At 66.2% G+C, this 112467-nt stretch carries 110 protein-coding genes and 2 pseudogenes (1 of these 112 only partly in view); 74 read left to right on the top strand and 38 right to left on the bottom strand.

Translation table 11 applies throughout. From position 1 onward, the window contains the following. From AC1DIP_RS06520 to AC1DIP_RS06500, 5 genes are all read left to right on the top strand, one after another. Window positions 1-185, top strand: partial view of a hypothetical protein gene (locus tag AC1DIP_RS06520; RefSeq protein WP_071416397.1) — the 3' portion only. The gene continues 124 nt to the left of window position 1, outside the view; only the last 185 of its 309 coding nucleotides appear in the window; its start codon lies off the left edge, out of view; it ends in the stop codon at window positions 183-185. 17 nt (window positions 186-202) lie between these two features. Then, a complete protein-coding gene (locus tag AC1DIP_RS06515; RefSeq protein ID WP_477733273.1) occupies window positions 203-505 on the top strand; it encodes a hypothetical protein in 303 nt (100 codons plus the stop codon). 166 nt (window positions 506-671) lie between these two features. Continuing rightward, window positions 672-1319, top strand: a complete 648-nt coding sequence (locus AC1DIP_RS06510) for a thermonuclease family protein (RefSeq protein WP_142133553.1) — start codon at window positions 672-674, stop codon at window positions 1317-1319. 37 nt (window positions 1320-1356) lie between these two features. Continuing rightward, window positions 1357-1695, top strand: a complete 339-nt coding sequence (locus tag AC1DIP_RS06505; RefSeq protein ID WP_056387609.1) for a hypothetical protein — start codon at window positions 1357-1359, stop codon at window positions 1693-1695. 141 nt (window positions 1696-1836) lie between these two features. Beyond that, the gene (locus AC1DIP_RS06500; protein ID WP_477733272.1) at window positions 1837-2430 is read left to right on the top strand and encodes a hypothetical protein; all 594 of its coding nucleotides are present in this window, start codon (window positions 1837-1839) and stop codon (window positions 2428-2430) included. A 61-nt stretch (window positions 2431-2491) separates the two neighbouring features. Here the strand turns inward: AC1DIP_RS06500 and AC1DIP_RS06495 are convergent, their stop codons facing one another. Next, complete coding sequence (locus AC1DIP_RS06495) at window positions 2492-2713, bottom strand: hypothetical protein (RefSeq protein WP_056387604.1); 222 nt, start codon at window positions 2711-2713, stop codon at window positions 2492-2494. 251 nt (window positions 2714-2964) lie between these two features. On the opposite strand from AC1DIP_RS06495, the gene AC1DIP_RS06490 reads away from it, so the two are divergent. The 5 genes from AC1DIP_RS06490 to AC1DIP_RS06470 all read left to right on the top strand — a co-directional run bounded on the left by AC1DIP_RS06490 (window position 2965) and on the right by AC1DIP_RS06470 (window position 5159). After that, a complete protein-coding gene (locus AC1DIP_RS06490) occupies window positions 2965-3204 on the top strand; it encodes a hypothetical protein (protein ID WP_056387601.1) in 240 nt (79 codons plus the stop codon). Between the two features lie 67 nt (window positions 3205-3271). Continuing rightward, window positions 3272-3601 carry a hypothetical protein gene (locus AC1DIP_RS06485; RefSeq protein ID WP_056387598.1) on the top strand — a complete coding sequence of 110 codons (330 nt, stop codon included), beginning with the start codon at window positions 3272-3274 and terminating at the stop codon, window positions 3599-3601. Window positions 3602-3606: 5 nt separating this feature from the next. Beyond that, complete coding sequence (locus tag AC1DIP_RS06480) at window positions 3607-3987, top strand: hypothetical protein (RefSeq protein WP_021473549.1); 381 nt, start codon at window positions 3607-3609, stop codon at window positions 3985-3987. A 36-nt stretch (window positions 3988-4023) separates the two neighbouring features. Further along, entirely contained in the window at window positions 4024-4287 is a 264-nt protein-coding gene (locus tag AC1DIP_RS06475; RefSeq protein WP_056387596.1) for a hypothetical protein, read from the top strand. A gap of 155 nt (window positions 4288-4442) precedes the next feature. Further along, entirely contained in the window at window positions 4443-5159 is a 717-nt protein-coding gene (locus AC1DIP_RS06470) for a hypothetical protein (protein ID WP_477733271.1), read from the top strand. A gap of 104 nt (window positions 5160-5263) precedes the next feature. On the opposite strand, the gene AC1DIP_RS06465 is transcribed toward AC1DIP_RS06470, so the two are convergent. The 3 genes from AC1DIP_RS06465 to AC1DIP_RS06455 form a co-directional block, all read right to left on the bottom strand. Then, window positions 5264-5494 carry a hypothetical protein gene (locus AC1DIP_RS06465; protein WP_056387591.1) on the bottom strand — a complete coding sequence of 77 codons (231 nt, stop codon included), beginning with the start codon at window positions 5492-5494 and terminating at the stop codon, window positions 5264-5266. Window positions 5495-5683: 189 nt separating this feature from the next. Next, window positions 5684-6997: a hypothetical protein gene (locus AC1DIP_RS06460; RefSeq protein WP_477733270.1), complete on the bottom strand. Its 1314-nt coding sequence runs from the start codon at window positions 6995-6997 to the stop codon at window positions 5684-5686. 52 nt (window positions 6998-7049) lie between these two features. Further along, window positions 7050-7517 (bottom strand): hypothetical protein, encoded by a 468-nt coding sequence (locus tag AC1DIP_RS06455; RefSeq protein ID WP_354259024.1) that lies wholly within the window; start codon window positions 7515-7517, stop codon window positions 7050-7052. Window positions 7518-9655: 2138 nt separating this feature from the next. On the opposite strand from AC1DIP_RS06455, the gene AC1DIP_RS06450 reads away from it, so the two are divergent. After that, the gene (locus tag AC1DIP_RS06450) at window positions 9656-9988 is read left to right on the top strand and encodes a hypothetical protein (RefSeq protein ID WP_477733269.1); all 333 of its coding nucleotides are present in this window, start codon (window positions 9656-9658) and stop codon (window positions 9986-9988) included. A gap of 168 nt (window positions 9989-10156) precedes the next feature. Next, the gene (locus AC1DIP_RS06445) at window positions 10157-10645 is read left to right on the top strand and encodes an SLOG family protein (protein WP_477733268.1); all 489 of its coding nucleotides are present in this window, start codon (window positions 10157-10159) and stop codon (window positions 10643-10645) included. A 123-nt stretch (window positions 10646-10768) separates the two neighbouring features. Here AC1DIP_RS06445 and AC1DIP_RS06440 read toward each other — a convergent pair whose 3' ends face one another. After that, entirely contained in the window at window positions 10769-11104 is a 336-nt protein-coding gene (locus tag AC1DIP_RS06440) for a histone-like nucleoid-structuring protein Lsr2 (protein ID WP_056387574.1), read from the bottom strand. Window positions 11105-11311: 207 nt separating this feature from the next. Here AC1DIP_RS06440 and AC1DIP_RS06435 point away from each other — a divergent pair, with 207 nt between their 5' ends. The 28 genes and pseudogenes from AC1DIP_RS06435 to AC1DIP_RS06300 all read left to right on the top strand — a co-directional run bounded on the left by AC1DIP_RS06435 (window position 11312) and on the right by AC1DIP_RS06300 (window position 35258). Beyond that, the gene (locus AC1DIP_RS06435) at window positions 11312-13237 is read left to right on the top strand and encodes a DHH family phosphoesterase (protein ID WP_477733267.1); all 1926 of its coding nucleotides are present in this window, start codon (window positions 11312-11314) and stop codon (window positions 13235-13237) included. 19 nt (window positions 13238-13256) lie between these two features. Then, entirely contained in the window at window positions 13257-14081 is an 825-nt protein-coding gene (locus AC1DIP_RS06430; protein WP_477733266.1) for a lysostaphin resistance A-like protein, read from the top strand. A 215-nt stretch (window positions 14082-14296) separates the two neighbouring features. Continuing rightward, window positions 14297-14662 (top strand): hypothetical protein, encoded by a 366-nt coding sequence (locus AC1DIP_RS06425; protein ID WP_477733265.1) that lies wholly within the window; start codon window positions 14297-14299, stop codon window positions 14660-14662. Between the two features lie 1118 nt (window positions 14663-15780). Further along, on the top strand, window positions 15781-17709 hold the full coding sequence (locus AC1DIP_RS06420) for a DNA primase family protein (RefSeq protein ID WP_197521575.1): 1929 nt from the start codon (window positions 15781-15783) through the stop codon (window positions 17707-17709). A 7-nt stretch (window positions 17710-17716) separates the two neighbouring features. Next, complete coding sequence (locus AC1DIP_RS06415) at window positions 17717-17953, top strand: hypothetical protein (RefSeq protein ID WP_477733264.1); 237 nt, start codon at window positions 17717-17719, stop codon at window positions 17951-17953. A 298-nt stretch (window positions 17954-18251) separates the two neighbouring features. Beyond that, the gene (locus AC1DIP_RS06410; RefSeq protein ID WP_477733263.1) at window positions 18252-21476 is read left to right on the top strand and encodes a hypothetical protein; all 3225 of its coding nucleotides are present in this window, start codon (window positions 18252-18254) and stop codon (window positions 21474-21476) included. A 162-nt stretch (window positions 21477-21638) separates the two neighbouring features. Further along, on the top strand, window positions 21639-22088 hold the full coding sequence (locus AC1DIP_RS06405) for a hypothetical protein (protein ID WP_133830763.1): 450 nt from the start codon (window positions 21639-21641) through the stop codon (window positions 22086-22088). A 6-nt stretch (window positions 22089-22094) separates the two neighbouring features. Then, window positions 22095-22424 carry a VRR-NUC domain-containing protein gene (locus tag AC1DIP_RS06400; protein ID WP_477733262.1) on the top strand — a complete coding sequence of 110 codons (330 nt, stop codon included), beginning with the start codon at window positions 22095-22097 and terminating at the stop codon, window positions 22422-22424. Then, entirely contained in the window at window positions 22421-22840 is a 420-nt protein-coding gene (locus AC1DIP_RS06395; RefSeq protein WP_477733261.1) for a dATP/dGTP diphosphohydrolase domain-containing protein, read from the top strand. The genes AC1DIP_RS06400 and AC1DIP_RS06395 overlap by 4 nt, the downstream gene beginning before the upstream one ends. Further along, window positions 22837-23667 carry a hypothetical protein gene (locus AC1DIP_RS06390; RefSeq protein ID WP_477733260.1) on the top strand — a complete coding sequence of 277 codons (831 nt, stop codon included), beginning with the start codon at window positions 22837-22839 and terminating at the stop codon, window positions 23665-23667. The genes AC1DIP_RS06395 and AC1DIP_RS06390 overlap by 4 nt, the downstream gene beginning before the upstream one ends. Before the next feature lie 39 nt (window positions 23668-23706). Continuing rightward, window positions 23707-25575 carry an SNF2-related protein gene (locus AC1DIP_RS06385; protein WP_477733259.1) on the top strand — a complete coding sequence of 623 codons (1869 nt, stop codon included), beginning with the start codon at window positions 23707-23709 and terminating at the stop codon, window positions 25573-25575. Window positions 25576-25673: 98 nt separating this feature from the next. Beyond that, the gene (locus AC1DIP_RS06380) at window positions 25674-26750 is read left to right on the top strand and encodes an HD domain-containing protein (RefSeq protein ID WP_477733258.1); all 1077 of its coding nucleotides are present in this window, start codon (window positions 25674-25676) and stop codon (window positions 26748-26750) included. 202 nt (window positions 26751-26952) lie between these two features. Then, a complete protein-coding gene (locus AC1DIP_RS06375) occupies window positions 26953-27126 on the top strand; it encodes a hypothetical protein (RefSeq protein ID WP_156400143.1) in 174 nt (57 codons plus the stop codon). After that, complete coding sequence (locus AC1DIP_RS06370) at window positions 27123-27422, top strand: hypothetical protein (RefSeq protein WP_071416427.1); 300 nt, start codon at window positions 27123-27125, stop codon at window positions 27420-27422. Before AC1DIP_RS06375 ends, AC1DIP_RS06370 begins: the two co-directional genes overlap by 4 nt. 89 nt (window positions 27423-27511) lie before the next feature. Continuing rightward, window positions 27512-28030 carry a hypothetical protein gene (locus AC1DIP_RS06365; RefSeq protein ID WP_056387540.1) on the top strand — a complete coding sequence of 173 codons (519 nt, stop codon included), beginning with the start codon at window positions 27512-27514 and terminating at the stop codon, window positions 28028-28030. Window positions 28031-28134: 104 nt separating this feature from the next. After that, entirely contained in the window at window positions 28135-28452 is a 318-nt protein-coding gene (locus AC1DIP_RS06360; RefSeq protein WP_477733257.1) for a hypothetical protein, read from the top strand. Next, window positions 28449-28649, top strand: coding sequence for a hypothetical protein (locus AC1DIP_RS06355; protein WP_056387535.1), 201 nt, complete (start codon window positions 28449-28451; stop codon window positions 28647-28649). Before AC1DIP_RS06360 ends, AC1DIP_RS06355 begins: the two co-directional genes overlap by 4 nt. Beyond that, window positions 28646-28915, top strand: a complete 270-nt coding sequence (locus AC1DIP_RS06350) for a hypothetical protein (protein ID WP_056387532.1) — start codon at window positions 28646-28648, stop codon at window positions 28913-28915. Before AC1DIP_RS06355 ends, AC1DIP_RS06350 begins: the two co-directional genes overlap by 4 nt. 146 nt (window positions 28916-29061) lie before the next feature. Continuing rightward, window positions 29062-29592, top strand: coding sequence for a hypothetical protein (locus AC1DIP_RS06345; protein ID WP_133830757.1), 531 nt, complete (start codon window positions 29062-29064; stop codon window positions 29590-29592). Window positions 29593-29651: 59 nt separating this feature from the next. Then, window positions 29652-29993: a glutaredoxin family protein gene (locus tag AC1DIP_RS06340; RefSeq protein WP_056387525.1), complete on the top strand. Its 342-nt coding sequence runs from the start codon at window positions 29652-29654 to the stop codon at window positions 29991-29993. Further along, the gene (locus AC1DIP_RS06335) at window positions 29993-30478 is read left to right on the top strand and encodes a hypothetical protein (RefSeq protein WP_477733256.1); all 486 of its coding nucleotides are present in this window, start codon (window positions 29993-29995) and stop codon (window positions 30476-30478) included. The genes AC1DIP_RS06340 and AC1DIP_RS06335 overlap by 1 nt, the downstream gene beginning before the upstream one ends. Before the next feature lie 569 nt (window positions 30479-31047). Continuing rightward, a pseudogene (locus AC1DIP_RS06330) lies at window positions 31048-31245 on the top strand (WhiB family transcriptional regulator); the annotation flags it as partial. Window positions 31246-31460: 215 nt separating this feature from the next. Continuing rightward, entirely contained in the window at window positions 31461-31775 is a 315-nt protein-coding gene (locus AC1DIP_RS06325; protein WP_133830755.1) for a hypothetical protein, read from the top strand. 29 nt (window positions 31776-31804) lie between these two features. Further along, entirely contained in the window at window positions 31805-32257 is a 453-nt protein-coding gene (locus AC1DIP_RS06320; RefSeq protein WP_133830754.1) for a hypothetical protein, read from the top strand. 3 nt (window positions 32258-32260) lie between these two features. Beyond that, window positions 32261-33562, top strand: coding sequence for a replication-associated recombination protein A (locus AC1DIP_RS06315; protein ID WP_133830753.1), 1302 nt, complete (start codon window positions 32261-32263; stop codon window positions 33560-33562). Window positions 33563-33669: 107 nt separating this feature from the next. Further along, complete coding sequence (locus AC1DIP_RS06310; RefSeq protein ID WP_477733255.1) at window positions 33670-34032, top strand: hypothetical protein; 363 nt, start codon at window positions 33670-33672, stop codon at window positions 34030-34032. 28 nt (window positions 34033-34060) lie between these two features. Continuing rightward, complete coding sequence (locus tag AC1DIP_RS06305; protein WP_133830752.1) at window positions 34061-34408, top strand: hypothetical protein; 348 nt, start codon at window positions 34061-34063, stop codon at window positions 34406-34408. Between the two features lie 160 nt (window positions 34409-34568). Next, window positions 34569-35258, top strand: a complete 690-nt coding sequence (locus tag AC1DIP_RS06300; protein ID WP_477733254.1) for a class I SAM-dependent methyltransferase — start codon at window positions 34569-34571, stop codon at window positions 35256-35258. Here AC1DIP_RS06300 and AC1DIP_RS06295 read toward each other — a convergent pair. Next, the gene (locus AC1DIP_RS06295; RefSeq protein ID WP_071416438.1) at window positions 35255-36340 is read right to left on the bottom strand and encodes a hypothetical protein; all 1086 of its coding nucleotides are present in this window, start codon (window positions 36338-36340) and stop codon (window positions 35255-35257) included. The two genes, AC1DIP_RS06300 and AC1DIP_RS06295, sit on opposite strands and share 4 nt — an antisense overlap. 2 nt (window positions 36341-36342) lie before the next feature. Continuing rightward, a complete protein-coding gene (locus AC1DIP_RS06290) occupies window positions 36343-37041 on the bottom strand; it encodes an SDR family NAD(P)-dependent oxidoreductase (protein WP_056387495.1) in 699 nt (232 codons plus the stop codon). A gap of 197 nt (window positions 37042-37238) precedes the next feature. Between AC1DIP_RS06290 and AC1DIP_RS06285 the strand changes: the two genes are divergently transcribed. The 7 genes from AC1DIP_RS06285 (at window position 37239) to AC1DIP_RS06255 (ending at window position 41569) form a co-directional block, all read left to right on the top strand. Continuing rightward, window positions 37239-37715 carry a hypothetical protein gene (locus tag AC1DIP_RS06285; RefSeq protein WP_477733253.1) on the top strand — a complete coding sequence of 159 codons (477 nt, stop codon included), beginning with the start codon at window positions 37239-37241 and terminating at the stop codon, window positions 37713-37715. Then, complete coding sequence (locus AC1DIP_RS06280; RefSeq protein WP_133830748.1) at window positions 37715-38836, top strand: hypothetical protein; 1122 nt, start codon at window positions 37715-37717, stop codon at window positions 38834-38836. The genes AC1DIP_RS06285 and AC1DIP_RS06280 overlap by 1 nt, the downstream gene beginning before the upstream one ends. Continuing rightward, window positions 38833-39471, top strand: coding sequence for a hypothetical protein (locus AC1DIP_RS06275; protein WP_284975276.1), 639 nt, complete (start codon window positions 38833-38835; stop codon window positions 39469-39471). The genes AC1DIP_RS06280 and AC1DIP_RS06275 overlap by 4 nt, the downstream gene beginning before the upstream one ends. A gap of 140 nt (window positions 39472-39611) precedes the next feature. Then, complete coding sequence (locus AC1DIP_RS06270) at window positions 39612-40019, top strand: hypothetical protein (protein ID WP_354259087.1); 408 nt, start codon at window positions 39612-39614, stop codon at window positions 40017-40019. A gap of 169 nt (window positions 40020-40188) precedes the next feature. After that, window positions 40189-40716 carry a hypothetical protein gene (locus AC1DIP_RS06265; protein WP_477733252.1) on the top strand — a complete coding sequence of 176 codons (528 nt, stop codon included), beginning with the start codon at window positions 40189-40191 and terminating at the stop codon, window positions 40714-40716. 216 nt (window positions 40717-40932) lie between these two features. After that, entirely contained in the window at window positions 40933-41235 is a 303-nt protein-coding gene (locus AC1DIP_RS06260) for a hypothetical protein (RefSeq protein WP_354259093.1), read from the top strand. Continuing rightward, window positions 41228-41569: a hypothetical protein gene (locus tag AC1DIP_RS06255; protein ID WP_477733251.1), complete on the top strand. Its 342-nt coding sequence runs from the start codon at window positions 41228-41230 to the stop codon at window positions 41567-41569. Before AC1DIP_RS06260 ends, AC1DIP_RS06255 begins: the two co-directional genes overlap by 8 nt. A gap of 70 nt (window positions 41570-41639) precedes the next feature. Here AC1DIP_RS06255 and AC1DIP_RS06250 read toward each other — a convergent pair whose 3' ends face one another. After that, on the bottom strand, window positions 41640-42197 hold the full coding sequence (locus tag AC1DIP_RS06250; RefSeq protein WP_477733250.1) for a LysM peptidoglycan-binding domain-containing protein: 558 nt from the start codon (window positions 42195-42197) through the stop codon (window positions 41640-41642). 171 nt (window positions 42198-42368) lie between these two features. On the opposite strand from AC1DIP_RS06250, the gene AC1DIP_RS06245 reads away from it, so the two are divergent. The 15 genes from AC1DIP_RS06245 (at window position 42369) to AC1DIP_RS06175 (ending at window position 58368) form a co-directional block, all read left to right on the top strand. Further along, window positions 42369-43325: a hypothetical protein gene (locus AC1DIP_RS06245; protein WP_477733249.1), complete on the top strand. Its 957-nt coding sequence runs from the start codon at window positions 42369-42371 to the stop codon at window positions 43323-43325. A gap of 137 nt (window positions 43326-43462) precedes the next feature. Next, window positions 43463-44494 (top strand): hypothetical protein, encoded by a 1032-nt coding sequence (locus tag AC1DIP_RS06240; protein ID WP_133830741.1) that lies wholly within the window; start codon window positions 43463-43465, stop codon window positions 44492-44494. Window positions 44495-44714: 220 nt separating this feature from the next. Further along, on the top strand, window positions 44715-45959 hold the full coding sequence (locus AC1DIP_RS06235) for an AAA family ATPase (RefSeq protein ID WP_477733248.1): 1245 nt from the start codon (window positions 44715-44717) through the stop codon (window positions 45957-45959). A gap of 103 nt (window positions 45960-46062) precedes the next feature. After that, the gene (locus AC1DIP_RS06230; protein ID WP_477733247.1) at window positions 46063-47754 is read left to right on the top strand and encodes a hypothetical protein; all 1692 of its coding nucleotides are present in this window, start codon (window positions 46063-46065) and stop codon (window positions 47752-47754) included. A 152-nt stretch (window positions 47755-47906) separates the two neighbouring features. Next, a complete protein-coding gene (locus tag AC1DIP_RS06225; protein WP_477733246.1) occupies window positions 47907-49850 on the top strand; it encodes an AAA family ATPase in 1944 nt (647 codons plus the stop codon). A gap of 107 nt (window positions 49851-49957) precedes the next feature. Next, on the top strand, window positions 49958-50167 hold the full coding sequence (locus tag AC1DIP_RS06220) for a hypothetical protein (protein WP_133830737.1): 210 nt from the start codon (window positions 49958-49960) through the stop codon (window positions 50165-50167). Between the two features lie 328 nt (window positions 50168-50495). Then, window positions 50496-54881, top strand: coding sequence for an AAA family ATPase (locus tag AC1DIP_RS06215; RefSeq protein ID WP_477733245.1), 4386 nt, complete (start codon window positions 50496-50498; stop codon window positions 54879-54881). A 36-nt stretch (window positions 54882-54917) separates the two neighbouring features. Beyond that, on the top strand, window positions 54918-55619 hold the full coding sequence (locus AC1DIP_RS06210) for a hypothetical protein (protein ID WP_257371027.1): 702 nt from the start codon (window positions 54918-54920) through the stop codon (window positions 55617-55619). A gap of 2 nt (window positions 55620-55621) precedes the next feature. Further along, complete coding sequence (locus tag AC1DIP_RS06205; protein ID WP_257371028.1) at window positions 55622-55885, top strand: hypothetical protein; 264 nt, start codon at window positions 55622-55624, stop codon at window positions 55883-55885. Beyond that, window positions 55882-56166 (top strand): hypothetical protein, encoded by a 285-nt coding sequence (locus AC1DIP_RS06200; protein WP_477733244.1) that lies wholly within the window; start codon window positions 55882-55884, stop codon window positions 56164-56166. Before AC1DIP_RS06205 ends, AC1DIP_RS06200 begins: the two co-directional genes overlap by 4 nt. A gap of 28 nt (window positions 56167-56194) precedes the next feature. Next, entirely contained in the window at window positions 56195-56689 is a 495-nt protein-coding gene (locus tag AC1DIP_RS06195; RefSeq protein ID WP_316963763.1) for a phosphatase domain-containing protein, read from the top strand. Between the two features lie 157 nt (window positions 56690-56846). Continuing rightward, window positions 56847-57218 (top strand): hypothetical protein, encoded by a 372-nt coding sequence (locus AC1DIP_RS06190; protein WP_056387433.1) that lies wholly within the window; start codon window positions 56847-56849, stop codon window positions 57216-57218. Beyond that, the gene (locus tag AC1DIP_RS06185; protein WP_257371031.1) at window positions 57211-57717 is read left to right on the top strand and encodes a hypothetical protein; all 507 of its coding nucleotides are present in this window, start codon (window positions 57211-57213) and stop codon (window positions 57715-57717) included. The genes AC1DIP_RS06190 and AC1DIP_RS06185 overlap by 8 nt, the downstream gene beginning before the upstream one ends. Window positions 57718-57802: 85 nt before the next feature. Beyond that, window positions 57803-58114, top strand: a complete 312-nt coding sequence (locus AC1DIP_RS06180) for a hypothetical protein (protein ID WP_477733243.1) — start codon at window positions 57803-57805, stop codon at window positions 58112-58114. Window positions 58115-58125: 11 nt separating this feature from the next. After that, a complete protein-coding gene (locus AC1DIP_RS06175; RefSeq protein WP_377962765.1) occupies window positions 58126-58368 on the top strand; it encodes a hypothetical protein in 243 nt (80 codons plus the stop codon). A gap of 69 nt (window positions 58369-58437) precedes the next feature. On the opposite strand, the gene AC1DIP_RS06170 is transcribed toward AC1DIP_RS06175, so the two are convergent. Together AC1DIP_RS06170 and AC1DIP_RS06165 are read right to left on the bottom strand one after the other, a co-directional pair. Further along, window positions 58438-59217 (bottom strand): hypothetical protein, encoded by a 780-nt coding sequence (locus AC1DIP_RS06170; protein ID WP_477733242.1) that lies wholly within the window; start codon window positions 59215-59217, stop codon window positions 58438-58440. 28 nt (window positions 59218-59245) lie between these two features. Beyond that, window positions 59246-60265: an ATP-dependent DNA ligase gene (locus AC1DIP_RS06165; RefSeq protein WP_477733386.1), complete on the bottom strand. Its 1020-nt coding sequence runs from the start codon at window positions 60263-60265 to the stop codon at window positions 59246-59248. A 153-nt stretch (window positions 60266-60418) separates the two neighbouring features. Here AC1DIP_RS06165 and AC1DIP_RS06160 point away from each other — a divergent pair, with 153 nt between their 5' ends. After that, window positions 60419-60793 carry a hypothetical protein gene (locus AC1DIP_RS06160; protein ID WP_477733241.1) on the top strand — a complete coding sequence of 125 codons (375 nt, stop codon included), beginning with the start codon at window positions 60419-60421 and terminating at the stop codon, window positions 60791-60793. Window positions 60794-60803: 10 nt separating this feature from the next. Here the strand turns inward: AC1DIP_RS06160 and AC1DIP_RS06155 are convergent, their stop codons facing one another. The 21 genes from AC1DIP_RS06155 to AC1DIP_RS06055 all read right to left on the bottom strand — a co-directional run bounded on the left by AC1DIP_RS06155 (window position 60804) and on the right by AC1DIP_RS06055 (window position 92212). Continuing rightward, window positions 60804-61862 carry a hypothetical protein gene (locus tag AC1DIP_RS06155; protein ID WP_477733240.1) on the bottom strand — a complete coding sequence of 353 codons (1059 nt, stop codon included), beginning with the start codon at window positions 61860-61862 and terminating at the stop codon, window positions 60804-60806. Window positions 61863-62005: 143 nt separating this feature from the next. After that, complete coding sequence (locus AC1DIP_RS06150) at window positions 62006-62377, bottom strand: HU family DNA-binding protein (protein WP_477733239.1); 372 nt, start codon at window positions 62375-62377, stop codon at window positions 62006-62008. A 109-nt stretch (window positions 62378-62486) separates the two neighbouring features. Beyond that, a complete protein-coding gene (locus tag AC1DIP_RS06145; protein ID WP_477733238.1) occupies window positions 62487-62852 on the bottom strand; it encodes a hypothetical protein in 366 nt (121 codons plus the stop codon). 30 nt (window positions 62853-62882) lie between these two features. Then, the gene (locus AC1DIP_RS06140; protein ID WP_477733237.1) at window positions 62883-64634 is read right to left on the bottom strand and encodes a hypothetical protein; all 1752 of its coding nucleotides are present in this window, start codon (window positions 64632-64634) and stop codon (window positions 62883-62885) included. A gap of 1 nt (window position 64635) precedes the next feature. Continuing rightward, window positions 64636-70197 (bottom strand): hypothetical protein, encoded by a 5562-nt coding sequence (locus AC1DIP_RS06135; RefSeq protein WP_477733236.1) that lies wholly within the window; start codon window positions 70195-70197, stop codon window positions 64636-64638. A 166-nt stretch (window positions 70198-70363) separates the two neighbouring features. Next, entirely contained in the window at window positions 70364-74458 is a 4095-nt protein-coding gene (locus AC1DIP_RS06130) for a type IV secretory system conjugative DNA transfer family protein (protein WP_477733235.1), read from the bottom strand. A 125-nt stretch (window positions 74459-74583) separates the two neighbouring features. After that, entirely contained in the window at window positions 74584-76653 is a 2070-nt protein-coding gene (locus tag AC1DIP_RS06125) for a hypothetical protein (RefSeq protein ID WP_477733234.1), read from the bottom strand. A 132-nt stretch (window positions 76654-76785) separates the two neighbouring features. Next, window positions 76786-78552 (bottom strand): AAA family ATPase, encoded by a 1767-nt coding sequence (locus AC1DIP_RS06120; protein WP_477733233.1) that lies wholly within the window; start codon window positions 78550-78552, stop codon window positions 76786-76788. Between the two features lie 153 nt (window positions 78553-78705). Beyond that, complete coding sequence (locus tag AC1DIP_RS06115; protein WP_477733232.1) at window positions 78706-78978, bottom strand: hypothetical protein; 273 nt, start codon at window positions 78976-78978, stop codon at window positions 78706-78708. A 25-nt stretch (window positions 78979-79003) separates the two neighbouring features. Further along, a complete protein-coding gene (locus AC1DIP_RS06110; RefSeq protein WP_477733231.1) occupies window positions 79004-79798 on the bottom strand; it encodes a hypothetical protein in 795 nt (264 codons plus the stop codon). Between the two features lie 87 nt (window positions 79799-79885). After that, window positions 79886-80425 (bottom strand): hypothetical protein, encoded by a 540-nt coding sequence (locus AC1DIP_RS06105; RefSeq protein ID WP_477733230.1) that lies wholly within the window; start codon window positions 80423-80425, stop codon window positions 79886-79888. Window positions 80426-80585: 160 nt separating this feature from the next. After that, a complete protein-coding gene (mobL, locus tag AC1DIP_RS06100; RefSeq protein ID WP_477733229.1) occupies window positions 80586-82862 on the bottom strand; it encodes a relaxase MobL in 2277 nt (758 codons plus the stop codon). A 94-nt stretch (window positions 82863-82956) separates the two neighbouring features. Then, complete coding sequence (locus AC1DIP_RS06095) at window positions 82957-83973, bottom strand: hypothetical protein (protein ID WP_477733228.1); 1017 nt, start codon at window positions 83971-83973, stop codon at window positions 82957-82959. After that, the gene (locus AC1DIP_RS06090) at window positions 83973-84509 is read right to left on the bottom strand and encodes a hypothetical protein (protein WP_477733227.1); all 537 of its coding nucleotides are present in this window, start codon (window positions 84507-84509) and stop codon (window positions 83973-83975) included. Before AC1DIP_RS06090 ends, AC1DIP_RS06095 begins: the two co-directional genes overlap by 1 nt. A gap of 57 nt (window positions 84510-84566) precedes the next feature. Continuing rightward, complete coding sequence (locus tag AC1DIP_RS06085; protein WP_477733226.1) at window positions 84567-85298, bottom strand: hypothetical protein; 732 nt, start codon at window positions 85296-85298, stop codon at window positions 84567-84569. Continuing rightward, complete coding sequence (locus tag AC1DIP_RS06080) at window positions 85295-86101, bottom strand: hypothetical protein (RefSeq protein ID WP_477733225.1); 807 nt, start codon at window positions 86099-86101, stop codon at window positions 85295-85297. The genes AC1DIP_RS06085 and AC1DIP_RS06080 overlap by 4 nt, the downstream gene beginning before the upstream one ends. A gap of 73 nt (window positions 86102-86174) precedes the next feature. After that, window positions 86175-86897, bottom strand: a complete 723-nt coding sequence (locus tag AC1DIP_RS06075; protein ID WP_477733224.1) for a hypothetical protein — start codon at window positions 86895-86897, stop codon at window positions 86175-86177. After that, the gene (locus tag AC1DIP_RS06070; protein ID WP_477733223.1) at window positions 86897-87871 is read right to left on the bottom strand and encodes a hypothetical protein; all 975 of its coding nucleotides are present in this window, start codon (window positions 87869-87871) and stop codon (window positions 86897-86899) included. Before AC1DIP_RS06070 ends, AC1DIP_RS06075 begins: the two co-directional genes overlap by 1 nt. 133 nt (window positions 87872-88004) lie before the next feature. Further along, a complete protein-coding gene (locus AC1DIP_RS06065; RefSeq protein ID WP_477733222.1) occupies window positions 88005-90296 on the bottom strand; it encodes a phage tail tip lysozyme in 2292 nt (763 codons plus the stop codon). A 58-nt stretch (window positions 90297-90354) separates the two neighbouring features. Beyond that, complete coding sequence (locus AC1DIP_RS06060; RefSeq protein ID WP_477733221.1) at window positions 90355-91656, bottom strand: hypothetical protein; 1302 nt, start codon at window positions 91654-91656, stop codon at window positions 90355-90357. Between the two features lie 172 nt (window positions 91657-91828). Then, on the bottom strand, window positions 91829-92212 hold the full coding sequence (locus AC1DIP_RS06055; protein ID WP_056387364.1) for a hypothetical protein: 384 nt from the start codon (window positions 92210-92212) through the stop codon (window positions 91829-91831). 442 nt (window positions 92213-92654) lie between these two features. On the opposite strand from AC1DIP_RS06055, the gene AC1DIP_RS06050 reads away from it, so the two are divergent. After that, entirely contained in the window at window positions 92655-93146 is a 492-nt protein-coding gene (locus tag AC1DIP_RS06050) for a helix-turn-helix domain-containing protein (protein WP_142938930.1), read from the top strand. On the opposite strand, the gene AC1DIP_RS06045 is transcribed toward AC1DIP_RS06050, so the two are convergent. After that, complete coding sequence (locus tag AC1DIP_RS06045) at window positions 93127-94299, bottom strand: hypothetical protein (protein ID WP_477733220.1); 1173 nt, start codon at window positions 94297-94299, stop codon at window positions 93127-93129. The two genes, AC1DIP_RS06050 and AC1DIP_RS06045, sit on opposite strands and share 20 nt — an antisense overlap. Before the next feature lie 354 nt (window positions 94300-94653). Between AC1DIP_RS06045 and AC1DIP_RS06040 the strand changes: the two genes are divergently transcribed. The 10 genes and pseudogenes from AC1DIP_RS06040 to AC1DIP_RS05995 all read left to right on the top strand — a co-directional run bounded on the left by AC1DIP_RS06040 (window position 94654) and on the right by AC1DIP_RS05995 (window position 106715). After that, the gene (locus tag AC1DIP_RS06040; RefSeq protein ID WP_477733219.1) at window positions 94654-97371 is read left to right on the top strand and encodes a DNA methyltransferase; all 2718 of its coding nucleotides are present in this window, start codon (window positions 94654-94656) and stop codon (window positions 97369-97371) included. Beyond that, window positions 97368-99353 (top strand): DEAD/DEAH box helicase, encoded by a 1986-nt coding sequence (locus AC1DIP_RS06035; protein WP_477733218.1) that lies wholly within the window; start codon window positions 97368-97370, stop codon window positions 99351-99353. The genes AC1DIP_RS06040 and AC1DIP_RS06035 overlap by 4 nt, the downstream gene beginning before the upstream one ends. After that, window positions 99350-100564: a GIY-YIG nuclease family protein gene (locus tag AC1DIP_RS06030; protein ID WP_477733217.1), complete on the top strand. Its 1215-nt coding sequence runs from the start codon at window positions 99350-99352 to the stop codon at window positions 100562-100564. Before AC1DIP_RS06035 ends, AC1DIP_RS06030 begins: the two co-directional genes overlap by 4 nt. Further along, complete coding sequence (locus tag AC1DIP_RS06025; protein ID WP_477733216.1) at window positions 100554-101645, top strand: hypothetical protein; 1092 nt, start codon at window positions 100554-100556, stop codon at window positions 101643-101645. The genes AC1DIP_RS06030 and AC1DIP_RS06025 overlap by 11 nt, the downstream gene beginning before the upstream one ends. A gap of 118 nt (window positions 101646-101763) precedes the next feature. After that, entirely contained in the window at window positions 101764-102615 is an 852-nt protein-coding gene (locus tag AC1DIP_RS06020; RefSeq protein WP_477733215.1) for a hypothetical protein, read from the top strand. 10 nt (window positions 102616-102625) lie between these two features. Next, window positions 102626-102796 carry a hypothetical protein gene (locus AC1DIP_RS06015; protein WP_477733214.1) on the top strand — a complete coding sequence of 57 codons (171 nt, stop codon included), beginning with the start codon at window positions 102626-102628 and terminating at the stop codon, window positions 102794-102796. Window positions 102797-102875: 79 nt separating this feature from the next. Then, window positions 102876-103745: pseudogene (locus tag AC1DIP_RS06010) on the top strand (YifB family Mg chelatase-like AAA ATPase); the annotation flags it as partial. 74 nt (window positions 103746-103819) lie between these two features. Further along, complete coding sequence (dprA, locus tag AC1DIP_RS06005; protein ID WP_477733385.1) at window positions 103820-104998, top strand: DNA-processing protein DprA; 1179 nt, start codon at window positions 103820-103822, stop codon at window positions 104996-104998. Between the two features lie 46 nt (window positions 104999-105044). Further along, window positions 105045-105971: a tyrosine recombinase XerC gene (locus tag AC1DIP_RS06000; RefSeq protein WP_477733213.1), complete on the top strand. Its 927-nt coding sequence runs from the start codon at window positions 105045-105047 to the stop codon at window positions 105969-105971. A 240-nt stretch (window positions 105972-106211) separates the two neighbouring features. Continuing rightward, window positions 106212-106715 (top strand): DUF3145 domain-containing protein, encoded by a 504-nt coding sequence (locus AC1DIP_RS05995; protein WP_477733212.1) that lies wholly within the window; start codon window positions 106212-106214, stop codon window positions 106713-106715. 119 nt (window positions 106716-106834) lie between these two features. On the opposite strand, the gene AC1DIP_RS05990 is transcribed toward AC1DIP_RS05995, so the two are convergent. From AC1DIP_RS05990 to AC1DIP_RS05965, 6 genes are all read right to left on the bottom strand, one after another. Further along, window positions 106835-108070, bottom strand: coding sequence for a beta-ketoacyl-[acyl-carrier-protein] synthase family protein (locus tag AC1DIP_RS05990; RefSeq protein ID WP_477733211.1), 1236 nt, complete (start codon window positions 108068-108070; stop codon window positions 106835-106837). A gap of 175 nt (window positions 108071-108245) precedes the next feature. After that, on the bottom strand, window positions 108246-108491 hold the full coding sequence (locus AC1DIP_RS05985; RefSeq protein ID WP_009359314.1) for an acyl carrier protein: 246 nt from the start codon (window positions 108489-108491) through the stop codon (window positions 108246-108248). 77 nt (window positions 108492-108568) lie between these two features. Further along, a complete protein-coding gene (locus AC1DIP_RS05980; RefSeq protein ID WP_476211549.1) occupies window positions 108569-109630 on the bottom strand; it encodes a beta-ketoacyl-ACP synthase 3 in 1062 nt (353 codons plus the stop codon). Beyond that, complete coding sequence (locus AC1DIP_RS05975) at window positions 109627-110556, bottom strand: acyltransferase domain-containing protein (RefSeq protein ID WP_476211548.1); 930 nt, start codon at window positions 110554-110556, stop codon at window positions 109627-109629. The genes AC1DIP_RS05980 and AC1DIP_RS05975 overlap by 4 nt, the downstream gene beginning before the upstream one ends. A gap of 88 nt (window positions 110557-110644) precedes the next feature. Then, window positions 110645-111889 carry a PucR family transcriptional regulator gene (locus AC1DIP_RS05970; RefSeq protein WP_224026387.1) on the bottom strand — a complete coding sequence of 415 codons (1245 nt, stop codon included), beginning with the start codon at window positions 111887-111889 and terminating at the stop codon, window positions 110645-110647. A gap of 185 nt (window positions 111890-112074) precedes the next feature. Next, a partial coding sequence (locus AC1DIP_RS05965; protein WP_477733210.1) for a transketolase-like TK C-terminal-containing protein occupies window positions 112075-112467 on the bottom strand: 393 nt, incomplete at its 5' end.

Genomic DNA, 112467 nt, shown 5'->3' with positions numbered 1-112467 from the left:
TGCGCCGGGGCGACCGGGTCGCGCTGCGCGACCTGAACCCTGATCTGGATGGCGGCACAGCCGTCGTCGAGCAGGTGCGGCCCTCGGTGGGCAGCACTGTCCACATCCTCACCGTCGGCGGTGAGGCCCACCTCGTCCGCGGCTCGCGCCTCGTGCTCGTCGCCCGCGGACCGGAACAACCCTGACCAGCAAGGAAACCGCCATGTACACCGGACCCATCAGCAACGGCATGCTGCTCGGCATGACGCACAAGGGACGCAGCGCATTGATCCGCGAGCTCAGCCCGGACGTGCGCCGCAAGCTCGCACACATCGCCTCGCTCGGTGCCGAACAGGAGACCAGGAAAGCCGCAGAGCACTTCGACGCTGGCCGGCGTGTCTGGGCCGGTATCAGGCTCGACCACGCCCAGTCACTGAGCCGGCTCGCTGCTGAGCTCACGGGCGAGCCCGACGGCGTCTTCATCGTCGAACCCATCGACTCCGGATCCGTCGCGGCAGGCAACTGATCTCTCTCACTGGACCCCTGGCACCGAGCGCATCGCTCAGGGCCGGGGGTCCTGTCTTTCTCTTTCCGGAACAGCCAGCACAGCTGGCTCGGGCGTGCCCGTGGAGAAGCACGCCTGCCACCCCGGCCAGAGCGCCCGACGACCACTCCAGCAAGGAAACCCCACCATGAAGCGCACCCCCTCCGGATCTGTCTTCGGCGGCCTCATCGCCGCCGTGCTCTGTATCGTCACGCTGACCGGCTGCGAGGACCTGCCGAAGGCCCCCGGCGTCCCGGGTACGCCGTCCACCAGCACTGCGGCAGCCCAGGACCCGGGACAGGTGTCCTCTGGCAAACCGGCGAGCGTGGAGACCAAAGTCATCCGTGTCATCGACGGCGACACCGTCGCCGTGCTGCCGGTGGCCGGCCTGCTCGAGGCGACCGACAAGCATATCGGGATCCCCGAGCACACAGTCAGGCTCCTGGGCATCGACGCGCCCGAAATGAACTATCACAAGGATGCCGAGCCCGAGTGCGGCGCTAGGGCCGCCACTGATCATCTTGGCGGCATCCTGCCGCAGGGCATGCCAGTGACCATCGAGTACGACCCCGGGGCAGACAGAACTGACCGTTATGGCCGTTCTCTCGCCTACGTCATCACACCGGCCCACAACGATGCCGCGCGACAGCAGGTCACCGACGGCTACGCCATGCCCTGGTTCCCCAAGGGCGAGCCGGAGCCCCAGCGGATCCCCGAGTACCGCACGGCGGCTGACAACGCCGTGGCACTGCATGCCGGTGCGCACTCACAGTGCTCCTCCATCGGCCGCGGCTGAGCTGCTGCACTTACAGACTACGAACCAGGAGAACCACATGCCCATCCCTACAGCACCCTCTGAGCTGGACGAACTCCAGGTCGGCGACAAGGTCCTCGTCAAGAGGGTCCTCGACCACCCCGCCTGGATGAAGCAGGTCCCGTGCGATCCCCGCAATGGCTCCACCGCGAAGTACGTCCGCGACCCGCAGGTCGTGGAGGAACTGGGGGTGAGCTGCGTGATGGACCGCCGGGCGGTACCCGCGATCGCAGCTGCCGGCAACTGGCCAGGACGTGAGGCGCACACGCTGGTCCGCCTGCCCAACGGCTTCTGGTACGACTGCGCCACCGGCCTGCAGGACGGGTCCGGATCCACGCGCATCGAACGCATGCACTGAGCCTGAACGGAGCCCGGCACGGGGGAGAGCCCCTGGTGCCGGGCTCGTCTCTTTCCTGGCGGCTCGTCAGATCGGCACAGCCGATCCGGATCTGGACTCGAAGGAGACACCCGCTCCTTCCTGACCAGAAGGAGCAGCACGATGAGCCACGACGACCACAAGTGCAGCCTGGCCCAGCTGGAGCGGGCGCTCGAGGTGCTCGACGGAAAGCTGAAGCGCCTGGGGCTGAACGCCCCGGTGCAGATCCGTGCGATCGGCGGCTTCGCGCTCATGAAGTACGGCATCCGTGCTGCGGACCGGGCATTCACCGTCGACATCGACAGCGTCACCGGCGATTTCGCGCCAGAGGTCATGGCGGCAATCCATGAGGTGGCCGACGAAATGAACCTGGAGCGCGACTGGATCAACAACGACAACGTGATGGACGGTGACGACGCTGAGCTCGTGGCCTCGATATACCAGGCGCGCTGGATCGACGACGACACAGCGTACGAGTGCATCAGGCTTCAGCTGGCCAGTGTCCCCACGCTGACCCGCGCCAAGATCATCGCCGCGGACACCGCGGAGTTCTCCGGCCGTGCACAGGACCTGCCGGATCTCCTGGAATTGCTCCGATTCCAGGGCATCACCACCGCTGCCCGGTTCGATGCTGCTTACCCGGATCCCTACGACGAATACCCCGCCGCCCGCGAGGCCGTGCACGAGCACTTCGCTGCGGACAGGACGTTCGCCTGAAGAAGACCCCACCGTCAGAGCGCGTGCTCCGGCGGTGGGGTCTCTTTTTTGTGTCCGTGGTTTACTGCTGGCCGGAATCTTCGGAGTTACCTCCGTCGTCGATGTCCTTCAGCCGCTGTTCCAGCCGGGTTGCGTGGGCCTCTTTGACTTTCCGGTAAACCTTGACGCCACCTGCAATGACCAGACCTGCAGCCGCCAAGACCCCCGCGGCGATCAGGTCCTCTGTACGGGCATCCTGCTTGCCTGCGTGGTAGCCCTTGCCATAGACCGCGCTTCCCGCCACGAATCTCTCCCTTTGTTGAATTTTGAACTCCGCCGAAAGCCTATCCCAGGGTGCGTGGAGGGGTTGTGCCGATGCTGCGGATCATCCGCGTTTTGCCGGCGCGGGGTTGGAACCTTCTTGTTGTTCTTCTTCATCTTCGATTCTCAGGTGCAGCCAGTGGTGGTGACAGCGGAGCTGTCACGGAGGAGTCATCGACGAAGGACGGCCTGCAGTGCAGCGCCGTGCCCCACAGGATTCCGAGGAGAACCGCCATGAGCACCATCGCCGCACCCATGCAGGACGCGCTGCCATTCGACTTCGGCTCTGATGTGCTGGTCGTCAGCGCGCCCGTCTACGACGAGCAGGCCCGCCAGGCCGACCGCGAGCTGTGCCAGCGCTACGTCACCGGATGGTGCGGCACGGCGTTCACGGCGGACGGCACACGGGCAGAACGCGCCGAGACCACCTTCGCGGATTTCCAGGCGGCCGCCCGCCGTCTGGCAGAGGGCTGAGGAACCAGCGCAGCTGATCCAGGTCCGGCATCGAACAAACGACTTCATCAAACAGGAGGGGATCACCGTGTCCATTGCCACCACTTCCGAGCCCGACCTCGACGCTGAAGCTCAACGCGTTACCGCCGTCCACCGGCTCGCCACGAGCAAGGCCTTCTACCCGGAGCTGCGGCGTGCCGAGGCTCAGGCCCGGGTCCAGCTCGCCGCCGCCGTCATAGCAATGGACGAGGTCGAGGACCGCATCGCCGCCGGCGAGAAGATCCACTCACTCTACGAGCAGGCTGCAATCGAACGGGCCAAAGACGCCTACGCCCAGGCGCTGGCTGATCTCGTCCGCGGCGAGTCCAGCGTTGAGGCTGACCCGTCGACTTCCCAACCCATGAACCAGGAGCACTGATCACCATGTCCTTCCTCGAGAAGATCGGATTCGTCGAGACCGCCGAGCAGGAGGCCCAGCGCCTCGCGCAGTCGCCCGAGGGCTCGGCCAACCACGAACTGTCCAAGCTGCCGGTCACCATCGAGCAGTGGCCCCAGGACCTGCTCATCGAGCTGCCCTGGCACGCCACCGAGCGGGGCTCAGGCCACCGCGTCGTCGTGGTGCCCATCGAATACCGCGGCGAGGCCCGCACCGAGGGCGAGGAAGAACCCCGTCCTCGCAAGCGCCACGCTGGTTGGTGGAACTGCGCGGTCGTCGCCAGCGACCACCCCAGCTACCCGGTCGGCGGTTACCGGCTGAGCATCCCCGCTGCCGAGCTCGCCCGCGGCAAGCGGATCGAGCTCTGAGAGAACACATCCCACGACGAAGGAGCGTGAACCACCATGCCTGACACGATGCAGACCACCGGCCGCCGCGAGCGGATCCTCCGGAGTGTCGGCAGGGCGCTCCTCGTCACGGGGATCGTGCTGAACGTCCTCGCCCTGCTGCCCGCGATCGCAGCCAGCGCCTGGACCGGCCACTGGACGGCGAGCGTGGTGCTCGTGGTCCTGTCCGGTGCTGTCTGGGCTGCTGGACTTCCGGGCCTGAAGACCTGGGCTGCCCGGCTACGCCGTCACAACGACACCCAGCCCAGCCAGCACCAATGACCAGTCGCCCTGCCTGATCCCACCAGAGCCCCGGCTCCTGCGCTCCGGCGCGGGGCCGGGGCTCTCGCTCTGTCTCTGAGGCGGGTCCACGCGCTGCGGGGCAGCGCCTGGTGTTTTGCAACAGCAAGAGAACCATCCCGAACAAAGGAAGAGCCATGACCACCCTGACCACGACGCGTGTCCCGCTCAAGCAAATGGACCCTGCGATGCTCGTGTTCGAACTCGAGCGGGAGATCCAACACCTCATGCCCACGAACACGGAGCTCGTGACCCGCGCAGCTGCGACGGCCTCGTTCCTGCACCGGAAGCAGACCCGCTTCATCAGGGAAGACATGCCTCGCGTGCCGTACATCGAGCATCCGCTGCGCGTGGCGTTGCGCCTCCTGCGCTGGGGCGTCACCGACGCTGAACTGATTGCCGCAGCACTGCTGCATGATGTCGTCGAGGACTGCAGCAAAGAGCTGCTTGCTGCTTTCGGCCAGCCGGGTGAGGATCCCCTGGGCTGTCTGGCGCGGCTGTACGGCCGGCGCGTCTCGGTGCTCGTTGGGGCGGTGACCACTCCTGGCGGGAGCACCTCCTATGAGGAGCACCTCACGCGGCTTGCCAACTCCGGTTCCCGGGCGCTGCTCATCAAGGCCAGCGACCTGAAGGACAACGCCGGTTCGATCCGGCACCAGCTCGGCCACGGCCAGGATTCGCGCATGTACCGCATGCTCTTCAAGTACATGCCGGCCGTCGAGATCGTCGGAGCAGGTCTGCGCCGTTCGCTCTGCTGCCCTGCGACCCAGCAGTGCACCATGGCCGCCATCGCCGCGATGGAAGATCTCAGCCACGATCTCGCAGCCCTGTCGGCCGAGCATGGCATCGATTGACCATCCTGTTGACCTGGATCACCAGCACCGCAAAGACCTCCCTGGCGCAGCATCAGCTGCCGCCGGGGAGGTCTCTTTTTCGCCCGCGCTGTGCCTGCCGGGCGCTACGGCATGTTGTCCATCGGCAGCAAAGAGATGCCGATGAGGTCCACAGCTCCGGTGAGGACTCCGCCGAGCAGGAACACCAGCCCGGAGACCACCATCACGAGCACGGCGAAGACTACAGGTCGGTCCTCGTGCAGCTGCTGGAGCCGTGCGACGATGCCCGAGGGCTTCTCATAGGTCTGACGCTGGTCCTTCTTGGGTCCGTCGTGGGTCTCGTCGTGGTCGGTCATGGTATTGGTCCCTCCTGGGGTGGGCTGTGGTCTGTTGTTGGTCGATCAGTGGTCTCTTTCGGGGCTTCCTGTGGTACCGCTCAGCACTGGGAGCGGTACCACAGGAAGCAGTACGCGATCGGCAGCCTGCACGCATCATCTCGATGCCGACCGCAAGCCTCTCGGGACCGGGCCACGAATGCATGATCGTCACGCCGCGGCCTTGCTGCGCTTGCCCTCGGGCTTCTGGACCTCGACGGCCTTCGCCGCCAGGTACAGGCCCTCGCGGTTCAAGTGGCGCGAGTACGCGGCGTCGAGGTAGAGCACCGGGATGCCGCCGGCGGCCTTCTGCAGGACAGGGCGCAGGATCTCCTTGATCGGGCCCGAACCGCCGCCGTAGACGTACACCACCTCGGTGGTGCCGCCGACCTCGGCGAGGACGTCCTCGAAGCGTGCGCCGATCTCCTCGGCCAGGTACTCGGCCTCCTCGTCGACGTAGCCCTTGGCGTGGTCAAACCTGCCCTGGAGGAATACGCTGGGCTCCTGCTGCAGGAAGTCGGCCAGCGCCTTGCGGTTCTTGAACCTCAGGTCCTTGTCTCCGCTGGTGCTCATCCGGTCCAGCGCGTTCGTCAGCGCGGTGCCGTAGCCCTGGTCCAGCGTGCTGGCCGCTTCGGAGTTGAACGCGCCGTCGGTGAAGACGGGGAAGTTCACGGTGCCCTCGCCGACGTCGACGCCGACGGTGTTGCGCACACCGACCAGCAGCTCGGCGGTGACACCCTGCAGGCGCGCGGCCTCCTCGGGGTCCGAGGCCCGAAGATCGTCCAGCAGAGCCTGCGCCAGCGGCGCGCCCTTGTCGGTGATCGCGAACTGCGCGGACGCGCCCTCGGGCAGGACCTGCACATCCTCGAACTGCAGGCGCACGGTGACCGGCGTGGAGAAGTTCTTCACGGTCACCAGGTGCACCGTGGGGTCGGCCGCGCCCAGGAGTCCCACGAACTGGGCAGCGTAGGCGCTGCGGCGCTGCACGTACTCGGCAATCGGCAGAGCCAGGCCTGCGCGCACCGTGGCGCGCAGCTCGCGGTCCGGCAGCGCGCCGTGCTCGCGGACATAGTCGCGCAGGGCCTTGGCGGCGAAGACGCCCAGGACGAGCACCGAGCTCAGTTCCTGGTCGGCCTTCGAGCGGGATCCGACGACCTCGAACTGCGTGAACTTCGACCCAGGGGTGCTCAGTGCCGCGCGGCCGAAGGTGCGCAGGTCCGAGTGCCCGATCAGGGGAGTGGTGAACGAGGCGGCGACGCGGTTGTAGAAGTCGTCCTCCACCACGATCTTGAAGGCATCCGAGTCAGCCTCGGGCACCTTGGGCGTGGAGCGCGAGGTGCTCACCACGGCAGAAGGAAGGTCGATCGTGTCAAAGACCTCCTTGCCGTGGACCTCGCCGCGGATGACGCCCTTGACGTATCCGTTGCCGACGTCGATGCCGCCGGTGAGCTGGATGGTCTTCTCGGCGGTGCGGGTGTTGCTCATGGTTGTGTCCCTCTCGGTCAGGAAGTCGGTGTCTCAGGAAGTGCGGTGCGGATCAGCGGGTGAGGAAGGCGTCCAGCCCCGAAGGGACAGAAGGCTCCTCGGCGGGAACAGGGTGGGGCTCGCGGACAGGAGGCGTGGGCGGCGGCTGAACAGCCTGGGCTGCCTCGACGCGCTGCACGGGCTCTGAAGAAACAGCAACAGGCACGGCCGCCTCGTCACGGCCTTCGCGACTCTCGTGCTGGCTTTCACTCCCGTCACGGCCGTCATCGCCGCGTTCCTCTCCTTCATGGGCCTCGCTGCGCCCAGGATCCTGCTCGCCCTGCGGCGGGCGGCCGCGCCGGGGAAGCTGCTCAACGGGACGGTTGACCACGTCGATGTAGCCGTCGCGCTGGATGGACTCGCGGATCAACAGCTGGAGCGAGCGCGAGATGTCGTACTGCTCGTCCAGCCACCGGTTCGTCGACTCGTCGGCCCGCGGGACGCTCCAGCGCAGACGGCGCGGCTCGGCCTTATCGGTCATTGCGAGCACCCCCTTGCGCCCTCGTGCTGATGGACACTGTCCTCGGTCATCGCGGCCCCCCTCTCATGCGCGGCCCCCGAGGCGATACTGCCAGTCGGGGATCTTTCGACTCATTTATCAGTCATCATTCTACTGGTCTTTCAATGGTCTCTGCAAGGACCACGCCAAGACCAGCAAAAGGCCACCAGCAGATCAGGCCTGCATCACCGTGAGCGACCCCTGGCCGCGGCGGGACCCGTGGGAGCCGCCGGCAGGACCCGCAGAAGGCCACGGGTCAGCCGGGGAACCAGAAGACACAGGACTCATCAAGGGCTCACCCGGGACCGGCGCGCGGTCCGCTGCGGACCAGCAGAAGACCTCGATCAGGCCACGGCACATTGGAGGGCGCTCGGTGGTCCCACACAATGCGCAGAAGCGCCCTCGAAGAGACCAGCAACAGTCCACCGTCGCGAGCCGGACCAGAGCAGACCTGTAAGAGACCATCATGGGACCAGCAGTACGCCCGAAGCGGCCCCAAGGAGTGCCATCCGGAACTCAATGGGGCCTGAATGGCCTTTCTGGACTCTCTCGGCTCTTTTATGGGTATGGTCTGTGTCCCTGTCTGGCCATGCTGGTGCAATGATCTGTCCACTCCGGGACCAGAAGGGGTCCAGCGATGCGGGCCCGGACCGGTACCTGGAACACCCGCCTGCGACACCTCTAGCCAGTCCTGGAGCAAGCGGAGGAGCTATCGGAGCAGGGTGGAGCAGCTGTGGTTGCGCCTGTGGCGTCACCGACCCGCCCGGGGGCCGCAAGGAGAGTGGAGGGAAAAGGCGAACCGGGTAGTAGGGCCCCGCATGGAGCGAAAGGGCAAAGCTCCGCTTCCTGGAGAGGCTCACGGGCGGTGGGGGTCCAAAGGTAAGAACCCGTGAGCCTCTCCAGGAAGCTGCCCTGGTGCGAGACCCGGGCGGCTCGTTGACGCTGGGAAGCGGGGGCTCCCGTTGGATCCAGGGAGGCTTCATGCTTCCCGGGAAAGCTCCTCTTCTGATGCGTCCACGAGGGACAGGCCGGGCGGTGGCCGTCGAGGACTCGCTGTCGCTCGTCCGGGGGTGCAGCTGCCACCAGGAGGGGCAGGCGGCCGGCCCGGAACGGACCCCGGCAAGGAAGCGGTGTGGGACCCGCCTCGGACGCGGTGCGACAGGTGCTGGCGCGACCGTGAAACAGAGTCGGAGCGAGCCGCCGCACCTCGGTGCGACCAGCGCACCGACAGGTCAGAGCAGTCCTGTAACGGCAGAGTTTTCCACAGCCTGACGCGACAGTTCGCGAGGAGTGGTGGACCGCTGCGCGCCGGGTCTGATGCGCCTGCGGCAGCAGGATGCACCAGGGGGATGGGGACCGGGCTGCGCCCGACGTCGCTGACGCTACGTGTGAGGACCCGTACGGGTGCCCGCTCGTGCCTCGCGGTAGTGCGGAAGATGCATCCGTACGGCGTTGCAGCGGACGGCAAAAGGGCTGTACACCCAAAAGCCCGCAAATCCAGCGGAAACGACATGACCCGTACACCCGCTGCGCGGATGGAGAGGGGGTGTACGGGTCAAGGGTGTACGGGCCGTTTCCCCTGATATTCCAGGCTTCCGCTAACGCTCCAGCCGTGGAATGGCGAAATGGCGGCAAGAGAGGAAAAAAGGGCATAAGGGAACCTGGCAACAGCGGTCCTGCGGACCCTCCGCTTCGCTCCGGTCTCTCGCTGCGCTTCGAGACGCTGTTGGTCGGCATAGCCGACAGGTTCCACCGCTCGCTTCGCTCGCCGGTCCGTCAGTCGCTGCGCTCCCTCCGGCTATGCCCAGCGCTGCGCTTGAGTGGAGGACGCCCCCGCCTGCCCCGCCGCATTTGTCCACAGGTGGACGACGCGGCAAAGGGTGCAGCCAGGCGGTGGATCACCTGGCGCTGCGCACCAGGTTTGTCCGAGGAGGACGGCCCGTCGGCCGGCCCGCTGCGCGGCCCAGTCGGAGCAGTTCCCGACACGGTTCACCAATAGGCCGTCAGGCCAGCGGAGCTGGCACGGGAGCTGGACCGTACATCGAGTCTCCGCGGACCCCTGGCGGGACCTGCACTCGATGCCCGACACCTGCATCCCGAGAAACAGAAGAGGCATCGTCATGACACACGCCCGGAAGGCATCCAGGTCCGCACGCCGGCCACAGCCGCAGCTCTCGCCCTACGACACCGGAGCCAGGTGCGAGGCCAAGCCGTGGATCCCCTACGGAGAGCGAGTTACTGAGGCGACTCCGGCGGAGAGCTTTGGCAAGGTCGACTTCGACGATGAAGAGAGCGGCACGGTCTGCGTCGTCTACCTCGAGCGCGACAAGGACGGTGGATACACCCTCCACGTCGCACCGCTCAGCGAGGACCGAAAGGTCCGGGTGGCAATCCATTACGAACGCGGCGCTGCCAGGGTCACCAGTGCCCAGGCGTCGGCAGCTGCCGCGTAGTGACCTGCCGACTGAGAAGGAACACCGGGAATCATTCCGGAAAACATTGCGGCGAAAGAGGACGCGAATGATGCAGCGACAGACGAGTATCACAATCCGGACTGCCACCCCGGCGGCCTCGGCAGGATCTATGCCGATAACCATGATGACCAGCCGGGAGGCATCGCGATGACCAGTGGATTCAGCCATGCCCTGCTCGTGACCGGTTCCCGGACCTGGGACGCCGCGGAGGCCATGAAGGCGGCTTTGAACGAGGCCTGGAGAGCCTGGGGACCGTCTGCGGTCGCCCGACCCGTGCTCCTCTCAGGGCACTGTCCCAAGGGTGCTGACGCCATGGCCGAGCGGCTGTGGCGGGCTGCAGGCTTCGAAGTAATTGAGTTCCCGGCCGACTGGAGCGCTGAGCCCAAGGCGGCGGGCTTCACCCGGAACCAACGGATGGTCGATGCCCTCGTCGCCATCCGCGCCGGGGGGAGCGCAGGTCCGTGTCGCCGCCTTCCTGGACCTTTGCAGCAAGTGCGATCAACGCACCGGCCAGCAGCAGCTGATGCCCGGAACGCCAGGCACTTCTCACATGGCACCGTGCACGCCCGCTCCCGCGCCCTGGCTGCAAGCATCGAGGTCGAAGACATCATCCACCCGCGCCTGCCTCCGTTCTGACAAGTGCACGCCCCGGACATGACAACAGCCCTGCAGCTGGTGCTGCAGGGCTGTTGATCCTTGATTCGAATAGGTGGCCGGAAATCTCTCCGGTATGGCCCGAAAGACTGCGGAAAGGGTGGGCTAGAGAGTCCGCTCGATGCCGTGTGCCTCATCGTGGGCCTTCATGACAGCTTTCGGAATGCGACCGAACTCGGGCACTTCATGACCGTTCTCGCGCGCCCACTTACGGATCTCCTCGCGTTCCTCGGGCGTCGTCTCGGGCACGAGTCGCTTCTTCTCGCCCTTCTTAGTGGCCTTTCGACCCTTACTGATGTATTCCTTGAGATTCTTCTCAAGCTCTTTGCGCTCTTCGTCGGTCAGGTCTATCTCGAACCAGGTGTCGCCCAGTCCGAAGGTGACTGTGGCAGCATCCGGCTTGCCACTGATGTCCGACTCCACAATATTTCGAATAGCCATGTCTTGAATGGTAGACGATCCTAACCACCTTAGAGAAGTCTTTGGGCACGCCAGAACGACAGATCTTTCGAATGCCTTCATCATAGGCCGAAAACGCTGCTATACCAGCATAGTAAACCAACGGCACTGCTAAAATCACACTGCCAGTGCGTGCCTTTCCCCACCCCTGTAAACCGACCATTCGACACGATCGAGAGGCCCCCCACCATGACCATTCTCCAGACCGTCGACGACCATCCACTGACGGACGACGGCGTCGACCTGTTCGCCCTGATGTGCCAGCGCCGCGGCTGGACCGACGAGTACCTCCGCGAGATCGAATCAGCTGAACACGACGAGCTCCTGGGCCTGGCCGAGATGGTCGAGGCCCTGGAAGACGCCCGGGCCGCCGGCCACAAGGTCACCATCGCCCCTGACTTCGACATGGATGGGATCTCCTCCGGTGTGCTCGGCTACGCCGGACTGTCAGAGCTCGGCTTCGACGTCGAACTGCACGTGCCCGACTACCGCCGCGGCCACGACCTCACGCCCGAGGACATCGCAGAGATCGCCGCGACGTGGCCGGACACCAAGGTCCTGCTGACCTGCGATGGGGGAGTGAACTCCCACCGCGGGATCGCCGCCGCCCGGGCTCTGGGATGGAAGACCCTGGTCACCGACCACCACGAGGAGCTCGAACCCGGTTCGAGCGCCGACGTCACCGTCGACCCCTGTCGGTTGGACGAGACCTACGCCAACACCGGCATCTGCGGCGCGCACGTGCTCTATCAGGTGTTGGAGGCCTATGCCCGCGTCCACCGGCCGGAGAAGCTCTGGGAGATCCGCCTGCTGCGCCTGTTCGCCGGCCTGGGCACCGTCTCCGACGTCATGCCCGTGCTGTACGAGAACCGGCAGCTGGTGCGCGACTCGCTGTCCATCGCACGGCTGCTGTACGCGCCCGCGCCGCGCACGGTCCCGACCCCCTGGGGCTTCGACCCGGACCCCGAGGCGATCGACGTCGGGCAGTCGACGCTGATGCAGCTGCTGCGCGTCGACCCGCACCACCCGGCCTTCGTCCGGGCCTTCGAGGGCTTCGCGGTCCTGCTGAAGGCTTTCGGCCAGGCAGGCAAGGTCCGCGACATCGACAGCATCGACGAGGGCTTCTACGGGTTCTACCTCGCGCCGGCGATGAACTCCCCGCGCCGCACGGGCGACCCGCTCGCACCGTGCTTCGGCGTGTTCACCGCGCCTGACCAGGACTTGATGCTCGAGGCGGCACACCAGGTCATCGCGACCAACGAGAGCCGCAAGGAGCTTGTCGAGGTCCACACCCAGGAGCTCGAGGAGGGTGATCAGCCGCTGGCCCCCTGGGTCTACTTCTCCGAGGCCTACCCGGGCATGTACGGTCTGTTCGCCAACCGGCTGATGGAGCGCCACGGCCACCCGGTCGTCGTGCTCAACCGTCCCGCCGGGCCGGATGACTACGTCGGAGGCTCCGGCCGGGCACCGTCGTGGTTCGGCATCATCGACACGCTCGAGCACCAGGACGGCATGCGCGCCATCGGCCACCAGCAGGCCTGCGGCGTCAAGGTCGACCGGGCGGAACTGCTCGACGGTCTGGTCGAAGCATTGCGGGAGGCCACGCAGGTTGCCCTGCTGGCTGTCGTCCAGGATGAGCGCCGGGCCGACCTGGTCCTGGGCCCGGACCGGGACTGCGATGCTGGCCTGGACGACCTGGAGCCTCTGGTCGGCTTCGTCCGGCGTGTGGAAGCGCTGCGGCCCTTCGGCCACGGCTTCGTCGAGCCGGTGGTCGAAATCGCTGTCGAGCCCCTCGGGCTGCGGGTGGACCGGATCGGTTCCGATACTTACTGCGGCCATGAGCGCACCGACACCAACCTGATGACCAACGCCCGCGGCTACCGCGTGTGCCGCCTGTGCAAGAAGCACCTGCGGCTGGTCACCAGGTCGGGGCTGTCCTGCCTGTGGTGGAACGTCGCCGAGGAGAAGGAGCCGGAGATTTCGGCTCTGACGCGGTCGGCCAGCCGCACCGAGGTCGGAACGCTGCGTTTCATCGCGAAGCTGCAGCTGAACACCTTCCGCGGCGAGACCCGCGTCCAGGCCGTCATCGAAGAGCATATCCCCGCGTCTGTCTGACCACGGAAAGGAGGCGGGGATGCCCGCTCCACCCATCAAGTCCCGGTTCGTCTCCATCGCGTGGTGTGTCCTCGTGCCCCTCGGCGTGCTCGCCGCCTACCTGGGACTTGGCCTTGCCGTAGTTTCCGTGGTCGGCGAGCCCGTCCTGGGTACGGCGGTGCTCGGAGGCCTGGTGGCGCTGCTCGTCGGCGCTGCCAGGCTCTTCCGGCCCCGGTGGTTCGCCAACGCGCCAACGGTCCGACCGATGTCCGGAACACCGCGCTTTACCCGAACGGTGCTTGGGTGCCTGGCTCTGGCGTTCTTCGCCGGCCAGTCCCTGGCCTTGTGGCTCTATACCCTGGGCGGCTCGGCGGAATTCGATGAATCGACCCGAACCAGGACAGACGCCGGTCCCGTCGTGGCCCTCCTGCTCGCACTGGTGGCAGCGCCGGTGGCCGAGGAGATGCTTTTCCGCGGCCTGCTCTACCCGCTGCTGCGGCGCAGGGTCGGCATCGTCGCGGCGGTGCTCGTCACCGCCGCGGGCTTCAGCCTGCTGCACGCCAACGTCGTCCAGTTTGCTGCCACGCTGCCCCTGGCGGTGCTGCTGGCGCTGGTCTACGAACGCACCCGCGTCCTGCGGCCGTGCGTGCTGCTCCACCTGGCCTTCAACCTCGCGGCCGTCCTTGTCCCCGCCCAGCTGCTGGGCGCACTGGCGAACCCCGTCTCAGCGCTGCTGATGACCGCGGCGTTCCTCGCGTGCGCCCTGGCGGTGTACCGCATGGCGGCACCCGCGCCCGGGCCTGCACAAGACGACAGGGAAGCCGGCGGGGAAGGAGGCAGGGAAAACGAGCCACAGGCCGCATAGCGGCCGGGCTCAATGTGCAGGACTGACGCTGGTGCCCTCCGGGCGACCTTTCGGCCGTGGGCCGACGGTCGCTCCGGAGGGCCTGCTCTCGGGTGACCGGGGTGATCCGGTCACCGGGGGATTGGCTGAAGGATTTTCGTCAGCCAGACCTGAGAGGAGGTGGATCCACCATGGCAGTCGTCAACAAGTGCACGTATGACGCGCAAGGCCGGCTCGTGCGCCCCAGCGGCAGCGAAGTGCGCCGCGCGCGGTTCGCCAGCGACTTCGACACCGGTGAGAGGCCGACCTTCGGTCGAGGGTCCATGCACTTCTTCACCATGAGCACCAGCGGCCGCACGGCGGAGCAGGCGCACGAACGCGCCCGCGAGATGCTCGCCCGCTTCTTCGAACGCGCCGAGTCCGTCGCTGGCTTCCGCAAGCTCGAGATGCGCCGGAGGCAGGGTGTGATGCCCTGCAACCGCAACGTCTCCATCACCTACGAGATCCTGTACGCCGTCGAGGACGGCCACCGGGTCCGTGCCCACATACCCGAGTCCCCCAATGCGGGATACCGGCGAGGCCGCAGCGCGGCCGCCTTCTAGGCGGCCGGCGCACCCGGGGCCTCGCACCAGCGTGAACGCGCAGAAAGGCCGGAGAGCTCCCTTCCCACGGGGATGCTTCTCCGGCCTTTCTGTTTTCACGTTCCTGTGACAACAACGCCTGGTGACGGTTCCTGGCCCTAACACCAATGCCCACTCTATCAGTGTCGATTCATCATGTGCAATGCAGTTGGCATCCCATTCCGTCGACCATTCGAAGGTCTGTCTCGGAATCACTCGGAATCACTCGGAAGCCCGGTCGACCAGGACGCCGGATCCATCGCGATCGCTCCCGTCAGGGCCGTGAGGGCCTGATGCTCCGCTGCACGGGAGGACGCAGCGCCGAGGTGTACCACGTGTCGTGGTACACCTCCCGATCCCAGTGCTGGCCTGCTCAAACGGCGGGTCAGGCGACCGCGGCCGAGGGAGTCTGTACCACGTGCCCGAGCGGACGTGGTACGCCGTTTTGCCTTGGTAGATCAGCGTTTTCGGCAGGTGTACCACGAGTACCACCAGATTCCGAGCGTTTACATATGTGCGCGAAGGACGCCTCCGATCGGTCATCCAGCCAGTAAGAGCTCTTATCCCCATGCGCCTATATCTAGTCTTTATTTAGTGGTACAAGTGGTACAAGTGGTACAGGGGGTATATAAAGCCCGTCTGATCAGGGTAAACGCCTGTACCACGTGCAAATCTCCATGTGGTACACCCCGTTTGGAGAAGTCCTGAAATCCCCGACTGACCAGGGGAAACAGGTGTACCACGTCAAGTGGTACACCTTCCGATACCCATTGGGGGTATACCGGCTCGCTGCTGCAGCCGGATCCCAGCTCTGGAGGTTCCCGGCCGGCCGGTCGGAAGAACTCCCCGAACCCCGACCAGGGGGTCGGGCGGCTCACGCCGCCCGCGGGGGAGTGCTCGAGCACGAGAAGCCAGCGGCTCCGTGGGGCATACGCCCCCGGAGCCGCTGTTTCTCATTCCAGACCGCACGCTCTCGTCGTGTCGCCGTGGCCTCCGGGTCTCGCGCGCGACCCCTCCGAGCCCCACCCGGGACCTCTGTCGGACCATGAGTCGGCTATCAGTCGACTCGTTGCGAAAGACCATTCGGATGGCATAGAGTCGTGAGCACGTTCCTATTCGATTACGAGACCAATCGGCTTCCCACTCATTGCCGGCAGGTACTCGACGCGATCGAGAAAGACAGCAGCATGACGACTCCTGACGACCCAACGCCCGTCTTCGACGAGGACTTCGACACCCCCTCGACCAACCCTGTCGCCGACGCCTTCACCGAGGTCATGACGTACTTCGCCGACGGCGGCGACATCGCCCCGCAAAACGAAATAGTCACGCGCGCGACCGAGGTCTACCTCCAGCTGATCGACCCGTCGGACCCGCCGGCACCGCGCCTGCTCGAGAAGCAGCTGCTCGCGATCGTGAACGGCGTCTCCAAGGCCGAGAACAGCAAGACCAAGGTGGCTGCCGAGAAGCTGCCCCTTGCCCGGCACCTGACCTACTGGCAAGTGGCGCAAATCCTGTTGAGCCTGCACCACGTGATCCGCATCGCCCCCAGCGCCAAGGACACTGACCGCGAGTACGACCTGCTGGCGATGTACCAGGCCACCGGCCCGGGCCGCGGCACGTACACCACCAGCGAGGACGACATCCGCACCACGGCACGCCGTTACAACACGCAGCTGACACTCAAGGAATTCGCCGAGGTCCTGGCAGTACTCCGCGAGGACAGCCCGCGCCGGCACCAGTGCAGCCACAGAGACCTCATCGCCGTGAACAACGGCGTGTTCCACTACGGCCGCGAGGCCCGGGACATCCATGAGGGCGGCAAGGCCTTCCACTTCGAACCCAAGTCGCTCGTACCCTTCGACCCGGCACTGGTGTTCCTGGCCAAGTGCCACATCGATTACGTCGAAGACCCGGACAACCCGGTGATCGTCCACCCTGTCGACGGCTCGGTCTGGGACATCGAGTCCTGGATCCGCGAGCTCTCCGACGAGGAGGGTATCCCCGAGCTGCTCTGGGAGGTCATCGGCGCGATCATCCGGCCGCACGTCAGCTGGGGCAAGACTGCCTGGTTCTATTCAGAACAGGGCAACAACGGCAAGGGCACGCTGTGCTCGCTCATGCGCAACCTGTGCGGGCCACGCTCGCACACCTCGATCCCGCTGAGCGACTTCGGCAAGGACTTCGCGCTCGAGCCGCTCGTGCGCGCCAACGCGATCATCGTCGACGAGAACGACGTGGGCACCTTCATCGACAAAGCGGCCAACCTGAAGGCGATCGTCACCAACGACGTCATCCAGATCAACCGGAAGTACCGGATGCCGATCGCCTACCAGTTCTTCGGCTTCATGGTCCAATGCCTCAACGAGTTCCCGCGCGTGAAGGACAAGTCCGAAAGCTTCTACCGCCGGCAGCTGTTCGTACCGTTCAACAAGAGCTTCACCGGCATGGAGCGCAAGTACATCAAGGACGACTACCTCCAGCGCCGCGAGGTCCTGGAGTACGCCCTCTGGTACGTGCTCAACCGCGCCGGCGCAGCCGACCCGGGCAACTACTACCAGCTCTCCGAGCCGGTGGCGACCAAGGACGTCCTGGCCGAGTACAAGGAGGCCAACGACCCCGTGCGCGCCTTCTGGGAAGAGTTCCGCGAGCGGCTGGTGTGGGACCTGGTGCCTTTCACCTTCACCTATGACCTCTACAAGGCCTGGTTCGCAGACGTCTCGCCCTCGGGGTCGCCGGTGAGCAACAAGCAGTTCATCACGGACCTGGTTGCGATCGTGCGGCCTGACCCGCTGTGGCACTGCCCGGACAAGAACAAGAAGATCCGCCCCGGCCAGATGATGGCCACCCCCGAGACGACCATCGCCGAGTACGAGCTGAAGAAGTGGATGAACCCGCACTACAGCGGCTCGGACCCGAAAAAGAAGTCGCAGCCGGTCCTTCAGGCCAACTACCGCGGCCTGCTCCGGCACACCGGTCCCGCCGCCCAGGTGGACGCCGACGACGAGGACACCACAGGAGAGGACTGATCCGACCATGCCCACAATCGCCAGGGCCATCACCGACCTCGCCCGGGCGGTGACCGACCTCGCCAAGCAACAAGGCAGGGCGAGCACCGCGCTGGCCGATGTCGCCCGCGAACAGCGGATCACCAACCTGATCGTCCGCTCGCAGATCAGTGCCGACCCGGAGGAGAAGCGGCGGCTCGTGGCTGAGGCCTCCAGCCGGATGGACGCCCCGCGCCGCCGCTCTCCACACAACCCGATCGACTGAAGACAAGAACGGAAAACAGGACATGACGCAGCCGCACCCGAACGAACCGAACTGGAAAGACGGATGTGCAGGAGAGGGAGTCTCACCCGGAAAGGAATGCGCCGACTGCATAGGCCAGCGTGAGCACTTTGGCTACTCCCTGGTGGGAGGTCGATGGGCCCGCGGTGCCCGGCCGGTCCCAGCGCCCGTCACAAGGAAGAAGCGCCGCCTAAGGCCATCCGCGGCAGCGCCCGGCACCCCGACCAGATAACTGCATACCCCGGCCGTGACGGCCGGTGACGACCGAAAGGCCAGACCCATGACCACCCAGCGCACCCCCGTCACAGCTGAGACCGCGCTCTTCACGTTCTACGACATCGAATCGCTGTCGAACGTCTTCACGCTGTGCGCCTACACCCCGCGGCCGGGCCGCGCCGTCCACGACCTGGAGATCTTCTTCCTGGCCGACGACCCGGCGCTGGTCGCCTCCGTCGACCCCCAGGCCCTCTACGACACCGTGATCCGCTCCAACCCGGGGCTGCCCGCGGTCAGCGTCCAGCTTTGGAACCTCGGCGGCGAACGGGGCAGCCTCCGGCTCGCCGAACTGATGGGCCTCTCGAACGCCGACCAGGTGTGCAACCACTCCGACCCAGGCGGGTACCCCGCGGCGCTGCGTCCGGTCTGCGACACAGACCCCGAGTACGACCCGGCACTGCATCCGTTCCTTGCTGGCTACAACTCACTGAACTATGACACGACCATGGTCGCGCTCTACCTCAACGAGGCGTTTCCGGCCCCGGGCAGCGGTCGGCCGTTTCAGCCGACCACGGCCCGTACTCTGCGCGACCACAACGACCAGCTCTTCTCGTCCCAGCACATCGAGTACATGCCTGGCTACCTCGGCTGGGACGGGGCGGCTGCGAAGATCCGCCGCGCCATGCTTCACTCGGGCCGGCACCTGGACGTGGCCCGGCTGAATGAACTGCAGTCCAAGGTCAGCCTCAAGCGCCTGCTCGGGATGCTCGGCCGCCAGATCAAGGAATCCGAGAAGCTCAGCCATGACACGAGCATCGAGGCGGTAGAGGATCTCTATGAGCTGCTGGCCTACAACGTCTCGGACTGCCTTGGTCTGGCCCAGCTGTTCCAGCACCCGGCGTACTCGAGCAACTTCGATCTCAAGGCCGCTCTGCTCGCCCAGTTCACCGAAACGGTGTTCACCAAGAACGGTGCGGTGCGCAAGGACCGGCTGGCAGTCGACTCCTCATCGGCAAAGTTCGTGGGCCGCATCCTCGCACCCTACGCCTCACTGGATGACATCGAGGCGGTGTCCTTCGTATATCCGCACCCCGAGGTCGCTAAAGAACGCGGGATCGAGCCGGTCAACGTGCTCGACGAGTGCGTGCGCTTCTTCGAGGAGAACGTCGCGCCCGACCCGGCCACCCACTCCGAAGTGACTGCAGCCCAGCGCGAGGCCCACCGGAAGTTCCTGCAAGTCGTGGCGTACTACCGCTCGATCGAGGGGCAGAACTTCAACGACTCCGAGGAGTACCGCGACAAGTTCAGCCTTCCGGCCCGGTCTCTGCGCGATGTGCCCAAGACCCCGAACAACGTGCCGTATTTCCGGGCGGACGCCTCGCCGTCGTCCTGCTTCGCCACGTTCTCCACCGGCGGCATCCATGGGGCCGAAGCCGACCTGTCGGTGTTCAACGCCGAGAAGGTCGAGCACAACGATCAGACCATGATGCTCATCCGGGCAGCGCAGGCCTTCCCGGACGCAAAGGACTTCGTGGCCGAGGCCAAGCGTCAGCACGCCATGCTCCGCCTGCCCGACGGCACCTTCGTCGACAAGCGGCTGGTCCTGCTGGGTTCGCACCCGGAGAAGGTCAAGTACCGCAAGCCGAAGAAGGACGACCCTGACCAGGCCGGGCAGCTCGCCCGCGCCGAGGCCCAGGTGCCTGACCCGGCGGACCTGTTGACCACCCAGCGGCCCGAGGCGGAGGCGCTGAACGTCGTCCTGCCCGACGGCGGTGTCCTGGAAGGCAAGGTGGTACTCGCCAACAGCACGGCCACCAATGCCGCCTACCGCGATGAGCCGGCCAAGAAGAAGCCGGAGCTGTTCATCGCCAAGGAAGACGGCTCCGACAAGCTGCACCCGAAGTTCGCACGCACCTCGGCTGGCCTGGTGATCCACGAGGACTTCACCAGCTACTACCCGAACCTGCTGCGCAACATGCGGGCGTTCTGGAACCCCGAGCTGGGTGAGGACCGCTACGCGAAGATCTTCTTCGACAAGGAGCGCTACGGCCAGGAGATCAAGGGGCTGAAGAAGCAGCTGGCGCAGCTTCCGGGCGACAGCCCTGAAGCTGCGCGGCTGAAGGCTCAGATCGCCGGGCTCGGCGTGCTGCGCAACGGCACGAAGCTGATCCTCAACTCGGCCTCGGGCGCAGGCGACGCAAGTCACCGCACGCCGATCCGGATGAACAACCGCATCATCTCGATGCGCATCCTTGGCCAGCTGTTCAGCTGGCGGATCGGACAGGCCCAGACCCTGGCCGGGGCACGGATCATCTCCACCAACACCGACGGCCTCTACTCGGTCGTCGGCGGCGAGAACGGATTCGACGAAGCGACCAACAACCGGGTGCTCGCCGAGCAGCAGGAAGCCATCGGCGTCGACATCGAACCTGAGCTGATGTTCCTCATCAGCAAGGACTCGAACAACCGCCTGGAGCTGGAGGCCCCGGAGCCGGGGCGGTCCGTGGCAGACAGTCCGATCATCGCCGCCGGTGGCGGCACGCTGGCCTGCCACGCGGGCCCGACTCCGACGAAGTCGCTGGCCCACCCGGCCGTGATCGACTTCGCCCTGGCCCGCTACCTGCAGACGGTGGCGAGCAGGGGAGAGTCGGCGATCGCGGAGCCCTTCGACCTGATGCTGGGCCGGAAGGTGATCGAGGAGGCGGTCCTGGAGGACGACCCGATCCGGTCGCTCCTGTTGTTCCAGAACGTCATCGCGGCCTCCCGCGGCTCGATCACCTACCCCTTCTCGGCTGCACCCATCGACTCCGCCGTGGGTGTGAAGTACAGCGAGCAGGGTCACGTGACCAACGTCCGCGACCCGCAGGTGCTGCAGATGGTCAACCGGGTGTTCATCGTCCGCGAGGGCACTGAGAACGCCCGGAGCCTGCTCAACGCCGGTGCCTGGAAGGTCACCGCGGCCAGCCAGGCCAAGCGCCGCGAGGAGGACATCGGCCGGACCAAGCGCGACCCGGTCGCGCTGGAGGTGCTGCGCCATCACGGCTGGGCGCGCTCCCGCGCCGAGGCCAGCATGTCGGACGGGCTCGCCGTGCTCCCGGACGACCAGGACGTCGTGGTGCGGCGCATTAACGCCATCGACCCAACCTGGTCGATGGTCGTCGTCAACGACGACCTGCACCAGCTGCCGGCCGACCGGATCGAGCGGCTCATCGCCTCGCTGGACCTGGACACCTACGTCCGGATGCTCGAGGAGACGTTCACCAAGAACTGGATGAACGAGGCCGCCTGAGCCGATCCACCACAGCCCGCACAAGGGGGCCGCGCACGCCGCGGCCCCTTGTTCAACTCTGTGCACCATTGCGAATGGTTCCGCACAGATCATTCACTTCGAGTCATAATCGAGTACGAAAGGCAATTCAGACTCGACACGACACGACCACGAGAGGCCATCATGTCCCAGTCAACACTCCCTGTCCGCTCCACTGACCCGGAGACTTCCTACGCCGCCGCCGTGAAGGCCGCGCTCGGCGCATCCCGCGTCCGTCCCATCGTGCTCGACATCGTCCGCGAGAAGGGCCCGCTCACCCACGATGAGCTCATCGCCGCTTACCACGACCGCGTCGTCACCAGCCTCGGCGAGGTGCCGCGCTCCTCGGACTCCGGCATCCGCACCCGGCTCAAGGAGCTCGCCCACCAGGGCCTGGTGACCGTCGCCGACATCGACGGCTTCTCCAACTACGGCAATGCGGCCAAGCGCTGGGTCGTAGTCGACCCTGACGACCCGAGCTTCGTCTACGACCCGGACGCCATCGCTGCCTACATCGACGACGAGGACATCGTCGGCTTCGGGCACTTCCTTGACGGCGACGCCTCCGACGCTGCCGGGACCGACGAGGACTGAGGCCCCATGCCGAGGAAGAAGAACCAGCGGGAGAAGGCCGTCGAGCAGTACCTGCTCACGCAGTGCCGCCGGCACGGTCTGTTCTGCCTGAAGTTCGTGTCCCCGGCCCGCGGGGGCGTCCCCGACCGAATCGTCCTCACGCCCACCGGCACGGTCTTCGTCGAGGTCAAGCGATCCGGCGGAGACCTCGAGAAGCGCCAGCGCGTCATGCACGCCAAGATGCGCCGTTTCGGTGCCGAGATCCACGTCGTGGATGACGAGCAGGCCGTCGACGCCTTCATCACCCACGTGCTCGGTTACCGCCGGATCGAGAGCCAGCAGAAAGCAGCATCATGACCGCAACAGCCACGGCCGCGGGCCCGGAGACAGCCGCCCGCGACTACGAAACGAAAGACTCGGGATCACGCAGGTTCACCGCCTCCGGCATGCAGCGCGAGGTGAAGACAGGCCAGCCCCGCTTCGACCTGCTCGTACCGCTTCAGGTGCCCTACCAGGACCAGCTGCTCACAAGGACGGCCTCGCTCGTGGAGCGTGGAGCGCGCAAGTACGACTCGCGCGACTGGGAGCAGGCCAGCACTGCCGCAGAGATGGAGGAGTTCCGCGCCAGCGCCTTCCGCCACTTCATGCAGTGGATGTGCGGCGAAGACGATGAGGACCACGCGGCTGCCGTGGTGTTCAACCTCCTGGCCGCGGAAAGCACCCGGACGGTGATCGCCCGCGGTGACGCCGGAACCCCGGAGGCCGCCCGATGAGCGGCCGCGTCACCAAGGGCAACGGCCAGGCCACCTCGGCCTTCCGCCAGCTCACCCGGGCCGACCTGGGCACCTTCGATCGCGAGGCCACGGAGCTCGTGCTCGAAGCGATGCGGGCCGGCTGCGTTGGGCGTGTCTCGTCCCGGGGCCACGCCATCCTGCGCAACAATGCCGGCGGATCCGTCTCGGTGCCGCGCAACATGACCTCACCCAACCGCACGGCGCAGAACGCCCGTGCCGACATGAAACGGCTGCTCGGCGGGCACCGGGCCGATCATGCAGTATCCGCCGCAGACCGCAGGCCACGCGGGAAACGGCAGATGGCCGTCGCGGTGGCCTTCGTGGAGCACCCAGCCGCCTTCTCCCGCTGGTTCGACGCCCAGCCCGAGGGCCTGCCTGCGGACCAGCTCATCGAGGTCTCGTTCGACGGGGCCGGGGAGCCGGCCTTCCAGGCCGTGCCCGTCGACGCGCCCGCACAGCCCGATGCACCGGAACAAGACCAGCCGGAGCCCGCGACGGCCCGGCCCACCCGCCGCCGGGGACACCTGATGATCGCGCCCGAGCCAGGGCAGGAAGCAGAGGACGACATGACCGCCGAGGCCAAGGAAGATTTGCCGTTTGCGACGCCCATACCCGATGCGGCCGTCGGGGATGCCTCTGCCGAAGCGCTGCTTGAGCGCGTACGCACCGCGCTGGGTGAGGACCCGCGTGTCACCGCCCTGCAGCGCAGGATCGTCGGGCTGGAGGCAGAGCTCGCCGCCCAGACACGCCGGGCCGATGACGCCGAGGTCCGCCTGGGCCTTATCCGCGAGGCATTCCATGCCTGATCCCGACTACCGACAACCCACGAGAGGAGGCCGCACACCATGACCACGACCATCGCACCACCGCAGCCGTCACCCGCGCCCATCGTGCTCAAGCCCTACCAGCAGCAGATCCACGACTTCCTCGTCAGCCGCCCCTTCGCCGGAGCCTGGCTTGGTGTCGGAGCCGGGAAGACGCTTTCGACCCTCAGCGTCCTGCAGACAGTCCGGCCGATGGGCCACATCCTCGTCGTCGCACCGATCGCGATCGCTCGCTCGACCTGGCTCGACGAGATCGACAAATGGGGATTCCCGATCCGAACCAAGTCGCTCATCGTCAACGAGAACGACCGGAAGCTGCCCAAGGAGAAGCGACTGGAACGCTTTCGGGAAGTCTTCTCCGACCCGCCGACGATGTACTTCGTCAACCAGGAGTTGCTGACCCAGCCCTCCCAGGGTGCGCGTCTGCTCCAGCTGACCGGCGACCCCACCGGCGATGCCATCGCCGCCGGGATGTCACCGGAGGCCGTGCGGCTGCGCGGGCTCATCGAGACGATCGGACCAATGGCCCAGGAGCAGCTGATCGGACACTTCCTGCAGCTGGCTGCCGGGCAGTCCGGAACCAAAGCCCCCACCAAGACCGCGGTCAAGGAGGCGATCAGCGAGCTCGTCACCCGCGGCGCGCTGGAGCGCGAGAGCCACGACTGTCGCAGCTGCGGCGGCGACGGCTGCGCGCAGTGCCGCTACGGCCTGGTCGACCAGATGCCGATCCAGTCCATCAACGGACAGGACACCCTCATCTGGCCGTTTCAGACGGTGATCATCGACGAGTCGCAGGGCTTCAAGTCCCACAGCAGCGCCCGGTTCAAGGCCTTGAAGGCGGTCCGCCCGGCCATCACGCGGCTCATCGAGCTGACCGGCACGCCGAGCCCGAACGGGCTGCACGACCTGTGGAGCCAGATCTACCTGCTCGACCAGGGCGAGGCCCTGGGCCGGACCATCACGGAGTTCCGCAACCGGTGGTTCATCCCGAAGATGGTGCCTGGCACCACCACCCCGGCGAAGTGGATCCCGACCCCGAACGCCGAGGCCGAGATCCATGAGGCCATCAGGCACCTGGTGATGAGCGCGCAGAACACCAACCTCAACCTGCCGGGCCTGACGATCCAGGACGCCAACGTCACCCTCCCGCCGGACCTCATGCAGGCCTACAAGGAGTTCAGGCGCGACCTCGTGCTCGACGTCGTGAAGACCTACCAGGACGAGGACGGCAAGCTCACCCAGAGCGTTGAGTCGATCGTCGCCGAGAACCAGGCGGTCCTCACCAGCAAACTGATGCAGTTCGCCTCGGGGACGCTCTACACGGCCGACCCGGAGGACCCGGCGACCAAGGGCCAGTACGAGGTTATCCACGACAAGAAGCTCGAAATGGCCGAGTACCTGGTGCGCAACAGCGGGGGAGACCCCGTGCTGGTCGCGTACCACTTCCGCTCTGACCTGGAGCAGCTGATGGCGCGCTTCAAGAAGGCGGGCATCGACGCGCAGGTCTTTGACGGCTCGCGGGAGATGGTCCGCCGGTGGAACGCCAAGCAGATCCAGGTGATGCTGCTGCACCCCGCGGCGGCCGGCCACGGCCTGAACCTGCAGGACGGCGGCTCGACGATGATCTGGTACACGCTGCCGTTCTCGCTCGAGCACTACCTGCAGACCAACGGCCGTCTCTACCGCACGGGGCAGACCAAGCCCGTGGTGATCCACCGGATTATCACCAAGGGCACTCAGGACGAGCGGATGCCCGGAGTCCTGGCAGAGAAGCAGCAGGTCCAGGACGACCTCATCTCGGCTGTGTCCGGCGAGGAGGCGATCCTCGTCGCCCTCGAGGAGGAGATCCAGGACGACCTCAACGACCTGTGGGTCTCCGAACGGGTCTGACCAACCCATTCCGACGCCGCGGAGCGCCAGCCACACGCCGGCGCTCCGCGGCGCACCACCCCGACCCCAGTGCCACCCGGCCCGAGGAGGACTGATCCATGAATGACCCGAAGCACCAGGCCTGGCCCGACGGAGCGCGCGTGCGCTTCACCGCCGAGGCCAGGGAAGCCATGCAGGCGCGGCCCGGAACGAAGCCGCTGCGCGCACCGGCCCTCGGGCCGAACACGGACTACACGATCGACAACACCGACGACGGCCTGCACGACGTCGTGCTGCGCGAGACCGGGGAACGCTACGGCGTGCTCTGGCTCCAGAGCGCAGAGCACGAACCCGTCGACCCCGACGTCGCGCTGCTCGAGGAGCTCTTCGACCGCGAGCTGCCGGCCAGCTTCGACCCCGCCCGGGGGACAAGGAGCGTCACTCGCCATCACGGAGCAGGGATGGCCACAGCCGGAGCCCGGCCCGCCACGACCGTAGTTCCGCGCGGCAACTGGATGCAGACCTACACGGGTCGCCGGTTCTACCCGCTGGACCCGCGGCCCGAGGACGTGGACATCGCCGACATCGCACACGCGCTGTCCATGCAGTGCCGCTACAACGGCCACGTCCGCCGGTTCATGTCCGTCGCCGAGCACTGCGTACTCCTCTCGCGACTCGTCGCCCCGGAGCATGCGCTCTGGGCGTTGCTGCACGACGCGACAGAGGCATACGTGGGCGACATGGTCCGCCCGCTGAAGCTTCACATGCCGGAGTACCGGGCCGTCGAGGACGGCGTCATGGTCGCCATCGCCCAGAAGTTCAGCATCGACCCCGCCATGCCCGCCGAGGTGAAGCACGCCGACTCGCGGATCCTGCTCGACGAGCGCGCGGCGCTGCTGGGCGAGCCGGCGGGGGACTGGGAGGTTCCAGGTCAGCCCTTCGGGATCGAGATCCAGGCCTGGAGCCCGGATGCTGCCGAGCTCGAGTACCGCCTGCGCTTCGCCGAGCTGACTGGAGACCCGGCCGGTCTGCCCGTCGGGCTGTGCGGAGACCGGGAGGACCACCTGCCCCACACCCACCGCAGCGCCTCGCGTGGCGGGCTCTGGTGCTCCGCTGGCCAGGACTCCCGCCTCCCCTGGACCGCCGAACGTCGGCAGACCCAACCCGGAAACGCAGGAGAACAGCCCCATGGCTGAGACCAGGATGACCGGGACGGAACGCATCGCAGCTGGTTCATGACCGACCGGTGACCGGCACCCTGCGGGTGCTGGTCACCGGAGGGCACAGCCTCGGGGTCGGCAGGGCCGACCCGGGTGCCGGGGCAGTGATGTCGGGGGTCGGGTCCCGGCCCGGTCCCCCCTCATTGCCACGACACCACAACGAGAAGGAGCGAGTCCCATGGCTGAGCAGCCCATCTACCGGCTCCCGCCTGCGGGCTGGTCGGACTTCGGCGCACACATAGACCAGCCGGAGGTCCGCCTCGAGTTCTCGGCCGAGACCGGCGAGGACGGGATGCCGCTCTGGGAGCGGCCCATCGACATCCGTCACGACGACCAGGAGGTCTCGCCATGAAGGCGTACAGCACGCAGACCGAACGCACCTACGATTCCTGGGAGGACCTGGTGGCCGAGGAGGCCAACGGCTACGGCGTCGTCGTGATGATGCAGGCCGAGAGCCTGAAGTCCGCCAGCCCCCAGACCTACTCGCGCCTGATTGGGCCGTTCGACGACCAGAAGAAGGCCCGGAACAAGGCCGCAGCCGTTCGCCGCGCCTGGAAACGCGCCAAGGACCGCGACCCCCGTATCCAGCTGCTGGGCGTCTCGGTCGAGCCCATCTGGCCCGACCTGCGCTTCGGCACCAGGAACTGAGACCTAATTCCACAACCAGCGCCACGGGCGCGCTGTCGGGGCCGACGCTCCGCAGACCATCAACGACACGACCGACGAGGACATCCGCCATGACCATGACGACCACCGCCCGCCCCGCACCTCCACGCCTGCAGGACCCGCTCGACGCCGTGATGCGCAGCTGCCTGCGCGATGACGCAGTCTGGGCCGAGGTCACCACCACGCCGGCCGGCCTCAACCAAACCGAGCACTGGCTGAAGACCACCGCCTCAAGCATCGACCAGCAGCTCTCATTCCGCCAGGACGACGCCGAGATCTGGCGGCTGTCCCCGCTGGATCACAGCACACAGCTGATCGAGTTCCTCGAGTGGCGCAAGGGCGCGCTCTACCTCAAGAGCCTCTGCGAGAAGCGCCTCATCGACATCAAGCGCCTGCGGACCGCCGACGAGGAGCGCGCCGAGGAGATGAAGGTCCTGCTGGTCCGCCTGGCGCAAGCCGTCGTCGCCCACGAGGGCGAGCTGATCGGAGACGAGGACCTGTACGGAGCCCTCGACCGGATCTCGCTCCCCGGCGCGGACGCGCCGACCCTGCGGGAGTACCTCCAGTTCCGCGACGGCTCGAAGGACTGACCCAGACCACACGACCGCAGCCTCGCCGCGGCCGGGTCCCTGTGGGACTGCGGCGCGACGGGGCTCCTCGATCCCGGGCCAAGCGGCCCGGCGGAAAGAACCGCATGACGCCCCAGACCACCACGACCACCGCAGAAGAGCTCGTCCCTGAGATCGAGCAGACCCTGCTCGATTCGCGGGCGGACCGTGCCCTGCACGAACGCCGTGGGGTGCACGAGCACTCCGAGCAGACGGAGCTGAGCGACCACGAGCGCACCGTGATGCGCGACGTCACCCTGGCGCTGCTCATCCGGCATCGGCTGCCCATTGACGCCGACCGCGCCGCGAAGGCGGTGGCCGCCGCGCAGACCGCCGATGCCCGCACGTGGGCGGCTGGCTGCGCCCGCCACATCGCCCGCGTGGCGGAGGAGAAGAACCCATGAGCCGAAAGCGCAGGCAGCACTACTCCACCGAGGGCTTCCGGCCGTCGGCGAATCCCGAACAGGCGCACTGGATGCGGGAACTCCGCAAGTCCAGTGCGACGCAGCGGCACACCCCCAAGCCCCGCAAGGGCACCCGCCGCGAGCGGGAGCGACAGGCGATCCGCGACCAGCAGCGACACCGAGGAGACCACCCATGACCGACAACAACCGAGGGCCCGCAACCGGAATCGCGCTCGACGCAGAGTCACTGCGCGCCGAGCTGCGGGAGGCCCCGGAGGCCCACGGCCTCGATCCGGAGCAGGCGGCGGAGATCGCAGCGCTCCCGGACGGACAGATCAACAGCTGGATACACGAGCTCGCCGCGCGCGACGACGCCTTCTGGGCGCTTTACGACGGGCTCCGCCGGCGCACCATCGCCCATCTCGCCGAGATGCACAGCACAGCCAAGGACGTGAAGCCGTGAACGCGCCCCTGCCCGACTGGTGGGTCGACGCGACGCCGGACGGCAAGCGCGCCAAGCACCCCGGCAAGCACGAGGTCTACGTCTACGGCCAGCAGCGCGCAGACGGCATGGCGTGCATCGGGTGCAGCTGGCAGCACAGCACGGTCATGTCGACACCAGCAGCCATCGCCCGGCACGACGCCGACCAACACCTCGAGCACGACCACGGGCTCTGGGTGCCCATCGATCGCGGCCCCCTCGCGGGCACCTGCCCGTGCGGGAAGCCCGGGCTGTACGCCGACTCAGTGCTGCGGACCAAGGTCCGCGCAGTCCTCCAGCAGGCGCAGCCGTGGAGCCCGACACCGGACCAGCTGGCGGACCTGCTCGTCGGCGCGCTCGTGCCCGACCACGGCATCCTCGTGGCCTTTACGGCCGAGCAGCAGACCGAGTCCGACTGGGAGCTGGGCTACAGCGCCTCGTACACCGACCTCGCTGCCCCCGAGGTGCTCGGCCACCGCCTGAGCGAGCGGGAGCTCGCCGAGCTGTACTTCCAGATCGAGGCCATGGGTGGACTCGGCGAGTCCGAGGCCTACCGCGACCTGGACAAGGCCGTCGAGCGCCTCGGCGAGGAACCCGCCCGGCAGCTGCGCGAGCGTGTGGCCCAGCCCGGGCTGTTCGACCTGGAGCCCGACGTCTGAGAGCCAGGGCCTCCACACCACAACGACCCCCAGCAGGGGAGAGAAGGAAACCAAGTCCCATGACCCCCACCACGATCGGCGACCTGCCCCGGACCGCCCACACCGCGCCGAAAATCACCATCTACGGGCCGGCGGAGTGCCCCAACTGCGACAAGGCCAAGAGCCTGTTCGATCGGCAGCAGCCCGCGATGCAGTACACCAAAATCGACATCGAGCAGGGCGATGAAAACCACCGCCACATCACCGAAGACCTCGGATATGCCCAGGCACCCGTGATCGTCGTCAAGCTGGCCTCCGGCCGCACCGTCCACTGGGGCGGGCACCGCCAGGACATGCTCACCGCCCTCGTCCGGCTGTGCACCAAGGGCATCGTCCCGGAGGACCGGAAGGCGGCGTCCTGATGGCAGCGGCGCAGCAGCGCCTCGGCCTCAGCATCACCGCCCGGCAGGCCGACATCCTGCTCGATACGCTCGTCGACAAATCCGTCGAGACGGACCACTACCTGCTGTCCTATCCCAAGGACGAACCCGACAAGACCGACACCTGCTGCGACGCGCACCTGGCCCGGTTCGAGCAGCGCGCACTCCAGCGCAAGGCGCTGCTCGAACGGAAAGCAGAGGTACAGCACCTCATCGCGCTCATCGAGGCGATCCGGCCGGCGTTCGAGGCCTCCGAGTCCTCCCCGGTAAGCACCACGGCCGTGGACCTGTCCGGCGTGACGCTCGTCTACCGGGACACGGCAGGCAAGACGCACGAGCAGCCGCTGGCCGACATCGGATCCGCCGGGACCCTCATCGACCCCTACACCGGAGACGACCTCGAGCTCATCGCCGCGCTGGTCGCAGCAGACCCCACCCGAACCAAAACCCAGGGAGCAACCCCATGAGCCTGCACATCGACAGCCTTGCCGACCTCGTCCGCGGAGCTGTGTCCGGCGGCGACACCACCCGGGAAGACTTCGAGCGTGCGCTCGACCAGGTCTTCCCCGGGATCAGCTCGACCCGTTTGAGGGCACCGGCAGCGAGGAGTACCTCGTCGGATGGACGATCGACCAGGATGCTGCATCGCCCGCTGAGGCCGCCAGCAAGGTCTGGCGGGAGGTCTTCCAGCGCGGACCATGGCAGCCCAGTGCTGACGAGGGCTGCGTCTTCACGGTCTCTCGTGAGGGCCAGCGTGTCGAGATTGACCTCAGCGACGAACACTTCGCGCACCTTTTCAGTGACTAAAAGGAATAGCGGGAGCAGCGCGCGGCGCAGCCGCCCCGGAGTACAGGACGGAAGGCTCGCGCACAGAGCCCCGGAGGAATGGGATCCTCCGGGGCTCTGTGCCCGCACACCCCGAGAACGAAGTACCGACACACGCACGACAACTTCTAGGAGGAGCCACGGTGCACGCACAGCAGAACACACGCCTCCCGGCCGCACCGTCATGAGCGGCGAGGACCCCGACGAGAAGTGGCGCAGGGATGCCCTGTGCGCAGAAACAGACCCCGACGCGTTCTTCCCGGAGAAGGGCGGCAACACCACCGACGCCAAGAAGGTCTGTGCCCAGTGCGGGGTGCGCGCACAGTGCCTGGATTACGCGTTGAGCGCCGACGAGCGCTTCGGCATCTGGGGCGGACTCAGCACCGCCGAACGCGACCGCCTTATCAAGACTTCACCGGTGGCACACCGTAGCGCCGCCCAGGCGCAAAAGCAGGAACGCGACACCCTCATCGTCGCGATGGCCGGCAGAGGGTTCGACCCCCGGACCATCGCCGACATGGCCGAGGTCACCGACCGCACCGTCTACCGGGTGCTCGCCCGGCACAAGGAGCGGGAGGACGCCGTCTCCGCCTGAGCGCAGCACCGTCAATTGAAAGGACCGCCATGCCACTGTTCCCGCGCCGCTTCAGGCAGCAGAACCTGCTGCCCGGGGACGCCTATCCCCCTGAACGGACTACAGGCGCGCCCATGCCGGCCAGGAAACGCGCCGCCATTGACCGCAAGCTCCGCCGGATGGTGAAACAGCATCGGCTCCCGGCCGAGCCGGGAGAGTACCTCGACGCAACGGGCGACCGCTGGACGCTCGACGCCCAAGGCGGCTGGACCGACGCCGGCGGCGTACACCGCGACGCCAGGTACGCGCCGATCATCGCCTTGTTCGTCCACAACTCCGGCCCGTTCACGCGCATCGAGAGCTGATGGCCACCCCCGCCGCAAAAGGAGCAACCATGCACCCCCGCATCGAAGACAGCCACCTCGACCCCGGACTCCTGCCGACCGTCAATCCACAGCAGCGCACCGACACCCAGCTCGTCGAGCCGGTGCTCCGGGCCATCCACGCCGCCGTCGCGGACTGCAGCGTGACCGCCGCCCAGGTCTTCGCCGGCCGGATCCACACGCGCAAGAACGAGGAGTGCACGACAGCGTTCGGCCGGCCGCCCAGCGTCGGTCACGCATCTGACGGTGACGACTTCTACTTGCAGATCGGCGTCCGGGTGCCCTCGTACGCAGCCGCACCGGTGCTCGAAGCGATCCACGCCGTCGAGGCCATGTCGGACGCGCAGGCGCTGCGCGAGGCGCGTGCCCGGCTCGCCGAGGCCAGAGCGCGCACCGCCGCGGCACAGAGCGAAGAAGCCCGGGTCGAGGCCGAGATCGCCCGCCTCGAACCAAACAAGGAGTAGACCATGAGTGCCATCCAACCCCTGGCCGCCCGCATGCGGCCCACCTCCCTCGACCAGATCGTGGGCCAGGAGCACCTGGTCTTTCCCGGCTCGCCGCTCGAGCTGCTCGCCCAGGGCGAGGGTGCGACCTCGGTCCTGCTCTGGGGTCCGCCCGGCGTCGGCAAGACCACCATCGCCTCGGTGATCGCCCGCCAGACCAGCCGCCGCTTCGTCGAGCTCTCCGCGACCAGCGCCGGCGTAGCCGATGTCCGCAAAACGCTCGCCGGAGCCCAGAAGGCCCTCGACGACGACCTCCAGACGCTCGTGTTCATTGACGAGATCCACCGCTTCTCCAAGGCGCAGCAGGACGTCCTCCTGCCCGCCGTGGAGGCCGGGGTCATCTCGCTCATCGGCGCGACCACCGAGAACCCGAGCTTCTCGGTCAACTCGGCACTGGTCTCGCGCTCAATCCTGCTGGTCCTACGCCCTGTGGAGGACGGCGAGGTCGTGAACCTGCTCTCGCGTGCCCTAGAGGAGGACCCGGTCCTCTCAGCCACCGGGATCGGGTTCGCCGACCCCGCGCTGCAGATCATTGCAGGGCTGTCCAGCGGCGACGTCCGCCAGGCGCTGAACCGGCTGGAGACCGCTGTCGCAACTGCGCAGGCCGCAGGCAAGAGCGTCGTCGACCGCGAGGTGCTGGAGCAGGTCACCGGCGCTGCGCTGCAGCGTTACGACCGCGATGGCGACCAGCACTACGACGTCGTCAGCGCATTCATCAAGAGCATGAGAGGCAGCGACCCGGATGCGGCCCTGCACTGGCTGGCCCGGATGATCGAGGCGGGGGAGGACCCGAGGTTCATCGCACGGCGCTTGGTGGTGCACGCCTCCGAGGACGTCGGCATGGCCGACCCCTCGGTGCTGGGCATCGCAGTGGCCGCCGCCCAGGCAGTCCAGCTGATCGGTATGCCCGAGGCGCGGCTCAACCTCGCTCAGGCAACGGTCGCAATCGCCACGGCCCCCAAGTCGCCGGCCGTCATCCGCGGCATCGACCAAGCGCTGGAAGACGTCCGGCGCGGCCGGACCGGGAGCGTGCCAGTGCACCTGCGCGACGCGCACTACCCGGGCGCGAAGGGCCTCGGGCACGGAGAAGGCTACTTCTACCCTCACGACTTCGAACACGGAGTTGTCTTGCAGCAATACCTACCCGATGCCGTCCGCGGCACACAGTATTACCGTCCTACCGGCAACGGCTTCGAACAAACCATCGCCAGACGGTTGGCTGCGATCGATCAGATGACCGTGGAGGACAGGAACCCCCTCGACTAGATGCGGACCAGAGGTAGAACCGTGGCCGCATCATCCTGGATCGTCGCTGCATGGAAAATCACCAGCAAAGTCGTCGGCTTCCACAAGACCTACGAGAGGGGATGAGCATGATCAACGACAACACTGAACGCGCGAGGCAGACCCCGGAGTCCGACAAGCCCAGGACTGTGGACGACCGACTCTCAGCAGATCTTGGTATCGACGTCCCCGCCGTCGAAGCGCAGGCACGGTTGCATCTCGACCTGCTGCGCATGCAGCGCCGCGAGCCCGGCGAACTAGGCTACGTGCTCATCGACCGGGAGTTCCATCCCCGCACAGCTGTCGTCTTCGCATCTCCCACAGAAGCCCGCAGCGCGCTGGAAGGCCACCCTTTGATCGATGCCCTCTGTGAGGAGGACAGCGTCGATGCACGGGTCCCGGATCCGGCCGTTCTCTCCGACCTCGCCTCCCGCGAAGTCATTTTGCCCTGATCGCACGGAATCGCGAAGGAATGGAAACATGACCAACACCGGTATCTTCACCCAATCAGCAGCTTCAGTCCTGCAGGACGTCGAAGAGTTCTACTTCGGTGGCGCGCTTCCCTGGTACCACGGGAGCAAGCTGACAGAGGACGGCTTGCACGTGAGCATCACACTTGACGATCCAGAGTCTGATGACGAGTCCAAGACCAAGGACTACGAGCTGTCGGCCGCCCAAATCAAGGAAGCCTTTCGAAAGGCCAAGCAGAAGGGGTACCACCTCTGCTGCTCTGCCGCCATCGAGTCCGAACAGCTCGGATTCGGCTGCGTCCAAGACCTTGACATCATCCTTCAGACCGCTTGCTACGGCGAGCTGGTCTTCGGCTGACGCCGCACCGGCTCGACTTCACCAGTGGAACTACTTCCACTAGGATGCAATCTCAGAGCTACCCAGTGGACACGGACCCCAGCACAGCCGTCCTTGCTCCTTCGTGAAACCACCCTGCTGACCCTCACTTCACCGACCTCGACCGATAGGCTCCGATCACATGAACGACCAGGAAGTGCGCCGCGGCGCAGGTATCTACAGCAAGCCGGTGCTGGGCTTCTACGACCTGCTCGTCGTGAAGTTCTCCAATTCGCTGGCCTGGCGATGCCCCAGCCAGCTCATGCTAGACCAGTACAACCGTTGCATCGGCACCCGCCATCTCGATGTCGGTCCCGGCACTGGTTGGTACCTCGCCAATGCCGACCTCCCCGAATCTGCTGAGATCACACTCATGGACCTCAACGAAAACAGCGTGGAGCACGCAGCGTCCAGACTCGCCCACACCCACGTAAGCACCAGAGGTGTGACCGCGAACGTCCTCGAACCGATCCCCGAGGCTCTCGGCCAATTCGATTCCATCGCGGCGAACTACGTCTTCCACTGCGTTCCCGGCTCCTGGGCGGACAAGGGCGTAGCTTTCAAACACCTAGGGGAGCGGCTCGCTGCTGACGGTGTGCTGTTCGGCAGTACCATCCTGGGCAGTGGCGTGAGCCACAACCTCATCGGCCGCGGCTTCATGGCCCTGTACAACCGCCTGGGCATCTTTCACAACCGCGAAGACGACGCCGCAGGACTTGAGGCTGCACTGCGGCGAAGCTTCGACCATGTGAAGGTCGACGTCATCGGTACCGTGGCGGTGTTCAGTGCACGAAACCCGTTGCGAAACGGCGGGGCAGGTGGACTCGACTAAAAGTCGAGCCTGATGACTGCATCCCGCCCTTCAGCCCCAGACCTGACTCCGGTGGCGGTGATGCGCACATTCTGCACGGAACCGTCGACCCGGCGAAGCGCCAGACCCATCGATTGAGAACGAGCGGTATCCCTCGCCGCAGCCGCGATGAACCTGTGCAACTCACCTGAAGCGTCAATGGCAAATTCACCAAGGCCGCCGACATACCCGAAGTCTTCCCGACGCCACGATGGCGACGTCATAAGAACATCCAGCGTTGCAGAGTCGACGACGGCCATCGGTTCCTTGGCCAGGGCCATGACTCCGCGAAGCACGTCGTCCACGCGCCCCGCATTGGCGTCTTGCTCGAAGGCCATATCGTGAAAAGTCTCCGGGGCCTCGTAACTGAAGCCCTGCAGATAGATCTTGTCGTGATCGGGCTCGATCGGCGGAATCACGCCGACCAGGCGCATGTGCCGACGGTCCTGTGAAGCCGTGCCGTAACCTGTGACGATGTTGTAGGTCAGGCACCGGACCTTGCCCGTTACGCCCATCAGCCCGTCCTGGATGCCGTCGCGGATGAGGCTGTTCACGCGCATCCGGTCGGACTGGTCGATGAGCTCGCTCGCCCATTCTCCGGCTTCCCAATAGCCACTGCGCTGCTGGGCGACGCTTGTGTCGACGTCATAGATACGAAACAGGTTCCGGTCCCAGTACGTGCGCCGGCGCAGTGTTGGTTGACCGTCGGCGTCACGCTCGATCTCCCATTCCCAGCCACCGACCAGCGGTGGTTCCGGAAGCGGATCAGCCGCTTTGGCCACGCCGGCGAGGACACCGATCACCGTGGAGGTACGTGGAGAGAAGACGGGCCGTACCTCAACTGCCCACTGCTCGTCCGCATGGGGGACTGTCTCGGAAATTACATTGCCACTGCGCATCACCTGGGCGATGCGGTTCTCATCAAGTAGAAGACGCCTGGGAATTGCACGCGTGGGCTTCCGAGCGGAGACCGGACCACAGGGCTTATCGTCCACCAGAACCAGCTGCTTGCCGTCGCTTCCGCAGAAAAGGCCCCAGGAACCTACATCCAGCTGGACCTGCATGATCAAATACCGCCTGAGACCTGCACAGTGGCCCCCGACATGTAGGTATTCTCCGCGGTGTGAATGATCGCCGAAGCGACTTCATCTGCCGTCCCGAACCGACCCAGCGGGATTCCTTCCAGCATTGCCATCCGTGCCTCCTCAGCAACATCAGCCATCATGTCCGTATCAGTTGCGCCGGGAGCAACAACGTTCACCCGGATGTTCCGGGCTGCGTACTCCCTGGCCATCGATCGTGCAAACGCTTCCAATGCCCCCTTGGATGCAGTGTAATTGCACTGGCCGACAACGCCGTACTTCACGGACATGGATGAAACCAGCACGATCGATCCGCCGCGCTGCCGCAGCATCGGCCCCAGGGCCGCCTTGCAGGCCAGCATCGGCCCGATCGCATTGACCTGCATGACCTCGCTCAGGTCCTCCTCGCTCATCCGCATGAGCAGCTTGTCGCGGGTGATCCCTGCTGCGACGACGAGCACATCCAGACCACCTAGGTCGGCGGCAGCCGCCTTGACGCCAGCTGCGATCGAATTACCGTCACGCACATCCATCTCGAGGGGGAGCACCCCCTCGGGCACGGTCCCCCCGGTACGATGCGTACCCGCCGTCCGGTAGCCGGCGGAGAGCAGGGCTCGAGCCGTGGCCGCCCCGATCCCACGGGTTGCACCGATCACCAGGGCAGTTCTCCCCATGTCGCTCATTTTTTTCTTACCCTCCCAGGTTGTAAAGTTGTGACACGGAACTTTACTGGACTTGTACCCCTTCGTTGACAAACGACAGGCGGTGTCCGCTCTTCTCGCTATTTAGAGGAACGCTGATGCCTGCCTTTATTCCATCCGCTGCGACCGCCGATACGCCTCGGAACGGCCAGCCCCGTCACCCCCTGTTCGCCCGACTGATGCGCAAAGGCGCTGCCAAGGTCGGTGCCACCAGCTGCACCCCGAAGCCCGCTCAGCTCGACCTCTTCGACTGGCCGAACGAGTTGAGCCTCGAAGCACTCGGGAAAGCCATCGCCTCAGCTTGCGGCCTCGAGATCGTGATACGGCCCATCCCGGATGAGATGCGCCATCATGAGGTCAGCGGCCTCACCACTGTGATCGGACGAGTGGCCCACGTCTTCTACGACCCTGAGCTCCCGCCCCTCAACATTGAGCAGACAATCCTCCACGAGTTCGCCCATATCCTGCACGGCGACGTCCGGGCCGACACCGACTGCACCCATCTGCGCAGCATGTTCGACGATCCGGTGGAGAAGCGCGCCGAGACCACCGGCATGCGGCTGATGGATGCTCTGCACCGGAAGCGGCGGGCATCGGAAGAACGCAGCGAGGTCCTCGCCTTCCTGTCCGGATCAAACGAGGACGGTGAGATCTGATGACTGAGATCATCATTGTCGGTATCACCATGGGCCTGATCATCATCGTCTCTGCCCTGTATCAAGGACGCCGACGCCGGGTTAACCTTCTCAGGGTCACCTGTGCCGCCCTCTTCGTGGCCACGGTCTGCCGTGGCGTGGAGCCGCCCTTAGACGGACCTGCCGTCGACCTCCTCAAGCGCCTTGCCATCCTGACCGCCCAGGTATCCGTGGCGCTGCTCATCCTCACGTTCCGCGCGACTCCGCTTTCACGACGTGCAACCCGGTTCATCTACCTCTTCGCCGGGATCATCGCCCTGGGCGAGGCCGTGCTGGTGTGGTTCATCCCCGTCCATGCCGACGGCACCATCTACGACCGGGTCGACATCGACGCCGCCCTTGCCCGCGGCCAGGCCTGGGCACTGATCTCCTACAACTTCCTGTACCTCTCTGCATTCGCCGCGGCAACTGCCGTAGTTGCCGTCGGCTGTTGGCGGACCATGACGCAGAAGAACCAACCCTTCTCCGCCCGCCTTCCGGTTGCATTCGTCTTTACGGGGGCCATCGGATCTGCCCTGTTCATCGGCTCATCACTCCTGGACCTCTTTGGCAGTCCGGTCGTCGGCGGAACTGAACTGAGGACACAACTCCTCGTCACCGTTGTCAGCTTCTTCTTCCTGGGACTCGCAACAGGGGTCATCCGCCGCATCAGCATAGAAACGCAGGTGAGGCTCGCGCTCCGCCTCGCGCACGAGGTCGTCGTACCTTTGTGGCGAACGACCACCACTCTTCACCCCGACGTAAAGCTTCCGCCCGAAGACAGGCAGGGGTTCGATCAGCTGATGACGCTCTCAAGGCTCACCATCGAAACCCACGACGCGCTCAGACTCATCCGCGAGGACCACGACCCCGCACTGGAACCCCTGCACAGGCAGCACCCCGAGGATCCGCACCTGTCGGCGGGGCTGGTGCGCCATCTCAGCGGCGAGAACGCCGTTCCCAGCCTCGGGTGGTTCACACTCGCCCTGAGCCGGCTCCGCACGCTCAAGCTGAAAGACGACGAAACCCTGGCCGCCTCTGTGCAGAGCCTCTACGAGATCCGAGTAGCGATGAGTGCCATGAATGGGACGGACGGGCGATGACCGGGAACGGAACGAAAATACGCATCCCCGAGACCGGCGATCCTGCGGCCCGGGCCGCCCGGATCCTCAGTGACGTGTTCGCGCCCGCTGTGTCCGTGTTCCTCATCTGCGTCCTCTGCGGCGTCACAGGCCACCCGCATACATGGGTTGGTCTCGGATGGGGCATCCTGATCGGCTCTTTCTGCGCAGTGATCCCGACAGCAACCATCCATGTCGCCGTGCGGCGCGAGCAGCTCACCGATCGACACGTCACCCGGCGCGATCAGCGCTGGCGGGTCTTCCTGGTCTGCGTGGCGTCTGTGCTTGGAGGCATGGCAACGGCGGTGCTGCTGGACGCACCGCGCCCGCTGCTGTGGATCCTGCCGACGATGGTTGCCGGGCTCGTCCTTGCCGGGGGAGTGACCCTCCTGGGACCGAAAGTCTCCATGCACGCGTTCTGCTTCACCTCCCTCGTCGTCCTCGCGGCGATGCTGCTCTCGCCCTGGTGGCTGCTCGCCCTCCCAACCCTGCTGCCCGTGGTCGCCTTCGCCCGGCTGAAGCTAAAGCACCACACGCGCCTCGAGCTCACACTCGGATCCGGCCTGGCAGCCGCCGTGATGCTCGGAGCCAGTGCGTACATGCCCACGGCCGGCTAGGACTGCCCGCTGCTCCGGCGCAACCGGAAATGTGCCGATGCCACCGCATTGGAAGATCTTCCACTAGTATGAAGGTGTCGTCGCGTGCACCGTTCGCCTCGATGACTTCATGTCTGAAATCACGAGGAGGATCCAGCTCCGTGACCATCGCCCAGCGACTAGAACGCTTGTTCGCGGAGACGGCAGGACCACACGGTCGCCCCGTCACCCTGCAGGAAATCGTCCAGAGAATGGAGCAGCGCGGCATCTCCTCGATGTCGCTCAGCTACCTGCAGCAACTGCGCAAGGGGGAGGCCCACAATCCCCGCCTGCAGCACCTCCGAGCCCTGGCCGACGCCTTCGACGTCCCCCTGTCCTACTTCCTGGAGGAGAACGAGCCAGATAGCGCCACCGAGCAGGAGCTGACCCCGCAGGAGCGAACCATCGCCCTGCGTGTGCACGGGCTCAGCGACGGCGCACTGGCCAGCATCCGGGCCATTGTGGAGCTGGCGCGCAAGAGCGAGCAGCTCGACGACCCGCCCAAGAGCCCTGACTCCACTCAAGACTGATCCCGCCGCGGGGTCCCACCACCCTGGGGACGTCTTCCTCGTGCCGGCGTTTGGTATTTGAGTGGAATCTTTTCCACTCCTGTGGCAGGATGGGAACCACAGCCCGGCGATTCCGTACATCGTGATGTCCCGCCGGACTGAGGTGATCACGCCCGTGAAGGAGCATCAGATGGTCGATATGCAGCCCCCCTCCGACGAGTTCCGCGGATTCGACGAGGCCCGGTCGATCATGTGGTGCTACGAGGCCCGCTCACGCACCTATGCCCGTCTGAGCCAGACGGACTTTCTCGCCAACGACGCCGTGGCCGCCGTGCATGTCGAGAACACCTCCCGCGCCGACCGCGTCTTTCTCGCCGCCTTCGACCGCTCCGGCGGGCTGCTGTTCGGCGACACGCTTTACATCGACGACCCGACACAGCGGCTCGACGTCACACCCGAGTTCGACCACGACTTCACCGGTATGGCCGTCGCCGCCGGCTCCGAACTTGAGGAAGCAGTCGAACGCGAGAACGGCTGGGTGGTCAACCTGGATGCCCTGCGCGACTACGACCCGCTGGAGGACCGCCGGACCACGCAGCGCGCGGTGCTCCTGGCGCACCTCGGAGACATGATGGCCAGCGGCCAGGCCCGGGGTTTCCTGTTTGACAAGCACGACGCTGCCGAGGATCCCGGTGAGGCCGACACCGACGCCGCCTGAGCGCGGCGCAGCACTTCTTCGGGCGCTCGGTCGACCCCGCCCGGCTTCGGCCGAGGCGGGGTCTTTTGCGTCCCTGGGGAACCGGTGGAAAGACCGTGGACCGGCTCACGCCGGTCCCGGGGGTCGTTCCGTGGTGGTCGCAGCCGCGCGGTGCGCGGCGCGGCCACCGTTACCGAATCGTCTGTTCTTGAGAGCCACGACCCACAGGAGTAGCCCATGACCGTCCCTCTCCGCGCAGCCCAGCTGCCCGTCAAGTACGAACGGGCCGAAGGCTCCGCCCGGCACGGCCGGACCATCTACGAAGTCGCCGGCTCCGGGCTCTACCAGGTGACTGCGGCCAAGGGAGAGTTCGCCGTCTCGACGCTCACGCAGTCGGGGTGGACGGAGCTGATCACGCTAGACGAAGGCGACGGGGTCTCGAACGCACTGGATGCCATGCAGATCTGGCTGGACATCCAGACCCCGACGCCCCCGGCCGGCGACAGCGCCGCAGGGCAAGGCGGCGATGCCGATGCCTGACCCGACCGGGACGATGGCGAACCTCACCGAGAAGGCCGCAGCCGCTGTCGTCACCTCCCGCGGTCTCACCCATGAGAACGGAGAATCCCCCCTCGCAGCCCTCGGCTGGGCCCAGGGCGCGGCGATCACCCACGAGGACGCTTTCCGGGCCTTCGCCCGGGCCCTGATCGACGAACTGGGCGTGCCGGACCTCCTCGCCGCCAAGATCGAGCTGCTCGCCGAGTACAAGCTCGACTACCCCCAGGACTACGCGCCGGACGACGTCGCCCGCATGCAGGCCGAGCTGGCGCGGCTGCGATCGCTGCAGCAGATGCTTGCAGGACCCGCCGACTGACCGTTTCCGGACACAGCAAGAGGCCCGGACTGCGCTGAAGGTCGGCGCAGTCCGGGCCCCAGGCCTGCTCTCACGCCGTGGGCGGGATGAGCAGCGAGGCCCCGGCGTAGATGAGATTCGGATCCTGGATCCGGTTCTTCTCGACCAGGGCCCCGATCGGCACTCCGGTCTCCGCCGAGATCTCCGTGAGGGTGTCACCCCACTGGATCACGTACACCCGCGGCCGTGGCTTCGGCTCGGGGACCTGCGCCGGCTTGTCCTCGTCGCCCTTGCCCGACGCCGAGGTGCCCGAACCCTGGCCGTCCGCAGAGCTGCCGTTACCGGCCTTGGCCTCGAAGGCGTCCGGGACCCCGTTGCGGTCCCGGTCCGGCAAGGTCACCGTCACGGTGCCCTCCTCGTGCTGGGAAGCTGCCGCCGCATCGCTCGCCGGGCTCCGGTCAGCAGTGAGGAGCTGCGTCGCGCCCCAGCCGGCGAACAGCAGCGCGCCACCGGCCATGATCCCGGCCGCCAGCACCGGTCCACCGCCATAGCCCAGGGGCCCAAGCCGGTCCCGCCGCTGCGCCGTCACCCGGGCCGAGGGAGCTGCATCAGCGGCCTTCTCCTCGGGCCTGTGCATCGTATCCGTCATCCCTGTCCCTCTCTATCCAGCTCACCATTTGCGACCATTCGAGTCCTTATGCACATTCTACTCGTAGTCCAGTGCATTTTGATAGAATAGGAGAAGGGATAGACGAGTCATAGACCAGTCCGACGGGCCGCCACGAACCACCGAATCACTCAACAGAAGGAACCCACCACCATGGCCAACTACTCCATCTCCGCCAACCAGCTCACCGAGGGCACCAGCGTCTTCATCCGCGGCAAGCTCGCCTTCGCCCGGCTGACCAGCCTCATCGAGGGTGCTGCCCTCGCCGCCAGCGACCAGCGCAAGGTCCAGAACGGCATGAGCCCCGTGGGCAAGCCGCACACCACGGCGACGATCACCGAGGCCGAGGTGCAGTTCGCCGACCCGGCGAACCCCACGGTCGAGGAGCAGTTCGTCTCCGAGCGCCGCTACACCTCGAAGAAGAACCCGGCCTCGGGCGCGAACTACTCGATCGACTCCAAGGGCACGAACCTGCCGATCATCGCGATCCCGTCCGAGAAGGGTGATGGCACCTACGACCAGGACACCTCCGGCCAGGAGCTGGCACAGGGACTGGACGTGACGCTCGTGCTCCGCGTCTACAAGCCGAAGAACTTCGCCAACCGCGGCCTGTCGCTCGACCAGGTGATTGTGCACGAGACCCCGCGCTACTACAACGCCGGCGGCGTCGCCAGCGGGGAGCTCGCGGCCCGCGGCATCGTCTTCAACGCCCCGCCCCGCGCGGTCCAGGCCCAGCCGGGCTCGGGCTCCGCCGTCGGCAACGGCGAGGAGCCGGTCGCCACCGAGGTCGAGGACGGCTTGTCCTTCCCGGCCCCGCAGCCCGCCGTCGCGGCTTCAGTCGCGGCTCCGGTCCCCGCCCAGGCCCACGCGCAGGTCCTGACCGAACCGGTCGCGGTGACTCCGCAGGCGGCCCCTGCCGTGGCTCCGGTTGCCGCCCCGGTCCCCGCGGTGCAGCCGCAGCAGGAGACGCCCGAGCAGAAGCTCGCCCGCCTCGAGCGTGAGAACGCCGAGTTGAAGAACACGGGTTCGGCCGTGGGTGCTCCCGCCGGCCAGGGCCCGTGGGGCGGCTCCGGCGATGCCCAGCAGGCCGGAATCACCTACCAGGGCTGATCCAAGGCCGATCCGACCGACCGAACCCCCAGACGAGACCCCCGTGCAGGCATCCATGCCGTACGGGGGTCTCGTCTTTCAGGGCCGGAGTGCAACCCGGCCCTGTTTTCATCCGCTCCCGACAAGAAGGCATTGATGTGACCGCCGTCGATCCCCGCGCGATCTTCCCCAGCTTCTATGACAACCCCGCGATTCGCGCCCTGGCGACCGCCTGCCGCTGGACCATCTCCGGCCGGCTCGGCGAGCTCGACGACGAGGACTCCGGCCGCAAGGCACCGATCGATGTGCGGCACCTGCTCGACGGCTGCAATCCGGGCTGCCGCCACGCAGGCCCCCTGCGCGGAGCTTTCGCCCTGGACGCGACCTGCCTGCTCACTCTCGACCAGCTGGCCGACACACTGCCGAACGCGGCGAACGCTGCCTTCTACCTGCAGGCCCCCTCCGACGGTCTGATCGTGATCGACGTCGAGCCCGGTTGCCCGCCGGACGTGGCCGCAGACATCCTGCGCCTGCCCGGAATCCTGTACTCGGAGCTGTCGATGTCGGGCCGGGGCTTCCACCTGGTCGCCCCGCTGCCTGCCAACCTCCACGACTTCCCGATCGCCGCTGACAAGCGCGTCCTGCGCGAGGAGCACGGCTGGTACGAGATCCTCCTGGACCATTGGTGCACGTTCACCCGCAACCCGGTGCCGCAGCGGATCGTCGAACACGTTGCGGCGCGACCAGCCTCCGACCGGTTCTCTTCGGTGGCGGACCTGTATGCAGACCTCGCCGCCAAGGCCAAGCCAAGCATCAGCATCCCCTCGACCGCCGTCGGCACGGACGGCGAAATGCCCGACATCCCGTACGCCGAGGCCATCGTCGAGCAGACACTCGCCGGCTCCCGCGACCGGCTGAAGACGCCCGAGGACTTCGACAACGACCGTTCCCGCTGGGAGTTCTCCGTCCTGGGTGTCCTCTACACCGGCATGCAGCTGCCGTTGCGCACCTACCGGTCCTTCGGCGCGCAGTTCTCCTCCGGTGACGAGGCCTGGCTGCTGTACAAGACCTCGCTGGCTGTGATCGAGCCTCGGCCCAAGCACGCCCAGATGCGCAACGGCAGGCCGTTCCTGCTGGACCGTGCCGCTGCCCTGGTGGCGGCACGGGAAGCCTCCGCCGAGGCGGGGTGAACCTTTGGGGGTTGCCCATCGGTTTGGCGGTGGAACAAGGACTGGATCGGGCGGAGCCCGATCGGGGATGGGGAGGCGGTGGGCTTCTGAGCCCGACCGCCCCCGTCACCGGGCCTTGTGGCCCTGCTTCCGACATGTCCCGTACGGCGCTCAGCCCTGCCGTGGGTCCGTCTCCCGTCTCACCTGCTCACAGCTCACCCACGACCAGAAAGACATTCCCATGAAGTTCAACGACACCCTGACGACTCTGATCCAGCAGTCCCTCGAGGTCGGGGCCACGCCGGCGCTCATGGGCGAGCCCGGCATCGGCAAGTCCTCCTTCGTCGAGGCTCTCGCCTACTCGATGGGCACCAAAGCCTTCGTCCTGCCCTGCAACCAGCTCGCCGACAAGGCCGACCTCACCGGCGCGCGCCTGGTGCCCTACGAGAAGGCCGACGGGACACAGTCCTACAAGCAGGTCTTTTACCCGCACCAGGTCATTCAGGAGTGCATCGACTACGCGCTGGAGAACCCGCGCGAGTGGCCGATCCTCTTCCTCGACGAGATCAACCGCACGACCTCGGACGTGACCTCCGGCGCGCTCACCCTGGTGACCCTGCGGCGCATGGGCCACATCGAACTGCCGGAGAACGTGCGCCTCATCGTGGCGGGCAACGACAAGGGCAACGTCACGACTCTCGACGAGGCCTCGCTGTCGCGCTTCGCGATCTTCCACGTCGAGCCCGATGCGACGACCCTCATGTCCGTCCTCGGTGACGCGCTCAACCCCTGGGTGAAGAAAGTCCTCACCCAGCACCCCGGACTCATCTTCCAGAAGTCGACGCCGAACTCCATCGTGGCCGACGGCCGCGATGACGACGATGACGACGGCAACGTCACCATGGCCGAGCTGTTCGACGGCGGCGAGGAGATGAACCAGCTCACCACGCCGCGCACCATCGACCACCTCTCCCGGTGGCTGAACCGCGTCGACCGCCAGGAGCTGGCAAGCCACCTGGCGACCCCGGTCCAGATCGGCGGCCGCGACACCTCGCTGCTCAACGAGGCGATCGAGGCCTTCACCGGCGACACCATGTTCACCACCCAGCTCGTGGCGGTCATCGCCGAAGACCTCGCATCGAACTCGGGCGGCCCCGCACACAACCGCGTCAATGTGCCCAAGCCGAACTGCTACACGACCCTCAAGTCCGCGGGCACGGTCACCGACCTTGCCGCGCAGATCTCGGGCCTGACCCAGAACGAGGTCTCCGGCTCGCTGCTCTACGCGATGAAGGAGAAGGAGGACAACTCGCGCCTCATCGAGCAGCTGGCGCAGGCCGCCGTCCAGATTGAGCCGGAGCACACGCGCACCCTGTTCGAGCTGGTGACGACCGGGCAGTTCGACCGGCAGAACCTGGAGGCCTTCCTCGAGGTCGACTCGCCGATCGTGGCCGCGGTCAAGCCGTCCCTGTCGGCCTTCCTCTGAGCCGACCCGGCACCGGGCGGCGGGGGACGCCACCGGCTCCGTTCCGGAGCGTCCCCCGCCATCCCACGACACCCGTCGCCTCAGACCGCATTAGGAGACCACGATGACGATCACCGTCACGAACCAGAAGCCGGCGGTGCTCGACGCCCTGCACACGATCTCGTGCACGGGCGACTACGACCCCATGCCGGCCATCCAGAAGGTCCTGGTCGACCCGCAGCTGGAGCCGCTGAACCCCAGCGCTCCGGCGAGCATCGTCGACGGCTCGGGCCACGACATCACCGGCGACGTCCTGGACATCGTCATGCGCTGCCTCGGCGAGACGATGGACCCGGCCGCCGAGAAGAACGCCAAGGCGCTGCTCGGGCAGACCATGGTCAGCTATGACCAGGGCACGCCCCTGCCGGTGGGCGAACTGTTCGCTGTCCAGGCCGGGCAGCAGAACAAGTGGCCCGCGCCGTCAGCCCGGGTCCTTTACTCAGCCCAGAACGATGTCATCCCCGCGGCCAAGGGCCTGCTCGCAGGCTCCGCCGACGAGAGCGCCTTCTTCGCCTCCGTCGCCTACACCTACCACCCGAATACCCTCGGGTTCTGGTTCCAGTCCTCTGCCGCGTTCGACGGCTTCAAGATCTGGCTGAACCAGCAGGTGCAGACGATGGCCGGCGCGAACGCGATGCCGGCGGACACCCTCCGGCTGCTGAACGACTTCGCGAACCTCTCGCTCAAGGGGCTGACCGAATCGCTGCTGCTGCGCAAGGACGACTCCGACGGCAACGACGAGTTCTCTTTCGCCCGGCTGGTCATCCGCATGCTGATGACTTACGTCGACCAGCAGCGCAAGGCCGCCTCAACAGGCGCGGCCGCCCTCGACACCGGCATCATGCCGTTTACCGTTGGGGAGCTGTTCTGCCCGCGGTCGCTGGTCCTGGTCAACGTCGAGGCCCACGCCCGCGCCACCGCCGCGAAGGTAACGGGGGAGTGGAACCTCATCAACCAGTCCCTCGCCTCACCCGTGAAAGTCGTCTCCAACGCCGCGCTGTCCAAGCTGACCTCGCTCCCGCGAGCAGCTGCCAGGGCCGCTGCCATGGGCGCACGGCAGCAGCCGGGACAGCCGGGCTCGCGCTCGGCCCAGGTGAAGTTCCGCAAGGCCCCGCCCACGAAGCTGGACCTGTTCAAGGACATCACCCGGGTGCTCAAGCGCATGGGCAAGGTCAACAAGTCCCAGAACGTCTACCGGACGACGAAGACGACCTTCCTCAAGGCCAACCGCCGCAACCCGGACGACTTCAACAAGCCGGGCCGGATCACCTCGGTGCAGTACATGCCCGACCTGCACGTCTTCATCGACACCTCCGGGTCGATCTCCGAGGAGAACTACCAGGAGGCGGTGCTGATGCTCATCCGGATCGCCAAGAAGCTCAACGTCAACCTGTACTTCAACTCCTTCAGCCATATGCTCTCCCAGGAGACGCTGCTGAAGGTCGAGAACAAGTCGACGCGGCAGATCTGGCAGGAGTTCCGGAAGGTGCCCAAGGTCACCGGCGGCACCGAGTTCAAGCAGGTGTGGGACTACATCAACGCCTCCCCGGTGCGCAAGCGCCGGCTGTCGCTGATGATCACCGACTTCGAGTGGTCTCCGCCCTCGAGACGCGAGGAGCACCCGCCGAACCTCTACTACGCCCCGTGCTCGGCCATGGACTGGAAGTACATGGTCCGTTCCGCCGAGGCGTACGCGAACTGCATGCAGCACATCGACCCGAGCATCCGGCAGAAGCTGCTGGGCATGGTCCTCTGATCCTGCTCCCGGCCACAGGGGAGACGCCGACCCGCCGAGCCGAGCCGGCCGGCGTCTCCTCCTCCCTCAGACCTACCCGTAACCCCGCCAGGCATCCCGGCGCGCCCACCCAGCGCGCCGCCCGGCGAACCCCACCGAAGGAGGGACCCGCGATGGGCCTCAACAACTTCACGTCGGGCTCCGACGACGACACGAACAGCGGCGGCACGCCTCCGAGCTTCCCGCCCATGGGCGGCATCCCCAGCCAGGGCGGCCAGTCCGACGACGCCGTCAAGGAGCTCCTCGTCGACTACAACGAGAAGTTCAAGAACGCCGACCCGACGATGTTCCGCGACGCGCTCATCGAGCAGGTCCTCTCCGTCCTGATCAGCCGGAACAAGCCGAACGTGCTCCTGAAGGGCTCCGCCGGCGTTGGTAAGACCCGGATCGTCGAGGACATCGCCCGCCGGATCGCCCTGGGCGACACCCTCATCCCGGACCAGCTCAAGGGCTTCACCGTCTACGAGCTGCCCATCACCAACCTCGTCGCCGGCTCCGGCATCGTCGGGCAGCTGGAGGAGAAGGTCCAGACCGTTATCGACTTCGCCTCAGACCCCAAGAACAAGGTCATCCTGTTCATGGACGAGATCCACCAGATCACCGGTGGATCCACCTCCCACACCGACTCAGTGCTGCGAAAGGTCTCGCAGGTGCTCAAGCCTGCCCTGGCCCGCGGCGACATGCGCGTCATCGGTGCCACCACCTCCACCGAGTCCCGGGCCTTCGACGACGACCCTGCCTTCGCGCGGCGCTTCACCCCGCTCATCGTCGACGAACTGACCGTCGAGCAAACCCTCACGGTGCTCGGCAGCGTCCGGCCGGGCCTGGTGGCGCACTACCGCCACCAGATCGCGGTCTCCGACGATGTCCTGGCGGAGACGGTCCGGATCGCGGAGGAGAATTCCCGTGCCGGGCAGCACCGCCCCGACAGCGCCATCACGCTGCTGGACCGGGCGATGGCCGACCGTGTGCTGGAGCAGAAGAAGCTCATCGTCCAGGCCGAGGCAGCCGGAGACACGGCACTCGTGAACACCTTGCGGTCGATCCCGCAGGTGCCGCTGACTACCAAGCGCGTCCTGGACGTGGCCAAGCGTCTGATGACCGGAAACGCCCAGCGCCCGGAGTTCGACGTCGCAACCCTCCGGGCGACCCTGCTGGGCCGCCTGCGCGGACAGGACGACGTGCTCGAGAAGCTCGTGGACCGCCTGGCCCGCGAGGAGCTGGACCTGTTCCCGACGTCGACCCCGACAACCTGGATGCTCGCCGGAGCCTCGGGCGTGGGCAAGACCGAGACCGCGAAGATCATTGCGGAGCAGATGACCGGCACCGAGCCGATCATCCTGAACATGACGGAGTTCCACACTCCCTCGGACACCGCGAAGATCGTCGGGGCACCTCCCGGCTACGTGGGCTCGGACTCCAACCGCGAGCTGCCATTCGACACGCTCGAGTCCAACCCCCACCGGGTGATCCTGCTCGACGAGTTCGAGAAGGCGGACAAAGCCGTGCAACGGCTGTTCCTCTCGGCCTTCGACGAGGGCTACATCCGCAACGCCCACGGCAAGGTGCTGGACTTCTCCAAGGCGCTGGTGATCTGCACGACCAACGCCGCGCGGGAAGCCCTGAACCGCAAGCCGGTCGGCTTCGGCTCGGCCCCGCCGGCGGTCTCCCACCGGTCCCTGACCAAGGAGCTGGCTCAGTTCTTCGACGCAGAGCTGCTCGGGCGGTTCTCACTCGTCGTGGGTTTCAACCCGGTCGACGAGCAGGCCTACCGGGAGATCCTCGCGGCGGAGTACAGCCGCCAGCGCGAACGGATCCTGGACGCCAGGCCCCGCCTGGGCCAGACACTGCCCGCGTCGATCCCCGACGACGAGCTGCGTGCCGTCGCCGAGGAAACCTACGTCGACTCCCAGGGTGCGCGTCCGGCCGGCAAGGCCGTGCGCGTGTGGATCGAGGACCGGCTGCTCGCTGCCCAGGCTGCGTCGGCTGCGTCGACTGCGTTCATCCCACCCGCTGCCGCCGTCTCCGACGAGCCGGAGGCGCTGGCCGTCGATTGATCCCGGCACCACACTGCGTTCGAGCGCCCCTGTCCCGGATACCCGGGGTGGGGGCGCTCGTGCGTGCGCGTACCGCGTTCGAACACAGGAAGAAGGACGTCACTGCCATGACCACCACGACCACCACCGCCGTCGGCACAGTCCGTGCGGCACAGCCCGAAGACAGGAGCGAGCAGATCTGCGACGACGCACTGCTGCTGGTCTCCGCCCACTCGGCGGACGCGGCCGACTGCCGTGATCTCGCACTCATGCTCGGCCTTGTCGAGGTGGACCCCTCCGGGTCCGTCACCAAGGCCAATCCCTGGAACGCCGACTGAAGGTGCTTCCCGCCGGGCCTACCCAAGAGGTGAGCCTGCGATTGACCGCCGCGCGCATGGGTAGCGCGCGGTGTCCGGGTCCGCGGGGCTGACGCCGCAGCGCCCGGATTCAGGGGCCTCACGGCCCCTGACGGGTGGGTTGAGAGGAGCGCGGGAGGGCTCGTCGCCAGAGGCGAGCCCTCCCGCTCTCATGCCCGCGCCCGTGACCCAAGCGCTCGTCTACGAGCATTCGACTGACCATTCGTCTCCTGTGAGAATGGTCTATGCGGCTTCCATTCGACAAACCCTCTCGACCCGCCTACTGATTCGTTCGAAGAAAGACGACACCATGCCTATTCTGCTTGACGACATCGACCTTTCCGCAGCCGCCGTCGCTGCCCAGAAGACCGTCGACCCGAAGTTCTTCTCCTCGCGCCTGACCGGGTCCGGCAAGAAGACCGGCCTGCTCAATGAGAGCCTGCGGCCGATCAACACCGCGACCAACACCGCCTACGCGGTTGACCGCGACATCGAGGTCAAGCAGAGCTCGACCCACCACGACATCACCACCGCGCTGGTGCCGCTGGCCCCGATCACGCGCCGCTCCCTGCTCTCGGGCGGGTCGTTCACGCTGCCGGTACCGCATGTCGATGACCGCTTCGAGCTCGACATCGCCACGCCGACCAACTCCTGGGACGTGCACTTCGACATGACCCCCCAGGCCCTGACCGTGTACGAGGATAAGTCCGGCGACAAGATCCGCCGTGACCTGGTGATCCAGTACCGCCTGGAGCTCTACTTCCTCAAGCAGGGCTTGGCCGAGCCCGAGCGCGCCGTATCGGTGTCCCGCTCCATCGGCTACGGCAACCACGACGCGGCGGTGTTCCTGCAGTGGGACACCAGCCCCGCAGAGAATGCCCGCGACGTCATCGAGGATGTGCTCTCGGCCGCAGGGTTGAGTGCCACCAACCTCGACAAGCTCGCCGACTGGATGGACGAGTACCCGATCTACGAGCGCATCACGCGCCTGGCCCAGATCTGGGACTCCGAGGCCATCTCGGACACCGTCTGCCAGTACGTGCAGGACATGCCGGCCAGCCCCACCGAGGAGCAGCTGAACATGCTCGCGGTGCAGCTGCGCTACCTGGAGAACTACAACGTCCCGCTGGAGGCCTACCGCCGGATCCACCAGCAGCTGGACACCACGTTCTCCGCGCCGATCGCGGCGAAGCTGTCCAAGCAGAACCTCAGCCTGCTGATGAACCACACCCTCGACCACCTGGAGCGCATGAAGGGCCAGCTCATCACGCCGCCCCAGCCGGCCACGGCCCCGGTCTTCCCGCCGCACCTGTCCAAGCAGCAGCTCGACGCGCTCAGCACGCACGAGCCGCTCGTGATGACGCAGGCCGGCGCGGGCACAGGCAAGTCGACCGTGATCCTCGAGCGCATCAAGTACCTCGAGACCTGCGGGGTGCCCGCCAGCGACATCACCGTCCTGTCGTTCACCAACGCCGCCGCCGACAACATCACGGAGAAGAACCCGAACGTCGGCTCGATGACGATCGCCAAGATGATCATCGACATCTATTCGATGAACCACCCGACCCACAAGGTCTCGGCCATCGACACGATCATCAACTCGATCGACATCTTCTACCCGAACAGCCAGTTCGCGGCGACGTTCCGACACCGCCTGCTGGAGGTCGACCAGAACAAGACCGGCGCGTTCACGGCCCTGAACACCTTCGTCGAGAACCACTTCGACGAGGTGATCGCGCTGCTCGACCGCATCGAGCAGACCTCGCTGGAGCTGCAGATCATCATCTGCTACCAGAAGATCGATGACATGTCCGAGCCTGCCCACGTGCAGAGCAAGTACCTGATCATCGACGAGGTCCAGGACAACTCGGTCTTCGAGTTCATCTACGTGCTGAAGTACATCACCAAGCACGCCCAGTCGCTGTTCATCGTCGGGGACGCCAGCCAGACGCTGTACGAGTTCCGCTCGGCCAACCCTAGGGCGCTCAACACGCTGGAGGGCTCGGGGGTCTTCGCAACCTTCCGGCTCACGACGAATTACCGGAGCAACCAGGAGATTCTCGACTTCGCGAACGTCGTGCTTGGCGGTCTGGAGACCAACCAGTTCGCCAACATCCAGCTGCAGGCCAACTCGCTGGCGGTGCCCACGGCCGACTCCTTCCAGGAGAAGGTCACCCTCAACTACCACGAGGTGGCCCGCCTTACCGGCTTCATCGCAAACGACCTGCAGCCGCTCGTGCGCAACACGGTGATCCCGGAGTACGTTCAGGCCTGCCTGGACCGCGGCGAGCAGGTGGCCTTCCTGGCCTACGCCCGCCGTGAGGTGGCGCTGATCCAGGAAGTGCTCGAGAAGGCCTACCCGAACAAGCACGTGGCCTCGCTCGTCAGCGACCGCGTCTACGCCACGGACATCTTCTCGAAGTACATCAAGTTCTTCTGGAACGATGTCCTGCAGGTGCAGCCGGCCAACGCCTCGTTCGTGGTCTCGCAGGGGATCAAGGACAACATGGGCAAGCTGACGAAGAATGCCGGAAACGTCAACGTCGAGAAGGCAATCCTGCGCACCATCTCCGAGTGGTGGGTCGAGAACAGCGCCGCTATCAACGGCTGGGTGGCCCTGTGCAACCAGGGCAGCCTGCCTGCGAACGTGTTCTTCGACCGGCTCCGCGACAACCTCCTGTCCTTCGAGATCACGCGCAACCAGCAGAAGCTGAACGTGAACAAGCAGAAGAACCAGGAGCGCAAGCGGAAGAACCTCGAGTCCAAGGCCGATCTCGTCGTCTCGACGATCCACGGTGCCAAGGGCCTCGAGTTCGACAACGTCGTCGTCCTCTACAAGGAGGACGCGAAGATGACCCAGGACACCAAGCGGATGTTCTACGTCGCGTTCACGCGTGCCATGAAGAGCCAGTACGTGCTCTCCTACGGCACGGCGAAGAACCCGCCGATCCAGAGCAGCTACGAGCAGATCGTCAACGCCCTCCGCTCCACCTCCACGAGAGGTCGGAGCGCCCGCGCCTCCTGCTTCCCATCCCATAAACACAGCCAATGCAGCTTCGAAGGAGCACGCCATGACCGCCACTGGAATCCAGGCCGGCTCAGAGGAGCTCGTGCCGGGCCCCGACAGTGCCTACGACCTGGTCATCTGCCACGACGACCGGATCGTCTTCCACGACCACTACCCCTCGCCAGCATTCCGGCTGCGCATGTGCGCGCAGCTGCTGACCGCCTCGGACGTCGTCCTGGGCGCAATCGACGCCTCCGCCGCGAACGAAGTGCACGAGCTGTACCAGTCCAGCTCCGGGCAGTGGGAGAGCGCCCCGGACAGCGTGGTCAACGCCATCGCCAAGCTCTGCCGCCGATGGGGCGTCCAGGTCTACGTGAGCACAACCCGCAAGAAGACCGAGGTTCCCGCCGCGCTCTATTCGGTGATCACCGAGTACGGCCCCGGACAGACTATCGCCGAGCACTTCACCTCCAGAGAGGCCCGCCGGGCCAGCCTCATCGAGCGTGCCGACATGTTCTTCAGCTCCCGCGGCAGCATCCCCGAGCGGGTGCTGGCCGACGAGCAGCGCCTCGCCGCGCTCGTGGGTGCGTTCCTCATGCCCGCCACCGTGCTCCTCACCGAGGCCGTGCTCGACGAGGCCGACGGCCACTACAAGCCCTCCGGCCGGCCACTGCCGATCCTCTGAGCACCGCCCGAGCGGACGGCCCCGACCACAACCCTGACCAGCAGACCCGGAAGGGACCCGCCATGTCCGCACCTGACACCGTCAAGCCCGAGAACCCGTATGCCCGTACGTACGCCGACTTTCTCGCCCAGACCCGGGAGCACGTCCTCGTCGTTCTGCACGACGAGGATCTCTACCGCCACTTCAGGATCCAGGCCCCAGGGACCCGCATGTGGTCCTGGGACGTCACCACCTGGCCCGGCCACCTGGCCACCAGCGGCGACATCGCCGACGGCTACATGTTCACCCGAGAACCCGACATGATCGGTTTCTTCGCGTCGGCCGGCAAGAGCGAGGGCTACTACTCCGACGGTGCGCCAAGCATCGACTTCCGCTACTGGGCCGAGAAGCTCTGCGGCGGCCGCTCCCGCGAAGTAAAGCAGTACGACTCGGATCTCTTCATCCAGCTGGTGCGGGAGCACCTCGAAGAAAGCGAGGGACTCGGCACCGAGGCCCAGGAGGTCCACCATCAGCAGTTGGCGCTGCTGGCGCGCCTGCACGAACTGCGCGGCCTTGACGGGGACGCACAGTTGGCGCTCTTCGAGGCCCACTGGAATGCCCAGGAGCACCTCGCGGCCACCGGCACCGTGCTGAACCACGAGCGCCGGAACGCGGCCGCTGCCGCGCGCGCTGCCCTCTGGAGCACCGACGGCATCCCCGACGAGAAGTTCGACCGGCTCACAGAGGAACACAACTGGATGGAGCTCGCCGACATCGAGGTCCCACGACATTCCCCTGCCGAGCGGCGCATGGAAATCATCGAAGACGCCCGCTGGCACGCCGACAGCGAGTCGGAGGCCCACAAATGGCTGGCTGAGCACGAGGACACCGTCGGCTCCGACACCTGGGAGTGGGACCTGCGCGACTGGGACATCCACTTCCTGTTCACCTGCTACTGCGTCGACCTGGCTGTGCGCCTCTACCGCGAGCACGCCGCCGCGAAGACACAGCAATCCGCCGCCTGAGCCGACCCCACCCACATCCCGACCCAAGGAGAACCCATGAGCGCCGATATGCTCACCGCGGCCATCGCCGTCCCGGCCGACCGCACCAAGCCGATCGACTTCGAACGCGGCCGCCTGATGGTCGAGGAGACCGCGGACCCTGAATCGTTCCGGTTCGACGACCCCGAGTCCCAGCTCGAGGAGCTGGTCGAGGACTTCGACCCCGACATGCACCTGGACGCCGAGGGCGAGCCGAGCCCGGAGGTCATCAAACGCGTCGGCCGCAGGGTCATCGACGAGCTCGAAGAGGCGCTGAACTCCAGCGAGACGGACACCATCGAGGTCGCCGGCTACCGGCTGTACCTCTCCGGCGGACTCTCCTCGGGCGATTCCCCCACCGACGCCGCCGACGCGATCTGGCACGCCCACCACCTGCCGGTGACCGTCCTGCTTGCCATGGGATTCATCCCCGACTGCCGCAGGCCGCTGTCCCGGACCAACGGCAACCCCGGACCTGTGACCGACACCGACATCGTCGACGCCATTGCCCTCGGCCTCGGCACCAAGCCGGAGTGGTCCGGTGCCGACGAACTGGAGTGGATCGCCAACGCGATCGGCTCCGTCCGGCCGCACCCGGGAGACCGGGACCCTGCCGAGTACCACACGGAGTTCACGGAGCGGCACGGCTTCGATCCGGTCGACGACAACTTTCTCATCGGCTATGTCAGCCAGTACGACAACCAGGAAGGCGGGGACTGACCTTGGCCAGCGGTGTTTTCATCCTCTGCGCGTGCTGCGCCCTCAAGCTCGTGAACGACGACGAGTCGGCTTGCCGCGACTACCACGGCCACGACCACGCTCCGCTGCAGGTGCCGGCTGGCACCGCGATCACCCAGGGTCCCCACGAATGGGCGGGCTCTCTCGAACTGACCTGCCATGGCCATGAGAACGGGACCATCCAGCCCCTCGGGGAGTACTGGGTGGCCCAGCCCGGTCCCGCACCGGCCGAAGAAGGAGTGCGATGAGCAGCCGGACACCAGTGCCCGATGCGCTCTTCGACGCCGATCTCTGCCAGCCTCTCGGCCGCGAGGACTGGGTTGCCCGCTTCGACTGGGTGATCATCGACAGGCGCGTTGTGCACGCGCCCGTCACCTGGACATGGACGTGTCCCACATGCGGAGAGTCCGGCGTCATGCCCGATGGTCCCGACCTGCTGGCAGTCCCGCACGGGTCACAGCATGCTGCAGTACTTTTCGGGACGATCGTCCCGCTCGACGTCGAGGCCGAGCGTCCGTTTACTGAATAGCCTCACCGCCCGGAAGGAGGGACCCACCATGACAGAAATCAGCACTGCCACGGCCGCGGTCCTCTCGCCGGCCGTGATCGTCGACATCGACGGGACGGTCGCAACGCACACCCTTCCCGACGGACGCTTCATCAGGGGACACCACGAGTACCGGCTCGTCCCCTGGGACCTGCCCAACCCGCCAGTGATCGAAACCGTGCGCGCCCTGCACGCTGCCGGACTTGAGATCGTGTTCTGCTCCGGCAGGCCGGTCATGGACGACAACGGCTGGGACGTCGGCCGCGCAACCTACGCCTGGCTCATCGAACATGTGGGGGAGTGGACTGCCAGCTGCCCTCTGTTCATGCGCGGACATGGCGACCGCCGGCCGGACGACATCGTCAAGCCCGAGATCTACGAGGCCTTCATCCGCGGGCGGTGGGACGTCCGGCTCGCGCTGGATGACCGGCCCAGGGTGATCCGCGCCTGGCAGGCACTCGGCGTGCCGGTGTTCGACGTCCAGCCCGGCTCGGGCGAGTTCTGATGCATGGCCCGCGCCCTCGACCCGCAGTGGGCCGCAGGGCGCGGGCCTGCTTCTCTTCAACTGCCCCGCTACGCCATTCCCCAGCGACTCAGTGTCCATCAGGAATGGTGGAATATGAGGCACTGGCATCCCATTCGACCACGAATAGACTGGAACCATGACTGACGACAAGACCCCCCAGGCCCCGCGCGAGGGCTCCCTGCCGAAGTTCTCCGTGAACGTCGCCCCGACCCAGAAGATTACCGCCGCCGACCTGGGCACCCTGCTAGAGCGCTTCCGCGCCGGGGATGCCGAGCCCCTGATCTTCGGTGACGGGAACGTCCCCGAGGCCGCCGTGATCCCGTTCGCCGACTTCGTCGACCTGCTCCGGCGGGTCCACGCCGACGAGACTGCCTTCCAGGCGGAGCTCTCCCGCCGCATCCGCGCCTCCGACGCCTCCGAGGAGCCCGGCCTGACCCTCGATGAGCTCGGCGATGAGCTGGGCGAACCCGCCCGGTCAATGATCCGCAAGGTGCTCGACGATGACTGAGGGGCTGCGGATCAAGGTCCATCTCAGCCCCGGGGCCCGCCAGGACATCGAACGGCTCAACCAGCGCGCCCTGAAGAATGCGCACAGCCGGGACGAGGCGCTCCTTGAGGCCACCATCGTCATGCTCCACCGGCTCAACGGCCGCCGTCACCCGACTAAGCCGCTGGACTACGACTCCCGCTTTGCCGACCTCTCCGACTGCGACACAACCTACGTCGGTGCGGACCCCCATGAGAAGCCGCCGCTGCGCATCGTGTCACGCGACGTCAGGCCCGAGCCGCCCGGCGGCATCACCCGGCGCGAGATCGTCGCCATCGGCGCACGCCGCGACAGTGAGGTCTACCGGACAGCCGGCCAGCGCCTCGGGCGGCCCGTCGGGGTCACCCTCGACCAGCTCGCCGCCCAGCGCCGCGCATCCGCGGCGAAGAACCATGCCCCGCAGGCGGGCAGGGGGCTCGACACACCCGCACCCGTCGGTGCAGACCTCGAGTTCGACTGACCATTCCGCCTCGTTTCTGTTCGTCATTCAGTCTTTCTCATAGAATGGTGGGAATGATGATTCGATGGAGACGGGATGAGGGCTGATGCACGACTACGACACGGACCACCAGACCTGGGATCCGGCAGTCGCGGAACCACGCCGGGGGATGAGCCCACGGGTGCAGCTGACAATCCGCCGGAGCCTTGCCCTGGCGATCGCCCTGGGAATGGCCTACGGCATCTTCCATGTGGTCTTCCGCATCGATGTTCTCGCTCCAGTGCTCGCTTACGACGAACCCGTCAAAGAGGGGATCACATCGGTGATCGAGGACCCGAAGCGGGCCTGGCTAGCCTTCGCCGTGCTCGTCATCCCGCACATCGGGCTCTACTACCTGCTGTTCGAGGACCGGAAATGAGGGGACTGGCCATGTTCAGGAACACCAGAACGATCGTGGGGCTGTGCGTGCTCAGCGGAGTCTCGGTCACCGCCGTCATCAGCTGGGCTACCGGCTTCTTCGCCTGGGCCGTGGGCTCCACCCGCAGCCTGTGGGATGGCTTCATCGCCTTCCTCAACTCGCCGTTCAGCTGGGAGCACCTCGCCGCCGGCGCGGGCGTGCTGCTCATCCCGATCATCATCATCGTCGTAATCTTCGCGATCGCAGATAACTGAGTCGCGCGGCATCTTTCGCGAAACCCGCTCCGGCTGCCGACTCCTGCCCAGCGGGCAGAAATTGGCTGCTTAGGCCCGCGACAGCTCGGAATGCCGCTCGAGGCTGTACCGGATCAGATCCATGGCCGGGGTAAGGGCCCAGACAAGCAGCCTCATGGTCGGCCGGTTCTCCTTGACGATGACATCATCCGGTAGAGAAGTGGATTGCGTCGGCGTCAGCACAGCATCAGCGGCCCAGCGCCTGCCGTGCGCGAAACCTGAACACAGCTGCCATACGGACAAGGCGGACGTCCTGGGCACCACGTCGCGGACCTGCGTGAGTATGTGCGTGCTGCTGGGGAGAATCAACTTTCCAGCGGCCCCGGAGGCATCGAGAATAGCCTGCAGTTGCGCCTTGTCGCTGTCGAAGTCCGGAAGCGTTCCCTGAAGATTCGGATGGCGACGTGCCAGTTCGCTGTACGCAGTCTCGCGGTCTTTGGCTACCTTCAGAGACAGAGACAGCGAACGAACTACCCTGGTCGCCTGTTCTTCTGGCGCTAAAATCCAGGCTGCCTGTGCCGCGCACTCAATGGCTGCCCTGATCAGCGAGAACGGGGCAAGAGTATGTGAGGCTCCGGCACCAATCATGATGCTGTCCAGAGCGTGCAAATGATCGATCGCACTGACTACCGCATTGGCGATGTTATGCGACGCCTGGTGGGGTTTGATGAGCCCATCGTCCTGCGCCAGACGGCTTCCGGCTTCCGGGATCCACGCCTCGTGGGAATCCCGGAAACCCAGCCAGGTCCTCAGCTCCTGAAAATACAAGTCGGCAATCTTGAACTCTTCAGGTTCATCTTCTCGTCGCATGACTCCATTCTTCACATGGCTACATTCTTTATCGCCAGGCACGCTGGAAGCCTTCGGGGAGGGATACTTCAGTCGGCGACAACTCAGGCCTGACCCGCAGGAGACGGACTGAATGCCTGAATGCCCGGCCTGACCAGGCTACGTCGGCCGAGACTTCAACCACCAACGGCTCCACCAAAGTCAGGCGAGTGATGCCGCCCTCCTTGGTAAAGCGGTCCAGCACCCGTTCGCTGATTTCCTCCGGCCATGGATGCCTTCCCTGGGGAGGACGAAGATATGTGGCCAGATCCCTTCCCGCACGAGCCGTCAAGGACGTGGACCGGCCGACAATGCGCAGCCGTCCGTGGACCGGCAAACCCACCACCGCTGCCCGCGGGTGCGCCATGGGACCTATGACCGCCGCAAGAACCACATCAAGGGCGCTTCTGCTCTTGACCTTCAGCCAGATTCGCCGGGGCTCGTACGTCTGCCCTTCACCCTTGATCACAATTCCTTCCACACCCGTGGCGATCATGTCACTGAACCATGTGGCCGCCAGGGCCCGGTCGCTGGTCACCGGTGACAGATGCAGTGGCGGAATCCACCCGCGCGCCAGTTCCTCGAGCAGAGCCCGGCGATCCCGGAATTGAAGCCCGCGGGTATCCTGCCCGGCCACTGCCAGGACGTCGAAGGCGATCAGCGAGGCAGGGCTTTTCATCACGAGCTCCGCAAGTGCCGCCTTTGAGCTCACCAGGCGCATCTGCAGCGCATCGAAATCCAGCCGCCCTTCGGACCACACCACAACTTCGCCATCGACAACACAGCCCGGAGGGATCTGCTCACGCACGGAAGCCAACACGTCCGGAAAGTACCTGCTCAGATCCTTGCCCTGTCTGCTGTAGAGCCACGCCCCATCCGAACCGACCAGACACACTGCCCGGAAACCGTCGAACTTCATCTCAAAGACTGAGCCGCCGGACAGTGCGTCACCGCGTGGAATCGACTCCACGGCCTTGGCCAAAGCAAGGGCAACAGGAGGATGCAGGGCGGCCGGCAAACCTTCGAACATCGTGGGCACAGCGTAAGCCCAGCGAAGCAGGGGTGGAAACAAGGCTTCCTCCCGGCTGGATACAGCACCAAGCACCGGGAAGCGTCACAGCAAAGCTGTGACCGGGTCCTTCTTCGATCAGGGAAACCAACCACATTCGAAACAGGAGTCGTCATGTCCACTGAAGCTGTTACACACCCCGCTGGGTCTGCCGGGACTGCCGCTGGCCGGCGCTACAAGGAACCCACCTCACAGCAGATTGAAGATGCCGCGGCCCTGATGTTCCTGGCGGCGACAAGGAAAGCTCTGCGGGACCAGCAGCACATCTGGGATATCGAACTGGAGTTGGAAGTCACCTACACCGTGCACAACCAGCGCAGGTACTGCGTGCACGCCAGCACCCGTACAGGTGAAAGCCTCACGGGCCCACACGGTGTTCTCGTGCATCCGGCCAACGGAACTGCGGAAACGGCTGCCTGGAGCATTGCCGCCGAGGTTCGCAATGCAACGGCAAAACGCCGGCAAAAGGCGGCCATCAAGATTGCGTGACTACTGGCCTTTACCGGGGCGGGGCTTGCGAGGACCTTCCTGGCGTGGCTTGTGTTTTGTCGCTGCCGATCTTTAGCCAGAACCAACCGACATACCAAAGAATCGCCACCAGTCCGATGACAAAGCTGCCAAGCAGCAGAATCTTGGACACGACGTCCAGGCCCTTGGGCTCAAAGGCCATCATGATCAACGGTACGAGGATTCCCAGCGAGAGGAGGCCCAGCATCCACATGGCCGCAGCCACACCCACAGGCTTGCCGACGCGGGCCAGCTCTTCATCCAAGCGGTCCCGCTCGGCCATAGCCGCCCGCAGTTGCGTCCGCAGATCTGCCTCAGCCCGGATTTCCTCGTCCTGCCGTCGCAGGCTTGCCGAGAGTGCCGCATCCGACATGATGCCCTTTCCAAGTACCGAACCAACATCCAAAAAGCTTTTCGATCCGAACATCGCCATACCGGAAGGGGACGGAAGGCTGCGTCGCCGATGCTTGAAGGCCTGTTCATAAAGATCCTGGTCGGCGTCCGCGATTTCCAGACCGCGCTCGACGAGATCTTCAAGGTCAAGATTCGTGGTGTCGCTTTTTCTGAGCTTCAAATTGATGGCCTGCACTGCATTTTGCACCCGTTGCCGGAGGGCAAGCGCATACGGTTTGAGCTCATCCTCTGTCGTTCCCCTTAGCAAGCGGTCTTGGATCAAGGCGTCGAGGTCCAAAGCCGGATCTTCGAGAAGTTTCTCCACAGCCACGTCGTAAAAGTAGCTCTCCGCCCTGTTTAATCGGGTCCGATGGGCCTCTTTCAGGTCCGCCTCAATGTGCCCAATGCGTCCGGCTGCTGCCTCCACAAGCCTCCTGATGCCCTCGCGTTCGCTGGAGATCGCAACAAGCCGGCTGACCAGGAAGCCTCCAATGATGGCGACCAGAACGGCCGACGCCTGGCTGAGGGCGGACAACAAAGTGCTCGGGTCCCAGTCCTGTTCCGCCGACCTGACAATCACACTGAATGGATCGCATTGCACCACTGACTGGAGCAATGGCACATGGGAGGTACAGGTAAGGAATTCAGACGAGATCACCGAGCGATCATAAGCGACCCCTGACGATGCGCCGTGCACAGGGACCGGTCCTGGCACCTGCAGCCCCTTACGGACACAAGAACCCCGGTGATGCTTCCGCATCGCCGGGGTTCTTCTTTTTTCTGTCAGCAGCTGCCCGTCCTCTATCCCGCCACCCGGGCAAGGACCTCCTCAGCCTCGTCAAACTCGTCGATCAGCCTCAAGGTCTCCTGGCCACCCAGGTCAGCGTCCGGATCGAGCCGCCGATTGATGCTGCGTGACGCTGAGAACTTCAGCACCGAGTAGTCATCCACGTCCTTCTTGCCGAACCGGACCTTGTGGCCTTTGTGCGTCTGCCGGGCGAAGCGGCCAAAGCCGGTGAGCACGACGGTGTCTCCACGGCGCACGGCGTCGGTGAGCTCCGCGATGAGCGACTCGTACACCTCACTCACCACCCTTATCGGCTGTCCGCTGCGGCCGGCCACCTTCGAGATGAATCCACGCTTGCTGATCCGCGGATGAACCGTCGTCTTCATGCCCACACCTTTGTCCTATCATCCCTCGTCGTCCGCTTCCTGCTTGAAAACCAGTTTATCCGACAGGCCTGTCGAAAAGCGATCCACAGACCTGTCGGTATTCATTCAACTAAAGCTCGAAATCCGGATCAATGGACTGGCGGTCGTCCTTGTACTCGTAGTCAACTGACTCAATAATCGACCGAGTCTTCGGATCGCGCCGTGTGCTGACGATCTTGTCGTGGGACTCGTCGAACCGCTGCTGGTCGGCGATCCGGTGGGCCGCGTTGAGCTTGGCGTTGATGTTCTTGTCGCCGAACTCCATCATCGAGCTCACCGAGGACTTCGCACCCTGCTTGGTTGCGTTGACGTTCTTCTTGTTCTGCGCACGCTGCTGCTCCCAGCGACCGCGGTCCTCGGACGTGACGTACCCGAACATCTGGGCGAGCCGGGAACCGTACCGCTCCTGCTGCTCTACCTGCTGGTCGTCGCTCATGGTCCTGTCTCCTTCTCGTTCGTTTCCGGACTATGCCGGCTGGTAGTCCTCGGCTCCGCGGTCGCGGCTCCACTGGCCCTCCGGCCCCGGCCGGGCCGAGGGGCCGGGCCCCTGTCGGAAGGGCTGGGGCCGCGTGCGCTGCGCCGCCAGGAAAGTAGCGGGATCGTCGACCGCGGCCCGCATCGTGTCCTGCCAGTCCTCGCCGAGGGCCAGCTTGAGCTCGTGCTCAAAATCCGGGTCCTCCTTGTTCAGCTCCTCGATGGCGTCCACGTAGGCGTTCGAGTAGACACGCTGCTGCTCCTCGTCCGAGAGACCATCGATCTCCATGCTTGCGAGCATGCTCTCGGACTGGTCGAGGCGCTGCTGGAGGTCCTCGGGCAGCCCGCGGGTGTCCAGGCCCTGCTTCTTGGCCGCGAAACCGATCATGTAGCCCATGACACTGCCGCCGAGGGCCTGTCCGTCGCCACGCTGGACGCCGTCCAGCATCGCCGCCTTCATGGTTTCCGCCAGCTGCACCTGGTGCTCGTCCGGCTCCATCGGCAGGCGCAGCGTGAACATGCCCTCGTCGGGGATCCGCCGGCCCAGGTGGTCGTCGAACTCCCCGGTCCAGACCTCGCGTACCCTGTCGGTGCCCGCGAGGCGGGCCTCGTGCGGCGGGGCCTTGACGATGCGGCCGTGCGCGACGCCGTTGAACATCAGGCGCAGCTCCGGCTCGGACTCCATCCGCTCGCCGATGATCGTCCGGGCGCGCTTGACCACCTCGGCACGGTCGAGCCCGTCGTCCTCCATCTGCTGGCGCAGGCGCTTGCGCAGGGCCTTGTAGCTGGCGTTGATCTGCTTCGCGTCCTGCTCGGGGTCACGCATCTTCCAGAAGGCGTTCTCCATGAGTGCGACCTCGGTCATGGCCGCCGACTCGGGAGTAAACAACTCACGGTTGCCCCGCTCGCGGCGCTCCAGGTCCTCCAGGCGGGTACGCCAGCGCCGGGAAAGGAAGTCGTCCCTGCTGGTGCCCCACCGCCCGCCCGACGTCCCGGACTGCTTCCCGCCGTCGTCGCCGGCGGCCTCCTGCGCCTCCGGCGCGCCCCCGAACAGATCTCCGACCAGGGCAGCCTGGCGCTCGGCCCTCTCGCCGATGTGCCGGGTCTTCGCGTCGATCCGGTCCTGGACCTTGTCCTTGAACGGCTGCAGGTAGGAGTCCATCTCCGTCCTGAAGTCAGGAGCGAGCATCCGCATTGCCATCATCATGCCGGCGGCCTGGATGACCGAGTTCGGGTTCACGCCGCGGGTGAGCGGACGCAGGCAGCCCTGCATCATCATCTGCATGTAGACCGCGTGCATCGCGTCGAACTCCTTCGTGCGCTCCCCGTCGTTGAAGCCGGGCACGAGCAGCTTCGAATCGCGCAGCGTCTGCATGTACGCCTCGCCCGCCAGCCGCGTCTCCGCCCGGAGCTTCAGCAGCCGCTCCCGGTCGTCGAGGCCGTCATCGTCGGCCGCAGCGCGCTCCTGGTCGCGTGCACGCTGGCGCTCCCGCTCCTCGGTCCGCTCCCGCGTCGTGGCCCCGAAGAAGCCGCGGGCACGGTCGCGCAGCCGCTCGCGCTGCCCGCGTGAGGTGTCGTGTCCGGCCTGCGTCTCCGGCTCGTCGACAATCTCCGCGTCGATGATGTCCTCCTCCCCGCCGTCCATCCCGTACACGGCATGGACGTCGCCCAACGGGTCGACAGGCAGTGCCTTGCGCCCCCGGCCCCAGCCCGGACCCATTTCCTGCTCCGTGTCCTGTGTCATGTCAGCCTCCCAATCCATAGTCGTCGTCACTCTGCTGCTGCCCGGTCTCGTAGCTCGGCGTCCAGGCCGGGCGACGGCCGCCCACGCCGACGGCGTGTGCCGAGCGCCGGCTGGCACCGCGCGCCCTGGCGGCCCCGTCCCCGGTCTGCGCGAGCACGTCACGCTTGAGGACCGAGGCATCCACCGCGGCCTCCGCGGAGTCCAGGCCGTCCAGCCCGTCGAGGCCGTGCGCCGCGAACGCGTCGAGCTCGCGCGCCGCCGCGGCCCGGGCACGGCGGGTGCCCGCTGAGGCGAACTGCTCGTTCTTCTCGCCGTCGAAGACGCTCTCGCGATTCTTCGCAGCCTGCACCAGCGCCTCGAAGTCGCCGCCGTAGGCCATACGGTCCATCACCGTGCCCGCCAGGGACGGGTCCTCCTCGAGGTTGCGCACCAGGCCCGACTTCGGGTCCTCCAGCGCGCGGGCCACACGGGCGACGCAGTCGGGGTTGACCGAAACGCTGAACCCGTCCTTGGCCTCGTAGAACTCAACGAACTGGGCCTCCCACTCCTCGGCCGTGGCCTGGACAGCCTCGCCGTCGGCGAACTCGGGACGCCACTGGCCGGGGCCGGTGTGCTCGAGCTTGCGGCCGCGCCACAGATCGCGCCCGGGACCCTGCAGCATCTCGTACTTGTGCCGTGCCTCCGCAGCGTCGTGCTTGGCCTGCAGGATCGACTGGGTCACCGGATAGGTCACCTCAAGCACCGCCTTCAGGTCAGCGCCACGCAGGGCGCGCACCGCACGCTGGGAGAACGAGCCACCCAGTCCCGTGCCGTGGGCCTTGATCGCCGTGGCGAACATCGAGGCCTCCTGGTCCTCCTGCGTGATGCCCGGCGTGCCCTGCTCGTCGCCGAGGTTGCGGGCGTAGTCCCCGAGCTTCTTCTCGCTGCCCTTAGCCCCGGTCTCGACGCAGACTTCGCGCACGCTCTGCAAGTGCGCCTCGCGGCTGCTGAAGGTCAGCGCCGAGCCGAACTCGCCGCGCTGTGCCGAGCGATAGAGATCGCTGAGCTCCTCGACGAGGACCTCGTGGCCGGCGGCAACCTCGTGCGGATCGCTGACGAACCGCAGGCGGTTCGCCTCCTTGACGGCACTCTCAAGGCTCTCCGCCAGCTCCGGGCTCTTGGACAGCGCTACCTGGGTGTCCAGCGAGACCTGCATGGCCAGCGGGTGCGAGCCGTCGGCCTTCACCACGCCGGTGTCCAGGAGGTTCGCTCCAACCGAGAGCCTGGCCATCGCCTCGGCCTTGGCGGCCTCGCTGTGCAGCCTCACGACGGCGACCGCGTCACCGTCGAAGTCGCCGTCGAAGCACTGGTCCATCACCGGGTTGATCGCCGCGCCGGTGAGCCGGTCGTCGATCGCCACGCGCATGTAGCGCACGCCGGCGTCGCGCAGGACCGGGTCGCGCCAGACCAGCGCGTGATCGCCTTCGGCCAGGCCCAGCTGCTCGGCCTTGACCGAGCTCAGAGCGATCTGATCGATGTCCAGCCGAGGGTCGGCGGTCCAGACCATCGTGGCCGAGTCCGACAGGCGCGAGCTCATCAGCCCGGTCTTGAAGATGTTGTTCTTGCCGGTCAGCACGCGGTTCTGCACGTCCGTGGTGATCGCCTCGAAGGCACGCTGGGCCCGCGAGACAGACTCGCTCATGCCCCGGCGCACCTCGGCGCGCTTGTCCGGCGACAGGCCGTGGTCGTCCAGCTGCTCGGCCATGTACCGGTAGCGGCAGGCTTCGACGAAGACGTCCTGATAGCTGCGCGTGTAGTCGTGCGTGACGGACGTGCCGTCGTCGAACTCCTGGCCGCTGCGCAGGTGCGAAGAGAGCACCGGCAGCTTCCACGAAGTCGCGCTGACCGTCTCGGTCAGCTGACCCGTCGGGTAGGTCAGCGGAAAGGGGATTTCCATGTCGCCGCCACGATCGCCGATCAGGTCGCCGAAGGACTTGCGCATGGCCGTGGTGTTCAGCCCCGGCGTCGCGCCCTCGCTGCGCGGCTGCGTGCGCATCAGCTCCGGCATCGGGATCAGACGGCGCTCGGGCCGCTCGTCGACACTCTCGGCCTGGCCCACGACACGCAGGGTGCCGTCGGCCTCCATGTCCAGTCCCGCCACCAGCAGATACTCGCGCAGGTTCGACTCGGCACCGGAGTTGTGGCCGTAGAACTCGCGCATGATCGCCGGGCAGTCCTGGGACTGCAGCGCCCAGGCCAGCTGCGAGGAGGCCTTGCGCCCCTTGCCGGCGCGCACCTGTTCGTCATCGTAGATCTTGGTCTTCTCGTCGACAGCCATGTGGGTGACCACGAACCGCATCTCGCCCAACCCTCCGTCGACCGGCCCGGCATCGGGGCCCTGGACGGCCGGGCGGCGGATGTCGCCCACGGCACCACCCATCAGCTCGCGCGCCGATCCGGCGTTGCGGCGGGAGATCAGCGAGAACGGGCTCATCACCACGTCGATGCCCGGGTTCTCCCTGAACCAGGCCACCTCCTGCTCCAGGCCCTGGGCACGCGCCTCGTCCGGGTCCATGTGGCGGTCGACCACCAGAGAGACGACACCCTTGTTGCCGTGCAGATCGCTGATCTTGTCGCCCACGACGAGGTCGCGCAGCTGGCCACCGGCCCCGCGGATGCGATGCCGCTCGGAGAACTCCGTCGACACCACGATCGGGTCGTCGGCCGTCCAGCCGCCGAAGGTCATCAGAGCGGTGCCGGTCGGCTTCGTCACCTCGGAAGACTGCATGATCGTCGAAGCCGTCATCTGCTGGCGGTCGAACGGGTCATAGCGCAGCGTCTCCAGCTCCGGCCGGCTCATCAGCGGGGCGCGGGAGCCGGTCACGGTCTCCGGGTCACCCGGCTCAATCGTGCCGTCGGGGCGCACGGCGGCGTCCTCGGTGAGGTAGCGCACGATGCCCTGGTTGGTCGCGCCGCCGGTCATCACCGGATCGAAGAAGCCGCCGGGAGCCGTCACATGGTTACGGTCGGTTCCCGTGAGCACCGTCATGTTCCGTCCACCGGTGAGCCGCCAGGCGTCGAAGACGTTGTCGTCGGCCGGGTCGGTGCGATCGCGTTCGGCGCGGTACTCGGCGTAGATCGTCGAGCCCTGCTTGATCTCGTTGGAGTAGCGCACGCGCTTGGCCTCGGTCTCGAGGATCGAGGCCGTCCACTCGTCCAGTCGTGCGGTGACCTTGCCGGTGGCGGGGTCGACCTCATACGTCGTGGCCCGTTCGATGAAGTCAACCGGGTGCTTGGTGCCGTAGAGCTGCGAGTACACCGCGTTCAGCGAGGCCGGCTCGCCGGTCCGGCTGCGGCCGGAGACGAGGTCACCGGCAAGCTGGTACTGGATGCGCTCGTGCATCAGCTGTTCGTAGCCGCGCAGCACCGTGCGCTCCTCGACCGACTTGGGGGCATCGCCCGGGGTCTGGGCCTTGATCCGCGCCTCGTAGCCGGGGACGATCAGCGCGTTCTCGCCACTGGCGAAGCGCGTAACAATCTCCCCATGGCTGCCGACATCGAAGACCTGGCCGATCTCACCGGAGACCGGCGTGGCCTTGCCGTCACGACGCAGCTTTTCGGCGGTCCAGCTGATGACGCCCTGCGCGTCGACCAGGATCTCACCCGGCGTCGCGGCGTTGCGCTCGATGCTCTCCCGGACGGTCTGACCGATCCGACGCATGAACTCCGAGGGATGCTCGGCGATGGGGGCGGCGGTGGCCGTGTGGAAGGAGACGATCCGGTCCTTGAAGCGGGTCGCCTGGAAGCTGGTACCCATGAGCTCGGTGGGAGGCACCCCGCAGCGGCGCAGCGCCGAGGCGAGGTTGTCCAGGTTCGACCACTGGCCGGTCGGGCTGGTCATGTACTTGGCGACGCGGGCGGGGTCGAAGCGCTGGTCGAGCCACTCGCCGTCGATCAGGTGCGGCTCGGCATCCCAGGTGCCGACCAGCTCGAACGGAACGTCATCAGCGTGCGCACGGACCTTGTCGGCGGCCGTGCCACCATAGACGAGGTTGCCCAGGTCCGGAAGCTCACCGGCCTGCAGCTCGCCGATCTCCTCCAGGCGCTCCTGGTACATCTCCTCGGTCGCGCCCGGACGCAGCAGCTCGCTGCGCGCTCCGGTGAGTACGTCCCAGTAAGAGCGCTGGATCGCCGCGACCTCGGGGTCAGAGGCATACTCCGGGGGCTCGATCTCGTCGAGCGCGCCCTCGGTGCGCTGCAGCTCAGACTCCGCGCGCAGAATCAGCTCCTCGACGCCCAGGGCGGCGCGCAGGTTCTCCCGCGCGGTGTCCACGGCCTCGCGACCGTAGGCCTCGGCCGGCTCTGCATCCACGAAGAAGGTCGGCAGGGAGCGGTTCTTGGCATCCCGGCGCAGCATGACCTTGGACCCGGGGCGCGGGGCGCTCTCACCGGGGACGACATAGTCCGCGACGACGAACATGCTCTCGCGGTCGACGTGATAGCTGTCCGGCACGTCGATGAGGGAGCGGCCGCGGCCATGCTCGGGGTGGCTGGAGCCGACGACGCCGACCACCGTGCCGGGAAGATCCTCGCGTTCGATGGGCAGGCCTTGGGCGAAACGCAACAGCCGCACGGCGTCCTCGGAAGTCGGGGCGGGCACGGCCATGCCGCCGGGCACCCGGTGATTGGTGCTGTAGCGCAGCACCGTTCCGTTGTCGTAGATGCGCGCCCCGGCGTACTCCTCCTGGCGCGTGTCAGTGAGACGGATCTCCATGCCGGTCCCGGAGATCCGGGCCTTGATCTGCCCGGGCTCACGGTCGCGCAGGACCTCGTAGGCCACGCCCTGGGACTTCAGCTCCTCGAGCAGCGCCGCCGAGCGCGCCACCGCCCGCTGGGACATGAAACGGTTGCGGTCAACGCGGCCGGTCTGCGGGTCGCGTCCGCCGTCGATGACCCACTCGCGGACCTGGTCGTACTCCTGGCGGCTCATCTTGTCCATGAGCGCCGTGAGGCCTGCGGCGTCGTCGTTGGTCATGGCACGGCCGGCCTCGTACGGCTTACCGTCCTCGTCGAGCCGCCAGAGCGTCATGTTCCCGCGGCGCGGCTCAGACAAGGACTCCACCTCGCCGCCGGCGTTCTTCACGATCGTCTCGTCGGGAATGTACAGCAGCTCGGTACCTGCGCGCTTCACCGTCGCACGCTCGGACCAGGCCGGGTCGTAAGGGCTGATCGGCAGCCGCGCCGAACGCGGGTCGATCTCCACTCCGACGCCCGTGGCACGGGTGAACTCGCGCTGCAGCGTCTGGTAGCGCTCGTTGGCGGGGGAGTGGTCGCCGAACTGCGCCTCGTAGTCCGGGACGCGCTCGGAGAAGGCCGTGTCGATCGCAGTCAGACACGCGGTGACGCCGAGTCCGGGATCAGCCAGGGCGGTTCCGCGCTGGCTGAGGATCTGGTCGACCCGTGCACGGATGGCCTTCGCCTGGGAGATCGGAATGATCTCCCCGCTCTGCTCCCGGGCCTGCTCGACTGCCTTGTAGAAGACGTACTCGTAGAAGTACCGCCTCAGTCCGTGTGCCTTCTTCATTGCTACTCAGCCTCCTGTGGACGCTCGGGGACATAACTATGTATAGATCATACCCTGATGATTCGAATGGAGGCGATAGACGAGTCAGAAACGAGCCAAAAGACGAATGCCGGGACAGTCGAATTGCATCGACTGTCCCGGCACGGAGCGAATAGACCCGCCGGCACTACCCCCGGGACTTCATCTCTACGGCCATGGCCCGGTCGAAAGCCCCGTCGGCCAGGACCTCCCAGCTGGGCAGCGAGGCCAGGTACGTGTAAAAGGCGGCGTGCACCTTGACCGTGGCCAGCGACCGCAGATCCTCCTCGGTCACGTCCTGCTCGGCGAACACGCGCGAGCCCTCGTCGCTGATCTGGCCGTTGATCCTGCGGGCGGCGTCGGTGTAGGCATCGGAGCGGACCTGGCTGATGTAGGTCTTCGACCCATCGGCGCTGCGCAGCTCGCCGTCCCCGCCGACTAAGAAGTGCTCGCGGTCCCGCTGCATCTCCACCAGCGCGGTCTTGTACGCCTCACCAATCTCAAGGTCCAGGGCCTTAACCTTCGCCGAGCCGTCGAGATTGATCAGCATCTCCTTGCTGACCGTGCCCTCGGCGTAGACCAGGCGCTTGTGGTCCTTCTGCGTCGCCTGGTGGGCAGCCACGGTCGCGGCCACCTCCACGTCCTCCAGGAACTCCTCGTCGTTACCCAGCATCATGGCCTCGTAGTCGTCCGGGTCCACGACCACCGGGGCGTTGGGATCGCCACTCTCGTCGGTGAAAACCATGCGCGTGATGACCTCCATGACCTCGTCCGAGTAGACGTCCGGGTCAAGGCGCTCGATGTCGATGTCCTTGTAGTCGTACGTCTCCTGGTAGAGCGTCTTGGCGTCGGCCGCCCTGACCGCCTGGGCCATGCGCTTGTCGAGCATCTTGACGAAGTCCGGCTGGTTCATGCGCACGTCGAACTCCATCGCGGAGCTGAGCGTGGGGATCGTCTGCAGCGAGTACTCGTGGCCCGGGTGGCTGATGGTGTTGCCGAGCAGCTTGAATGACATCGGCAGGATCGTCTCGTTGCGGTTCCAGACCGGCGCGTCGCCGGCGCGCAGCAGGATCGAGTTGCGCGGCGAGAGGAAGGCGAAATCGTTGTACTTGATCAGCGGCTCCTCCTCCGTCGACCAGGTGCGCGAAATCGCTCCGTCCGTCTTCCCGCCGACCACCTTGTCCAGGTTCTGCGTGATCTGCTTCGAGCTGGCGTGGGTACGGTGGGTCTTGCCGCTCATCTTCTCCAGCGTCTCGATCATCGAGTCGTCGGTCGACTTGAGGAAGACGATGTTGCTCGTGTTTCCCTGCACAATCTTGTCGACCGACTCGCCGTAGACGTCGCGCAGCTGCTGCAGCGTCTGCAGGATGAGCGTGAACTGCTGCTCCTGGCCAAGGCCGATGGAGAGCATGGTCTCGAAGCCGGCGATGCCGTTGCCGTCGGACTGCAGGTTGCCGAGCTCGTCGAGCATGAACCGGGTGCGGTAGAGCGGCTTCTGGTTCGACTTGGTCATGTACGACTGGTCAAACGAGACGTCCACCAGCTGCTTGACCAGGATCAGGATCAGCTTGGCGTACTTCATCAGGTGCGGGGGAGTGACGAGAAAGACCGCCTTGGGCGACTCCGAGTACCGCGCCATCGTCTGCGTGATCGCCCGCGCCCGGACCTCGACCTCCTCGGGGTGCCCGCCGCCGGAGAAGTCCAGCTTGCGGCTCGGGAAGGTCGTGTCGCCGGGCTGGAACGAGAGGATCTTCCCGTCGCGGGTGCCGCCCTCCCGCACCGGCCGCAGCTCGCGCAGCACGCCGTTCTTCACGATCTTCTTGCCGGTGACCGGCTCGACCACAAAGTGCCGGCCGTTGAGGGAGAGCTGGTAGCTCTTGCGGAAGTGGAAGTAGAAAGTGCGCACGAGCATGCCGCTCTGCGGGTTCTTCAGCTCCAGCTTCAGCCAGGCCTCGTCGCCGGGGAAGATTCCCTTGAAGTTGTAGCGCGCCCAGCCCACGCGGCCGACAATCTCCGAGTGCTCGAAGTCCTTGCCAAGGTTCTGGATGAACATCGGGTCCGCGTACGCCGACCAGCTCGCCATCTGGCCGAGCAGGTGGTCGCGCTTCATGAAGTTCGGCGAGAACCGCACGCCCAGCCGCCGCGGGAAGGACAGGCCCGCCAGGTCAGTGTTCTGGCTCGGCTTACCCGAGGTCAGGGTCGAGATCGTCGGGTCGGTGAAGAAGCTCATGCCCGTGATCGCGATGCCGTAGACCGAGGACATCATCTTCTCCGCACCGGCCATGGCGACCAGGGCGTTGTGGGCGTTGCCGACGAGCGTGCGCATCGAGTTGCGCGGCAGGGCCTGGGTGGCGTTGAAGTAGAGCGTGAGCAGGTCCTGCTCGGCCTTGCCCTCCCATAGGAAGTCCTTCTCGGCGACCTTGGCCTGCTCCTCGGCCAGGGCGTCCTCGTCCTCTTCGAACTCGCCGTTCTTGATGCGCTTCTCCAGCTCGGCAGCGGGGTTCTTCCACTTCTTCGAGGTCAGCTGCACGAAGAGCTGGTAGCAGTTGTACAGCGTGACCTTTCCCCACATGTCGTCCAGCCGCTGCTCCAGCGTGCCCGGGTCCATGCCGGTGGCTGCTGCGTACTCGCGCAGCTCACGCTCCTCCTCGAGGTAGTAGTCGATGAGACCGTAGGCGGCCCGTTTGAAGGCGTTGTTCGCCGCGTTCGGCCAGACCGGGTCCTCACCGCCGTCCAGCGGGAAGAAGACCTCGCCGATGTTCTCGATGTAGAGCGCGCACTTGGTCGAGTCACCCTCGCGGGCGGCGTCGGCGGCCATGCCCAGCGGGTTGTAGATGTCGGTCTTCATCGCGTTGATCAGGTTGAACTGCACCGGCTCGAAGCCGCGCGTGACCAGCGGGATGTAATTCTTGACGAGCAGCTCGCCCTTGGGGTCGTTGATGACCATGTTCGAGGGCTTCTTCTCCCGCGACCACATGTCGATCATCGGCTCGATGTAGGTCTGACCCTTGCCCGCCCTGGTGATGGCCAGCACCATCGTGTTCACGGGAGCAGTGTCGACGATGTAGGCACCGGCAGGGCGCTGGACTTCGTACGCCGGGAACTCCCAGTCATCGGTGATCAGGTCCGACACCGTACGGTAGGGCCCGAGCTTGTCACGGTTCGCGCCCTGGAGCTTCCCAGGGTCCTTCGCCTCTTTGGCCTTGCGCCGGCTCTCCTCGGTCGGCGGGTTGTACGGGATCACCGTTGCGTCATACTTCCGGCGCAGCCGCTTGTCCCGGGGCAGGCCCGAGGCGTCAAAGAGCGCCTCGCCGAACTCCTCGTCGATCAGCGGCAGGGTCTCGACCAGCGGCTCGCCGTCGTCGCCGTCCATGACCTCACCCTTGTAGTAGACGATGTTGCCGTCCTGGTCAATCACGTCGGACTCTGCGCGCCGGGAGACCTTGACCGTGCCCAGCCCCTTCTTGCTGAGCATCATGTGACTGATCATCGAGCTGACCTGCACCCCCGAGTGCGCACCGGCGTCCGGGAACCAGTCATAGTTCTGCTGGACCTCCTCCGGCAGCGCGATGTGCTGGTCGTTGCGGTGGTCGTTGATGTCCGTGTGGTCGACCGTCGCGTTGTGCTTGGCGACCTGGCGTCCGGTCCAGGTGGAGATCACGATCATGACCAGCGCGCCCGATCCCAGCGTCAGGAAGAGCTTGAACCCGGTGACGGACCCCAGCTGCCCGCCGACGTTCGTCGCCGTGGGCGTGGCCCCCTGGTCAGCCTTCGGGGCGTCCTGGGCGGCGCTGCCTGCGTGGGTCCACCACGCTGGCACCGGGACGTCCTTGAGATCCGGGTAGCACTTCGAGCCGATCTCGGGGTTACCCTTCTCGTTGACGGCGCGGTAGCACGTCATCGGGGCCCCGCCCTGGCCTGTCGTGGTGTCCTCCACGTAGTACGAGTCCGGCTTTCCGCCGCTGTTTCCGCCCAGGCCACCGCCCATCGTCGCCCCGAGCGTGAGCACTGCCGTAGCAATGACCGAGTACAGCACCCACGCCACGATCGCGACCAGCAGGCCCGCGACGCCGGCGAGCACGAGGCCCGACGTGTTCGACTTCTTGCTCAGCCGCTCGCCGCGGTCCAGCTGCTGGTCTTCATAGACGTCCCGGTTCGTCAGCGTCTCCTCCGGCCGACGCGCCGAGATCTTTTCCCAGCCGCTGGCCTTGGGCCGTGCCGCCCTGCGCTTGCTGCCTGCCATGGTTCTCCCTGCCTGTTTCCGCGTGTGTCTGTGTGTCCTGCGCCTGTTGTGATCCCGGAAGACGCCGACGGCGCACGGGGTGCGAGCCCCATGCGCCGTCAGACCCCGTCGATCTCCGAGTCGGATCAGCCGCCCATGGCTGCCCCGCCGATGAAGCCGGCGAGGCCGCCGAGCACGGGCAGCGCGACGATCAGGGCGATGAGCATCTTGTTGTAGCGGCTCTGGATCTCCGAAGCCCTTGCCAGCTCGCTGGCGTAGGACTCCTTGTCCGCAGCCATCTCCTCCAGCCGCGCCTCGTAACGGCGCTTGACCGAGTCCTCGACAACCTCCATCTGCTGCAGCAGGTCCGTGTTGCGCTGCGTGGCAGAGTCGGTCTTCTCCTTCTCGAGGGACAGGCTGTGCTGCCATTCCGTCTCGCGGGCCTGCATCTGAGTGATCGCGTCCTTGCGGTTGCGGTCGAGCTCGTCCTCCATCCGGCGGATGCGGTCGGCGTGCTCGTTGCGGATCGACTCCAGCAGCGCCTCCTGCTCGCGGCGCAGGACGCCGATCTCGTCGGTAGTGCGCTGGTGCTCTGCCAGAGCCTCGGCCTGGGCGATGTCCGCCTTGCGGTTGTCGTCGACGATCCGCTGGATCTCGGCCTTCCACTGCCCCAGACGCTGCTCCTCGGCCTCGAGGTAGGCCTTCTGCTTCTCGGCCAGGACCTCGAAGATCCGCGTAGTGCCGACCTGCATCTTCAGGGCGGCGTCGGAGCGGCGCACCCGCAGGATCTCCTGGCGGTCGTGCGAGTAGGAGTTCTCGAGCACCCGCTCGATCTCGGCGACGGCGTCGGCCTGCTCGCGCTCCATGCGGGAGCGGTTGCGCTCCTTGTACTGGATCTCCGCCTGGAGGGCGGCCTGCTCGGCGAGCTTCTTCGCCTGGGCCTCGTAGTCCTGGACGATCTCGGCCTTGCGGGTGCGGATCCGCTGTTCCTTCTCGGACTCCCGCTCGCGGTGCGCCGCCTCGGTGCCGTCCTTGAGTGCCTTGTAGCGCGAGCCCTCGCGGTCGGTGGCCACGTCACGGATGACCTGCTCGACGTGGGCCGACATGAGGTTCACGTACAGCGTGCGCAGTTCGTCCTCGTGCGCCCACCGCAGCTGGGCAAGGTCGGCGTTGGCCTGCCGGTTGAGCTGGGCGACCTGGTCGCCGAGCCATTCGGTCGCACCCTGCGGCACCTCGATCTGCACGACCGGCGCGCCGATGGCGAAGGTCGCATTGAACTCGTCCAGGCGCACGTCGAGGTCCAGGTCCTCGGAGAGGAAGCGGCGGGCGATGACCTCGCGCACATGCTCCTGGTTCTCCAGCAGGACGGCTTCCTCCTCGGCCGGGGCGTACGCCGTATCGTCGGCGGTCACGGGACCGGACTCCTCGTCGAACTCCTCGAAGCCGGCCGTGCCGTCGAAGCCGGGCTCCGGCTCCACCGCAATCGGGGCCGCGTCCTCGTCTCCGAAGTCGACGGCTTCGTCGTCGAACACGGGCTCATCGCCCGCAGCGTCGAAGACCGGCTCGTCACCGGCACCCTCGTCCCCGCCGGAGATCGAGTCGAAGATCGGGTCACCCTCGTCGGCGGTATCCACGGCAGCAACAGCGTCCGCGTCCGCCGCGGGACGGGTCCCGGGCTCGTCGGTGGTGACGCCGCTGTGCTCGCGCCAGGCCTGCGCTCCGACAGCCTCCTCGAGGCTCAGCGTGCCGGAAGCGACCTCCTGGGCCTGCTTAAACGTGGCCTTGGCGACCAGGTCCACCAGCAGCTCGCCGCTGGGCTTCTGCCAGACGACTGCCCAGGAGTACTCCGCGCCAGCCAGGAGCGAGTACTCCTCCATGCGCGCAAGCGTCTCCGTGTTGGGGATGATGCCGAAGACCTCTTCGCCCAACATCTCTGCCGTGGCGACGGTCTTGATCTGGTCGGAGTCAATGAGCTCGATGAGCGAGCCCTTCGCCTCGTCGCGGCCGTGCCGCTTGCTCAGCCCGCCGATGGACTCGGCGGCCAGCACGAGCATGACCCACGCCGTGCCGCTGGGGAAGACGAACTTCGCGTTCGACCGCAGCAGTTCGACTGCTGCGGGGATCGCCGTCTCCCTGACCACGGACGACAGCAGCTCGTCAGGCTTCTTCTTCCGATCCTTGTTCCGGCTTCCCGCAGCCGTGCCCAGAATGCCCATTGGTGTCGATCCCTTCGATGATGAAACGCAGTTCGCCTGGTATATGAGTATTCTATCGCTTATGAGTCGATAGGTGCAATGATAGACAATTCGACACGACGCCGAATGGCCCGCAATGGCCGCTGGCGCAGATCAGCGCACGGCGCTCACCTCGATGCACGCATCGGAGGTGAGCATGTCCTTGTGGTCGCTCGCCAACTCGCCGACGACGTCGATCCGGATCCGCCGCTCAGAGGGATGCTCGTTGATGAACGTCGCCACTCCGGTGGTGACCTCGTCGGTCATCTTCGCCACCGCGCCACGGGCACCGCCGGCATTGGAGTCGGTGTCGCCCTTGTCGTCGATGAGGTACTGCAAGACCCTCTGGTCGATGTCCACCCGCACGTTGTGCTTGATGAGGACCTCCTGCACCATGTGGCGCAGCTTGTTGCGCACGATCTTGCGCTGCGTGTCCTCAGAGAGCGGCTGGAACGGGACGATGGCGTCGATACGGCCCAGCAGCTCGGGCGGGAAGCGGTTATCCGCCGAGGTCTCGGTGATCGAGCGGCGGATGAGCTTGTCGTACTTCAGCAGCTGCTCGCCCGAGCCCGTGTCGTCGGCCGCGTACTGCGCGATGGTCTTGTAAATCTCCGAGCCTGCGTTCGTCGTCATGACGATGTAAGTGTTCAGGAAGCTGACCTCGCGATTGTTGTCGTCGGAGAGCCGGCCGTCGTCGAGCACCTGCAGCAGCAGGCGGGTGACCATCGCCGAGGCCTTTTCGACCTCGTCGAACAGCAGTACGGCGTGCGAGAGGTCCCAGACCCGCTTCGTCAGCTCGGAGCGGAACAGGTCCATCGAGGAGTCCTGGGCGTACTCGGACATGTCGAAGCGGATCAGGTGGCGCTGGTCGTCACCGAAGAGCAGCCGTGCCAGCTGCTTGGCAAGCTCGGTCTTACCCACGCCGGTCGACCCCGTGAACAGCAGCGAGGCCTCCGGCCGGCCCTTGTCGTTCAGGTCCGCGACCGACAGCTGCAGCCGCCGCGCGACCGCACGCGTGGCCAGGTCCTGGCTGAACACCTTCGAGTCCAGCTGCTCCTTGATCCTCGCGCCGTCGACCTTGAAGGCAACGTTGACGCCCAGAGACTCCTGGAGCACGTCCGAGAGCAGATCGCGGTCCAGCGCCCGCTTGGTGAGGCGGTGCCAGCCAACCATGCTGTCCAGCACCAGGATCGACTTGCGCGGCTGCGAGCTCGCCGGCATGTAGCGCTCGGTGTACTCATAGATCTGCCGGTAGATGTGGTCGTCGTAGAACTGGTCGGCGACGTCGTAGTGCTCGGCCATGCCCTGCAGAATCCGGATCGTCGTCTCCTGGCCCGGCGGCGTCAGGTTGATGCGCTGCAGCCGTTCAACCAGCGGCTGATTCGGCGCAATGTGCCTGTGGAACTCGTCATAGGTCGTCGCGGCGATGATTCGGATGCCGCGTGCCCCGGAAGCCGCCAGCACCGGCTTGATCGCCTCAACCGCTGCATCGGAAAGCTGGATGATCTGGTGGAACTCGTCGATGAACAGGACCAGCTCCTGCTTCTCGTCCGCCACGAAGTGCTCGGCCTCGTCGAAGAAGCCCTTGAGCATGGCGGCCATGCGGTCCGAGTCGCCGGCCTCGGAGATCATTCGCGACGGATCGACCTCGAGATAGAGCCGCTCGGCGTCAGCGGCCATCGTGGCCTGGACGAGAGCGGTCTTACCCGTACCTGCCTCGGCCAGGAGCAGGGCGTTGCACAGCTCCGGCCTGCTCATCGAGGCCAGCAGCTGGAGCTTCTCGTGCTCGCGGCCGACGATCTCGCGCTCGGCCCTCTTGAGCGGGTCCGACAGCTTCGACAGGAGCGGATAGCCCTCATTCAGGTGCACTTCATGGAACATGCCGTGGAAGACCTCTCGCCAAGACTTGAATTCATCTGATAGATCAGTCGAAAGTCTATCATGGCACCATTCGGCGCGACTGTGATAGGACGGCGAAAGGCCCCCGGACTCATATCCGGGGGCCTCCTGGCCATTCACTCCGTAGGGGTGCTGTCACAGCCCTAGCTGGCGGTCCTCCTGGGACGAAGCCCCATCCTGCTCGAACTGGTAGTCGTACCGCTCGCTCAGCGGCCTGCTGGACTCCCGGTCGCGCCGTGCCCGCTCGTTCGCCTCGCGCTGCTGACGCATCGAGGCACCCACGCGGTCGACCAGTGCGCGCCCGGCCTCCGCCCACATGTCCTTGCCCTCGTCCGGGGCCGTGATCTCGTCCAGGCCCAGCTCCAGCAGGCTCGTGCCGCTCTGTGGGCTGGGATCGTTCGTCGCCATAGCCTTCTCCTCCTCCGTGCCTGTCTCAGGCCCCGCGCTGCTGCTCGGTGCCCTCGGGCCCGCCCTGGCCCTCGAACTGATAGTCGTACCTCTCGCTGACCGGCTTCCGTCCCTGCGGCGAGGTGCCCGGCAGCTGCTCCTGAGCACTACGGCCGACAACCGAGCCCATCCGCCCGACCAGGTCCGCCCCGGCAGCGGAGCCCTGGGGGGCCTTCTGTCCGCCATGTCCGGCCAGCTCCGTGTGCAGCCCGCGGGCTGCACCCACGGCAGCTCCCCTGGCGGCGCTGGCGGCGACGCCCCTGGTCGATGCACCAGACTGCTGGGCACGTTGGGCGTGGGCCGCGGCATCCTGCATGGCCTCGGTGCCGAGCCGCCTGGCTCCCTCGCGGAGGCCCGCGGACTGCACGGCCTGTCCGACCTTCGACCCGGCTGCCCGTTGGGTGAGCGGGACCTTCACCGGACCCTGAACCGTGCCGCCGGCATGGGCCTGCTTCGCCTGGGGCTGCTCCTGCCGGGACGATTCCGGCTTCGGCACATCCGCTGAAGTGATCATCCCCGGTGCCGGCTCAGCCTGCGGGCGCGGCCGCCGCTCGACCACGTTGGGGTTGAACCTCGAGCCCGGCTGGCCGGGAGCGGGGGAGGAGGGCACGCTGTATCGAGGACCCCGCACCGCGCCGAGGCCCGCCTGCGAGCTCGGGCCCCGCTGCTCTCCGGTATCGGGGGTGGCCCCGCGGATCGCCGCCAGCTGCTCGGGCGTACACGACGTCGGGCGCTGGCCGTGCTCCGGTCGGCCCTGGGAACCTTTACTGAGATCTGCCATGATGATTCGTTCCTCTCTATGCGAAAGGCCCCCGGAGAGGTCTCTCCGGGGGCCTTTCAATGAGTTCTGCTGAGCCGTGGATCGGTGTCAGCCGACCGCGGGGGCCTCGGCCTCGACGACCTGCTCGGCCTGGGCGGTCTGCTCCGGACCGGCCTGGCTCTGCTTGGCAGCCGCCTGGGCCTCCTTGGCCGCCTTCATGGAGGCGAACTGGTTGTCCAGGGTCTTGGCGTCGACCTTGAAGTCGCTGGCCTCCACGGACTTGGTGTTGACCACCAGACCGGTGCCGCGCGAGGCCGGCATCACGTTGCCCTTGAAGCCGTAGACGGTGCCGACCTTCTCGCCGTCCTTGTTGAGCAGCGGCTCCGTATTCGGGCCCGCGGCCTTGACGATCTCCTCCAGCTGGCCCACCGAGTAGGGGGCGGTGTTGGCGAAGCGTTCCTTGCCGTCCGGTCCCTTCACGCGCTCGGACTTCAGGTGCAGGTTGCTCTGCTCCGGTCCGCGCGAGTCGCGGCCGTCGACCTGGATGTCGGCGTAGTGCGACTTGCCGTCCTTGGTCGCGCCGTTGTCATAGACCTTGGCGATGAGGTTGACCCCGGTCATTGCGCCCTTGCCCTTGAGAAGTGCCATGATCTCGTCCTTTCGTCGTTCCGTCCGCCACTCGGCAGAACGGCCTTGATCATTCACGTCGTCCGAGCAAAGCCCCGAAGTGCAGTGCCGAACTGCTCTATACACTAATACTCCTATAGAGCATTCCGCAACCATTCGAATGATCTTTCGACTCGTGTTCCTACTCGTGCTGGATGCCGTCGGACCGGCCTGCCGGCTCCTGCTCGTGGCCGGGGAGGACCCCGGCACCAGCCACCGCGGCGTCGACCCGCTGCTGGACACGCACCACCAGGCCGGCGTCGAGCGAGTGGGCCTTCGAACGGCGCATCCGGGCCGCCTGTTCCTGCTCTTCGCGCAGCGCCGCGATCCTCGAACGCAGAACCGGCCGCGTGGAGCCGTCCTCCACCGGAACCAGTTCCCGCGAGACCCGGGTCATCGCGGCGATGTCGTCGACAGGGAGGTCGGCGATCGCCTCGGACTGGCCTGACTGGTCGAGGTACTCCATGGCCGCCAGCAGCAGCCGGCGGCGTTCGGCCGCGGCTGCGGTGAACTCCCGCCGGGCCCGCTCGCCGATCTCGACATCGGCCACGAAGTCGTAGCCCAGGTGATGGAGGTCCAGTGCCTTGACCTCGTCGAAGGGGTGCACCGTCCCGGTCTCGATCGACAGCTGGGTGGAGACCTCCGGATCCCCGCCGGCGACGGCGCGGCGCTGGTCAGCAGGACCGGCGACGAGCACCAGCCCCGAGTCGGCCAGGTCGGTGCGCAGCTCCTGGAGCCGTTCGTCGTAGACCTGCTTCATCGTCTCGATGCGCGCGTCCAGCACCGCCCGTCCGGCCTTGCCCGCGGTCAGGTGCCGTCCGCCGGGCTGGCCGTAGATCTCGCGGCCCATCTCCTCGGCCTGGTCGGCGTCCTTCATCCGCTGCAGCGAGGCGTCCTGGCGCAGCGCCATCAGCGAGAGCAGGCGCTGGCCGTACGCGGCGACCTCCTGCTGCTGGGCGTACCACTGGCTGGCGTCGCCGACAAACGGCAGGAAGTGCTGGTACTTGCTCATCACCCGCCGGTGCCAGTCCTCTTCGTAGCGGTAGAAGTCGTAGAGCGGCCGGGAGTCCTCTACGGCCACTTCGGCCTTCTCGGCACGCTCCCATTGCCGGGCCAGGTCGCGGTAGGCGCTGGCCTTGGACTTGTGATGCTGCAGGCGGGAGGCATAGCTGCGCAGCCGGAAGCCGAAGGAGACGACATCGTCCTCCGAGCTGCCGTGCTGCTGCTGGCGCTCTGCGGCCAGGGCGGCCATCTCGGCGTAGTCCATACCCATCACCTCAAGCATCGGCGTACGCACCCGCAGCTCCTCCTCGGGCAGGGCGCGCAGCATCTGGTAGACCCCGTTGACCGCCCGCTCGGTGATCTGGTTGCGGCCCGCGTCGACCAGGCGCTGCCACGCGTCGGTGGGCAGGCCCTCGGCCTCGCGGCGCTGATTGGCGTACTCCACGACCCTCTCCATTGCCGCCGGCAGCGGAGAGCCCGGCCGCTCCAGCTGCTCGGCCACCAGCTCGGAGACCAGACGGTTGGCTTTGCGCATCCGCAGATCGTTGGTTCCGGCGCGCCACAGCGAGCGGTCGGCGGGCAGGCAGGCCAGCAGGAACTGGGGGAGGGCCTCTGAGCGCATGCGCTCGTGTGCCCAGCGCTTGATGAAGGTCGTCACGTTCCTGCGCTCGTAACCGACGGCGCTGGACAGGTGCGCGACGACCTGCTTCTCGTCCAGCCAGGCGTCCACGCCGCGCCGCAACCGGGACTTGTGCCGATCCAGAAGCTTGCCCCGCTGGGTGCCGTCCTTGGCCAGGTGGCCGTGTCCGGCGTCGACCATCGCCAGGTGGCAGTGGACGTGCTCGGTGTCGACCTGGATCACGCCGACGTAGCGCAGGTCGTCGAAACCGCTCGTGCCCGAGCTCATCCGCTCCAGCCCGTGCATGATCGCCATCCGCAGCTTCATCTGGTCGATGTGGCCGCGGTAGTCCCCGCGGCCTTCGCAGTGAAAGTCCTCGCCGACGATGCGGTGCCGTTTCAGGTATTCCTCATCGAAGGAGAGCACGGTCTTCAGCACCGTCTTGCCGCTCTCGAAGTGCTTCTGGATGTCCCGGGACGCAGCCCGCAGCTGCTCGTCGGAGAGCGACACTGAGCCGTAGCCGAAGGCCACGCCGCCATCGCCCTGGGCCTGGCGCATTGTCGTCTTGGCCTCGACCCTGCTCGTCCCGGCGCGCTCGACCGCGCTCTCGCGGGCCATGTAGCGCAGGATGAAGTCGTCCGTGCGCAGCCGCTGGATCGGCGCGAGCGACTCAGTCGCCTGCTCGCGCGCCATGTACCGGGTGACGTAGTCGCCGGGGGTGCCGCCCCGGGACCCCTTGCCGCCGGGCAGCGGCACACTGAACTCGTTGACGATGACCACTGACTGCTTCAGGCCCATCCCGCCTCATCCCTCCGTCGTGTGAATGCACAGAACCCCGGCCGCCGTCCTCCAGCGACCGGGGCCCGTCCTGACTGCTCTGCCCGCCTCGGCCTCAGCGGCCCAGACCGTGCCCGTCTTCCTCGCCGAAGTCGAGGTCGGCGGCGCGGCGGGAGGCCTCGCGCTTGCGCTCCTCGAGCGTCGGCGCGGGCACCTCCTGCCCGGTGGCCTCCTCATCCAGACCAAAGTCCAGATCGTGGGTCGCGCCGGCATCCGGCTCCGCGTCCGCAGGGGCGGCAGTATCCTCCGGTCCGTCCAGGTGCAGGGCCGGGGCCACACGCTGGTGGTACAGGTGCTCGGGCGTGCCCTCAGTGCGCTCCAGCTCAGCCTGATACTGCTCGCGCTCCGCGGTGATCTCGGCCTCGACCGCCAGCAACTGCGCGGTGACGCCCTCGGCAGCCGGCTGCTGCGCCTCCGGCCGCTGGAGGTTCTCCGCCTGCGCGACCAAGTCGAGCTCGTCCTCGCTGAACAGCGAGTTGATCGCGTCGGAGCGGGCCCGCAGGCCCCGCTGGTCGACGACGGACTCAACCGGACCATGACCATCCTTGGAGCGATCAGCGAAGTAGGCCGCCAGATCGTACTCGGTGGAGGCCAGGTCGATCTCGAGATCGGCGATGCGGTGCACGTTCATGAAGACCACGGGGGCATCGGCCTGGTCCCCGGACGGGGTGAGCACGAGGGCATCCACCCTGGCGGGCAGCTCCCACTCGATCCCCGTGAGCTGGTCGGGCACGGTGAACGAAGGGCTGAAGTAGCCCTTGGCCGCCAGTGCGACCAGCTGCTCGTCGTCGAACTCGTAGAAGGCGTCGACCTTCTCGCCCTGGCCGTGCGAGTAGGTCACCTGGGTGATCCCGTACGGCAGCGGCTCGGCGGGAGTGATCGAGCGCAGCTCGCCCACGACGTGCAGGTAGGGCCGGTAGTTCTCCTCCTTGCCGCGGTGCTTGAGCTCGACAGAGTCGACCAGCACCCCGATCTGGGCATCGAGGCCGTCGTAGCGGTGCGCCTGCACGCCACGCTCCCGCAGGGCCCGGTCGGCCCACACGTCGTTCATCATCAGTCCAGCAGTGCGCATCAGTTGCTCCTCTTCCGGTTGGTCTTCTTGCTCGGGCGGGGGGTCCTGGGGGCGGCGGTGGCCGGGGCCAGCGCCGGGGTGCGGGCGTCGCGCACAGCCTGGATCCGGCAGGTGGACCAGCGCCACATCCCGCGCATCGCAGCGATCTCCGCGGCGGCCAGCAACAGGACCACAAACAGCAGCGGGGCGATCCACATCGCGACGGTCCCGGCCATGGTCAGGTCGCCGCTTGCTGCGCCCGACTGCCGGTGCAGCCACGCGCCGAGCATCGGGATCACGACCATCGCAGTCATCGAGGCCAGCACGTAGTCGGCGATGAGCACGACCGAGCGGAAGAACACCGCCCAGATCAGCACCGGCGACCCGCCGGAGCCCTTCCCGGGGGCCAGGCGGCGCAGCGCGCCGGCCAGCTTCGAAGGGCCACGCCCGGCCTTCGGCTTGACCGGGGCCTTCTCGACGGGGACTGCAGTGGCAGCCTCCACCCGGGCTTCGTGCTCGGTCGCGCTGCCGGTCTTGTCCAGAGTCTGGATCGTCATTCGTCTCGTCCTTCGTGGTTGTCGTGTCGTGTCGTGTCTGTGCGGGTGTCCCGCCGGTCAGCCGCTGTGGCTGGGTCCGGGGCTGGCGGTATCGGCCGGTGAAGCAGAGGCAGGTGGCCTCTGCGCGGCAAGCTGGTCCCGCGTCCGGCCCGAGGCCCGGTACGCTTCGAACGAGGCGACCGTGCCGTCCTGTCCGGTGGCGAAGGTGAAGACCACGTACTCACTTTTGGCCGTGGACTTGCCGTCGGCGGACACCGGGTCCAGGCGCGCCACTCCGATGTAGGAGTAGTCCAGGCCCTTCACCGCGGCAACGTCGACGTCGAAGTCGGCCAGCTGGTACGCCGTCCCCGCGCCCTTTCCGGCACCGGTCGCTGCCATCCACTCCGGGATGAACTCGGTGAGGGTCCGGGACAAGGTCCCGAGAAACCCGTACCGGGCGTCGAGGGCGGCCTGCGTCTCCTTGACGGTCCGCGAGGCGGCCGAAGAATCCGTCAGGCTCAGCAGCACCGAGCGCACTGCGGCCCGGTCCCGGTCGGCCCGCTCGGCATCCATCCCCGGCAGGGCAGCCAGCAACCGGGCATGGTTGGTCTCAAGTGCCGCCTGCGCGTCCTCCTGCTTGCCCTGGAGCTGGACGATGAGCTGGTCGGCCTTGGCGTCGGCGTCCGCCGAACCGTCGGCCAGCAGCGCCGGGGCCAGAGAGAGCAGCGACAGCGCCAGCAGCGTTCCGGTGCTGCAGACCAGGACCTTCCCGGCCCTCGCGCGCACCCAGTCCTTCACGTCCTCGATCACGGTGCCTTCACCTCCTGCCGCAGGGCCTCGCCCGTGGTCGTCGTTCCGGTCTGGACCCCGGAGAAGCTCTTGCGGGTCATGTCGTAGTCAGCCCGGGCCCAGGCCAGTACCGCCGGGGCCTGCCCGGCCGCCGGGCGGGTCTGCACCGCCAACCAGGTGACCCGGATCGTGCCGTCCACCTCGACCGAGTAAGGGTGCTGGGCGACCCACTTGAAGCCGGAGTCGAAGCTCATCGGAATCTCGTTGCCCGCGGCGACGTCCTTGTCGGAGGCCAGCAGGTACCAGGGTTGGAGAGTGGCCTGCCCGACGTCGGGGGCGAAGTACGGGGTGAGGTTCCGGCGCGTCGGCTCGGCGGCAGCCTGGTCCAGCGTCCCGCCCGAGTCCGCCACCGAGGGTGTCAGGTAGCGGTACTCGTTCTGCAACCGGGCGATCTGTTCCGCAGCTCCCTGTGCCGTGACCAGGGCGCGGTCAGCGTCCTTGGCCTCCGGGAGGGCGTCGGTGCGCACCTCGGCGGTGCGGATCTGCTCGCGCAGGGAGACGATCTGCTGAGCCTTGTCGTGGCTGACGGTGGCCTCGCCACCAGAGAGACCTGCGCCGACCAGGAAGCAGAGCAGCGCAGCTGCCCCCGTGCACACCCCGCCGATGGCCGCCCTGCGGCTCATCAGCGCACCCGGGACATTTCCGTCCCCAGTGGGGTCGGCGTCGCCCGGTGCCGCACCGGCGTCCGGCGCGGCCACGAAGCGGGTCTTGCGGACAGGCTTGTCAGCCTGCACATCCGACTCGCCGATCTTTGTCGATGCCATTGCCCCTCAACTCGCTCTTCGTCTCGAATACCAGTACAACTCTATCAAGAAGATGAGTCGAAAGGGAGTCGGATCATCTGGAATGACGAGTCGAACCGCCAGTGGGAATGGCGGACAGGCCAGAGACCTTCCCTTGCGCGTCGACGGTGAGGTACACCAGCACGGTCCGGTACGACTTGACCCGGTCCGGTGCCACCTTGTTCTGGGACACCGCATCGGAGGTAGCCGCCACCTCGATCTGCACGGCATACGTGTACTCGTCCGCGGTGACCTTCACGACCTCGAGGTCCGCGTCGGCATTGACCGCCGAGTTCAGCCCTTGGGTGTCGATGTAGTAGTAGCGCTTGCCCGCGGCGTCTTCGTTGAAGCGCGCCGGCGGCATGAACTGCTTCAGGAACTGCTCGTCCTCGGACAGGTGGTAGCGCTCTTTCAGGTCCCGGCGAGCGGCCTCGTAGGCCTGGCCGGAGTCCCAGGTGAATGCCGTCTTCACCAGGCGGTCCACGATCTGCGTGTCGTCGTGGATCCGGCTCTGGCTCACGCCGAGCGACTGCATGACATCCTGCTCGACCTGCTCGGACTTCGCGGTCCCGACCGAGGCAAGCTGGCCCTGAAGGCCCGTGATCGTCTGCTGCTGCTGATCCAGTGCACTGCGCTGGGACCCCCATGTCAGGCCGGTCACCGTCACGGCGGTAACCAGCAGTACCGCGACCCCGACCACCAGGGCGTTGCGCCGCATGAAGCCCGGTTCCGGCGCTGCCGTTTCGTCCGTGCCGTCAATCTGCTGCTCCTGCATCATCAGCCCTCTCCGCTTCCGTTGCCCGTCGTCGATTCGCCCTGCTGGTGCTCCGCGCCGGCGGCGGTCACCACGACCTTGAGATCCGCGAAAGTCGCGGCCTTCCCGTCGTAGGAGTAGGCCGCGTTCGCCCACGCCAGCACCTGTCCACCCGCGGTGTCCCGGCACAGCCAGATCACCCGCGCCGTGCGCGTGGTGCCCGTGGCGTCCTGGGTGGCGAGGTCCGGCATTACTGACTCGACCGACCAGGCGTACGCTCCGGGCGAGGAAGCCTTCAAACCCTCGTAGCGCACGTACCAGGGGAACCGCGGGTCGATCTGCGTGCTCGGGTCGAACGGCGTCACAGAGGTCCAGGAGTAGGCCCCCTTCTCGTCGGCCAGGAACGAGCGCGGGCTGAACAGGGGTGCCAGCGTCCGGCGGTGCTCGGCGATCTGCAGTGTCGCCGCGTTCGGCGTACCGTTGCCCGCATTGGGCTGTGTCGCCGCCTCGTGGTGCAGCTGCGCGAAGCGCTGCTGGGCCTCCGCGACCTTCTGGGCGTCCTTTGCGGCTGCCTCCATCAGCCGCGTCATCTTTCCGGGCAGATCCGGGGCGACCGGAGTGCTCCTGGCATCCTCGATCTGGACCTGGAGCGCGGAGATCCGGTCGGCGTTGGCCGCGTGCTCCACCTCGAATCCCTTGCCGCTCACTCCCGCGGCCGCCGCGAGCCCGAGGATCGCCACGCCCATTGCGGCGCTCAAAACCAGGCGCGTCCGCCGCGCCGACTCCTCCGGAGTGCGTGCCTGCCGCTCTCCGCGCCGCTCGGAGCGCCAGCCCTCGAAGCGGGCCTCGAGTTCGACCCCGCTGACCCGCCTGCGGGTGGCGGGGGCCTTCAGCTTCTTCGGCGCGCCGTCCTCGTCCTTGACCGTGTCCCCGGCCCTGCCACGCGCATCATCGTCCGCACTCGTCACGATGCCCGCCCTTTCTCGCGTTGTCCTCATATATGACTCCAAGTCTATCTGTAATGGTCATTCAATAACGAGTCTGCCCCATTCGACAGGTCACTGCGCACGGATCGGGACGCAGAAAGGGCCGGTGCCCGGATCGTCCGGACACCGGCCCTGCTTCCGCCGGCTACGCCGGCAGGTTGCCGCCCGTGGTGATGAGCTCCGTGACGTCGACGAACACCCACCCCTCGGACTTCATCCGCTCCGCACTGTCAACGCGAACGCGGCCCATGAACGCGCAGTAGCCGGCCTCACCGAGGATGACCTTGTCGCCCTGCACGCCCAGCACCACGAGGGTGTGGCCCGCGGACCCCGTGCCCGGCCCGGAACCGACCGAGTACGCCGTCGGCGTACTCGAGACCTGCTTGCCCGTCATGGACGCGATCGCGTGGGCTGTCTGGATGCCGTCGCCCGGCGGGTACTGCTGGAACGAGGTGTACTTGTTCATGAAGTAGACCGAGAACGACACGCAGTTCATGGCGTGGTTGTCGCCGCAGGAGCCCGGTCCGCCAGCGCCGTACTTGTCGTCCAGGAACTTGTCGCCCTCCTGGTTGTACAGGTCGATCAGCTGCCGGGCCTGCTCCTCGTTCATGCCGCCGTCGACGAGGCTGCCCGGGCGCACCTTGGTGTCGCTGTCGCAGTTGCCGAAGATGGAGCGGATCCCGCTGCCGACCGTGTCGACAATGCCGCCCACGATGTCCTGGACCCCGCCCACGACCGAGGTGTCGACGGTCCAGCCGCTCATCTTGCCGAACCACATCTCGGCGTCGGCCTTACGCTCCTGCAGCTGTGAAGCGTTGTCGGCCGAGCGCTCCCACTTGTCGTGGAAGTGCAGTGCAGCAGCAGAGGGAGAGCCCTGCGAGGTCTTGATCATGTCCTTGAACACGGCCACGTCCCCCGGGCTGTCGCCCTCCGCCATGAATGCCAGCTGGGCCTTGATGGTGTACCAGTCCAGGTTCTTGGACTTGGCATAATCCAGGAGCATCGTGGTGCGCCCGTTCGACCACTGGCCCAGACCGATGCCGCCGTGCGACTGGCCGGGGATGTGCGTGAAGTTCCCGTCCCAGGCGGTCTGCTTGCGCGGGCCGATCTGGTAGGGCTCGTTGTAGATGCCTTCCACACTGGTGGGGTCCACGCCCGACTCCTGCGACCAGTTGCCCAGGATGCCCGCGATGTTCTCCTCGGGCATACCCCAGGTCTTCAGCACGGAGTAGACCGCCCGGGCGTTCGCCTCGGTGTTCGCCGGGACGTCAGCGCCTGGGCCGTTGCGGCTGACATTGACGATGCAGTTGGTCATGGTCGAGCCGCGGCCGCCATCGAGGCCGGCCTGGTCGAGCACACCCGTGAGGACCGTGCTGAGCACAGCCACCGCGGCAACGGCCGCAGCCACCCCGGATGCGGCCGTGGCCACCGGGGCGACGGTGGCCGTCACGGTGACCCCGAACACGGCTCCTGCCGCCTTGCCGACCAGCCCGACCAGTGCGATGAACGGTGCGGCGATGGTGTGCCCGACCGCCTTGGCGATCCCAAGGATGAAACCCCAGATCATGCTGGCCGCGTTGGCGGCCATCGCGAGCATCGCGAAGAACATGGTCTTGAGCCACTTCAGGAAGGCCATGACCATGAGAAGCCCCGCAGCCGGGGGAGCGGCCGCCGCGGTGCCGCCGACGGTGACACCCCTGGCGGTCTTGGACAGCAGCTGGCCGTCCTTCTCCTTCTGCGAGGTCCGCTCGTAGCCGGTGCCCCCGGCACCGAGCCGCTTGTCGGCAGGCTCGGCGTCCGGACCTCCGCCGGTGACCTTGGACGCACCGTCGACAGCATCCTTGCCGGTCTCCAGGCCCACATTCTTGGCAGCGCCGACCGCTGCCCCGGGCAGCGCGCCGACACCGCCGGCGGCGGCTCCGGCCTGGGCCCCGGCGACAGCTCCCGAGGCAGCCGCTCCCGCGTACCGGCCGGCACCGCGGCGGACCGCGCTGCTGCCGTCACCCTCGACCGCCTTGCGGGCAGCTCCCCCGGCCGCCCCGGCGGCGACACCGTCGAGGCTCTTGGCAGCCTTGGCAGCCTTGCTGGTCTTGCTGGCTGTGTCGGCCGCACGTGCGGCCTTGCCAGCGGCAGCCCCTGCGTCCGGGGCCGGTGCGGCTCCCAGGTGCTTCGACCCGCGGCCCGCAGGCGTCGGGTCCACGGGCTGCGGCGCGGGGGAGGCCCCCGGGGTTTTCGGCAGGCCCTTGGCTGCATCCCCGGACGGGGAAGGAGCGGAGGCCGCTCCGGTACGGGGCCCGGCGCGGCGTTCGCCGGACCCCTCACGACGAGGGGGCTGCGACTCCTCCTTCGCACCCCCGTCGGCGGACCTGCGGTCCCCGCGGGGCGATGCAGCGCGCCGGGCCGGGTCATCCCGCCGCGCCGGCTTGTCGATGGCCATAAGCTTGTCCTTTCCGGCTCGATGCCTGGGTGGTGACTGCCCGCTCCGTGGAGCGCGCTCAGTGATAGACGGTCAGGAAGTCCCCGGCCGAGTTCGCAGTGCTGTTGGACTGCACATCGCGCAGCTTCACGTCCAGGCCGAGCAGCTCGAGCAGAAGCCCGGACTGGTACTCCGACTTGGCCTTGCCGTAGTCCTGGTAGGCCTGGGAGAGGTTGTTCATCACGTTCGTGAGCGGGCGCATCGTCACATCGGAGGACCGGTAGTCCTTCTTCAGGTCGGTGCCGTCGGAGAGGACCCACTTCATGTCCGAGACCTGCTGGCTCGTGCTGTCGCTGCCCTCGGCGCGCTTGTCGGCGAGGAACTGCACATAGCCCTTCCCGGCGGGCACGAGCGTGTCGAGGTAGCCGTCATAGACGTTGCCCGCGCGCCAGTTGAAGTCGAACCCGCCGGGCACGACATGGCCCGTCTTCAGCTCGAGCGTCGCCTTCCCGTCCTTGGCCTCGGCCGCCGAGGCACCAGCCACCTGATCACCTGCGATGGAGGTCGGAACGGCCGGCGGACGGAGGAAAAGCCCATCGACCTTGGTGGTCGCCAGGTCGGAGGTGTACGACTCGACCTGCTTCAGGCTCGTGCGCATCGCGAGCAGCTTCTGGTCGAGCTTGTCCCGCGTCTGCTGCTCCTGGGTCTTCAGCACGACGTCGTAATAGGCCCGGGCCGGGTCGAAGCTGGCCGCGTCCAGGGCCGGGATGTCCGTGGTGCGCGACGCACCCGGGTTGATGATCACGCGCCACTGGTCGTACTTCTTGAAGCTCGAGTCGCCCACGACCTCGTCATCCCTGCTCTGCTGCCGCTCGTCGTAGGTCAGCTCGGCGTTCGCGCGGACGGTCAGGTTGAGCACCTGCCGGTCGAAGGGCCGGTCCGCGTCCAGGAGGACCCCGACGTAACCGGTCGAGCCGAAGACGTGGAAGGTGCCCCTGATTCCGCTGGTGCTGACCTTCTCGGTCTGCAGCTTGTCGTTGGTGCCCAGCAGGAAGGCCTGGTAGTCCGCCGCGTTGTACGAGATCGCCGCGCTGGCGGGGAAGTGCATCATGACCAGTGCCCTGTTGCCGGTGTGATTGGTGTAGACCCCGTCGACCGTGCCCTTGAGCTGGGTCTTCGAGGAGGTGAACTCGGTGTTGTAGAGCGCGGTGTGCGACACCGCGTCGCTGCCCGCCTTGAAGGCGGCGGCACCCGAGCCGGCCACCACGACCAGCCCCATCACAGCGAAGATGCCGAAGAACACCCCGAAGCGCTCGATTGCGTGGTGCGAGTCGAGCTTGAACCGCTTGCCGAAGGCCAGCGCCTTGTCCTTGATCCCCATGTCCGTTCCCGTTCGTCCTGTTCCTTGCTCTGCCTGTCCTGCTCGTCGTCAGCGCCGTCGTCCGACCCCGGAAACGACGCACCGGGCCGGTTGAGGCCTGGTGACCTCAACCGGCCCGGTGCGGTCCGTCGACGCTTTGTGTGCCCGGCCGTTGATTCCTGCCGCGCCGGGCTTAGCCCAGGACGCCGCTGGTCAGTACGTGGCTGACCGTCTGCACGAGGACCGAGCCGCCGCCGAGGTCCTCGAGGGTCTTCTGGCCGCCGGAGCCGATGGTGTTGATCAGCGACCACCCGCCGGTGCCGAGCGCGCCGCCGACCAGGATGAGCAGGGCGATGGTGCCCCAGCCCTGCTGCTGGCCCGCGGACTGCGGGGTAGCCATCAGCTTCTTGATCAGGAGCACGCCGCCCCAGACCAGTCCGACCGCACCCAGGAGCATGAGCAGCAGCCCGCCCCAGAGCTGGATCTGGGACTTCGCGTTCTCCAGGAAGCTCGTCAGATCCCAGGCCGCGGTGGGCAGGGCGACCCGCTCGAGTGCCGCCTCGTAAATCTTCGTCATGGTTCTTTCCTCTCGCCTATCGAATGGTCGCTTGCATGACATGTGTCACGAGGCGACTGGCACAACCGATTCGCCTAGACAGAGCACAGCGCCCTATCAATGGTCTCTCCCGATGCGACGTGACTCCCCGTAGAGCGGGACGAAATGCCTGCAATCATGCGGCCGACCCCTCTCTAGGGACTCGTATACGTGCACATCTTCAGTGACCAATCTACATCATTCGAGTCATCAGTCATAGTCATATCAGTGACGAGTCGGATACGAGTCCGGAATGTGCTCGAAGACCAGCGCAAACGGGGTGTCGGCGGTAGGACTGACGTTCTGCTCGAAAACGTGTAGATTTCACATGACGGGGCGCGCGGTGTGCGGCTCCGGCACGGCCCGGCATACGCTTCTTGCTGAGCCCTTCGCGCCCATGTACCCGACCAGGAGCCCAAACCAGATGAACGCCTTGCCCGGAGACCTCTTCGCCCGCCGACTGCGACAGGAGAGGGAACGCCTGGGCATCAGCCAGGCTGAGCTGGCCCGCAGGATTGCCGAGATCCTCGGAACGAACGTCGACCCTTCGGCGGTGACCCGGATAGAGCAGCAAATCCGCGCCGTCCGCCTGGACGAGGCGGTCGCCGCCTCCAAGGCCCTGGACGTCCCCCTGGCGATCCTGGTCGCCGAGGATCCGGAGGCAGAGAGTGAGGCCCAGCTGCAGCAGTACCTCGCCGACCTCGCAGCGGCCCAGCGCGAGTGGGAGAAGAACAGGCTGGAGGTGCTGCGGCTCTCCAAGGCCATTCAAGTGCTCGGCGGCGGCGCTCAACTCAAAGGTGTCGTCGACTTCCGCCTCCTGGAAAGCATCGACGCCCGCGTCCCGGTCGAGGAGGACGACCAGCACGGGCACCGGGTTGCCCCCGGCATCGAGGGGTCTACAACCCCAGACGCATGACGCTGTTGCGTGCCGCAGGATTGAACTCGCGGTCGTAGACGTCTACCGTCGCTGCCCGGCTCCACCGGCCAGCGCGCATGATCTCCTCTGTGCTCGCACCGTTGCGCCGCGCCTGGGTTACGTGCCCGGCCCGCAGCGAGTGGAAGCCGTAGGCAGCAGGGTTCATCCCGGCCTCGACCATGCGCGAGAGCAGCATCGTGTGCAGCGCGTCGCCGCTCACCGCCCGAGCATGGATCCGGGCGTCCTTCCTGTTGCGGTACGTTGCCCGGAGCAGGGGCGCGCCCGAGGCCAGGTCGGCGCTGCTGATGAGCGCCGTTGAGCCGGCGGCCCCGCAGACGTGCTCCTCGAGACCGTACGAGAACAGCTGCTGCATGATCCCGCGACGCCGTGTGCGCGCATCGTCCTGCCGGGCGAACCCGAGCAGCACAACCCAACGGTGCACCGCACACGGGGGACAGGATGCCGGCGAGCTCCCGAACGGCAGCACGACCACGTCCGGCAGCGCGTTCTCCGGGTCGGCCTTCGAGGCCCCCACATGAACGTGGACACCATCGACCGGGTGCAGCTCGAGCCGGTTCAGCGTCAAAGCCGCCGCCTCGCTCCTGCGCAGGGCCCCTGCGAACCCGAGCCACACCGCCAGGGCGTCCCTGGTGGCTGACACGCCTGCCGGATATGTGTCGTGCTCCATCACCGCGATGATCCGGACCACGTCGTCCAGAAGCAGAGGGCGCTTGCGCCGGGGCCTGGTGGCCCGCAGCTTGGCCAGCCCGCGCACGAGATCCACCACGCCGCGGTGGGCCGTGGGATCCAGAAGCCCGCCGCGCAGGTGCCTCTCGCCGATACCGGCCAGGCGCTGGCGGATCGTCGCGACGGAGAACCGGGGGAGCCCGTCGTCATCGAGCTGCGTGGACATCCAGGCGACGTACCAGCGCACGGTCTCCGGATGCGCAGGCAGCGCCTCCAGTCCGTGGCCGGTACAGAAGTCATCAAAGGCACGCCACGCCGTGGCATAGGCGCGCCGGGTGGCAGCAGACAGCGTGTGTCCTTCCAAAGACCGCGAAATTTCTTCGAGCTCGCGCAGCTCGTCGTCCACCTCCGGTTCAGGTGGGACGGTGGGAGCGCTGAGCGCTGCGAGCCTCACCTGTACTGCCATGACTCCAGTCTCGACTCACTGGCCGGAGAATCCAAGTCGCAATGGTCTGTCAGTGGCGATTCCCCATACCCGCGATCGACGGGGCGGCTTCGAACCGGGTCTCTGGTAAGTGCGCTTATCAGGCCATGGATGAAGACTGCCGTCGCGTGACGCGGTGAGGGAAAATCAGCAGCGGCCAGGTCCCGGATAAGATCACGAAGGGCAGTGTGTCCCGCCCTGCCATGTAAGGAGTAGCAACGTGTGTGAACCATGGTCGTACGCTGACGGCAATTCAGCGGGACTCGAGGACAGGGGCGTGTGTACCAAACGCCCGGCGACCATTGACGGTATTCCATACGCACAAGGAATTCGTACGTGGCGAAGCTAAATCTGAAAGCCATCGAAGAGCGCGTCGCGCCGCTCGCCGGCCGTCAGACGTACGACCGCGAGTTCATCTTCGATCTCCTGCTCGCCTACGGAAAGCCTCAGAGCAGCGTCACTCGCCTGCGCAACGGCGATCTGAACGTCGCAACTGACCAGGGAAGTGAGGTCGCGCAGAAGAAGGTCGTCTACTTCAAAGAGACGACAGCGGACCCCCTCGAGGTCCTGGAGGAGCTGAAGACGTCTCCGGACGTCGTGCGTTTCAGCACGCGCTTCGTGATCGTCACCGACTACATCGAGCTCGTGGTCACTGATACTCAAACCGGCGAGACCATCGGCTTCCAGATCCGCGAGATCGACCAGCACTTCACCTTCTTCCTGCCCTGGGCCGGCATGGAGAAGGCACAGTACGTTGCAGAAGCACACGCTGACGTCAAGGCTGCCGAACGCATGGGCAAGCTGTTCGATGAGCTGCTGCACGCGAACCCCGATCTCCTTGAACAGCCGCGCGGACGGCACGCGCTGAACCTGTTCTTCACCCGGCTGCTGTTCTGCTACTTCGCCGAGGACACCGGCATCTTTGCCGAGAACCAGTTCACAAACGCGGTCGGGTCTCACACGCTGGACGACGGCTCGGACACCGCGGACTTCCTCACGGACCTGTTCACGGCGCTGGACACCGCAGACCCGGCCGACAAGCCCAAGCACCTCGCGGCGTTCCCCTACGTCAACGGCCGCCTGTTCACGATGTCCACGGATCACGTGGTGCCCAGATTCACCAAGAAGGCACGCGAAGAGCTCATCAATGCCGGCAAGCTCATCTGGCGCGAGATCAACCCGGACATCTTCGGCTCGATGTTCCAGGCGATCGTCACTCCGGGCAAGCGCAGCGACCTCGGTCAGCATTACACCTCTGTGCCGAACATCCTCAAGACGATCGAGCCACTTTTCCTCAACGCCTTGAAGGACGAGCTCGACGAGAGCTTCGACTCCGTGAAGAAGCTCGAAGCGCTGCTCGACCGGATCAGCACCATCAAGGTCTTCGACCCGGCCTGTGGCTCCGGCAACTTCCTGATCATCGCCTACAAGGAGCTGCGCAAGCTCGAGCACGCGATCCTCGAGCGCCTGGCTGAGCTGGACGACAAGCACCTCGTCTTGTTCGCCGAGTCGAGGATCAACATCGAGAACTTCTACGGCATCGAGATCGACGATTTCGCAGTAGAAGTCGCGATCCTCTCCCTCTGGATTGCCAAGCACCAGATGAACACAGAGTTCAAAGAAAAGTTCAACATCTCGATCCCGCTGATCCCGCTGAAAGAGACCGGCCAGATCAAGCATGATAACGCAACCCGAGTTGACTGGAACAACATTTGCCCGAACGACGGCAGCGAGATCTACCTGATCAGTAACCCGCCCTATGTCGGGTCAAGCATGCAGGATGCGGGGCAAAAGGCTGAGTTCAAGGAGGTGTTCGGTATTCGCCCGTTCTCGAAGAATCTTGATTACATCGCCTTGTGGTTCGTCAAGGGTGCCGACTACATCAAGGGCACCCGATCAGAGCTGGCTTTCGTCACTACTAACTCAGTCGCACAGGGGGAGCACGTCAGCCTCATGTTCCCCACGATCCTTAATATGGGGATCGAGATCGGATTTGCGTACACGTCCTTCAAATGGGAAAACAACGCCAAGCGTAATGCCGGTGTGACCGTCGCGGTGATCAGCCTGCGAAACAAGTCATCAGCTCCGAAGTACATCTACACAGATGATCTCCAGATCTCAGCTAGCAACATCAACGGCTACCTCGCTGACGCGTCCAGCATTATCGTGGGACGCCGGACGAAGCCGATCTCAGGGTTACCTCCGATGGTGTTCGGCTCGAAGCCAACTGATGGGGGTCATCTCATTCTGGACCAGGTGGACCGTGACAGGTTGCTCTCGATGGCCCCCGAATCTGCGGCGTTTGTCAAGCAGTACATCGGTGCTTCGGAATTCATCAACGGCGGTGAACGATATTGCCTCTGGATCGACGATGATGAGGTCGGAGAGGCGCGCAAAGTTCAATTTATCCAGCAGCGCATGGCCCAGGTTCAGAAAGCGCGGATGGACGAAAAAGCCAGCAGCATCTCCAAAAAATTCGCGGCAGAACCTCACCGTTTTCTTCAGCGCGCCTATAAGCCTACCGACTCGATCATTGTGCCAAGTATCTCGTCGGGACGTCGGGCTTACATCCCAATGGGATACCTTGGACCCGAAACAGTTATCTCGAACAAGGGGTTCGCAGTCTACGACGCTGAGCTCTGGGTATTTGCCTTGCTCATTTCGAAAATGCACATGTCCTGGGTCAACGCGGTGTCAGGTCGGATGCGCGAGGACTACCAATATTCGAACACCATCGTTTACAACAACTTCCCCGTCCCGCCACTGTCAGATGCGATGAAAGAGAAGCTCACCGCCGCCGCACTGCGGGTACTCGACGTGCGGGAGTACCACTGTGAGCAGACTCTCGCGGGGCTTTACGACCCGGACAAGATGCCGGAGGATCTGCGCGTCGCCCACGCTGATGTTGATGGGCTGGTCGACTCGATCTACTCCAAGCGCGGATACGAGACTGATGAGCAAAGACTGTCTGACCTCTTTGCTATGTATGAGGAGATGGCTAAAGCCGAGGCCACGAAGACCCCAGCAAAGAAGACCCGGAGGACCGCGAAGTGAACGCGATCAAGAAGCCCATCAACATCGTCGACGTCACCTATGCCCAGACGAAGGCGTCGGTGAACACGGATGGGCTGGGCATGCGCGAGATGCAGCAACGGGTCTTCGCGAAGCGTGACGCGCAGCACCTACTGGTTAAGGCCCCGCCGGCGTCCGGCAAGTCACGTGCACTGATGTTCGTGGCCCTCGACAAGCTCTACAACCAAGGGCGCAGGAAGGTCATCGTCGCCGTCCCCGAACGCTCGATCGGCGCGTCGTTCGCGTCAACGGCCCTGTCGAAGTTCGGCTTCTTCGCGGACTGGGAGATCAAGCCGGAGCACAATCTGTGCGACGCCGGATCCTCGGCAGGCAAGGTCGACGCGTTCATCCAGTTCCTCGAAGGACCTGATGCAACGCTCGTGTGCACCCACGCGACACTTCGCTTCGCATTCGAGAAACTCGCACCTGAGTCGTTCAACGGCACGGTACTGGCAATCGACGAGTTCCACCACGTCTCCGCCGACATCGAGTCGAGCCGCCTCGGCGCGCTCCTGCGCGACGTGATGAACGGCAGCGACGTCCACATCGTCGCGATGACGGGATCGTACTTCCGAGGAGACTCCGTTCCGGTGCTCTCGCCTGAAGACGAAGCGAAGTTCACCCCGGTCACCTTCAACTACTACGACCAGCTCAACGGATATGAACACCTGCACTCGCTCGGCATCGGCCACCACTTCTACCAGGGCCGCTACACCGAAGCGATCGGTGAAGTGCTCGACCTGGACAAGAAGACCATCGTGCACATCCCGAACGTCAATTCGGGAGAGTCCACGAAAGACAAGCTCGAAGAGATCGGCCGCATCATCGACGTCATCGGGCATGTCGAAGGGGAGGACCCGGACACCGGCATCATCAATGTGCGCCGGCAAGACACTGGAACGATTGTCCGCGTCGCCGACCTCGTCGACGACACCGACCAGAAGAAGCGCGGCGACACGCTGCACTTCCTGGCCCATACGGCGTCCAAGGACAGCGATGCGGTCGACATCATCATCGCCCTGGGCATGGCCAAGGAGGGCTTCGACTGGCCCTTCGCCGAGCACGCCCTCACCGTCGGGTACCGGGCATCGCTGACCGAGGTAATCCAGATCATCGGCCGGGTCACCCGCGACAGCCCCGGCAAGTCCCACGCCCAGTTCACGAACCTCATCGCCGAACCCGACGCCTCGCAGGGCGAAGTGAAGGTCTCGGTCAACAACATGCTCAAGGCCATCACTGCTTCGCTCCTCATGGAGCAGGTGCTCGCGCAGAACTTCACGTTCAAGACGAAGAAGTTCGACGGCGACGATTCCGCGGTGCCGGGGCAGCTGAAGATCAAGGGCTTCAAGGAGCCATCGAGCGCGCGCGTGAAGCAGATCGTGGAGACCGATCTGAACGACCTGAAGGCGACGATCCTCCAGGACGACACCTTCGCGCGGGCCGCCGCCGGCTCAGTGGACGCGGAGACGACCAACAAGGTGCTGATTCCGAAAATCATCCGCGAGAAGTACCCGGACCTCACCGAGGCGCAGGTGGAAGAGGTCCGCCAGCAGGTTGTCGTGGACTCGGTGATCAAGAACGGCGAAGTGCGCACGGTCGGCGACAAGCGGTTCATCAAGATGGCCGAGAAGTTTGTCAACATCGACGAGCTGAACATCAACCTCATCGACTCGGTGAACCCATTCCAGCGCGCCTTCGAGGTTATCTCCAAGTCAGTGACTCCCTCGGTACTCCGGATCATTCAGGACCAGATCACGGCCACCCGAGTCGAGTTCACCGAGGAAGAGGCGCTGGCCCTCGTTCCCCGGATCAAGAACTGGATCAAGGTCAACGATCGGAAACCGGACCCGAGGGCCGAGGACCCGACTGAGAAGCGGTATGCAGACGCACTGCTGTGGCTCCAGCGGGCCAAGCAGAAGCTTGAAGCACAGAAGCGCGCGACTGAGATGGTGGAGAGCGAATGAGCGATTACGACGACGTCCTCGAAGTAGCACCGTCCTCCCTGCAGGACCTCATCGACAACGACCTCGACGGGCTCCTCGACGCGCCCGAGAAACCCAAGAAGATCACGTCGTCCGACCGGCTCGAGCGGGCGTTTCTGGAAATCGTGGAGTTCCGCCGGACGCACGGGCGTCTGCCTAGCTCGGCGACCCGAGAGATCGCCGAGCGGAAGCTTGGGGCCCGGCTCGAGGGCATCCTCGCCAACGACGAAAAGATCGAGGCGCTCAGACACCTCGACACGGAGTTCGAGCTGCTGGCAATAGAGGCAGCTCCTGAGTCCCTGGACGATCTCCTTGAGAGCGATGACCTGCACGATCTGCTCGGCGACGACTCCGGCATCCTCGACGTCTCAGACCTGCCGGTAATCAAACGCCCGGAATCGCCTGACTCAGTGGCTCAACGGGTGAAGGCCGAAGACTTCGACCTGTTCGAGCCGCTGTTCAAGGCGAAGCACGCCGAGCTGGCCGAGGGAACGTACAAGCTGATGCCATTCACTGGCATGGATCTCATCCGCGAGGGTGTGTTCTTCGTGCTGAGCGGCGTCATGTGCTTCGTGGCTGAGGTCGGCGAGGACGTGGACCTGGTCGTCGGCGGCAAGCCCCGGCAGAAGCAGCGGCTTCGCGTCGTCTTCGAGAACGGCACTGAGTCGGCGATGTACAAGCAGAGCCTCATGACCCGCATGTACGAGGCGCAGGGCCAGGTCCTGGCACGGACGGGGCACGATGCGGGCGAGGTCCTCGATGCGGACGTAGAGAGCGGTCACATCTACGTGCTGCAGTCGTTAAGCGACGACGCCCAAATCGCGGGAATGAAGGACCTTCACAAGATCGGTTTCTCCACCACCAAAGTCGAGACCCGCATCAAGAACTCGGCGCATTCGCCAACCTACCTGATGGCACCCGTGAAGGTGCTGGCGGACTACCGGCTCTACAACGTGCGTGCATCGTGGCTGGAGCACCTCCTTCACCGGGTGTTCGCCGACGTGCGTCTGGACCTGACGCAGGTCGACCGGAAAGGACGCGATTACGACCCCTCGGAGTGGTTCGTGGTGCCGCTGGAGATCATTAACAAGGCCGTTGCGATGATTATGTCCGGCGAGATCACCGACTATGTCTACGACGCCCAGCTCAAGAAACTCGTCGAACGACAAAAGGGAATGACCAATGGCGGTTGAGATGGGCTTGTGGCGGGCAGAGGGCGGCCAACTCAGCCGGATCGTGCCGGTATCAATCGGCTTGGAATCCCAGTTGGAGGGCTACATCGAGTCTGACCCGTCAGTGCTTGGGGAGCCGCTTCTCGTCATTGGCCGGCAGGTTCCGACGGCACATGGGGGATTCGTAGACCTTCTTGCTTTGGACGAAACAGGGTCGCTGCACGTGATCGAACTCAAACGCGACAAGACTCCCCGCGATGTTGCCGCTCAAACACTCGATTATGGCTCCTGGGCAGCGACCCTTGGCCGAAGCGAGATCGACAATATCTTCGCCACCTACCGTCCAGGCCTTGCTCTTGAAGAAGCGTTTGCCGATCGCTTCGGCGACACTCTTCCTGAAGAGGTCAACACTGCACAAGAATTTACAATCGTTGCCGCCAGCGTTGACAACGCTACCGAGCGCATCGTGCGGTTCCTCAATGAAGACTTCGATGTTCCCATCAACGTCGTCTTCTTCAGACATTTTCAGGACAACGGATCTTCGTACCTTGCCCGCAGCTGGCTGGTCGATCAGAGCGAACAAGCCAAGTCGTCCATTTCCGCGATCTCGCGGAAGAATAAGACACGTGAGCCTTGGAACGGGTCTGACTGGTACGTCTCATTTGGTGAAGAGCCAACAGGCCGGCAATGGGTCGACGGCATGAAGTACGGTTTCGTCTCGGGCGGTGGCGGCAAGAGATACTCTCAGACGCTCAAGAATCTGCCGATTGGTGCCAGAGTCTTCGCCTACATTCCCAAGATTGGGTATGTAGGAGTCGGCACCGTCGCCGGCGAAGCCCAGCGATACGACCAAAGCACGCTTCTCGTGAACGGGGCCGAGCGACAGCTGCGTGAACTCGACCTCTCCGGGAATTATCGCCACGAGGGCGATGAGAACGACGACAATGCTGAATGGGTTGTTCCGGTTGAATGGATACGGGCCGTTCCGCAAGCGGAGGCCGTGCGGAAAACGGGTCTTTTCGCCAACCAGAACACGGCTACAAGGCTGCGAAACCAGTTCACGATCGAGCACGTCACCGCTGCTTTCGGGCTTGATAGCTGAGCATCGGCGGATGGCCCATCGAGAGTTATGCGGACAAGAGCGGTCGCGAATAGCAGGCCTGACCCTCGCCTGAGGCGACGCTCATGTCGAACCAAGCCGCGGTAGGAGAATCGGGAGAATGACGACGCCCCTTCCCGACCTCTGGACCGACTGGTGCTTGGTCATGGGTGTGCCTGCCGGGAGGATCGACGAGGCCTCACTCTCTCGTTTTGTGCAGCAGGTACAGCCGTCCCGGGCTGTGCTCTCGACACTGCGCCGGCGGCTGGCTCCCAAAGATCCACCGGCTCCCGCGTGGCCGCGCGGGCACACGGAGGACACCGGCTCCCTGCAACGGCTGATCCGGCGTGGGACGGCGATCATCCACCACCCCGGCACGCACTGGGTCTTCCGGCTGCGGATGCGCCGGATGCTGTTCACTGCGGTGCTGCTGGCACCGCGCTCCCACGGAGGCCTCGGACTGGACAGGGCGGGGGCGCTTGGGCTGCGGCCGGACAGGATGCGCGAGCTGCGCCAGTGGATTGGCATCGCCGAGGACCCGAGCGCCTGCCCGGCGTGCGCCACCTGGTCGTGGCTTGATGTGATCGGCACCAACAGCGGGTGGTCGCACAGTTCTGTCCGGGTCCTGGGACACCGCCGCGACGAAGTAGGCTCCGCGCACCGGCACCTGCGGCCGGATCCCAATCCGGACTGGCACCTCTCCATCGGCTTGCTGCCAGCCGTGGACCGCTGGGGATGGATCGATGCCTACCGCTCCATGCACCCATCCTCGCTGTCGGCGGTCATCAGTGCCGCGGCCCTGCTGCTCGACGGTCTGGAGCCCGCACCTGCGCCGGTGCCTGCTGCAGCTGCGATGCCGGCCAGCCCCCGGCGGCAGATGTCGCGTGAGGAGGAAGAACAGATCCTCAAGCGCGCCGACGAACTGACCGCGCGCATCGAGGCGATCCTTCGCGAGTTCGATAACGACCGATAAAATCGTGTGCATGGGATTCGACTGGGAGCAGGTCCTCGGGACCAAGGATGCAGGCCTCTCCGACACCTACGACCAGAGCGCCTCGGACGCGCTGTACCAGGACCACCCGAGCGCGGCTCCGCCAGCAACTCCGGAAGACCCTGGCGATGAGGTCGTCCGCCTGCCGTTCGACGAGAGCTGAGCCTCCAAAATTCCCACGCCGGATGTCGATTTTGGGACATAATCGCAGGTCAGTACACATGCACACTTAAGTGTGCACTCCCCCGGGCGCCGGAAAGACGATGCTGGCCGAACGGCTGCCAGGCCTGTTGCCCGACCTCGGCGACCATGAGTCCATGGAGGTCACCGCCATCCATTCGCTCTGCGGCCTGCCCTCCTCCACTGTGCAGCTCCTGAGAAGGCCGCCCTTCGAGAACCCGCACCACTCCGCAACCGCTGCAGCCATCATCGGCGGCGGTTCAGGTCTGCCCCGGCCCGGCGCGGCATCGCGTGCGCACCGTGGAGTGCTCTTCCTGGACGAGGCGCCGGAATACGAGCGGCGGGTCCTGGATGCCCTGCGCCAGCCCCTGGAAAGCGGGGAACTGGTAATTCACCGCTCTGCCGGTACCGCGGCGTACCCGGCCCGCTTCCAGCTCGTGCTTGCAGCCAATCCGTGTCCGTGCGGCAAGGCCTCCGGCAAAGGGCTGGACTGTACCTGCACTCCCGTGATGCGCCGCCGTTACCTTGCCAGGATGTCCGGGCCCCTGCTGGACCGGGTGGACATCCAGCTCCAGGTGGAGCGGGTTTCGCTGGCTGATTTCGGTCAATCCGGCGCCGAAGAGGACACCGCGTCCGTGGCGGGCCGGGTACGCGAGGCCCGGGCCCGGCAGGCGGAACGCCTCCAGCACTTTGGCCTCGAGACGAATTCGCAGGTACCCGGACGGATCCTGCGCGGGGACCTGCGGCTCGCTCCTGCAGCAACCCGGATCCTGGACCAGTCGCTGGAGCGCGGAGTACTGACTGCCCGTGGGTACGACCGTGTTCTTCGGCTCGCCTGGACCCTGGCGGACCTGGGGCGCCGCGACGCACCTGACATCAACGACATCGGGCAGGCGCTGGGCCTCCGGCAGGCCACGGCGGCCGCGGCATGACAGCCGGCCAGGAACGGAACGGACTAATGGAACTGCGGGTGGAAAAGGAACAGGCTGTGGAAAAGACGCGGGGCATGGAAACGGAACGGCTGGCGCGGGCCGCCCTCTCACGGCTGATGGAACCGCAGGATGCGGCGGGCCTTGCCCTGGTGCAGCTTGCAGGGGCGATGGACGCACTGCGGATCGCCACCGGCCAGGTGGCAGCCGGCCCTGGCCTCGAGCGCGACATCACCGCACTTCTGGCAGACAGCGGAGCGGGCGGCAGTTGGGCCGGGCTGGCAGCAGCGTTGAAGCGTTGGCAGCCACGGCTCCCCGACCTCGCCCCCGAACGCGACCTGGCCACCATGGCCAGGCTGGGCGGACGCGTCATCATTCCCGGCGATGAGCTGTGGCCTGGCCAGCTTGCGGACCTGGGTATCCAGGAACCCATCTGCCTCTGGTGGCGCGGACAGGAGCAGCCGCTGCCTGCACTGGAGAAGTCCATCGCCCTCGTGGGGTCCCGGGACAGCACCAGCTATGGGGCGTCGGTCACCGGAGACCTCGCGTACTCCCTGGCGCAACGCGGCTACACGATTGTTTCGGGCGGCGCCTACGGAATTGACGCCCATGCGCACCGGGCTGCCCTTGCCGGCGGATCCGCAGCCGTGCCTACCATCGCCGTCATGGCAGGGGGAGTGGACAGGTTCTATCCGTCCGGAAATGAAGACCTGCTGCGTGCTGTCGCCAACCAGGGCGCAGTCCTGGCAGAGGTACCGCCGGGGTCCGCCCCGACCCGCTACCGCTTCCTGCAGCGGAACCGGCTGATTGCTGCCCTGTCCGCGGTAACGGTAGTGGTGGAAGCGCGCTGGCGCTCGGGCGCCCTCAACACGGCCCACCACGCTGAGGCCCTGGGCCGTGCCGTCGGCGCTGTCCCTGGGTCTGTCCACAGCGCCAACTCGGCCGGGTGTCACCGGCTCCTCCGGGACGGAGGGGCAGTCTGCGTCACCGATGCGGCGGAGGTGGCCGAACTTGCCTCGCCCAGCGGAACGGGGCTGCCTGAACAACGGAGGGCAGACGCGGCAGTCCAGGACGGGCTGACCCTGGAGGACCTGATCCTGCTGGATGCACTGCCGCTGCGCTCCACAACGTCGGTGGAAAAGCTCTCGGCCGTGGCCGGCCTCGGACAGGAGTCGGTCCGGGCAGGACTTGGCCGGCTGGGATTGCTGGGATTGGCCGTGGCGGAGCGGGGCGGCTGGAAACGCGGCAAAGGGTAACCGTGTCAGCACCCTTGGTGGCCCACGCAACTGGGAAGGTAGAGGAGTGGAACATGAACAACTGCCCGCCGAACTCGGGAAGGCGCTGGACGCGTTCGCCGGCTATCTGTCGGGGGAGAAGGCAGTGTCGGAGCACACCAGGCGGGCCTACCTGGGCGACCTGCACAGCCTCCTCGCCCATGCGGCATCGGAAGGCGTGGCAGGACTGAAGGACATCGAACTGGGCACCTTCCGCCGCTGGCTTGGGACCCAGAGTTCAGCCGGCGCGTCCCGGGCCACCCTGGCGCGCCGGTCCGCCACGGCCCGGGTGTTCACGGCCTGGGCACTCAGGGAAGAATTCATCGACGTCGACCCAGCCCTTCGCCTGAAGGCACCCAAACGGGAAGGATCCCTGCCGGGCGTGCTCCAGGCCTCCCAGCTCACCCGCATCCTGGAGGGACTCGAGACGCAGGCCGCGGACGGTGAACCGCTTGCCGTAAGGAACCGGGCCATGGTGGAACTCCTGTACGCCACGGGTATCCGCGTGGGGGAACTTGCCGGTCTCGACGTCGACAACCTTGACCCGGACCGCCGGACGCTCCGGGTGATCGGCAAGGGCAACAAGGAACGCACAGTGCCCTACGGGGTCCCCGCCGCCGTGGCCGTTGACGACTGGCTCCGGCGGGGGCGCCCCCTACTCGCAAAGGACGGCAGCGGGGCCGCCCTTTTCCTCGGGGCGCGCGGTGGACGTGTCGACCAACGCCAGGTCCGCACCCTGGTCAACGACCTCTTCGAGGCGCTCGGGGACACCGCCGCGTCAGGGCCCCACGCGCTGCGGCACTCGGCCGCGACGCATCTGTTGGACGGGGGCGCCGATCTTCGGGCGGTGCAGGAGATCCTGGGCCACAGCAGCGTGGCCACCACCCAGATCTACACCCACGTCTCGGTGGACCGCCTTCGGAAGAGCTATCAGCAGGCGCATCCCCGGGCCTGAGCAGTGTGGCTAATCGCACTGGCGTAATTCTGCGGGGTGCGGCACAATAAGAGTCACGTCCGGCAACTTTCAAGTGTCGCTTGAAGCTCCCTGAGCTTTGCGCTGCACGGCAAGTCCGGACGCGGCTTTATACGATATATCTGAATACGCACAAGGAACCACCACCGCAGAGCAGTGCACGGCAGTTTCATCCAGGCAGAGGTCGTTGGGGAAGACGTACCTATAGCTATGGAGGATGGAATGTCTGTTGCAATGACCCGCGGTGTGCTGTTCGTTCACTCGGCCCCTACGGCGCTGTGCCCCCACGTTGAGTGGGCGGTTGGCGCCGTCGTGGACAAGCGGACGAACCTTGAGTGGACCCCGCAGCCTGCCGCGCCCGGAATGTTCCGGGCCGAGTTGTCCTGGACCGGAACCCCCGGCACGGGAGCCAAACTGGCGTCCTGCCTCCGAGGCTGGGCGCACCTTCGCTATGAGGTCACGGAGGAGCCAAGCCAGGGCGTGGACGGCGGCCGCTGGTCGCACACCCCCGAACTGGGGATCTTCCATGCCGTCACCGACGTGCACGGCAACATCATGGTGTCCGAGGACAGGATCCGCTACGCGTACGAATCCGGCGCCGGAGACCCGGCCGCCGTCTACCATGAACTCTCCCTCGCCCTCGGCGAGGCCTGGGACGAAGAACTCGAACCGTTCCGCCACGCTGCCGAGGGCGCCCCGGTGCGCTGGCTCCACCAGGTGGGCTGACCGCCGTCGTCCGTCCCCGCGGTTGCCCGGCCACCGCAACACTTCCATAGCAACAAAAGGGAGGCCCCGCCTGTTGGCGGGGCCTCCCTTTGGCTTCCGGGCGGATTGCCCGGACACGGCTAGACGCTGCGGATGGCCACCACGGCGTTGTGTCCGCCGAAACCGAACGAGTTGCTCAGCGCCACGATGTTGCCGGCAGGCAGGTCACGGGCGGAGGTGACCACGTCGAGCGGGATCTCAGGATCCTGGTTCTCGAGGTTGATGGTCACCGGAGCCTTGCGCTCGTGGACGGCCAGCACGGTCAGGACCGCTTCGACCGCGCCGGAAGCACCCAGGAGGTGGCCCATCTGCGACTTGGTGGCAGAGACGGCCACGTTGTCCACGCGGGCGCCCAGCGCCGCGCGCAGGGCCGTGTACTCGGGCTTGTCACCAACGGGCGTGGAGGTGGCATGCGCGTTGACGTGCACCACGTCTTCGGCCTGGATGCGGCCGTCAAACATGGCAGCCTTGAGTGCACGGGTGGCACCGAGACCTTCGGGGTCAGGAGCGGTGATGTGGTAGGCATCGGCGGTCACGGACGTGCCGGCCAGTTCGGCGTAGATGCGTGCGCCGCGGGCCAGGGCATGCTCTTCGGCCTCCAGGACCAGGGCGCCGGCCCCTTCGCCCATGACGAAGCCGTCACGGGCGGTGTCGTAGGGGCGGGAGGCGCGCTGGGGGTCATCGTTCCGGCGGGAAAGAGCCTGCATCGACGCGAAGGCCGCCAGCGGCATGGGGTGGATGGCTGCCTCTGCACCGCCGCACATCACCACGTCGGCCTTGCCGGAACGGATGAGTTCCAGGCCAAGGTGCATGGCTTCCGTACCGGAAGCGCAGGCAGAGACGGGGGTGTGCGCACCGGCGCGGGCACCGAGGTCCAGGCTGACGGCCGCGGCAACACCGTTGGGCATCAGCATGGGAACAGTCATGGGCAGGACCCGGCGCGGGCCCTTTTCCTTCAGCGTGTCCCAGGCATCGAGCAGGGTCCAGACACCACCAATGCCGGTGGCGAAGGCAACGGCCAGGCGGTCCTGGTCGATCTCCGTGATGCCGGAATCGGCCCACGCTTCGCGGGCGGCGATGACGCCGAACTGGGTGGACGGGTCCATCCGCTTGGCTTCGACACGGCTGAGAACGTCCAGCGCAGGGGTGCTGCAGCGTGCGGCGAAGTGGACGGGGAGCTCGTACTTGGCTACCCAGTCGTCCTCAAGGGTGCGGGCACCGGAGACCCCTTTGAGGGCGTTGTTCCACATCGTGGGTACATCGCCGCCGATGGGCGTGGTGGCACCCAGACCGGTAATGACTACTTTGCGCGTCATGGGATCACTCTTTCGTCGGTGGGGAATCCGCCTGCGCCTGTCGCAGGGTCCCGCACATGTTGATGATCGGCCAGTCCCGGTCGGGGTTCTGCGCCGGATAAAAACGGCGGGCTGCCGGTCCGGTCAGTCCGGACCGGCAGCCCTGCCAAGCCGTGAGACGGCTAAAAGCCTAATGTTAGGCCTGTGCTCCGGCGATGAAGCTGACGGCGTCGCCGACGGTCTTGAGGTTCTTGACCTCTTCGTCGGGGATGCGCACGCCGAACTTTTCCTCGGCGTTGACCACGATGGTCATCATGGAGATGGAGTCGATGTCCAGGTCCTCGGTGAAGGACTTGTCCAGCTCGACGGCCTCCGGGGCCAGGCCGGTTTCTTCGTTGACGATTTCAGCCAAGCCGGCCAGGATCTCTTCATTGCTAGCCATTGGTGGCTCCTTTTCTTGTATTGCCGGCAGGGTCTGCCGGAAACGGTCCGGGCCGCGGATGCGACCCTTGGGCGTATCTAGGGAAGGACAATTACCTGTGCGCCGAAGACCAGTCCGGCACCGAAACCGATCTGCAGGGCCAGCCCGCCGCTCAGTCCGGGGTTCTCCTGAAGGAGCCGGTGGGTTGCCAGCGGGATGGAGGCAGCGGACGTGTTGCCGGCCTCGGCGATGTCCCGTGCCACTGTAACCGTCTCGGGCAGCTTCAGCTTCTTCACCATCTCGTCGATGATGCGCATGTTGGCCTGGTGCGGGATAAAGGCAACCAGGTCTTCCGCCTGGATACCGGCGGCATCGAGTGCCTGCTGGGCCACCTTGGCCATTTCCCACACGGCCCAGCGGAACACGGTCTGTCCGTCCTGGCGGAGGGTGGGGTACAGCTCCTGGGCTTCTTCCAGTAGTGCGAGATCGCCCGTGGAGTCGGACTGGCGGGCTGCCAGGCCGAGGTCGCGGACGTCCAGCAGTGAGCGGGTCATGCCGATGGCATCCCACCTGCTGCCATCGGAGCCCCACACGGACGGGGCGATGCCGGGGGTGTCGGAAGGGCCTACGACGACGGCGCCCGCGCCGTCGCCGAGGAGGAAGGAGATGGTGCGTTCCCGGTTGTCGATGACGTCGGAGAGCTTCTCCGCACCGACCACGAGGACGTACTTCGCGGTGCCGGACCGGACCAGGGCGTCGGCCTGGGCAATGCCGTAGCAGTACCCGGCGCAGGCGGCGGAAATATCGAAGGCAGGGGCCGGAGTGGCACCTATGCGGTCGGCCAGGCTGGCCGCGGCGGAGGGAGTGGCGTACGGGTGGGTCACGGTGGAAACAATGACTGCCCCGAGTTCCGAGGCTTCAATGCCTGCCTTCGCCATGGCCTCGCGGGCTGCGCCTTCGGCCATGTCGATCACACTGACGTCGGCTGCGGCGCGGTGGCGTGTCACGATGCCGGTGCGCTGGCGGATCCATTCGTCCGAGGAATCGATCCACTGGCACACGTCCTCGTTGGTGACGATGACGTCCGGCCGGTATGCGCCGAGGCCGAGGATGCGGGTGTGCTCCTGGATGGGAGCCTGTTTCAGCGTGGGAACGCTCATGCGTTGCCCTCCAGTTCTGCGAAGAGCGCCAGGGCGGCGGACAGGTCATCGGGGGTTTTGACAGCAACGGTCTTGACGCCGGGCATGCCGCGCTTGGCAAGGCCTGCCAGCGTACCGGCGGGCGCCAGCTCGATCACGCCGGTGACGCCCCGCTTCACCATGGTTTCCATGCACAGGTCCCAGCGGACGGGGCGGGAAACCTGGGCGATCAGGCTTGCGACGGCGGCACCACCGTCGGTGACTTCGCCGCCGTCGTAGTTCGACAGGAGGGGCACCTTGGGGGCCACCGGGTTCAAGCTGGGTTCCAGTGCCTTGAGCGCATCGACGGCGGGCGACATGTGGCTGGTGTGGAACGCGCCGGCCACCTTGAGGGGGATGACGCGGGCCTTGGCCGGCGGGTTGTCGGCAAGGGCCTTCAGCTGTTCGAAGGTTCCTGCCGCCACCGTCTGGCCGGCACCGTTGACGTTGGCAGGGGCAGCACCGGCGGCTTCAATGGCGGCCAGCACCTCGGCGGGGTCTCCGCCGACGACGGCGCTCATGCCGGTGGGGGTGACGGCTGCCGCAGCGGCCATGCTGTTGGCCCGCTCACGGACGAACGTCATGGCTTCCTGTTCGGTCAGCACGCCGGCGAGGGCTGCTGCGGTGATCTCGCCTACCGAGTGGCCGGCAAGGATGACAGGAAGGGAATTGAGCTCCACGTCGAAGAGGGAGGCCGCGGCGACAAGCCCGGCAGCAACGATCAGGGGCTGCGCCACGGCAGTGTCCTTGATGGTTTCCTCATCGGAGGTGGTGCCATGGGCTATCAGGTCGATGCCTGCGATGTCACTCAGGGAGGCCAGCTGGCCTGCCACCGAGGGAAGTTCCAGCCAGGGGGCAAGAAAACCCGGGGTCTGTGAGCCCTGTCCAGGGCAGACTATTGCAAGCACGTAACCAGCTTTCCAAATTACTGTGTGATCCAGCGGTGTTTCTCCGCACCAAGCTCACGGGGTCAGATTGTAGGAAGTCTACAATGCCTCAGGCCTGGTTCCGGGACGCCTGGCGCTCCGTGGCGGCCTTGGGCGGGGCAGAAAGCCGGCCCACCACCAGCGCTGCCTGCAGCACGAAGGCCTCCCTCGGCAGGAGCGGGTCCCACCCCGTGACATCGCAGACCCGCTTCAACCGGTAGCGCACCGTGTTGGCGTGGACAAAGAGTTCCCGGGCGGTGGCCTCCAGCGAATGGCCCAGCTCCAGGTAGGTGCCCAGGGTTTCGACCAGGCCGTTGGAGGCAGCCAGGAGCGGCCGGTAGATGTTCTTCACCAGGGAGCGCCGGGCGGCGTCATCCCCGGAAATCACCCGCTCGGGCAGCAGGTCGTCCGCGGCCACCGGACGCGGGGCAGACGGCCATGCCCGGGCTGCCGTCAATCCCGCGAAGGCTGATTGGGCGGAGCCGCTGGCCTCCAGCAGTGAACTGGCCTCGGGTCCGTAGACCACCGGTCCGGGGGCGAACATGTCGCTCAACTTCACATAGGCGGTTTCGCGGTCCTGCACCCCGCCAAGGATGAGGATCAGCCGGTCGCCCTGGATTCCCACCAGGGCGTCCTCGGCGTAGCGGCCTGCCATCCGCCGCAGTTCGCTGACATAGCTGGCGCTGGGTTCGGACGGCGAATTGCCCACCATCACCGTGAAGCGCTCCTGTGCTTTCCAGCCCAGGGCCGCAATGCGGGAGCGCAGGGCATCGGTATTCTCGCCGCGCAGGATGGCATCCACAATCAGAGCTTCCAGCCGGGTGTCCCAGGAGCCGCGGGACTCGGCGGCTCGGGCGTAAACGTCCGCGGCAGCGAATGCGACTTCCCGCGAATAGCGCAGCACGGCCTCCCGCAGGGACGGCTGGTCGGCCTCGGGGGCAATGACGGGAACCTGGTCCTCCACCACCTCCACCACGATCCTGATCAGCTGCAACGCTTTCTGCAGGCTGATGGAACGGGTCAGCTCCGTAGGTGCCGTCCCGAAAACGTCGGTCAGGATCCACGACGGTGAGCTGGGCCGTTCGTACCAGGTGACGAAGGCTGCAATACCGTTCTGCGCCACCATGCCGAGTGCGGAACGCTCGTCCGCACTGAGCCGGCTGTACCAGGGGAGGGACTGCTCGAGCTTGCGCATGGTGGTGGTGGACAGCTGGCCCACGTTGGCGCGGAGCTGCTTGAGGGTTTCGGACTTCTCCGGCGTGACCTTCGGCGGCGAGGGTTTCCGCTTCGAGGACTGGCTGGCTGGTGCTGGCATTCTCTGAGCATACGGCCACCGCCGCGCAAGCTCCATTTGTGCGAAGGCTACAACGCGCCTTGCGCTGCGTCACAGCGCAGGCCGCCCCGCGGACTGGTCCGCCCGGGAGGGAACGACGGCGGCCCTCACCTTGTGGGGTGAGGGCCGCCGTCGTTGTTTACTGCTGGATCCGTCCAGCCGGAAGGCTAAGCTTCGCCTCCGGCGTTGCCGGTGGTGCCGGCGTTGACGTTGAGCAGCTTGTACTTCTCAATCGCCTTCACCGGGGCGTCAACATCCACCTCACCGCGGCGTGCCAGCATTTCAAGGGCACGGACCACGATGGAGTGGGTGTCGTTCTTGAAGAAGCGGCGTGCTGCTGCGCGGGTGTCGGAGAAGCCGAAGCCGTCGGCGCCGAGGGTGGCGTATTCGTTGGGGATGAATTGCCGGATTTGGTCCGGGACGGCTTTCATGTAGTCCGAGACGGCGACGATGGGGCCGGTGGCGCCTTCGAGTTGCTGGGTGACGAAGGGGACGCGGGCGGGCTGGCCGGGGTTGAGGAAGGCTTCCTCTTCGGCGGCGAGGCCGTCGCGGCGCAGTTC

It is taken from the genome of Pseudarthrobacter sp. 05T312, from assembly GCF_056396685.1.
This window is presented reverse-complemented; position numbering and strand designations above follow the sequence as displayed.

Coding starts and splice junctions, on each gene's coding strand:
- AC1DIP_RS06215 (WP_477733245.1), top strand. CDS start 50,496: ATGCCTATTCTGCTTGACGACATCGACCTTTCCGCAGCCGCCGTCGCT.
- AC1DIP_RS06150 (WP_477733239.1), bottom strand. CDS start 62,377: ATGAAGACGACGGTTCATCCGCGGATCAGCAAGCGTGGATTCATCTCG.
- AC1DIP_RS06390 (WP_477733260.1), top strand. CDS start 22,837: ATGAGCGGCCGCGTCACCAAGGGCAACGGCCAGGCCACCTCGGCCTTC.
- AC1DIP_RS06470 (WP_477733271.1), top strand. CDS start 4,443: ATGACCACCCTGACCACGACGCGTGTCCCGCTCAAGCAAATGGACCCT.
- AC1DIP_RS06310 (WP_477733255.1), top strand. CDS start 33,670: ATGATCAACGACAACACTGAACGCGCGAGGCAGACCCCGGAGTCCGAC.
- AC1DIP_RS06045 (WP_477733220.1), bottom strand. CDS start 94,299: ATGGCAGTACAGGTGAGGCTCGCAGCGCTCAGCGCTCCCACCGTCCCA.
- AC1DIP_RS06265 (WP_477733252.1), top strand. CDS start 40,189: ATGGTCGATATGCAGCCCCCCTCCGACGAGTTCCGCGGATTCGACGAG.
- AC1DIP_RS06295 (WP_071416438.1), bottom strand. CDS start 36,340: ATGCAGGTCCAGCTGGATGTAGGTTCCTGGGGCCTTTTCTGCGGAAGC.
- AC1DIP_RS06395 (WP_477733261.1), top strand. CDS start 22,421: ATGACCGCAACAGCCACGGCCGCGGGCCCGGAGACAGCCGCCCGCGAC.
- AC1DIP_RS06345 (WP_133830757.1), top strand. CDS start 29,062: ATGTCGACACCAGCAGCCATCGCCCGGCACGACGCCGACCAACACCTC.
- AC1DIP_RS06140 (WP_477733237.1), bottom strand. CDS start 64,634: ATGACACAGGACACGGAGCAGGAAATGGGTCCGGGCTGGGGCCGGGGG.
- AC1DIP_RS06070 (WP_477733223.1), bottom strand. CDS start 87,871: ATGAGGACAACGCGAGAAAGGGCGGGCATCGTGACGAGTGCGGACGAT.
- AC1DIP_RS06280 (WP_133830748.1), top strand. CDS start 37,715: ATGACTGAGATCATCATTGTCGGTATCACCATGGGCCTGATCATCATC.
- AC1DIP_RS06145 (WP_477733238.1), bottom strand. CDS start 62,852: ATGAGCGACGACCAGCAGGTAGAGCAGCAGGAGCGGTACGGTTCCCGG.
- AC1DIP_RS06120 (WP_477733233.1), bottom strand. CDS start 78,552: ATGTTCCATGAAGTGCACCTGAATGAGGGCTATCCGCTCCTGTCGAAG.
- AC1DIP_RS06230 (WP_477733247.1), top strand. CDS start 46,063: ATGACGATCACCGTCACGAACCAGAAGCCGGCGGTGCTCGACGCCCTG.
- AC1DIP_RS06055 (WP_056387364.1), bottom strand. CDS start 92,212: ATGACGAAGATTTACGAGGCGGCACTCGAGCGGGTCGCCCTGCCCACC.
- AC1DIP_RS06225 (WP_477733246.1), top strand. CDS start 47,907: ATGGGCCTCAACAACTTCACGTCGGGCTCCGACGACGACACGAACAGC.
- AC1DIP_RS06260 (WP_354259093.1), top strand. CDS start 40,933: ATGACCGTCCCTCTCCGCGCAGCCCAGCTGCCCGTCAAGTACGAACGG.
- AC1DIP_RS06315 (WP_133830753.1), top strand. CDS start 32,261: ATGAGTGCCATCCAACCCCTGGCCGCCCGCATGCGGCCCACCTCCCTC.
- AC1DIP_RS06500 (WP_477733272.1), top strand. CDS start 1,837: ATGAGCCACGACGACCACAAGTGCAGCCTGGCCCAGCTGGAGCGGGCG.
- AC1DIP_RS06320 (WP_133830754.1), top strand. CDS start 31,805: ATGCACCCCCGCATCGAAGACAGCCACCTCGACCCCGGACTCCTGCCG.
- AC1DIP_RS06380 (WP_477733258.1), top strand. CDS start 25,674: ATGAATGACCCGAAGCACCAGGCCTGGCCCGACGGAGCGCGCGTGCGC.
- AC1DIP_RS06510 (WP_142133553.1), top strand. CDS start 672: ATGAAGCGCACCCCCTCCGGATCTGTCTTCGGCGGCCTCATCGCCGCC.
- AC1DIP_RS06220 (WP_133830737.1), top strand. CDS start 49,958: ATGACCACCACGACCACCACCGCCGTCGGCACAGTCCGTGCGGCACAG.
- AC1DIP_RS06180 (WP_477733243.1), top strand. CDS start 57,803: ATGCACGACTACGACACGGACCACCAGACCTGGGATCCGGCAGTCGCG.
- AC1DIP_RS06325 (WP_133830755.1), top strand. CDS start 31,461: ATGCCACTGTTCCCGCGCCGCTTCAGGCAGCAGAACCTGCTGCCCGGG.
- dprA (WP_477733385.1), top strand. CDS start 103,820: ATGGAAACGGAACGGCTGGCGCGGGCCGCCCTCTCACGGCTGATGGAA.
- AC1DIP_RS05970 (WP_224026387.1), bottom strand. CDS start 111,889: ATGCCAGCACCAGCCAGCCAGTCCTCGAAGCGGAAACCCTCGCCGCCG.
- mobL (WP_477733229.1), bottom strand. CDS start 82,862: ATGGGCCTGAAGCAGTCAGTGGTCATCGTCAACGAGTTCAGTGTGCCG.
- AC1DIP_RS06290 (WP_056387495.1), bottom strand. CDS start 37,041: ATGAGCGACATGGGGAGAACTGCCCTGGTGATCGGTGCAACCCGTGGG.
- AC1DIP_RS06460 (WP_477733270.1), bottom strand. CDS start 6,997: ATGAGCAACACCCGCACCGCCGAGAAGACCATCCAGCTCACCGGCGGC.
- AC1DIP_RS06505 (WP_056387609.1), top strand. CDS start 1,357: ATGCCCATCCCTACAGCACCCTCTGAGCTGGACGAACTCCAGGTCGGC.
- AC1DIP_RS06365 (WP_056387540.1), top strand. CDS start 27,512: ATGACCATGACGACCACCGCCCGCCCCGCACCTCCACGCCTGCAGGAC.
- AC1DIP_RS06235 (WP_477733248.1), top strand. CDS start 44,715: ATGAAGTTCAACGACACCCTGACGACTCTGATCCAGCAGTCCCTCGAG.
- AC1DIP_RS06335 (WP_477733256.1), top strand. CDS start 29,993: ATGGCAGCGGCGCAGCAGCGCCTCGGCCTCAGCATCACCGCCCGGCAG.
- AC1DIP_RS06185 (WP_257371031.1), top strand. CDS start 57,211: ATGACTGAGGGGCTGCGGATCAAGGTCCATCTCAGCCCCGGGGCCCGC.
- AC1DIP_RS06125 (WP_477733234.1), bottom strand. CDS start 76,653: ATGGGCATTCTGGGCACGGCTGCGGGAAGCCGGAACAAGGATCGGAAG.
- AC1DIP_RS06050 (WP_142938930.1), top strand. CDS start 92,655: ATGAACGCCTTGCCCGGAGACCTCTTCGCCCGCCGACTGCGACAGGAG.
- AC1DIP_RS06385 (WP_477733259.1), top strand. CDS start 23,707: ATGACCACGACCATCGCACCACCGCAGCCGTCACCCGCGCCCATCGTG.
- AC1DIP_RS06250 (WP_477733250.1), bottom strand. CDS start 42,197: ATGACGGATACGATGCACAGGCCCGAGGAGAAGGCCGCTGATGCAGCT.
- AC1DIP_RS06245 (WP_477733249.1), top strand. CDS start 42,369: ATGGCCAACTACTCCATCTCCGCCAACCAGCTCACCGAGGGCACCAGC.
- AC1DIP_RS06095 (WP_477733228.1), bottom strand. CDS start 83,973: ATGCGCACTGCTGGACTGATGATGAACGACGTGTGGGCCGACCGGGCC.
- AC1DIP_RS06030 (WP_477733217.1), top strand. CDS start 99,350: ATGAGCGATTACGACGACGTCCTCGAAGTAGCACCGTCCTCCCTGCAG.
- AC1DIP_RS06445 (WP_477733268.1), top strand. CDS start 10,157: ATGACCAGTGGATTCAGCCATGCCCTGCTCGTGACCGGTTCCCGGACC.
- AC1DIP_RS06515 (WP_477733273.1), top strand. CDS start 203: ATGTACACCGGACCCATCAGCAACGGCATGCTGCTCGGCATGACGCAC.
- AC1DIP_RS06190 (WP_056387433.1), top strand. CDS start 56,847: ATGACTGACGACAAGACCCCCCAGGCCCCGCGCGAGGGCTCCCTGCCG.
- AC1DIP_RS06415 (WP_477733264.1), top strand. CDS start 17,717: ATGCCCACAATCGCCAGGGCCATCACCGACCTCGCCCGGGCGGTGACC.
- AC1DIP_RS06135 (WP_477733236.1), bottom strand. CDS start 70,197: ATGAAGAAGGCACACGGACTGAGGCGGTACTTCTACGAGTACGTCTTC.
- AC1DIP_RS06065 (WP_477733222.1), bottom strand. CDS start 90,296: ATGGCCATCGACAAGCCGGCGCGGCGGGATGACCCGGCCCGGCGCGCT.
- AC1DIP_RS06300 (WP_477733254.1), top strand. CDS start 34,569: ATGAACGACCAGGAAGTGCGCCGCGGCGCAGGTATCTACAGCAAGCCG.
- AC1DIP_RS06410 (WP_477733263.1), top strand. CDS start 18,252: ATGACCACCCAGCGCACCCCCGTCACAGCTGAGACCGCGCTCTTCACG.
- AC1DIP_RS06435 (WP_477733267.1), top strand. CDS start 11,312: ATGACCATTCTCCAGACCGTCGACGACCATCCACTGACGGACGACGGC.
- AC1DIP_RS06255 (WP_477733251.1), top strand. CDS start 41,228: ATGCCTGACCCGACCGGGACGATGGCGAACCTCACCGAGAAGGCCGCA.
- AC1DIP_RS06340 (WP_056387525.1), top strand. CDS start 29,652: ATGACCCCCACCACGATCGGCGACCTGCCCCGGACCGCCCACACCGCG.
- AC1DIP_RS06285 (WP_477733253.1), top strand. CDS start 37,239: ATGCGCAAAGGCGCTGCCAAGGTCGGTGCCACCAGCTGCACCCCGAAG.
- AC1DIP_RS06210 (WP_257371027.1), top strand. CDS start 54,918: ATGAGCGCCGATATGCTCACCGCGGCCATCGCCGTCCCGGCCGACCGC.
- AC1DIP_RS06080 (WP_477733225.1), bottom strand. CDS start 86,101: ATGGCATCGACAAAGATCGGCGAGTCGGATGTGCAGGCTGACAAGCCT.
- AC1DIP_RS06360 (WP_477733257.1), top strand. CDS start 28,135: ATGACGCCCCAGACCACCACGACCACCGCAGAAGAGCTCGTCCCTGAG.
- AC1DIP_RS06375 (WP_156400143.1), top strand. CDS start 26,953: ATGGCTGAGCAGCCCATCTACCGGCTCCCGCCTGCGGGCTGGTCGGAC.
- AC1DIP_RS06400 (WP_477733262.1), top strand. CDS start 22,095: ATGCCGAGGAAGAAGAACCAGCGGGAGAAGGCCGTCGAGCAGTACCTG.
- AC1DIP_RS06170 (WP_477733242.1), bottom strand. CDS start 59,217: ATGCGACGAGAAGATGAACCTGAAGAGTTCAAGATTGCCGACTTGTAT.
- AC1DIP_RS06275 (WP_284975276.1), top strand. CDS start 38,833: ATGACCGGGAACGGAACGAAAATACGCATCCCCGAGACCGGCGATCCT.
- AC1DIP_RS06405 (WP_133830763.1), top strand. CDS start 21,639: ATGTCCCAGTCAACACTCCCTGTCCGCTCCACTGACCCGGAGACTTCC.
- AC1DIP_RS06110 (WP_477733231.1), bottom strand. CDS start 79,798: ATGGCAGATCTCAGTAAAGGTTCCCAGGGCCGACCGGAGCACGGCCAG.
- AC1DIP_RS06115 (WP_477733232.1), bottom strand. CDS start 78,978: ATGGCGACGAACGATCCCAGCCCACAGAGCGGCACGAGCCTGCTGGAG.
- AC1DIP_RS05980 (WP_476211549.1), bottom strand. CDS start 109,630: ATGAGCGTTCCCACGCTGAAACAGGCTCCCATCCAGGAGCACACCCGC.
- AC1DIP_RS06465 (WP_056387591.1), bottom strand. CDS start 5,494: ATGACCGACCACGACGAGACCCACGACGGACCCAAGAAGGACCAGCGT.
- AC1DIP_RS06015 (WP_477733214.1), top strand. CDS start 102,626: ATGGGATTCGACTGGGAGCAGGTCCTCGGGACCAAGGATGCAGGCCTC.
- AC1DIP_RS05990 (WP_477733211.1), bottom strand. CDS start 108,070: ATGACGCGCAAAGTAGTCATTACCGGTCTGGGTGCCACCACGCCCATC.
- AC1DIP_RS06440 (WP_056387574.1), bottom strand. CDS start 11,104: ATGGCTATTCGAAATATTGTGGAGTCGGACATCAGTGGCAAGCCGGAT.
- AC1DIP_RS06455 (WP_354259024.1), bottom strand. CDS start 7,517: ATGACCGATAAGGCCGAGCCGCGCCGTCTGCGCTGGAGCGTCCCGCGG.
- AC1DIP_RS06020 (WP_477733215.1), top strand. CDS start 101,764: ATGACGACGCCCCTTCCCGACCTCTGGACCGACTGGTGCTTGGTCATG.
- AC1DIP_RS06480 (WP_021473549.1), top strand. CDS start 3,607: ATGTCCTTCCTCGAGAAGATCGGATTCGTCGAGACCGCCGAGCAGGAG.
- AC1DIP_RS06090 (WP_477733227.1), bottom strand. CDS start 84,509: ATGACGATCCAGACTCTGGACAAGACCGGCAGCGCGACCGAGCACGAA.
- AC1DIP_RS06450 (WP_477733269.1), top strand. CDS start 9,656: ATGACACACGCCCGGAAGGCATCCAGGTCCGCACGCCGGCCACAGCCG.
- AC1DIP_RS06355 (WP_056387535.1), top strand. CDS start 28,449: ATGAGCCGAAAGCGCAGGCAGCACTACTCCACCGAGGGCTTCCGGCCG.
- AC1DIP_RS06475 (WP_056387596.1), top strand. CDS start 4,024: ATGCCTGACACGATGCAGACCACCGGCCGCCGCGAGCGGATCCTCCGG.
- AC1DIP_RS06160 (WP_477733241.1), top strand. CDS start 60,419: ATGTCCACTGAAGCTGTTACACACCCCGCTGGGTCTGCCGGGACTGCC.
- AC1DIP_RS06200 (WP_477733244.1), top strand. CDS start 55,882: ATGAGCAGCCGGACACCAGTGCCCGATGCGCTCTTCGACGCCGATCTC.
- AC1DIP_RS06165 (WP_477733386.1), bottom strand. CDS start 60,265: ATGTTCGAAGGTTTGCCGGCCGCCCTGCATCCTCCTGTTGCCCTTGCT.
- AC1DIP_RS06370 (WP_071416427.1), top strand. CDS start 27,123: ATGAAGGCGTACAGCACGCAGACCGAACGCACCTACGATTCCTGGGAG.
- AC1DIP_RS06490 (WP_056387601.1), top strand. CDS start 2,965: ATGAGCACCATCGCCGCACCCATGCAGGACGCGCTGCCATTCGACTTC.
- AC1DIP_RS06195 (WP_316963763.1), top strand. CDS start 56,195: ATGACAGAAATCAGCACTGCCACGGCCGCGGTCCTCTCGCCGGCCGTG.
- AC1DIP_RS06130 (WP_477733235.1), bottom strand. CDS start 74,458: ATGGCAGGCAGCAAGCGCAGGGCGGCACGGCCCAAGGCCAGCGGCTGG.
- AC1DIP_RS06430 (WP_477733266.1), top strand. CDS start 13,257: ATGCCCGCTCCACCCATCAAGTCCCGGTTCGTCTCCATCGCGTGGTGT.
- AC1DIP_RS06175 (WP_377962765.1), top strand. CDS start 58,126: ATGTTCAGGAACACCAGAACGATCGTGGGGCTGTGCGTGCTCAGCGGA.
- AC1DIP_RS05995 (WP_477733212.1), top strand. CDS start 106,212: ATGTCTGTTGCAATGACCCGCGGTGTGCTGTTCGTTCACTCGGCCCCT.
- AC1DIP_RS05985 (WP_009359314.1), bottom strand. CDS start 108,491: ATGGCTAGCAATGAAGAGATCCTGGCCGGCTTGGCTGAAATCGTCAAC.
- AC1DIP_RS06025 (WP_477733216.1), top strand. CDS start 100,554: ATGGCGGTTGAGATGGGCTTGTGGCGGGCAGAGGGCGGCCAACTCAGC.
- AC1DIP_RS06075 (WP_477733224.1), bottom strand. CDS start 86,897: ATGATGCAGGAGCAGCAGATTGACGGCACGGACGAAACGGCAGCGCCG.
- AC1DIP_RS06105 (WP_477733230.1), bottom strand. CDS start 80,425: ATGGCACTTCTCAAGGGCAAGGGCGCAATGACCGGGGTCAACCTCATC.
- AC1DIP_RS06060 (WP_477733221.1), bottom strand. CDS start 91,656: ATGGGGATCAAGGACAAGGCGCTGGCCTTCGGCAAGCGGTTCAAGCTC.
- AC1DIP_RS06350 (WP_056387532.1), top strand. CDS start 28,646: ATGACCGACAACAACCGAGGGCCCGCAACCGGAATCGCGCTCGACGCA.
- AC1DIP_RS06305 (WP_133830752.1), top strand. CDS start 34,061: ATGACCAACACCGGTATCTTCACCCAATCAGCAGCTTCAGTCCTGCAG.